Origin of the sequence: Arthrobacter sp. zg-Y20 (genome assembly GCF_030142075.1) — a bacterium.
Classification (GTDB): domain Bacteria; phylum Actinomycetota; class Actinomycetes; order Actinomycetales; family Micrococcaceae; genus Arthrobacter_B.
Genome location: NZ_CP126241.1, coordinates 2,795,365 through 2,906,420, shown reverse-complemented (window position 1 = coordinate 2,906,420; position 111,056 = coordinate 2,795,365). Strand labels below are relative to the sequence as shown.

At 66.7% G+C, this 111,056-nt stretch carries 111 protein-coding genes and 4 tRNA genes (1 of these 115 running past the window's edge); 71 read left to right on the top strand and 44 right to left on the bottom strand.

From position 1 onward, the window contains the following. The 5 genes from pdhA to QNO06_RS13890 form a co-directional block, all read left to right on the top strand. Positions 1-134 carry the final stretch of a pyruvate dehydrogenase (acetyl-transferring) E1 component subunit alpha gene (gene pdhA / locus QNO06_RS13910; RefSeq protein ID WP_227912683.1) on the top strand. Its footprint begins 1,015 nt before the window's first position, so the window shows 134 of its 1,149 coding nt (coding positions 1,016-1,149); the start codon falls outside the window, past its left edge; its stop codon occupies positions 132-134. A 16-nt stretch (positions 135-150) separates the two neighbouring features. Beyond that, the gene (locus QNO06_RS13905; protein ID WP_227912684.1) at positions 151-1,290 is read left to right on the top strand and encodes an alpha-ketoacid dehydrogenase subunit beta; all 1,140 of its coding nucleotides are present in this window, start codon (positions 151-153) and stop codon (positions 1,288-1,290) included. Then, positions 1,287-3,032: a dihydrolipoamide acetyltransferase family protein gene (locus QNO06_RS13900; protein ID WP_227912685.1), complete on the top strand. Its 1,746-nt coding sequence runs from the start codon at positions 1,287-1,289 to the stop codon at positions 3,030-3,032. The genes QNO06_RS13905 and QNO06_RS13900 overlap by 4 nt, the downstream gene beginning before the upstream one ends. Before the next feature lie 130 nt (positions 3,033-3,162). After that, positions 3,163-4,023: an MBL fold metallo-hydrolase gene (locus QNO06_RS13895; protein ID WP_227912686.1), complete on the top strand. Its 861-nt coding sequence runs from the start codon at positions 3,163-3,165 to the stop codon at positions 4,021-4,023. Positions 4,024-4,063: 40 nt separating this feature from the next. Next, complete coding sequence (locus QNO06_RS13890; protein WP_227912687.1) at positions 4,064-5,332, top strand: MFS transporter; 1,269 nt, start codon at positions 4,064-4,066, stop codon at positions 5,330-5,332. Here the strand turns inward: QNO06_RS13890 and QNO06_RS13885 are convergent. Further along, positions 5,298-6,206, bottom strand: coding sequence for a phosphatase PAP2 family protein (locus QNO06_RS13885; RefSeq protein ID WP_227912688.1), 909 nt, complete (start codon positions 6,204-6,206; stop codon positions 5,298-5,300). The genes QNO06_RS13890 and QNO06_RS13885 overlap by 35 nt on opposite strands. Positions 6,207-6,306: 100 nt before the next feature. On the opposite strand from QNO06_RS13885, the gene QNO06_RS13880 reads away from it, so the two are divergent. Continuing rightward, positions 6,307-7,296, top strand: coding sequence for an o-succinylbenzoate synthase (locus tag QNO06_RS13880; RefSeq protein WP_227912689.1), 990 nt, complete (start codon positions 6,307-6,309; stop codon positions 7,294-7,296). 109 nt (positions 7,297-7,405) lie between these two features. On the opposite strand, the gene QNO06_RS13875 is transcribed toward QNO06_RS13880, so the two are convergent. Next, entirely contained in the window at positions 7,406-8,254 is an 849-nt protein-coding gene (locus QNO06_RS13875; RefSeq protein ID WP_227912690.1) for a helix-turn-helix transcriptional regulator, read from the bottom strand. Positions 8,255-8,340: 86 nt separating this feature from the next. On the opposite strand from QNO06_RS13875, the gene QNO06_RS13870 reads away from it, so the two are divergent. After that, the gene (locus QNO06_RS13870; RefSeq protein ID WP_227912691.1) at positions 8,341-9,129 is read left to right on the top strand and encodes an SDR family NAD(P)-dependent oxidoreductase; all 789 of its coding nucleotides are present in this window, start codon (positions 8,341-8,343) and stop codon (positions 9,127-9,129) included. Here the strand turns inward: QNO06_RS13870 and QNO06_RS13865 are convergent. The 3 genes from QNO06_RS13865 to QNO06_RS13855 form a co-directional block, all read right to left on the bottom strand. After that, on the bottom strand, positions 9,126-9,536 hold the full coding sequence (locus QNO06_RS13865; protein WP_227912692.1) for an ACT domain-containing protein: 411 nt from the start codon (positions 9,534-9,536) through the stop codon (positions 9,126-9,128). The genes QNO06_RS13870 and QNO06_RS13865 overlap by 4 nt on opposite strands. A gap of 85 nt (positions 9,537-9,621) precedes the next feature. Next, positions 9,622-10,878 carry a formamidase gene (gene fmdA / locus QNO06_RS13860; RefSeq protein ID WP_227912693.1) on the bottom strand — a complete coding sequence of 419 codons (1,257 nt, stop codon included), beginning with the start codon at positions 10,876-10,878 and terminating at the stop codon, positions 9,622-9,624. A 28-nt stretch (positions 10,879-10,906) separates the two neighbouring features. Beyond that, positions 10,907-11,197, bottom strand: coding sequence for an FmdB family zinc ribbon protein (locus QNO06_RS13855; RefSeq protein WP_227912694.1), 291 nt, complete (start codon positions 11,195-11,197; stop codon positions 10,907-10,909). Between the two features lie 153 nt (positions 11,198-11,350). Here QNO06_RS13855 and menD point away from each other — a divergent pair, with 153 nt between their 5' ends. Continuing rightward, a complete protein-coding gene (gene menD, locus QNO06_RS13850; RefSeq protein WP_284162465.1) occupies positions 11,351-13,081 on the top strand; it encodes a 2-succinyl-5-enolpyruvyl-6-hydroxy-3-cyclohexene-1-carboxylic-acid synthase in 1,731 nt (576 codons plus the stop codon). Positions 13,082-13,237: 156 nt separating this feature from the next. Here menD and QNO06_RS13845 read toward each other — a convergent pair whose 3' ends face one another. From QNO06_RS13845 to QNO06_RS13825, 5 genes are all read right to left on the bottom strand, one after another. Beyond that, positions 13,238-14,005, bottom strand: a complete 768-nt coding sequence (locus QNO06_RS13845; RefSeq protein WP_227912695.1) for an amino acid ABC transporter ATP-binding protein — start codon at positions 14,003-14,005, stop codon at positions 13,238-13,240. Between the two features lie 5 nt (positions 14,006-14,010). After that, positions 14,011-14,796 (bottom strand): amino acid ABC transporter permease, encoded by a 786-nt coding sequence (locus QNO06_RS13840; RefSeq protein WP_227912696.1) that lies wholly within the window; start codon positions 14,794-14,796, stop codon positions 14,011-14,013. 81 nt (positions 14,797-14,877) lie between these two features. Further along, positions 14,878-15,675 carry a basic amino acid ABC transporter substrate-binding protein gene (locus QNO06_RS13835; RefSeq protein WP_227912697.1) on the bottom strand — a complete coding sequence of 266 codons (798 nt, stop codon included), beginning with the start codon at positions 15,673-15,675 and terminating at the stop codon, positions 14,878-14,880. Between the two features lie 154 nt (positions 15,676-15,829). Then, positions 15,830-16,609 carry a basic amino acid ABC transporter substrate-binding protein gene (locus QNO06_RS13830; protein WP_227912698.1) on the bottom strand — a complete coding sequence of 260 codons (780 nt, stop codon included), beginning with the start codon at positions 16,607-16,609 and terminating at the stop codon, positions 15,830-15,832. Between the two features lie 193 nt (positions 16,610-16,802). Further along, positions 16,803-18,152 carry an isochorismate synthase gene (locus tag QNO06_RS13825; protein WP_227912699.1) on the bottom strand — a complete coding sequence of 450 codons (1,350 nt, stop codon included), beginning with the start codon at positions 18,150-18,152 and terminating at the stop codon, positions 16,803-16,805. A 121-nt stretch (positions 18,153-18,273) separates the two neighbouring features. Here QNO06_RS13825 and QNO06_RS13820 point away from each other — a divergent pair, with 121 nt between their 5' ends. The 3 genes from QNO06_RS13820 (at position 18,274) to QNO06_RS13810 (ending at position 21,420) form a co-directional block, all read left to right on the top strand. Next, positions 18,274-18,996, top strand: a complete 723-nt coding sequence (locus QNO06_RS13820) for a demethylmenaquinone methyltransferase (RefSeq protein WP_227912700.1) — start codon at positions 18,274-18,276, stop codon at positions 18,994-18,996. After that, positions 18,993-20,315 carry a geranylgeranyl reductase family protein gene (locus tag QNO06_RS13815; protein WP_227912701.1) on the top strand — a complete coding sequence of 441 codons (1,323 nt, stop codon included), beginning with the start codon at positions 18,993-18,995 and terminating at the stop codon, positions 20,313-20,315. The genes QNO06_RS13820 and QNO06_RS13815 overlap by 4 nt, the downstream gene beginning before the upstream one ends. Before the next feature lie 151 nt (positions 20,316-20,466). Continuing rightward, positions 20,467-21,420, top strand: coding sequence for a polyprenyl synthetase family protein (locus QNO06_RS13810; RefSeq protein WP_227912948.1), 954 nt, complete (start codon positions 20,467-20,469; stop codon positions 21,418-21,420). A gap of 296 nt (positions 21,421-21,716) precedes the next feature. Here QNO06_RS13810 and QNO06_RS13805 read toward each other — a convergent pair whose 3' ends face one another. After that, positions 21,717-22,112: an ArsR/SmtB family transcription factor gene (locus QNO06_RS13805; protein WP_227912702.1), complete on the bottom strand. Its 396-nt coding sequence runs from the start codon at positions 22,110-22,112 to the stop codon at positions 21,717-21,719. Positions 22,113-22,276: 164 nt separating this feature from the next. Here QNO06_RS13805 and arsB point away from each other — a divergent pair, with 164 nt between their 5' ends. The 5 genes from arsB to QNO06_RS13780 all read left to right on the top strand — a co-directional run bounded on the left by arsB (position 22,277) and on the right by QNO06_RS13780 (position 26,959). After that, positions 22,277-23,335: an ACR3 family arsenite efflux transporter gene (gene arsB / locus QNO06_RS13800; protein ID WP_227912949.1), complete on the top strand. Its 1,059-nt coding sequence runs from the start codon at positions 22,277-22,279 to the stop codon at positions 23,333-23,335. Beyond that, the gene (locus QNO06_RS13795; protein ID WP_227912703.1) at positions 23,332-23,757 is read left to right on the top strand and encodes an arsenate reductase ArsC; all 426 of its coding nucleotides are present in this window, start codon (positions 23,332-23,334) and stop codon (positions 23,755-23,757) included. The genes arsB and QNO06_RS13795 overlap by 4 nt, the downstream gene beginning before the upstream one ends. 62 nt (positions 23,758-23,819) lie before the next feature. Further along, positions 23,820-25,388, top strand: a complete 1,569-nt coding sequence (locus tag QNO06_RS13790) for an FAD-dependent oxidoreductase (RefSeq protein WP_227912950.1) — start codon at positions 23,820-23,822, stop codon at positions 25,386-25,388. Further along, on the top strand, positions 25,389-25,811 hold the full coding sequence (locus tag QNO06_RS13785; protein WP_227912704.1) for an arsenate-mycothiol transferase ArsC: 423 nt from the start codon (positions 25,389-25,391) through the stop codon (positions 25,809-25,811). Positions 25,812-25,894: 83 nt separating this feature from the next. Next, positions 25,895-26,959 carry an ArsO family NAD(P)H-dependent flavin-containing monooxygenase gene (locus tag QNO06_RS13780; protein ID WP_227912951.1) on the top strand — a complete coding sequence of 355 codons (1,065 nt, stop codon included), beginning with the start codon at positions 25,895-25,897 and terminating at the stop codon, positions 26,957-26,959. A 42-nt stretch (positions 26,960-27,001) separates the two neighbouring features. On the opposite strand, the gene QNO06_RS13775 is transcribed toward QNO06_RS13780, so the two are convergent. From QNO06_RS13775 to QNO06_RS13760, 4 genes are all read right to left on the bottom strand, one after another. Continuing rightward, the gene (locus QNO06_RS13775) at positions 27,002-27,490 is read right to left on the bottom strand and encodes an HIT family protein (protein WP_227912705.1); all 489 of its coding nucleotides are present in this window, start codon (positions 27,488-27,490) and stop codon (positions 27,002-27,004) included. Positions 27,491-27,497: 7 nt separating this feature from the next. Further along, positions 27,498-27,926, bottom strand: coding sequence for a hypothetical protein (locus tag QNO06_RS13770; protein ID WP_227912706.1), 429 nt, complete (start codon positions 27,924-27,926; stop codon positions 27,498-27,500). A gap of 75 nt (positions 27,927-28,001) precedes the next feature. Beyond that, the gene (locus QNO06_RS13765) at positions 28,002-28,631 is read right to left on the bottom strand and encodes a putative glycolipid-binding domain-containing protein (RefSeq protein WP_227912707.1); all 630 of its coding nucleotides are present in this window, start codon (positions 28,629-28,631) and stop codon (positions 28,002-28,004) included. Between the two features lie 78 nt (positions 28,632-28,709). Further along, positions 28,710-30,119: a PucR family transcriptional regulator gene (locus QNO06_RS13760; RefSeq protein ID WP_227912708.1), complete on the bottom strand. Its 1,410-nt coding sequence runs from the start codon at positions 30,117-30,119 to the stop codon at positions 28,710-28,712. A gap of 148 nt (positions 30,120-30,267) precedes the next feature. On the opposite strand from QNO06_RS13760, the gene QNO06_RS13755 reads away from it, so the two are divergent. Both QNO06_RS13755 and gabT read left to right on the top strand, forming a co-directional pair. Then, positions 30,268-31,698 (top strand): gamma-aminobutyraldehyde dehydrogenase, encoded by a 1,431-nt coding sequence (locus tag QNO06_RS13755; protein ID WP_227912709.1) that lies wholly within the window; start codon positions 30,268-30,270, stop codon positions 31,696-31,698. Between the two features lie 46 nt (positions 31,699-31,744). Next, entirely contained in the window at positions 31,745-33,100 is a 1,356-nt protein-coding gene (gene gabT, locus QNO06_RS13750) for a 4-aminobutyrate--2-oxoglutarate transaminase (RefSeq protein ID WP_227912710.1), read from the top strand. 4 nt (positions 33,101-33,104) lie between these two features. Here gabT and QNO06_RS13745 read toward each other — a convergent pair whose 3' ends face one another. Beyond that, positions 33,105-33,782 carry a TetR/AcrR family transcriptional regulator gene (locus tag QNO06_RS13745; RefSeq protein WP_227912711.1) on the bottom strand — a complete coding sequence of 226 codons (678 nt, stop codon included), beginning with the start codon at positions 33,780-33,782 and terminating at the stop codon, positions 33,105-33,107. Between the two features lie 377 nt (positions 33,783-34,159). Between QNO06_RS13745 and QNO06_RS13740 the strand changes: the two genes are divergently transcribed. From QNO06_RS13740 to QNO06_RS13730, 3 genes are read left to right on the top strand one after another with little or no spacing between them, the layout of a single operon-like run. Then, positions 34,160-35,620, top strand: coding sequence for a flavin monoamine oxidase family protein (locus QNO06_RS13740; RefSeq protein WP_227912712.1), 1,461 nt, complete (start codon positions 34,160-34,162; stop codon positions 35,618-35,620). Between the two features lie 13 nt (positions 35,621-35,633). Then, positions 35,634-36,530: a universal stress protein gene (locus tag QNO06_RS13735; RefSeq protein ID WP_227912713.1), complete on the top strand. Its 897-nt coding sequence runs from the start codon at positions 35,634-35,636 to the stop codon at positions 36,528-36,530. Next, positions 36,527-38,080 carry an APC family permease gene (locus QNO06_RS13730; protein ID WP_227912714.1) on the top strand — a complete coding sequence of 518 codons (1,554 nt, stop codon included), beginning with the start codon at positions 36,527-36,529 and terminating at the stop codon, positions 38,078-38,080. Before QNO06_RS13735 ends, QNO06_RS13730 begins: the two co-directional genes overlap by 4 nt. 127 nt (positions 38,081-38,207) lie before the next feature. On the opposite strand, the gene QNO06_RS13725 is transcribed toward QNO06_RS13730, so the two are convergent. Then, positions 38,208-39,749, bottom strand: a complete 1,542-nt coding sequence (locus QNO06_RS13725; protein WP_227912715.1) for an HNH endonuclease signature motif containing protein — start codon at positions 39,747-39,749, stop codon at positions 38,208-38,210. A 169-nt stretch (positions 39,750-39,918) separates the two neighbouring features. Next, positions 39,919-40,944: an EamA family transporter RarD gene (gene rarD / locus QNO06_RS13720; protein ID WP_442860160.1), complete on the bottom strand. Its 1,026-nt coding sequence runs from the start codon at positions 40,942-40,944 to the stop codon at positions 39,919-39,921. A gap of 144 nt (positions 40,945-41,088) precedes the next feature. Between rarD and QNO06_RS13715 the strand changes: the two genes are divergently transcribed. The 8 genes from QNO06_RS13715 (at position 41,089) to QNO06_RS13680 (ending at position 49,586) form a co-directional block, all read left to right on the top strand. After that, entirely contained in the window at positions 41,089-42,510 is a 1,422-nt protein-coding gene (locus tag QNO06_RS13715; protein WP_227912716.1) for an FAD-dependent oxidoreductase, read from the top strand. A 364-nt stretch (positions 42,511-42,874) separates the two neighbouring features. Further along, positions 42,875-44,302: a sigma-54-dependent transcriptional regulator family protein gene (locus QNO06_RS13710; RefSeq protein WP_227912717.1), complete on the top strand. Its 1,428-nt coding sequence runs from the start codon at positions 42,875-42,877 to the stop codon at positions 44,300-44,302. A gap of 138 nt (positions 44,303-44,440) precedes the next feature. Next, positions 44,441-45,964: an acetaldehyde dehydrogenase ExaC gene (gene exaC, locus QNO06_RS13705; RefSeq protein ID WP_227912718.1), complete on the top strand. Its 1,524-nt coding sequence runs from the start codon at positions 44,441-44,443 to the stop codon at positions 45,962-45,964. A 136-nt stretch (positions 45,965-46,100) separates the two neighbouring features. After that, positions 46,101-46,496: a DUF779 domain-containing protein gene (locus tag QNO06_RS13700; protein ID WP_227912719.1), complete on the top strand. Its 396-nt coding sequence runs from the start codon at positions 46,101-46,103 to the stop codon at positions 46,494-46,496. A 103-nt stretch (positions 46,497-46,599) separates the two neighbouring features. Beyond that, positions 46,600-46,971 carry a YtxH domain-containing protein gene (locus QNO06_RS13695; protein WP_227912720.1) on the top strand — a complete coding sequence of 124 codons (372 nt, stop codon included), beginning with the start codon at positions 46,600-46,602 and terminating at the stop codon, positions 46,969-46,971. A 269-nt stretch (positions 46,972-47,240) separates the two neighbouring features. Further along, entirely contained in the window at positions 47,241-47,543 is a 303-nt protein-coding gene (locus QNO06_RS13690; RefSeq protein ID WP_227912721.1) for a DUF4193 domain-containing protein, read from the top strand. A gap of 82 nt (positions 47,544-47,625) precedes the next feature. Then, positions 47,626-48,252: a nucleotidyltransferase family protein gene (locus QNO06_RS13685; protein ID WP_227912722.1), complete on the top strand. Its 627-nt coding sequence runs from the start codon at positions 47,626-47,628 to the stop codon at positions 48,250-48,252. A gap of 143 nt (positions 48,253-48,395) precedes the next feature. Further along, positions 48,396-49,586: a TerC family protein gene (locus QNO06_RS13680; RefSeq protein WP_227912723.1), complete on the top strand. Its 1,191-nt coding sequence runs from the start codon at positions 48,396-48,398 to the stop codon at positions 49,584-49,586. A gap of 213 nt (positions 49,587-49,799) precedes the next feature. Here the strand turns inward: QNO06_RS13680 and QNO06_RS13675 are convergent, their stop codons facing one another. Continuing rightward, positions 49,800-50,441: a DUF2238 domain-containing protein gene (locus tag QNO06_RS13675; RefSeq protein WP_227912724.1), complete on the bottom strand. Its 642-nt coding sequence runs from the start codon at positions 50,439-50,441 to the stop codon at positions 49,800-49,802. 92 nt (positions 50,442-50,533) lie between these two features. Between QNO06_RS13675 and QNO06_RS13670 the strand changes: the two genes are divergently transcribed. After that, entirely contained in the window at positions 50,534-51,340 is an 807-nt protein-coding gene (locus QNO06_RS13670; RefSeq protein WP_227912725.1) for a glycosyltransferase family A protein, read from the top strand. Positions 51,341-51,429: 89 nt separating this feature from the next. On the opposite strand, the gene idi is transcribed toward QNO06_RS13670, so the two are convergent. Then, positions 51,430-51,951 carry an isopentenyl-diphosphate Delta-isomerase gene (gene idi / locus QNO06_RS13665; RefSeq protein WP_227912953.1) on the bottom strand — a complete coding sequence of 174 codons (522 nt, stop codon included), beginning with the start codon at positions 51,949-51,951 and terminating at the stop codon, positions 51,430-51,432. Between the two features lie 35 nt (positions 51,952-51,986). Here idi and QNO06_RS13660 point away from each other — a divergent pair, with 35 nt between their 5' ends. From QNO06_RS13660 to QNO06_RS13635, 6 genes are read left to right on the top strand one after another with little or no spacing between them, the layout of a single operon-like run. Continuing rightward, on the top strand, positions 51,987-53,054 hold the full coding sequence (locus tag QNO06_RS13660) for a polyprenyl synthetase family protein (protein WP_227912726.1): 1,068 nt from the start codon (positions 51,987-51,989) through the stop codon (positions 53,052-53,054). 3 nt (positions 53,055-53,057) lie between these two features. Next, positions 53,058-53,972 (top strand): phytoene/squalene synthase family protein, encoded by a 915-nt coding sequence (locus QNO06_RS13655; protein WP_227912727.1) that lies wholly within the window; start codon positions 53,058-53,060, stop codon positions 53,970-53,972. Continuing rightward, positions 53,969-55,639: a phytoene desaturase family protein gene (gene crtI, locus QNO06_RS13650; RefSeq protein WP_227912728.1), complete on the top strand. Its 1,671-nt coding sequence runs from the start codon at positions 53,969-53,971 to the stop codon at positions 55,637-55,639. The genes QNO06_RS13655 and crtI overlap by 4 nt, the downstream gene beginning before the upstream one ends. Beyond that, a complete protein-coding gene (locus QNO06_RS13645) occupies positions 55,639-56,082 on the top strand; it encodes a lycopene cyclase domain-containing protein (RefSeq protein WP_227912729.1) in 444 nt (147 codons plus the stop codon). The genes crtI and QNO06_RS13645 overlap by 1 nt, the downstream gene beginning before the upstream one ends. Next, entirely contained in the window at positions 56,079-56,495 is a 417-nt protein-coding gene (locus QNO06_RS13640) for a lycopene cyclase domain-containing protein (RefSeq protein WP_227912730.1), read from the top strand. Before QNO06_RS13645 ends, QNO06_RS13640 begins: the two co-directional genes overlap by 4 nt. A 38-nt stretch (positions 56,496-56,533) precedes the next feature. Beyond that, positions 56,534-57,382 (top strand): prenyltransferase, encoded by an 849-nt coding sequence (locus tag QNO06_RS13635; RefSeq protein ID WP_231708729.1) that lies wholly within the window; start codon positions 56,534-56,536, stop codon positions 57,380-57,382. A gap of 156 nt (positions 57,383-57,538) precedes the next feature. Here the strand turns inward: QNO06_RS13635 and QNO06_RS13630 are convergent, their stop codons facing one another. Then, the gene (locus tag QNO06_RS13630; protein ID WP_227912732.1) at positions 57,539-59,029 is read right to left on the bottom strand and encodes a catalase; all 1,491 of its coding nucleotides are present in this window, start codon (positions 59,027-59,029) and stop codon (positions 57,539-57,541) included. 51 nt (positions 59,030-59,080) lie between these two features. Then, positions 59,081-59,530 carry a Fur family transcriptional regulator gene (locus QNO06_RS13625; protein ID WP_227912954.1) on the bottom strand — a complete coding sequence of 150 codons (450 nt, stop codon included), beginning with the start codon at positions 59,528-59,530 and terminating at the stop codon, positions 59,081-59,083. 158 nt (positions 59,531-59,688) lie between these two features. Between QNO06_RS13625 and QNO06_RS13620 the strand changes: the two genes are divergently transcribed. Further along, a complete protein-coding gene (locus QNO06_RS13620) occupies positions 59,689-60,480 on the top strand; it encodes an alpha/beta fold hydrolase (protein ID WP_227912733.1) in 792 nt (263 codons plus the stop codon). Further along, complete coding sequence (locus QNO06_RS13615; protein WP_227912734.1) at positions 60,477-61,259, top strand: esterase/lipase family protein; 783 nt, start codon at positions 60,477-60,479, stop codon at positions 61,257-61,259. The genes QNO06_RS13620 and QNO06_RS13615 overlap by 4 nt, the downstream gene beginning before the upstream one ends. A 170-nt stretch (positions 61,260-61,429) precedes the next feature. On the opposite strand, the gene QNO06_RS13610 is transcribed toward QNO06_RS13615, so the two are convergent. Beyond that, complete coding sequence (locus tag QNO06_RS13610; RefSeq protein WP_227912735.1) at positions 61,430-62,173, bottom strand: MBL fold metallo-hydrolase; 744 nt, start codon at positions 62,171-62,173, stop codon at positions 61,430-61,432. 114 nt (positions 62,174-62,287) lie between these two features. On the opposite strand from QNO06_RS13610, the gene QNO06_RS13605 reads away from it, so the two are divergent. The 3 genes from QNO06_RS13605 to QNO06_RS13595 all read left to right on the top strand — a co-directional run bounded on the left by QNO06_RS13605 (position 62,288) and on the right by QNO06_RS13595 (position 65,331). Next, on the top strand, positions 62,288-63,559 hold the full coding sequence (locus QNO06_RS13605) for an MFS transporter (RefSeq protein WP_227912736.1): 1,272 nt from the start codon (positions 62,288-62,290) through the stop codon (positions 63,557-63,559). Between the two features lie 144 nt (positions 63,560-63,703). Continuing rightward, the gene (gene htpX, locus QNO06_RS13600) at positions 63,704-64,576 is read left to right on the top strand and encodes a zinc metalloprotease HtpX (RefSeq protein WP_227912737.1); all 873 of its coding nucleotides are present in this window, start codon (positions 63,704-63,706) and stop codon (positions 64,574-64,576) included. Positions 64,577-64,653: 77 nt separating this feature from the next. Continuing rightward, entirely contained in the window at positions 64,654-65,331 is a 678-nt protein-coding gene (locus tag QNO06_RS13595) for a histidine phosphatase family protein (protein ID WP_227912738.1), read from the top strand. A gap of 112 nt (positions 65,332-65,443) precedes the next feature. On the opposite strand, the gene QNO06_RS13590 is transcribed toward QNO06_RS13595, so the two are convergent. After that, a complete protein-coding gene (locus tag QNO06_RS13590; protein WP_146360925.1) occupies positions 65,444-65,935 on the bottom strand; it encodes a YajQ family cyclic di-GMP-binding protein in 492 nt (163 codons plus the stop codon). A 133-nt stretch (positions 65,936-66,068) separates the two neighbouring features. Between QNO06_RS13590 and QNO06_RS13585 the strand changes: the two genes are divergently transcribed. The 6 genes from QNO06_RS13585 (at position 66,069) to amt (ending at position 70,950) form a co-directional block, all read left to right on the top strand. Beyond that, positions 66,069-66,401, top strand: coding sequence for a hypothetical protein (locus tag QNO06_RS13585; RefSeq protein WP_227912739.1), 333 nt, complete (start codon positions 66,069-66,071; stop codon positions 66,399-66,401). Positions 66,402-66,539: 138 nt separating this feature from the next. Continuing rightward, positions 66,540-66,621: transfer RNA gene (locus tag QNO06_RS13580), tRNA-Tyr, on the top strand. 120 nt (positions 66,622-66,741) lie between these two features. Continuing rightward, on the top strand, positions 66,742-67,179 hold the full coding sequence (locus QNO06_RS13575) for a MarR family winged helix-turn-helix transcriptional regulator (protein WP_227912740.1): 438 nt from the start codon (positions 66,742-66,744) through the stop codon (positions 67,177-67,179). A 79-nt stretch (positions 67,180-67,258) separates the two neighbouring features. Beyond that, a complete protein-coding gene (gene trxA / locus QNO06_RS13570) occupies positions 67,259-67,660 on the top strand; it encodes a thioredoxin (RefSeq protein ID WP_227912741.1) in 402 nt (133 codons plus the stop codon). Positions 67,661-67,867: 207 nt separating this feature from the next. Then, on the top strand, positions 67,868-69,091 hold the full coding sequence (gene fdhA / locus QNO06_RS13565; RefSeq protein ID WP_227912742.1) for a formaldehyde dehydrogenase, glutathione-independent: 1,224 nt from the start codon (positions 67,868-67,870) through the stop codon (positions 69,089-69,091). Between the two features lie 266 nt (positions 69,092-69,357). Beyond that, positions 69,358-70,950: an ammonium transporter gene (gene amt / locus QNO06_RS13560; protein WP_227912743.1), complete on the top strand. Its 1,593-nt coding sequence runs from the start codon at positions 69,358-69,360 to the stop codon at positions 70,948-70,950. On the opposite strand, the gene QNO06_RS13555 is transcribed toward amt, so the two are convergent. Continuing rightward, positions 70,947-71,234: a putative quinol monooxygenase gene (locus tag QNO06_RS13555; protein ID WP_227912744.1), complete on the bottom strand. Its 288-nt coding sequence runs from the start codon at positions 71,232-71,234 to the stop codon at positions 70,947-70,949. The two genes, amt and QNO06_RS13555, sit on opposite strands and share 4 nt — an antisense overlap. A 73-nt stretch (positions 71,235-71,307) precedes the next feature. Next, positions 71,308-72,288, bottom strand: coding sequence for a DNA-3-methyladenine glycosylase family protein (locus QNO06_RS13550; protein WP_227912745.1), 981 nt, complete (start codon positions 72,286-72,288; stop codon positions 71,308-71,310). A gap of 176 nt (positions 72,289-72,464) precedes the next feature. Between QNO06_RS13550 and QNO06_RS13545 the strand changes: the two genes are divergently transcribed. Continuing rightward, positions 72,465-73,844: a cystathionine beta-synthase gene (locus tag QNO06_RS13545; protein ID WP_227912746.1), complete on the top strand. Its 1,380-nt coding sequence runs from the start codon at positions 72,465-72,467 to the stop codon at positions 73,842-73,844. 78 nt (positions 73,845-73,922) lie between these two features. Then, positions 73,923-75,068 (top strand): cystathionine gamma-synthase, encoded by a 1,146-nt coding sequence (locus tag QNO06_RS13540; protein ID WP_227912747.1) that lies wholly within the window; start codon positions 73,923-73,925, stop codon positions 75,066-75,068. A gap of 29 nt (positions 75,069-75,097) precedes the next feature. Here the strand turns inward: QNO06_RS13540 and QNO06_RS13535 are convergent, their stop codons facing one another. After that, a complete protein-coding gene (locus QNO06_RS13535; protein WP_227912748.1) occupies positions 75,098-75,550 on the bottom strand; it encodes a hypothetical protein in 453 nt (150 codons plus the stop codon). Beyond that, entirely contained in the window at positions 75,550-76,728 is a 1,179-nt protein-coding gene (locus QNO06_RS13530) for an amidohydrolase (RefSeq protein WP_227912749.1), read from the bottom strand. Before QNO06_RS13530 ends, QNO06_RS13535 begins: the two co-directional genes overlap by 1 nt. A 155-nt stretch (positions 76,729-76,883) precedes the next feature. On the opposite strand from QNO06_RS13530, the gene QNO06_RS13525 reads away from it, so the two are divergent. The 3 genes from QNO06_RS13525 (at position 76,884) to QNO06_RS13515 (ending at position 81,130) form a co-directional block, all read left to right on the top strand. Further along, positions 76,884-78,173, top strand: coding sequence for a glycosyltransferase 87 family protein (locus QNO06_RS13525; protein ID WP_227912750.1), 1,290 nt, complete (start codon positions 76,884-76,886; stop codon positions 78,171-78,173). Between the two features lie 9 nt (positions 78,174-78,182). Beyond that, the gene (locus QNO06_RS13520; protein WP_227912751.1) at positions 78,183-78,869 is read left to right on the top strand and encodes an MOSC domain-containing protein; all 687 of its coding nucleotides are present in this window, start codon (positions 78,183-78,185) and stop codon (positions 78,867-78,869) included. 365 nt (positions 78,870-79,234) lie between these two features. Further along, positions 79,235-81,130: a DEAD/DEAH box helicase gene (locus QNO06_RS13515; protein ID WP_269437383.1), complete on the top strand. Its 1,896-nt coding sequence runs from the start codon at positions 79,235-79,237 to the stop codon at positions 81,128-81,130. 131 nt (positions 81,131-81,261) lie between these two features. Here QNO06_RS13515 and QNO06_RS13510 read toward each other — a convergent pair whose 3' ends face one another. Beyond that, the gene (locus QNO06_RS13510) at positions 81,262-82,641 is read right to left on the bottom strand and encodes a GAF domain-containing serine/threonine-protein kinase (protein WP_227912956.1); all 1,380 of its coding nucleotides are present in this window, start codon (positions 82,639-82,641) and stop codon (positions 81,262-81,264) included. Positions 82,642-82,813: 172 nt separating this feature from the next. Here QNO06_RS13510 and QNO06_RS13505 point away from each other — a divergent pair. The 9 genes from QNO06_RS13505 to QNO06_RS13465 all read left to right on the top strand — a co-directional run bounded on the left by QNO06_RS13505 (position 82,814) and on the right by QNO06_RS13465 (position 88,709). Then, positions 82,814-82,885, top strand: a tRNA-Thr gene (locus tag QNO06_RS13505). Positions 82,886-82,962: 77 nt separating this feature from the next. After that, positions 82,963-83,036: transfer RNA gene (locus QNO06_RS13500), tRNA-Met, on the top strand. Between the two features lie 181 nt (positions 83,037-83,217). Then, a complete protein-coding gene (locus tag QNO06_RS13495) occupies positions 83,218-84,651 on the top strand; it encodes a MinD/ParA family ATP-binding protein (RefSeq protein ID WP_227912752.1) in 1,434 nt (477 codons plus the stop codon). 184 nt (positions 84,652-84,835) lie between these two features. Beyond that, the gene (locus QNO06_RS13490; protein WP_227912753.1) at positions 84,836-85,402 is read left to right on the top strand and encodes a type 1 glutamine amidotransferase domain-containing protein; all 567 of its coding nucleotides are present in this window, start codon (positions 84,836-84,838) and stop codon (positions 85,400-85,402) included. A gap of 82 nt (positions 85,403-85,484) precedes the next feature. Then, entirely contained in the window at positions 85,485-86,450 is a 966-nt protein-coding gene (locus QNO06_RS13485) for a DUF2797 domain-containing protein (protein ID WP_227912754.1), read from the top strand. Positions 86,451-86,518: 68 nt separating this feature from the next. Continuing rightward, the gene (locus QNO06_RS13480) at positions 86,519-86,758 is read left to right on the top strand and encodes a hypothetical protein (RefSeq protein ID WP_227912755.1); all 240 of its coding nucleotides are present in this window, start codon (positions 86,519-86,521) and stop codon (positions 86,756-86,758) included. Next, complete coding sequence (locus QNO06_RS13475; protein ID WP_227912756.1) at positions 86,755-87,204, top strand: FAS1-like dehydratase domain-containing protein; 450 nt, start codon at positions 86,755-86,757, stop codon at positions 87,202-87,204. The genes QNO06_RS13480 and QNO06_RS13475 overlap by 4 nt, the downstream gene beginning before the upstream one ends. Before the next feature lie 3 nt (positions 87,205-87,207). Beyond that, complete coding sequence (locus tag QNO06_RS13470; protein WP_227912757.1) at positions 87,208-87,639, top strand: MaoC family dehydratase; 432 nt, start codon at positions 87,208-87,210, stop codon at positions 87,637-87,639. A gap of 5 nt (positions 87,640-87,644) precedes the next feature. Beyond that, entirely contained in the window at positions 87,645-88,709 is a 1,065-nt protein-coding gene (locus QNO06_RS13465; protein ID WP_227912957.1) for a UDP-N-acetylmuramate dehydrogenase, read from the top strand. Here the strand turns inward: QNO06_RS13465 and QNO06_RS13460 are convergent. The 9 genes from QNO06_RS13460 to QNO06_RS13420 form a co-directional block, all read right to left on the bottom strand. Further along, positions 88,706-89,218, bottom strand: coding sequence for a hypothetical protein (locus QNO06_RS13460; RefSeq protein ID WP_227912758.1), 513 nt, complete (start codon positions 89,216-89,218; stop codon positions 88,706-88,708). The two genes, QNO06_RS13465 and QNO06_RS13460, sit on opposite strands and share 4 nt — an antisense overlap. 89 nt (positions 89,219-89,307) lie before the next feature. Then, positions 89,308-90,441, bottom strand: a complete 1,134-nt coding sequence (gene asd / locus QNO06_RS13455) for an aspartate-semialdehyde dehydrogenase (protein WP_227912759.1) — start codon at positions 90,439-90,441, stop codon at positions 89,308-89,310. Between the two features lie 47 nt (positions 90,442-90,488). After that, positions 90,489-91,145 (bottom strand): dihydrofolate reductase, encoded by a 657-nt coding sequence (locus tag QNO06_RS13450; RefSeq protein WP_331460624.1) that lies wholly within the window; start codon positions 91,143-91,145, stop codon positions 90,489-90,491. A gap of 25 nt (positions 91,146-91,170) precedes the next feature. Beyond that, a complete protein-coding gene (locus QNO06_RS13445) occupies positions 91,171-91,974 on the bottom strand; it encodes a thymidylate synthase (protein WP_227912760.1) in 804 nt (267 codons plus the stop codon). A 19-nt stretch (positions 91,975-91,993) separates the two neighbouring features. Beyond that, positions 91,994-92,830, bottom strand: a complete 837-nt coding sequence (locus QNO06_RS13440) for a DUF1648 domain-containing protein (RefSeq protein WP_227912761.1) — start codon at positions 92,828-92,830, stop codon at positions 91,994-91,996. A gap of 29 nt (positions 92,831-92,859) precedes the next feature. Beyond that, on the bottom strand, positions 92,860-93,831 hold the full coding sequence (locus tag QNO06_RS13435) for an NUDIX hydrolase (RefSeq protein ID WP_227912762.1): 972 nt from the start codon (positions 93,829-93,831) through the stop codon (positions 92,860-92,862). Next, positions 93,831-96,056 (bottom strand): RNA degradosome polyphosphate kinase, encoded by a 2,226-nt coding sequence (locus tag QNO06_RS13430; protein ID WP_227912763.1) that lies wholly within the window; start codon positions 96,054-96,056, stop codon positions 93,831-93,833. Before QNO06_RS13430 ends, QNO06_RS13435 begins: the two co-directional genes overlap by 1 nt. An 89-nt stretch (positions 96,057-96,145) precedes the next feature. Further along, positions 96,146-97,117, bottom strand: a complete 972-nt coding sequence (gene mshD / locus QNO06_RS13425; RefSeq protein ID WP_227912764.1) for a mycothiol synthase — start codon at positions 97,115-97,117, stop codon at positions 96,146-96,148. Positions 97,118-97,175: 58 nt separating this feature from the next. After that, positions 97,176-97,880 (bottom strand): winged helix-turn-helix transcriptional regulator, encoded by a 705-nt coding sequence (locus QNO06_RS13420; protein ID WP_227912765.1) that lies wholly within the window; start codon positions 97,878-97,880, stop codon positions 97,176-97,178. Positions 97,881-98,024: 144 nt separating this feature from the next. Here QNO06_RS13420 and QNO06_RS13415 point away from each other — a divergent pair, with 144 nt between their 5' ends. From QNO06_RS13415 to QNO06_RS13400, 4 genes are all read left to right on the top strand, one after another. Further along, positions 98,025-98,768: a hypothetical protein gene (locus tag QNO06_RS13415; RefSeq protein ID WP_227912766.1), complete on the top strand. Its 744-nt coding sequence runs from the start codon at positions 98,025-98,027 to the stop codon at positions 98,766-98,768. Positions 98,769-99,071: 303 nt separating this feature from the next. Then, positions 99,072-99,671 carry a nitrobindin family protein gene (locus tag QNO06_RS13410; protein WP_227912767.1) on the top strand — a complete coding sequence of 200 codons (600 nt, stop codon included), beginning with the start codon at positions 99,072-99,074 and terminating at the stop codon, positions 99,669-99,671. Between the two features lie 41 nt (positions 99,672-99,712). After that, positions 99,713-100,804, top strand: a complete 1,092-nt coding sequence (gene ygfZ, locus QNO06_RS13405) for a CAF17-like 4Fe-4S cluster assembly/insertion protein YgfZ (protein WP_227912768.1) — start codon at positions 99,713-99,715, stop codon at positions 100,802-100,804. 46 nt (positions 100,805-100,850) lie between these two features. Then, complete coding sequence (locus QNO06_RS13400; protein ID WP_227912769.1) at positions 100,851-101,252, top strand: ankyrin repeat domain-containing protein; 402 nt, start codon at positions 100,851-100,853, stop codon at positions 101,250-101,252. A 25-nt stretch (positions 101,253-101,277) separates the two neighbouring features. On the opposite strand, the gene QNO06_RS13395 is transcribed toward QNO06_RS13400, so the two are convergent. The 5 genes from QNO06_RS13395 to QNO06_RS13375 form a co-directional block, all read right to left on the bottom strand. Further along, positions 101,278-101,994 (bottom strand): GNAT family N-acetyltransferase, encoded by a 717-nt coding sequence (locus QNO06_RS13395; protein ID WP_227912770.1) that lies wholly within the window; start codon positions 101,992-101,994, stop codon positions 101,278-101,280. Between the two features lie 120 nt (positions 101,995-102,114). Then, entirely contained in the window at positions 102,115-103,146 is a 1,032-nt protein-coding gene (locus tag QNO06_RS13390; protein WP_227912771.1) for a 6-phosphofructokinase, read from the bottom strand. 76 nt (positions 103,147-103,222) lie between these two features. Beyond that, on the bottom strand, positions 103,223-103,459 hold the full coding sequence (locus QNO06_RS13385; RefSeq protein ID WP_227912772.1) for a PspC domain-containing protein: 237 nt from the start codon (positions 103,457-103,459) through the stop codon (positions 103,223-103,225). 74 nt (positions 103,460-103,533) lie between these two features. Continuing rightward, entirely contained in the window at positions 103,534-103,941 is a 408-nt protein-coding gene (locus QNO06_RS13380; protein WP_227912773.1) for a hypothetical protein, read from the bottom strand. Between the two features lie 2 nt (positions 103,942-103,943). Continuing rightward, on the bottom strand, positions 103,944-105,323 hold the full coding sequence (locus tag QNO06_RS13375; RefSeq protein ID WP_269437384.1) for a PspC domain-containing protein: 1,380 nt from the start codon (positions 105,321-105,323) through the stop codon (positions 103,944-103,946). Positions 105,324-105,458: 135 nt separating this feature from the next. On the opposite strand from QNO06_RS13375, the gene QNO06_RS13370 reads away from it, so the two are divergent. Both QNO06_RS13370 and QNO06_RS13365 read left to right on the top strand, forming a co-directional pair. Further along, on the top strand, positions 105,459-106,937 hold the full coding sequence (locus QNO06_RS13370; protein ID WP_227912774.1) for an ATP-binding protein: 1,479 nt from the start codon (positions 105,459-105,461) through the stop codon (positions 106,935-106,937). Beyond that, positions 106,934-107,596, top strand: a complete 663-nt coding sequence (locus QNO06_RS13365; protein WP_227912775.1) for a LuxR C-terminal-related transcriptional regulator — start codon at positions 106,934-106,936, stop codon at positions 107,594-107,596. Before QNO06_RS13370 ends, QNO06_RS13365 begins: the two co-directional genes overlap by 4 nt. Positions 107,597-107,605: 9 nt before the next feature. Here QNO06_RS13365 and QNO06_RS13360 read toward each other — a convergent pair whose 3' ends face one another. Beyond that, complete coding sequence (locus QNO06_RS13360) at positions 107,606-108,829, bottom strand: pyridoxal phosphate-dependent aminotransferase (protein ID WP_227912776.1); 1,224 nt, start codon at positions 108,827-108,829, stop codon at positions 107,606-107,608. A 307-nt stretch (positions 108,830-109,136) separates the two neighbouring features. Here QNO06_RS13360 and QNO06_RS13355 point away from each other — a divergent pair. The 4 genes from QNO06_RS13355 to rplK all read left to right on the top strand — a co-directional run bounded on the left by QNO06_RS13355 (position 109,137) and on the right by rplK (position 111,020). Further along, a tRNA-Trp gene (locus QNO06_RS13355) sits at positions 109,137-109,209 on the top strand. Positions 109,210-109,292: 83 nt separating this feature from the next. Next, on the top strand, positions 109,293-109,574 hold the full coding sequence (secE, locus tag QNO06_RS13350) for a preprotein translocase subunit SecE (protein WP_227912777.1): 282 nt from the start codon (positions 109,293-109,295) through the stop codon (positions 109,572-109,574). Between the two features lie 93 nt (positions 109,575-109,667). Then, the gene (nusG, locus tag QNO06_RS13345) at positions 109,668-110,459 is read left to right on the top strand and encodes a transcription termination/antitermination protein NusG (protein WP_227912778.1); all 792 of its coding nucleotides are present in this window, start codon (positions 109,668-109,670) and stop codon (positions 110,457-110,459) included. Positions 110,460-110,588: 129 nt separating this feature from the next. After that, positions 110,589-111,020: a 50S ribosomal protein L11 gene (gene rplK / locus QNO06_RS13340; RefSeq protein WP_146361026.1), complete on the top strand. Its 432-nt coding sequence runs from the start codon at positions 110,589-110,591 to the stop codon at positions 111,018-111,020. The last annotated feature ends 36 nt before the right edge of the window (positions 111,021-111,056 follow it).

The window sequence follows — 111,056 nt, the reverse complement described above, 5'->3', positions numbered from 1 at the left end:
CCGCCATGCGCGACGGCCTGAACGCCGACGTCGTTCCCGACCCGCAGGAGCTGTTCGAACACGTGTATACCCGGCGCACCCCGCAACTGGCCGAGCAGGCCCGGCTGCTGCGCAGCGAACTTGACCGCGGCTGACCGAAAGGCGCACACCATGGCAGCAACCAGCACGCAGGCCCGGCCCGCAGGGGTGCCTGCACCGGAGACCGACGGCGGCCCCCTGACCTTTGCGAAGGCGCTCAACGCGGCGCTCGCGGACGAGATGGCCGCCGATCCCGCGGTGGTGGTCTTCGGGGAGGACGTGGGTCCGTTGGGCGGGGTCTTCCGGATCACCGACGGCCTGACGGCCCGCTTCGGCACCGACCGCTGCTTCGACACCCCGTTGGCCGAATCCGGCATTATGGGCATGGCCGTGGGCATGGCGATGAACGGATTGCGGCCGGTGGTGGAAATGCAGTTTGACGCCTTTGCCTACCCGGCGTTTGAGCAGGTGGTCAGCCATGCGGCCAAAATGTCCAACCGCACCCGCGGCAAGGTAAAGCTGCCGCTGGTGATCCGGATTCCCTACGCCGGCGGAATCGGCGGAGTGGAACACCACTGCGATTCCTCCGAGTCCTACTATGCGCACACCCCGGGCCTCACCGTGGTGGCCCCGGCCACCGTCGCGGACGCGTATTCGCTGCTGCGCGCCGCGGTGCGGCTCAACGACCCGGTGGTCTTCCTGGAACCCAAAAAGCTCTACTGGGCGAAGGAAACCGTTGATCTGCCGGCACTGCGCCGCGCCGCCGATGATGCCGTGCGGACCGGGACCGAGGCAGCCGGCGGCATCGGCACGGCCGCCGTTGCACGTTCCGGAACGGACGCCACCCTGATTGCCTACGGGCCGTCGGTCTCCACAGCCCTGGCCGCCGCAGCTGCCGCTGAAGCGGAAGGGCGGTCCTTGGAAGTGATCGACCTGCGCTCCATCGTCCCGTATGACGACGCCAGCGTGGATGCCTCGGTGCGCAGGACGGGGCGGGCCGTGGTGATTGCCGAAGCACCGGGGTTCGCGTCTGTCGCCTCCGAAATTGCGGCGCGCGTGCAGGAACGCTGCTTCCACTCCCTTGCCGCCCCGGTGCTGCGGGTGACCGGTTTCGACGTGCCCTACCCTGCGCCGAAGCTGGAGCACTGGTTCCTGCCCGGCGTGGACCGGATCCTGGAGGCCGTGGACGAGCTGCAGTGGGACGAGGGGGACGCCGGTGACGAGGGGGCCGTCGAGACGGAAACCCGCGCAGAGGCGGGAGGGCCGCGATGAGTGTGCGTACTTTCCTGCTGCCGGACCTGGGCGAGGGCCTTACCGAAGCTGAGCTGGTCAACTGGCTCGTTGCGGTTGGCGACACCGTGGCGGTGGACCAGCCAGTGGCGGAGGTGGAGACAGCCAAGTCCCTGGTGGAGGTTCCGTCCCCGTTCGCCGGGCGGGTGGCGCAGCTGCACGGCAGCGCGGGAGAGAGCGTCGACGTCGGCCGTCCCCTGATTTCGGTGGATACCGCTCCTGCGGGGCGGTTGGCCGCAGAGCCGTCGCAGGGGGACACCGCGAATGCCGCTTCAGCCGGGCTGGGAACAGCGCCTGCTGCCGGACTGGAAACAGCGCCTGCTGCCGGACTGGAAACCGCTGCGGCGGTGGGAACTGCGGAAGCGGCGGCTTCCGCAGCGGGGGAGGCCTACCGGCAGGAGGAAAAGGCCGGTTCCGGAAACGTGCTGATCGGCTACGGCACCCCGGCAGCAGACCGGGCGCCGCGGCGTACCCGCGCACCCAAGCGTCGAGCCGGTGGGCCGAACCCCGCGGAGCGCGGCGCCGCCGGCGGATCGGCGCAGCAGCATCCCGGCGCTGAAGCTCCGCGCTGCATCTCGCCGCTGGTGCGCCGAATGGCCCGGGACGCAGGTCTGCGGTTGACGGGTCTCACCGGGACGGGACCGGACGGCCTGATCCTGCGACGCGACGTCCAATCGGCCCTGGCAGCCAAGTCTGTTCCGGGCGGGATGCCGGCCAACGGTCCTGTCGCGGGCATCATCGCCTCAGTGCCCGTGGCCCCTGCCCCGGCGGCGGTTGCTGCCCCGACGGCGGTTGCTCTGGCCCCTGCCCCGGCGCTGGCCCCTGCCCCGGCCCCGGCGCTGGCCCCTGCCCCGGCCCCGGCGCTGGCCCCTGCGGCTGGCACGGCGGCCACAATACCGGCCGGACCCCGGGATCCCCGGACCGGACTGGCCATCACCAGCCGCACCCCTCTACGGGGTCTGCGCCGCACGGCAGCCGCGACCCTCAGCCGGAGCCGCACCGAGATCCCCGAGGCCACGGTCTGGGTGGACGTGGACGCGACCGCCCTGGTGGAACTGCGTGCCGACCTGGCGCGGGACGGCCAGGGCGTTCCGTCGCTGCTGTCCTTCCTGGCCCGGTTCACCCTGGCCGGGCTGGCCCGCTACCCGGAGCTGAATACCCGCTACGTTCCGGCCGGGGAAGCGGCTGCGGAATCTGCAGGCGCCGGCGCCCGTCCCGGTGGACAGTCCGGCACCCGCCCGGGCGCAGCCTCAGGGACAGCGTTCCGCGGGGGAGCCGAAGCGGCGGTCGAGGCCTTCGACGGAGTGAATCTGGGCATAGCGGTGCAGGCTCCGCGGGGGCTCATGGTGCCCGCGGTACGGCGCGCCGATTCGCTGTCAACGCGCGAGCTGGACACCGAAATCCGCCGGCTGACCGCTGCGGCACAGGAGGGACGCGCCACCGCTGCCGAATTGACCTCGGGCACCTTCACCTTGAACAACTACGGGGTGTTCGGCGTGGACGGCAGCGCCGCCATCATCAATTACCCCGAATCGGCCATCCTCGGCGTAGGCCGCATTATCGACAAACCGTGGGTGGTTGACGGCCGGCTGGCTGTACGCAAAATGACGGAGCTGACCCTGGTCTTTGACCACCGGGTCTGCGACGGCGGCACTGCCGGCGGATTCCTGCGGTACGTGGCCGACGCCGTCGAAAACCCGGCCCGGGTGCTGGCCGACCTGTAGCTGCCAATCCGAAACGACTGACCTGTAACGACTGACCTGTAACGACTGGCCTGTAACCACTGCCCCGTAATACGTGCCGCGCACAACCCGTCCGCGATAGGTTGGTAGGGCCGGCGAAGGGATCCCTGACATGACCGAAACACCGCAGCAGCATCTAACCGGCCAGCTGGGCTGGCAGGAGGTTGCGCCCCGCATCTGGGTGCGCAGCAACACCGCTTACAGCGTCAACACCGGACTGGTGGTGGGCGACGAGCGGGCCCTGCTCATTGACACCGGAGCCGGCCCCGGCATGGCACAGGAAATTTACGACGCCGCCCGGCAGTTGACGGACCTGCCGCTGACGGCGGTGAACACGCATGCGCACTTCGACCACTATTTCGGCAACGCCCTGATGCTGGCCAACGGTGTGGAGGACATTTGGGCCACCGCCGGCTGCGCCGCGAGCATTCGCGAAAACGGCAACACCCACCGGTCCCAGGCGGCCGACGCCGAGCCCGAGATGGCTGCCGGGATGGGTGAACACACGGAAATTGCCGAGCCCACAAAGCTGGTGGATGAGGCCCCAGTGGACCTGGATCTGGGCGGCATCTCCGTCACCCTGTTCCACCTGGGCCGTGGACACACGGACCACGACCTGCTGGTCGGAGCCGGCGACGTCTTGTTCACCGGAGACCTGGTGGAGCAGGGAGCGGACCCGCAGTTCGAGGATTCCTTCCCCAAGGACTGGATCCGCACGCTGGGCAAGATCACCGCCCTGGAAGACCTGTATACGGTGTTCATTCCCGGTCACGGCTCACCGGTCACGGTGGATTTCGTGACCACCCAGATGAACAAGATGCGCACCGCGGTCGCCGTGACCCGCAGCGCCATGGACCAGGCATCGGTGGACATGACCAAGGCCATCCCCATCCTTCCGTACGGGCCCGAACAGTCGCGGGCGCTGCTGACGCGGCTTCGCACCCTTGCCCGGTGGAAGTGGCTGAAGAAGTAACAGCACTGTCCGGCAGCCGGTGCGGGGATAGTCTGGGGCCGTGCCAGCGGAAGATTTCAGCCTTCGAACCATAGCCGTTCCTGCCTACGGCCCCACCCTGCTTTACGGGCTGGCAACCGGCGCCATCCTGCCGGTGGTGGCGATCACCGCCCGCGGCCTCGGCGCCACCGTTGCCCTGGCTGCCCTGCTCATCACCCTTACCGGGGTCGGCTCGCTGCTGACCAATGTGCCTGCCACCGTGGTCACCACGCGGTTCGGTGAGAAATGGGCGCTTGTGGCTGCCTCGGCCTGGTGCGCCCTGGCCATGGTCCTGGCAGCAGCCGTACCGGTGCTGTGGGTCTTTGCCGTGGCCGTGTTTATGGTCGGGATGGCCGGCTCGGTGTTTGGCCTGGCCCGGCAGAGCTATCTCACCGAGGCGGTGCCCCTGCATTTCCGTGCCCGGGCGCTGTCCACCCTGGGCGGCGTCAACCGGATCGGCGTTTTTATCGGTCCGTTTGCCGCTGCCGGGGCCATCCACTTCCTGGGCACCCAGGGCGCCTATTGGGTGGGTGCCGTGGCCGCCGTCGGGGCAGGCATCCTCAGTTTCCAGGTCCCGGATCTGGCCCTCCGTTCAAGCGGTTCCGGCGGTTCCAGCCGGTCCGGAGGGCCGGGCGGGCCGGCTGGCCGCGGACCGGAAGATGCCCCTGCACCCACGGTCCTTGGCATCCTGCGCAGCCACGCCCGGGTGTTCCGGACCATCGGCATCGGGGTGCTGCTGATCGCCGCGGTCCGGGCCACCAGACAGGCAGTGATTCCGTTGTGGGCCCAGCACATTGGACTGGATCCCACCGCCACGGCACTGATCTACGGGCTATCGGGCGCCATCGACATGCTGATCTTTTATCCCGCGGGCAAGGCCATGGATACCTGGGGCAGGCGCTCGGTGGCTGTGCCGTGCATGCTGATCATGGGAGCGGGGCTGGGCCTGCTGCCGCTGGCCGGCGGACCCACCGGGCTGCTGCTGGCGGCTCTGCTGATCGGATTTGGCAACGGTATAGGCTCCGGCATTGTGATGACCCTTGGCGCCGACTTTTCTCCCTCGCCGGGTCGCCCGCAGTTCCTGGGCATCTGGCGGCTGCTCGCGGACCTTGGAACCATGGGCGGGCCGGGACTGCTCGCGGCCGTAACCGCCCTTGTCTCGCTGTCGGCGGGAATCGGGGCTACCGCCGTACTTGGGCTGCTGGGAGCGGCGGTGCTGTGGCGCTGGGTGCCCGGGCGCAAGGCCCGGGCAGCCGCTAGCGTCGGGCAGGGTCCCCCGCCTGCTGGCTGAACAGCCAGCAGGCCAGGGCACTGATCAGGAAACCGACTCCGACAATCAGCGCCAGACCTGCCCAGAAATACAGCGGCGCGGCAGTGGCCACGGGGGCCGAATCCCACCGGGCGTAGAAGTACAGGCCCAGGCTCACCGCGGTGGCCAGGATGCCGGGCACGGCGCACAGCACGGCAATGACCTTCGCCTGCCCCTGGGCCGGGCCGGTGGCCGGCCAGCAGTTCCATTCCGGGTTGGTGCGCATCATGACCAGGCCGCCCACCAGCGTCCAGGCCGCCACCACCAGCAGGGAGGCGACGACGTCGGACGGGCGGTGCCAGAGGTTCAGGAACGTGGCTGCCCCCGCCAAGATGGCGTAGCTGCCGCCGAAGAGCGCCGCGAGCGGGCGCCAGCGCGGGGAGGCCAGCAGGAAGACCGCCGCCGCGGCGGAGGCGGCAAGGGTGGTGTGGCCGGAAGGAAGCGAGTTGAAATCAAGGGTCACCACGCCCCGGTCGGGACGGTCCAGCACGGTGCGTTTGAGTAGCTGGCTGCTGATGTTGGCTGCAGCGAACGTACCCAGGGCAATCACGGCAGGGGAAATCCGATGCCGCAGGATGGTCACGAAAACCACCACTATCACCGCGATGAAAACCGAGATGAGCGGCAGGTTGTCCAGGAACGAGATGACCGGCAGATGGTTGCCCAGGGCGATCAGTTCGGCTTCCTTGAACGCGGATTCGTCGGCCAGTTGGCCGGTGGTGGTGCGGACGAAGAACCAGTAGGTGGCGGCAACGCCGGCGGCACATACAAGGGCGGCAAAAAGGAAGAGCGCCGGATTATGCGCAGCCGGACGTTGGGCACGGGAGCGCTGTGCCAGCAAGTTGCGAGTATCCATTGCTTCCAGATTGCCACATCATCGTGAACGTTGCCTGAGCCTGCCTTCACCGCGGCGGCCTAAAACTCCACAAGCGTAGGCTGGCATGGTGCCGAACTGGATGAGTACCGATTTCCCTGCCCTGCGCGCCGGTGCGCGTGTGGTATCCATTCCCATGCGGGTAAAGTTCCGCGGCATCCTGCACCGTGAGGCCCTGCTGCTGCAGGGGCCCGCAGGCTGGGGCGAATTCTCCCCCTTCCCGGAGTACGCGGATGCCGAAGCCGTGCCGTGGCTGGCCTCGGCCCTGGAAGCCGCCGAGCTGGGTTACCCGGAACCCGTGCGGAATGCGGTGCCGGTAAACGGAACCGTTCCCGCAGTGCCTGTGGACCAGGTGGAGGCCGTGCTGGCCCGCTTCGGCACGGTATCCGCCGTGAAGGTGAAAGTGGCGGAGGCCGGCCAGTCCCCGGAAGAGGACCTGGCCCGCGTGGCCGAGGTGCGGCGGCTGCTGCCCGACGCCGGAATCCGCGTGGACGCCAACGCCGGCTGGGACATTCCCACCGCCGTCGCAACCTTGACCCGGCTGGCCGAGGCAGGGCTGGAATATGCCGAACAGCCCGTAGCCGGGATTGACGGGCTGCGTGCGGTGCGGACCGAGCTGCGCCGCCGTGAGGTGCCGGTGCTTATTGCCGCTGATGAAAGTGTCCGCAAGGAAACCGACCCGCTGAAGGTTGCCCGCGAAGACGCCGCGGACCTGATCGTCATCAAGGCCGCGCCGCTGGGCGGGGTGCGCCGGGCTGTGGACATAGTCCGGCAGGCCGGGCTGCCCGCCGTGGTGAGTTCCGCCATCGACACCTCAGTGGGCATCCGCACCGGCGTCGCCCTGGCCGCCGCGCTGCCCGAGCTGCCCTACGCCTGCGGGCTGGGCACCCTTTCGCTGATGGCCGGCGACGTCACCGGGGAATCCCTGCTGCCCGACGGCGGCGCCCTGGCCGTGCGGGACGTGACGGTGTCCGAGGAACTGCTGGAACGCTATGCAGCCCCTGCGGAACGCACCCGGTGGTGGCTGGACCGGTTGGAGCGGGTGCACGGGCTGCTGGCCCGACGCGCCTAGGTGGCGATTCTTCTGCCCGGCCGCCTCTGACAGCCGGGGCGTGCACCGACAGGATCACCGGACCGACAGTGCACGCACGCAGGTCCGGCTCGTGCCGTTACCCTTCCCGTTACATCCCGGGGGCCGGGAGCTGGGGGTCTTCGATCAAGCCCAAAAGGGCAAGATTGTCCGCATCCCGGGACCCCGCCGGGGCGCTGTAGAGCACCAGCTGTTGGTCACGGTCCGCCATATCCAAGCTGTCGCAGTCGACGGTGATATCCCCGATGGCGGTGCGGAAGGTTTTCCGCAGGGTGGGCACATACTGGACGTCGTGCCGGTCCCACAACCGGGCAAACTCGGGGCTGCCTTCCTGCAGGTCCCGGACCAGGTCCCTGACTGACGGATCAGACGGATACCGGGTCAGAGCCGAACGGAGCCGCCGAACCGCGGTCTGCCGGAATTCCGCACCGTCGCTGATGCCGTATAGGTCCTCCTCGGTCCGGGGACGAAGGAACGCCTTCCTCGCAAGGTTGCGGTCCGCGGGATCGAGTTTGGCGTAGTCCTCCATCAGGGCGGCTGCGAGGTCGTTCCAGGCGAGGACCTCAAACGCCGCGGAGACCACGAACCCGGCCGTCTGGGGAAGCCGGTCGAGGAGCGCCAGGATGCTGGGGCGGACGTCCCGGCGGTGCATCCCGCGATGCAGGGGTGCCGTGCCGGCGAGGGCGTGCAGGTGCATGGATTCTGCATCCGTCAGTCCAAGTGCCCCGGCTATCCCGGCCAGGACCTCGGCCGATGGCCGGGGTGCCCGCCCCTGTTCCAAGCGCGCGTAATACTCGGTGGAGATGTGTGCAAGCACCGCGACCTCCTCCCGGCGCAGCCCGGGGGCGCGCCGGCGGGGACCTGGGGGAAGGCCGCGGTCTTCCGGGCGGAGCCGCTCCCGGCGGCTGCGGAGGAATGCTCCAAGTTCCTGCTTATCCATGCCCCTAAGTGTGCCCGTCCGACGCCGGTGGAGAGTAGTACAGTCTGTGCCTGTTTCCGGCTCCGGGCCTGCGGAAAGCTGTGGACATGACACAAACAAAAACCATTGAAGCCCCATCCCTCGGACTGCTTGCCGGCAAGGTCGTCTTCGTTTCTGGTGCCAGCCGGGGCATCGGGGCCGCGGCCGCACGCCTCTTCGCCCGGGAAGGCGCCGCCGTCGTGCTCGCTGCCCGCAGCACCGGAGCCCTGGACCGCATTGTGGCCGGTATCCGGCGCGACGGCGGCGTGGCGGACGCCGTTCGGATGGATCTGGCGGACCCGGCAAGCATCCGTGCCGCGCTGGACCACGTCGGGGAACTGCATGGGCGGCTGGACGGCGCCTTCAACAACGGTGCCGCCATCCAGCCGCCCGGCAGCGTGGAAACCATCACCGATGAGGACCTTGAGGAGCAGTACACGGTAAATTTCCGGGCACATTGGATTGCCCTGAACGCCGAAGCCGCGCTCATGCGGAAAAGCGGCGGCGGAGCAGTCGTGAACACATCGAGCATCGGCAGCCGGCGGGCGAACCCCACCCTCCCCGCCTACGGCGCCATGAAGCGGGCGCTGAACAGCCTGACGGAGACTGCCGCCGTGAACCTGGCCCCCGAGGGGATCCGGGTCAACGGGATCACCCCGGGGGGTACGGCCACGGAAATGATCGATACGTGGGAGGAGGCTGCTCCCGGGGTCGTCAAGTCGATAGTGGCATCGGTTCCGCTCGGCCGGCTGGCCGAACCGGAGGAGATTGCCGAGGTCGCCGCCTGGCTGCTCAGCGACCGGGCGTCCTACGTTACCGGGGCAATAATCCCGGTCGACGGCGGGGCCGGGGCCTAGGGAAGCGTATGACCTGCTGCCCGCAGCAGGTCGCGGGCCTGATCGAATTGCGGTGAGGGAACCATGAGGATGTCGCCGTCGAAGGTCGAGACCACAAACACCGGGCAGCCGGCGGCCGAAAGCGGCGCAACCAGGGAGGCCACCACTCCGGTCAAGCCGAAGGGAATGGGGCCTGAGGCATAAAGAGCGGCCCAGGTTCCATCAATTTCGGCATCTGCCGGAGCCAGCGCCGCGGGGCAGACAATCGAAAGCTCCTGCGGCGTCCGGGTGATCGAAACGAATCCGTCCGGGGGCGCCGCAGCCAGGAGACCGGCGGGCGCCTCCGCGGCGGGGGAAAGCCTGGCAATCACGTAGTTGCCGGCGAGCACGTGCAGCTCCACTGAAGGAGCGGGGGCAGGAAGGGTCATGGAAGCATCCTGATTCACTTCGTGCGGAAGGCCCCCGTAGGGCCGCGCTAATCGCACCCCATCATCCTGCCAGACAGGCCGCGCGTCACGGGTTGGCCGCATGCGGCGCGCCGATGCCCGGGTCGATCCGGACCGGGCCGGCAGCGGAGGGCCGCACGTCGAAGTCGAAGATCGCGGTGGGTAGGTAGACCGTGGCGCAGGAGTTGGGGATGTCCACGACGCCGGAGAGCCGGCCCTCGATCGGGGCGGCGCCCAGCAGTAGGTACGCCTGCTCGGGGGAGTATCCGAACTTGGTCAGGTAGTCGATCGCGTGCAGGCAGGCGCGCTGGTAGGACAGGTGAGAATCGAGGTAGCGCTGCTCTCCGTCGAGCGTTACCGAAGTGCCGGAGAACGCGAGCCATTCGGAGAACTGGGGCTCCACGGTGCCGGGCATAAAGATGGCATTCTCGCCCACTCCGTAGGTGTCCATCCCGCCCCGGATCAGGTCCACCCGCAGGTCTATGAAGCCGCCCATCTCGATGGCCCCGCAGAAGGTGATTTCGCCGTCGCCCTGCGAAAAATGCAGGTCCCCGACGGACAGATTGGCGCCGTCCACAAATACGGGATAGAAGATCCTGCTGCCCTTGGAGAGGTTCTTGATGTCCTGGTTCCCGCCGTTCTCCCGCGGCGGCGCAGTCCGGGCAGCCTCCGCCCCCACCCTGTCCCATTCGCTTTGGGGCAGTCCGCCAAGCACTGCGTGCCCGGCCTCCGGCGGCAGCGCCAGCGGCGGCACCCGGTACGGGTCGGTCTGGATCAGTGCGCCCTCGCGCTGGTTCCACCGTTGCAGCAGCGCCGCCGAGGGAGCGGTGCCCATCAGGCCGGGGTGGATCAGCCCGGTAAAGGACACTCCGGGCACGTGCCGGGAGGTGGCGCGCTGGCCGGTGAAGTCCCAGATGGCCTTGTATGCGTCGGGAAACTGGTCGGTAAGAAACCCGCCGCCGTTTTCCCGGGCGAAAATCCCGGTATAGCCCCAGCCCTGTCCGGCCAGCGGGCCGTTGTCCTCCTGCGGGATGGGCCCGACGTCGAGGATGTCCACCACCAGCAGGTCGCCGGGCCTGGCGCCCTCGACGGCAAACGGGCCGCTGAGCTTATGGACGGCGAGCAGCGGAGCGTTGAGGATGTCCTCGGCTGAGTCGTCGTTGTGAATGGCGCCGTCGAACCATTCCCGGCAATCCACACGGAAGGAATCGCCGGGCCGCACCACCGCGACCGGGGGAATTTCGGGATGCCAGCGGTTGTGGCCGAGTCTCTCCTGGTCTTCGAACGTCCTGGTGGAATCGAGGGAAAAGACGGTCTTTGGCATGGTCTCTCCTTGGGGTGGGCGGGTGCAGCTAATCGGGCCGGGGAAGTTTGCGGTGCAGCGGGTTCGCGGACGTTGTGGCGCGTGGGGCGGCAGCTTCGGTCCCGGGTACGGCGACGACGCCGGGCTCCGAGGCCGAGCGCTCCGTTTTTTCGAGCAGGCGGTAGGCGCTGCCGGAGGCATGCGACAGATGCGGGCCCGTGAACCGGCGCTGAGCCGCGTGTCCGCAGATGGGGCAGGGGATGAAGCCGGTGGCTTCGCCCATCGCGAGGAAGACATCAAATTCCCTACAGTCCGGGCAGCGGTAGGAGTAGAGCGGCATGGGTCCCCTTCTCGGGCAGCTGCGGAAAACGCCCGAGGCAGCTTAAGTTCGGTGCCGCTCCGGCTTGCCCGACAGCCTAAGAACGGCCGGGATGCGCGTCAACGGTGGACGGCCCGCACCGCATCCGGTGACGCCGAACCCTAGGATGGAAGGGTGACCGGATCTTCGCACCGCCCTGAGCCCGCAGCCAGCAGCCCCGAACCGATTGACGGAAGTGGGTTGAGTTCCCTGCAGGCCGCCCGCTCCGCCGTCGCCGCCCTCGCGGCGGCCGGGGTGCACGACGTCGTAATTGCCCCGGGATCACGCAGCGCACCGCTGGCTTACGCCTTGGCCGAAGCGCAGTTGCAGGGCCGGATGCACGTGCACGTGCGGATTGACGAGCGGGTTGCCGGTTTCACGGCCCTTGGCCTGGCGCGCGGCGGACGCCGCCCCGCAGCCGTAGTGACCACCTCGGGCACCGCTGTGGGTGAACTGGTTCCGGCCGTGATGGAGGCCCACCACGCAGGTGTCCCGCTGGTGGTGCTCTCCGCGGACCGGCCTGCCGAACTGCACGGCACCGGCGCCAACCAGACCACGGTACAGCCGGGCATCTTTGCCGGCTTCCCCGTGGCAGCTCAGGATGTGGAAGCCGGCACAGACCCGGCCGGAGCCATTTCGGCCGCCCTGGCCCGGCTGGGGACCGGCATCCCGGTGGGACCGGTGCACATCAACCTGCAGTTCCGCGACCCGCTGACCCCCCGCGACACCGACCCGCTGTTCCTCAACGCCCCGGATGTCCGGGAAACGCTGCCCGTCGTAGCTCCCGTCCCGGCGGAGGACCGTGTTCCCGCCACCGATCCGCCCGTTCCGGGGACGCACCGCACCGTAGTGGTGGCCGGCGACGGCGCGGGGGAACTCGCCGCCGTCTTTGCCCTGCGTGCCGGGCTGCCGCTGCTCGCCGAACCGTCTTCCAACGCGCGCTTTGGGCCCAACGCCGTTTCCGCGTACCGGCTGTTGCTCGCCGAGCTTGGGCCGGAGATCGAACGCGTGGTGGTCTTCGGCCGCCCCACCCTGTCCCGGCCGGTGGCTGCCCTGCTGGCCCGCACCGACGTGGAGAAGGCGCTGTACCTGCCCCGCCCGGTGAACTGGTTCACGCCGGGACGGCGGCCTGAAACGATCATCAACGACATTCCCGGGCTCTTCGAATTTGCCGGCGCCGGAGCACCCGGCTGGCTCGAGGCCTGGCAGACAGCATCGGAAGCGGCGCGTAACACCATCACCAACATGCTGGAGGGGCAGGCTGAACTGACCGGTCTGCAGGTGGCCGATTTGGTCTGGGACGCCGCGGACGCGAACCTGGTCCTCGGCTCCTCCAACGTCATCCGGGACATGGACCTGGTTGCTGCCCCGGACTGGCATCCGCTGGACGTGTACGCGAACCGGGGGCTGGCCGGCATCGACGGGACCATTTCCACGGCCACCGGCATTGCGCTGGCGGGCGGCATCCCGACCCGCCTGCTGGTGGGGGACCTGACCTTCCTGCATGACGCCGGTGCGCTGCTCCTGGGGACGGGAGAGGATGAGCCGGACCTGCAAATAGTGGTGCTCAACGACGGCGGCGGCGGCATCTTCTCGGTGCTCGAACACGGCGCGCTGGGCGAGGACCCGAAATACACCGCCCTGGTGGAGCGTTTCTTCGGCACCCCGCACCGGGCCGACCTGGCCGCACTGTGCGCCGGCTACGGGGTGCGGCACCAGCTGCTCCAATCAGCCGCTGAGCTCGAAGCGGCGCTGGCGGCGCCGGTGGCCGGCCGGTCCGTGCTGGAAGTGCGCGTGGCCCGGGACATGCTCCGGAACCTGCACGCCCGGGTCCAAGACGCGGTCACGGCGTCCCTGCGCCGCTGACCTGCTCCTGGAACAAACTGACCTGCTCCTGACGACAAAAAAGAACGGCCCGCACCTCCAGGTGCGGGCCGTTCGATGCTGCTGAGTGGAAGCTCTGGAGAAGTCCCAGAGGCCCCCAAGTCCTAGAGGCCCCTAGGTCTTAGAGGCCCTTAAGTCCTAGAGGACCTTCGAGAGGAAGGCACGGGTGCGTTCGTGCTGCGGGTTGCCCAGGACATCCTCGGGGCGTCCCTGCTCCACCACGACGCCGCCGTCCATAAAGACCACGCGGTCGCCAACCTCGCGGGCGAAGCCCATTTCGTGCGTCACGACCATCATGGTCATGCCTTCTTCGGCGAGCTGACGCATAACGCCCAGCACGTCGCCTACCAGTTCGGGGTCCAGGGCGGACGTCGGCTCGTCAAAGAGCATCATGTCCGGATCCATGGACAGTGCGCGGGCAATGGCTACGCGCTGCTGCTGTCCGCCGGAAAGCTGGCCGGGGAAGGCGCCTTCACGGTCCGCCAGTCCCACCTTGGCCAAATTCCGCTTGGCCACCTGCTCGGCTTCGGACTTGCCGCGGCGCTTGGCCCGGCGCTGGGCCAGGGTGAGGTTGCGCAGCACGTTCAGGTGCGGGAAGAGGTTGAACTGCTGGAAGACCATGCCGATCCGGGTGCGGACCTTGTCCAGGTCCGTGTCGGGGTCGGTGATGTCTACCCCTTCCACCATGATGGTGCCGCTGGTGGGATCCTCCAGGCGGTTCACGCACCGCAGGAGGGTGGACTTGCCGGAACCGGACGGGCCAATCACGCAGACCACTTCGCCCTGGTCCACGTGGAAGTCGATGCCCTTGAGGACCTCGTTGCTGCCGAAGGACTTGTGAAGGTTGCGGACCTCGATGGCAGGGGCACTGTTTTTATCGACGGCGCTGTTCTTCTCGACGCTCATGGCTGCTACCTGCCTCTCTGGTTGTGTCGTTCAAGCTTTGCTACCAGCTGGGTGAGCGGCAGCGTAATGATCAGGTACATCAGGGCGGCCAGGACCAGCGGCGTCGCGTTGGCCGTCTGGGAAACGGAGTCGCGGGCGAAGGTGGTCAGCTCACGGTCCTGCAGGGCCATGCCGGCAATGAACAGCAGGGAAGTGTCCTTGATCAGGATGACCAGTTCATTGGTCAGCGGCGGCGTGATGATCCGGAAAGCCTGGGGCAGGGTCACGGACACCATGGTCCAGGCCGGGCTCATGCCCAGCGAGCGGGCCGCTTCAGCCTGCCCGGCGGGAACCGCCTGGATACCGGCGCGGATGGTTTCGGCGATGTACGCGCCCGAAACGATGATGAGGGCCAGCAGGCCGGCGCCGGCACTGCCGCCCGGGGGCCGCCAGTCAAAGGCAATGGGTACGGCGAAGGCGAAACCGAAAATCACCAGCAGCGCCGGAAGGCCACGGAAAAGCTCGATGTACACCGTGGCGGCCCAACGGTAGGGGGCTACGGGGGAGAGCTTCATCAGGGCCAAAACCAGGCCCAGCAGCAGGCCGCCGGCAAACGCGATCACCGTGTAGATGATGGTGTTCTTCACGGCGACCGTGATGATGGTCGGGAAGGCCTCGCGGGCCACCTCGGGGTCGAAGAAGTTCTCGCCGATGGCCTCCCAGTCGGCCAGCAGCACAACGGCTGCCAGCGCGAGGACAAAGACGGCGTACAGGACGCCTTGGACCAGGCGTCTGCGGGTGGAGGGTTTCAAGTGTGGAGCCTTCCGGAGAAGAGAAAACGGGCCGTCCCGGGCCTTGGCGCCCGGGACGGCACAGCATTGATGGTTCTGGGCTTATTCGGTGAAGTACTTGTCGTAGATCTCCTGGTATTTACCATTTTCGCGCAGTTCGGACAGCTGCTCGTTCACCGCGGAGATGAGTTCGGTGTTCTCCTTCTCCATCGCGAAACCGTAGGACTCGTCCGTCTGGAACTTCTCGGCAATGGTGAAGGCACCGTCGTCGGTGTGGCCGAGGTTCACCGGCAGGTCCTGCAGGACGGCGTCCACGTTGCCGGACTGGAGGGCGGGGAACAGTTCCGCGTCGCTGGGGAAGGAAACAATTTCGACGTCGTCGGGGATGTTGTCGCGGGCGTAGGCCTCGCCGGTGGTGCCCTGCTGGACACCCAGCTTCTTGCCGGACATGTCCTCCAGTGCCTTGGTGTCCGAATCGGCCGGAACCAGCAGGGACTGCAGCGAGTCGTAGTACGGCTCGGAGAAACCGAGCTTTTCTTCCCGTTCCGGGGTGATGGTCATGGCGCTGGCACCCAGGTCACACTGGCCGGCCGCCAGGACCGTGCCGCTCTGCAGGCCGTCGAAACCCACGTCCTGAACTTCCAGTTCCAGCCCCATACCGGTGGCGATCTCGCGGATCAGGTCCATGTCGAACCCGGTGTACTCCCCGTTTTCTTCGTACTCGAAGGGTGCATAGGGGATATCCGAGCAGACCGTCAGCGCGCCGTCGGACACGAGGTTGAACTCGTTGCCGGCGTCGGAGGACCCGGCATCGTCATTGGAACCGCCGCCGCAGGCGGTCAGCGAGAGGGCACCCACGGCCAGGAAGGCCAGGGCAGCAGTGCGGGTGTTACGCAACATGAGTTACAACCTTACGTCGGACGGTGTGAGCCGGGCCTGTGTGGCCCGGCTCACCCTTTGCTGGTATTGGGATGCAGTCTAGAGCGTACGTACCGCATATTTCGGTAACATGTCGGCTACTTTGCCGCCGGGCCCTTGCGGTGCGGAAGTGGAGCTACTGCGCGAAGTACTTGTCGTAGAGCTCCTGGTACTTACCGTTCTCCCGCAGGGTTGAGAGCTGCTTGTTGACCTCGGCGGTCAGCTCTTCGGTGCCCTTCTTCTTCATTGCGAAGCCGTAGACCTCACCGGTTTCGAAGGTGGCGCTGACGGTGAACTTGCCGTCCCCGGTGTGGTCCTGGTTGACCGGCAGGTCCTGCAGCACGGCGTCAACGCCGCCGGCCTGCAGGGACTGGAACAGTTCGGCGTCCGTCTGGAAGGACATGATCTCGGCGCCCTCGGGAGCGTTGTCCCGTGCGTAGGACTCACCGGTGGTGCCCTGCTGGACGCCCACCTTCTTGCCGTCGAGGTCAGCCACGGACGCGATGGAGGAGCCGGACTTCACCAGCAGCGACTGCAGGGAGTCGTAATACGGGTCGGAGAAGGCCAGTTTGTCCGCGCGCTCCTCGGTGACGGTCATGGCGGCGGCGATCATGTCGCACTGGCGGGCGGCCAGGACGGTGCCGCTCTGCAGTCCGTCGAAGCCGACGTTCTGCACCTGGTAGTCCAGGCCCATTCCGGTGGCGATTTCGCGGGTGAGGTCAATGTCGAATCCGGTGTACTCGCCGTCGACCACGTATTCAAACGGCTCGAACGGGACGTTGGAGCAGACCGTCAGGGAGCCTTCGTTGACCAGGCCGAGACCGGATTCTTCTTCGGTCCCCCCGCCGCAGGCGGTCAGGGACAGCGCGCCGGCGGCCAGGACGGCGACGACGGCGGTGCGGGCTTTGTGCAGCATGGCGATTGGAAACCTTTGGTCGTGGGTTGAAGCCGCAGGGGGAAACTAACCGTCTCCGGAAGCGGCAGCAGGTGGAAACAGGCACAACGGCAGCTTCCGAGTTTCTATTCTACCCAATGCAAATTTATGCAACGAACCAAACGGTTATGCAATGCCCCACCCGGGGATGGTTCAAAGGTGCTGCCGGGCCGGTTCAGGATGCTGCGGGAGCAGCTGCCAGGTCGCCGCTTCGCTGCGCAACAGCTCGCGGGCGGTCCAAGCTGAGGGCCTCGAGCATGGGCCGGAATTTACTCCAGGTTTCCTCCAGTTCCGCGGCAGGATTGGATCCTGCAACGATTCCGCAGCCTGCATAAAGCCGGACCCGGGTGGGGTTTTCAATAACGGCTCCGCGCAGGGCAATCCCGAATTCACCGTTTCCGGCCCCGTCCATCCAGCCGACCGGGCCCGCGTACGGACCGCGGTCCATGTGTTCAAGCTCACTGATTAACTCTCCGGCCACACTGGTGGGGAATCCGCAGACTGCTGCCGTGGGGTGCACTGCCTCCACCAGTGTCAGCGGAGTGGGGACCATGCCGGAACCGTCGGCCGCCAGTTCGGCGCTGACATCGGAGGCGAGGTGCCATACGTTGGGCAGTTCCAGTACGAACGGCTCGGTGTGGGAGGTCATGGAGGACGTGAACGGCTCCAGTGCCCGGGTCAGGGAGTCAATGGCGATCTGGTGCTCGTGCTGCTGCTTGTCGGATCCGGCCAGTACCCGCGTCGCGTAATCCGGGTCTCCGGCAGGGGCGGTGGCCCGGTCCAGGGTTCCGGCCAGGACGCGTGCCTGCGCTGTGCCGTCCTGCACCCGGATCAGCATCTCCGGCGTGGAGCCGATCAGCCCGTCCACAGAGTAGGTCCAGCAGTCGCGGTACCGGACGGCGAGTTCGCGCAGCACCTGGGACGCCACCAGGGGGCTGCCCAGTTCCACGGCAATGTCCCGGGCCAGGACAATCTTGCTCAGGTCTCCGGCGGCAATGTGGGCCACGGAACGGGCCACGGCGTTTTTCCACTCGGACTCGCTGAGCATTCCGGGCACAATCCGGTCCGCCGGATCATGCTCGCGGTACAGCGGCAGGTCTTCGAGGTAGCGGGCCAGGGCGGCCTTCGCCGTCTCCTCGGACAGCTCGGCGTCGGGGTCCGCGGTTGTATAGGTCACCCATGACTCGTTGTCCCGCAGCCCCACAACCACCTCGGGAACGATCAGCCGGGACTGGAAGGGGGAGCGCTTGGAGAAGGCGAAGGAGCCGAAGGCCACGAGTCCGGTGCCCGCAAACGACAGCGGATTCTCGACGTCTGCGGAGGCCAGGACGGAGCGCCACCACTGCTCGGCCAGGCTGAAGCGTTCCGGGCCGGTGGAGGTGAAACGGGCAGCTTCGCCGAAGCCGACCAGTCCTTCCTGCTGCCGGATCCAGCACAGCTGCTCGTCAAGAACCAGATACTCAAGGAGGCCGATGGTGGCGGAAAGCTCACCGACAGGCACGGTCACAGAACGCAGGGTGGTCATAGTGATTCCACATTACTCCGCCGCCGGGTCGCGCCCGTTACCGGCGGCCCGCAGGGGAGAGCAAGGAGACACTGCCGCGGGGCGGTTCGGCGGCATCCCTATTCTTTGAGACAATGACAGGGTGAACCGCGCATCGTTGGAAAAACGCCCGGATGAAGTTGCTGCCATGTTTGATGACGTGGCACCTAAATACGACGTCGTCAATGACGTGCTGTCCCTTGGGCAGACCCGCCGTTGGCGCAAAATCGTGGTGGACGCCGTCGGCGCCGTGCCCGGACAGCGGGTCCTTGACCTGGCCGCCGGCACCGGCACCTCCAGCGAGCCCTACGCCGACGCCGGGATCGACGTCGTGGCCTGCGACTTCTCGATCGGCATGCTCACGGTCGGCAAGCGCCGCCGCCCCGATATCGAGTTCGTGGCCGGCGACGCCACCGACCTCCCGTTCGAGGACAACTCCTTCGACGCCGCCACCATCTCCTTCGGGCTGCGGAACGTGAATGAGCCGAAGAAGGCCCTGAGCGAAATGCTCCGCGTGACCAAGCCAGGCGGCCGCCTGGTGATTGCGGAGTTCTCCTCCCCGGTCATCCCGGTATGGCGGACCATGTACACCGAATACCTCATGCGGGCACTGCCTTCGATCGCCCGCAAGGTGGCCTCCAACCCGGACGCGTACGTCTATCTGGCTGAATCCATCCGGGCCTGGCCGAACCAGGACGGACTGGCGGCCTGGATAGCCGAGACCGGCTGGGAGGATGTGGCCTACCGCAACCTCACCGGCGGCATTGTGGCTGTGCACCGCGCCGTGAAGCCCGCTGCCAAGTCCGGGGGATCTCCGGCGAAGTGAAGGTCCTGATTGTCGGAGCCGGCCCCGCCGGCTCCACGGCCGCCTACTACCTCGCCTCGGCCGGGGTGGATGTCACCGTGCTTGAGAAGACTGCCTTTCCGCGCGAAAAGGTCTGCGGCGACGGGCTGACGCCCAGGGCCGTGCGTGAAATCCAACTGCTCGGCCTGCCGCATGAGGAAGCCGAGGGCTGGCGCCGGAACAAGGGCCTGCGGCTGATTGCCGGGGGCCGGACGATTGAGCTGCCCTGGCCGGCGCTTTCGGATTTCCCCGACTACGGGCTGATCCGCACCCGCCTCGGCTTCGACGAAGCCCTGGCCCGGCACGCGCAGGCAGCCGGCGCAAAAATCCTTGAACACCACTCCGTCACGTCAGCCGTCCGCGGCGAGGACGGACGTGTGGAAGGTGTTGTCGCCAACGTCCTGGACGAGAACGGCCGGCGTACCGGTGAGGAGCGTACGTTCCTGGCCGACGTCGTGCTGGCCGCTGATGGAAACTCCACCCGCACCGCGCTGAGCCTCGGGATCGAAAAGCGGGACGACCGGCCCATGGGCGTGGCCGTCCGCACCTACTTCGAGAGCCCACGCACCAACGATGACTGGATGGAAGGCTGGCTGGAGCTGCCCGACGCCGCCGGCAACCCGCTGCCCGGCTACGGCTGGGTCTTCGGCGTGGGGGACGGCACCTCCAATGTGGGCCTGGGCATCCTGAACTCCTCGAAGGAATTCGGGAAACTGGACTACCGCAAGGTCCTTCGCGACTGGACCGCGGGCATGCCCGCCGAGTGGGGATTCACCCCGGAGAACCAGGTGGGAGAAATCCGCGGCGCTGCCCTGCCGATGGGCTTCAACCGAACTCCGCACTATTCACCCGGACTGCTGCTGCTGGGTGACGCCGGCGGGATGGTCAGCCCGTTCAATGGTGAGGGCATTTCCTACGCCATGGAATCCGCCCGCTTCGCGGCCGAACACATCATCGAAGGCCAGGGGGCATCCCTGGATCCCGGGCTGCTCTCCTCACGGGCCGCGTTCGACGTCGAACTCCAGGCCTACGCAAGGCACATCCGGGACGAGTGGGGCAGCCACTTCACCCTGGGCCGCATTTTTGCCTCGATGATCGGCAAACCTGCGGTCATGAAGCTGGCTTTGCGCACCGGAATGCCCATCCCCGTGCTGATGCGCTTTGTGGTGCGGATGCTGGCCAACCTCACGGACCGCAACTCCAAGGGCATTGAGGATAGAGTGATTGCCTTACTGGAAATGCTCGTTCCGGCGGCAGGCAACCAGGGAGAACCTTCCCGTTTGTCACCCCGGCGCCCCTGACGTTTCGCCTCTTTGCCCACCCGTTCCGACGAATAGTTAGTCTTGAACAGTGACTGAATCCACCAACACCAGCCCGGAGTCCGGGTCGAGCACTTCCACACTGCCCCCGGGGTTCGCGCTGCTGGCGGAGGATCCCAGGCTTGGGCCTTCCATGGTCGCCTCCCTGGAACAGGTGGAGGTGCGGCTGCGCGAGGCCGTTGCGAACTCTGATCCGTTCGCCGACACCACCTCCCGGCACTTGGTGGAAGCCGGCGGCAAGCGGATCCGGCCCCTGCTGACCTTGCTGGCCTCCCACCTCGGCCGGGAGGAAGCCGGGGACAAGGTCATCCAGTCCGCCGTCGTCGTGGAACTGACGCATCTGGCCACGCTCTACCACGATGACGTGATGGACGAGGCTCCCTACCGCCGCGGCGCCCCCACAGCACATGAGATCTGGGGCAACTCCGTGGCGGTGCTGACCGGCGACCTGATCTTTGCCCGTGCTTCCAGCCTGGTTTCCGCGCTTGGCGGACCGGCCCTGGCTATCCAGGCTCACACATTCGAACGGCTGTGCATGGGGCAGCTGCATGAAACCATGGGCCCGGCCGAGGGCCAGGACCCGTTGGAGCACTACCTGTCCGTGATCGCGGACAAGACCGGTTCGCTGATCGCCGCTTCCGGGCAGTTCGGTGCGCTGTTCTCAGGAGCCGGCCAGGACGTCATTGACATCATGGTCGAATACGGCGAAAAGGTGGGCATTGCCTTCCAGTTGGCCGATGACGTGATTGACGTGACCGGTATGCAGGAAAAGTCCGGGAAGACCCCGGGTACCGATCTGCGCGAGGGCGTGCCCACGCTTCCCGTCCTGCTGCTGCGCCGTGCAGCGGCTGCCGGCGATGCCGATGCCGCAGCAGCGCTGGCCCTGGTGGAGCGGGACCTGTCCTCGGACGAGGCCCTGGCCGAAGCCGTGGCCGCCCTGCGCAACAGCCCGGTGACGGAAGAGTCCTGGGCCGTGGCCCGCAGCTGGTCCGAAGACGCCGTGGCGGCCCTCGCTCCGCTGCCCGACTCCGTGGTGAAGGAAGCCCTGGTCTCGTTTGCCCGTGCAGTGGTGAACCGCGAGGTGTAAGTGAACCACGGGGCTTAGCCGGCGTCTGCGCCGGCACTGCTGCTGCGCCGTTCCAGGAGCAGGGTGCGGCTGCCGCCCACCCCACGATCTCTTCTCCGGCACACGCGAGAATCCTGTGTGTTCGGTCAGATGGGTGGAATTGAAGCTTTTCCAGTCCGGCGGCCGGCGTTCGAAGGTGGCCCGGCCGGCGGCAATTGCTTCCGCATAGATCCCGCGCACCGCTGGCCAGTCCTGCACCGTGAGGGCCCGGAGGGTAACGGCACCGGGAACGGCGCCGGGTCCGGACGGCATCATGCCTACCGGGGAGCGAGAACGGCAGCCGCCCGTTCGAGCGCGCCGGGAATGATGGAGTAGTAAGCCCATACGCCGCGCTTTTCCCGGCGCAGGATTCCGGCATCCACCAGGATCTTCAGGTGGTGGGAAATGGTGGGCTGCCCCAAGCCGATCGGCTCAGTCAGGTCGCAGACACACGCTTCCTTGTTCTCCTGCGCCGCAATCAGTGAGACCAGACGCAGCCGCGTCGGTTCGGCAACAGCCTTGAGCAGCTGGGCAAATCGCTGGGCGTCCTCGGCGCTGAGCGCCTCTTTGGTCAGCGGCGTGCAGCAGGCTTCAGACACATCGGACACAGCGGACACATCGGACACATCGGACACATCGGACGCAGGGGTGAAAGCGGTCTGAACAGTGGTCACCCGTCCATTATGCACTCGGATTGACATTCGTCGATGCCTGCGGGAATACTCGAAATCGATACCCATCGATATTTCTCGATGCGTGTCGCCCCAAATCTCTGAGGAGTTTCGTGAGCACCCCCGCCGCACCACCCCAAACCGGCCCGGTCACCGCCCGGCTGTCGATGCTGGACCGTTTCCTGCCCGTGTGGATCCTCGCCGCGATGGCAGCCGGACTGCTCTTGGGCCGGCTGGTTCCAGGCATCGGCCCGGCACTGAACTCGGTGAAGGTTTCCAACGTGTCCCTGCCGATCGCCGTCGGCCTGCTGGTGATGATGTATCCGGTGCTGGCCAAGGTCCGATACAACGAAACCTCCAAGGTGGTGGCGGACCGGAAGCTGATGGTCACCTCGCTGATCCTTAACTGGGTGGCCGCACCGGCGTTTATGTTTGCGCTGGCCTGGATCTTCCTGCCGGACCTGCCCGAGTACCGGACCGGCCTCATCATTGTGGGCCTGGCGCGCTGCATCGCCATGGTGATGATCTGGAATGACCTGGCCTGCGGGGACCGCGAAGCCGCCGCCGTGCTGGTGGCCATCAATTCCGTGTTCCAGGTCCTCGCGTTCGGCGCCCTGGGCTGGTTCTACCTTCAGGTGCTGCCCGGCTGGCTCGGCCTGGAAACCACCAGCGTCGGGTTCTCCTTCTGGGCCATCACACTCAGTGTCCTGATCTTCCTCGGCATCCCGCTGCTGGCCGGTTTCCTCACCCGCACCCTGGGCGAAAGGGCCCGGGGCCGGGACTGGTACGAAGGCACCTTCCTGCCGAAGCTCGGACCGTGGGCCCTGTACGGCCTGTTGTTCACCATCGTGCTGCTGTTCGCCCTGCAGGGCGATGGAATCACCTCCCATCCGCTGGACGTGGCCAGGATTGCCCTGCCGCTGCTGGTTTATTTTGTGGTGGTTTTCAGTGTGGGCATGCTGCTGGGCAAGGTCCTGAAGCTGGGCTACCCGCGCACCACTACGCTGGCGTTCACAGCCGCCGGAAACAACTTCGAACTGGCCATCGCCGTGGCAGTCGGCACCTACGGGGTGACCTCCGGGCAGGCGCTGGCCGGCGTCGTCGGGCCCCTGATCGAAGTTCCCGTCCTGGTTGCCCTGGTCTACGCCGCGCTCCGGGCGCAGAAGAAATACTGGCCTGCCGCTGGCTCTCCAGTCACCGCATCTCAAGAAATGACGAACCGATGAGCACCCCCAAAGCCACCGAAACCAAGCCCTCTGTCCTGTTCGTATGCGTGCACAACGCCGGCCGCTCGCAGATGGCCGCCGCTTACCTCCGCACATTGGGGAAGGGCCGGATCGAGGTCCGCTCTGCCGGCTCAGCACCCGCCGATTCGGTCAACCCCGCAGCCGTGGAGGCCATGGCCGAAGACGGGATCGACGTGTCCGCCGAGCTGCCCAAGGTCCTGACCACCGAGGCCGTGCAGGCCTCCGACGTCGTGATCACCATGGGATGCGGCGATGCCTGCCCGATCTTCCCGGGCAAACGCTACGAGGACTGGAAACTCGAGGACCCTGCCGGACGGGGCGTTGAGGCGGTCCGGCCCATCCGGGACGAAATCAAGGCCCGGATCTCCGCCCTGATCGAAGACTTGCTCCACGCGAAGTAACCACCCGCACCGAAGAGGAAACACCCGTGCCTGACACCACTGAGAACACTGACAACACTGAGATGTCCGAACTTCCCGTCGCCGTGATCGGTGCAGGCCCCGTGGGCCTTGCAGCTGCCGCGCACCTGATTGAGCGCGGACTGACGCCGGTCATCTTCGAGGCCGGTGCAACGCCTGCGGCTGCGGTTGCGTCCTGGGCGCACATCCGGCTGTTCTCGCCGTGGCGGTACGACGTCGACGCCGCCGCCCGCCGTCTGCTCGCCGGTACCGGGTGGCAGGAGCCGGATGCCGAGGCCTTGCCCACGGGTGCCGAACTGGAGGAGCAGTACCTGCGGCCGCTTGCCGCTGTCCCCGGGATTGCCGCTTCGCTGCACACCTCCACCCGGGTTGTGGCTGTGAGCCGAGAAGGCTTGGACAAAACGCGCACGGGAGCCCGGGAGGACAGCCCGTTCCTTCTCCGGGTGGAAGATGCCGAGGGAACCGTTACCGACTACCGGGCCCGCGCCGTCATTGATGCCTCCGGCACCTGGCAAACGCCGAACCCGCTGGGGCAGGCCGGACTGCCGGCTGTCGGGGAAGCGGACGCCGTCGCGGCAGGGCTGATCACCCGCCCGCTGCCCGACGTAGTTGGCCGCGACCGGTCCCGGTTCGCCGGAAAGCATGTCCTGGTGGTGGGCGCCGGCCACTCGGCTGCGAATACCCTGCTGGCACTGGGGGAACTGGCCGAGCAGGAACCGGGAACCCGGATCAGCTGGGCCATCCGCAGCGCCTCCGCTGCCAATGTCTACGGCGGCGGCGACCTGGACGGCCTGCCCGCCCGCGGGGCGCTCGGCAGCCGGCTGCGTACCCTCGTGGCGGACGGACGAATCGAGCTGCACACGGCCTTCACCATCACCGGCTTCAAAACCTCAGACACCTTGTCGGTAGTTGGCACTACGCCGTACGGCGGGAAGCAGCTTGACGTGGACCTGCTGGTTCCGGCCACCGGTTTCCGCCCGGATCTGGAGATGCTGCGCGAAATCCGGCTGGACCTGGACCCGTCGGTTGAGGCCCCGCGGGGGCTCGGGCCGCTGATCGATCCCGAGTTCCACAGCTGCGGCACCGTGGCACCGCACGGCGCCCAGCTGCTGTCCCACCCGGAGAAGGATTTCTACGTTGCGGGCATGAAGTCCTACGGCCGGGCACCCACATTCCTGATGGCCACCGGCTACGAGCAGGTCCGCTCCATTGCGGCGGCGTTGGCAGGAGACCAGCAGGCTGCCGACGACGTGCAGCTGGTCCTGCCCGAAACCGGAGTCTGCTCCACCGATCTCGACGGCAGCTGCGACACAGCGTCAAGCTGTGATGCACCGGCCGTTGCGGGTTCAGTCGTGTCCGTTTCCTGCTGCGGAGCCGCGCCGGAGCCTGTGCCGGCCACGGAAGCGGAGTCGTCCTGCTGCGGGGCACCGGAACCTGTCTCCGCGGCCCCCGCGGCGTCTTCCTCGGCGTCGTGCTGCGGGACGGATGCCGGCATTGCGGCAGCAGAGGAAACCGCACCGGCGGCATCCTCCTGCTGCAGCACACCCGAACCGGCGTTCCTGGGTATTCCCACCGGACTGAAGCATGGCCGCTCCGCGGAACAGGGGGACTGAATGCCGGGTACACCGAGCGTCTTGTTCATCTGCGTGAAAAACGCAGGCAAGTCGCAGATGGCGGCAGGGCTGATGAAGGACCTTTCCGGTGAAACCGTGGACGTGCGCTCGGCCGGGACCAAACCCGGTACGGCACTGAATGCCCAGTCAGCGGAATCGCTGGCCGAACTCGGTATCGACATCAGCGCCGAGACCCCGAAGGCCGTGACGGACGAGGCGCTGCGGGCGGCCGACATCGTCGTGACCCTTGGCCGCGAAGCAGCCGTGACCGTGCCGGCCGGCACCCGATACGAGAACTGGGACACCGACGAACCCTCCGAACGCGGCATCGAAGGAATGGACAGGATGCGCCTGGTCCGCGACGACATCCAGCGCAGGGTCCGTGAGCTGCACCGCGACCTCACCGGTGCCGAGGGCGCCTGAGCCCTATGACTGAAAACCAGTCCCGGGATGTCGATGTCCTGGTGATCGGGGGAGGCCAGGCCGGTCTCGCTGCAGGCTAATACCTGAACCGCCTGCGGCGGGACGAGGCCACCGGCCGGTCCGGGCCAGCGCCCACCTTCGCCATCCTCGACGCCAACCGACAGCCCGGCGGTGCCTGGCAGCACTACTGGAAGAGCCTGGAACTGTTCTCCCCGGCTGCCTACAGCTCCCTGCCCGGCTACCAGATGCCCGCCTTGACGGGTGAGGGCAACCCCTCGGCGGAGCATGTTGCGCAGTATCTGCGCACTTACGAGGCCCGCTATGACCTGCCGGTGTACCGGCCCGTCCGGGTCGACGCTGTGCGGAGGATCGACGGCGGCGGCTACCTCACTGACGGCGGCTACCTCACTGGCGGCGGCTACCTCACTGACACCGACCACGGGCAGTGGGCCAGCCGGGCGATCATCAACGCCACCGGCAGCTGGGCTACCCCGTACATCCCTGCGGTGCCCGGCAGCGAGCAGTTCACCGGCCGGCAGCTGCACACCGCCGGCTACCGGGGACCGGAGCCTTTCGCCGAACAAAACGTAGTGGTGGTGGGCGGCGGCAACTCGGGGGCGCAGATCGCCGCGGATCTCGCCCCAACGTCGTCGGTGACTTGGGTGACGCGGCATCCGCCGCGCTACCTGCCCGACGACGTCGACGGCCGGGCATTGTTCTCTATCGCCACACGCCGCAGCAAAGCCCTCGCGGCGGGAGAGCCTGCACCAGCCGGTATCGCCGACATAGGTGACATTGTTGCCGTTCCCGCGGTGCGGAAAGCCCGCGACGCCGGCCTGCTGAAGGCCCGGCCGATGTTCTTCCGCTTTGTCCCGGAGGGGGTGCAATGGGAGGACGGGGAGAAGCTCCGCGCTGATGCGGTTATTTGGTGCACCGGCTTCCGGCCGGACCTGCAGCACCTGAGGCCCCTCGGCCTGGCTATCCGCAACGGTGTTCCGGCTACGGATGCCCAGCTGCGCACCCGCTCAGTCGACGGCCCCGATCTGTTCTTCCTGGGATACGGGGATTGGACCGGACCTGCCTCAGCCACGCTCATCGGCGTCGGCGCGACGGCACGGGACACTGTGGCGAAGATTTCGGGCAGGTAGGACGGCCCCCAAAAGCCGGCGCCCCTACTAGGACAGCCTTCCCTACAGGACGGCGCGCAGCTCCGCCGCTTTCCGGGCACGGACGGCCGGCGGCACGATGGGCCGCTTGGGGGTGAAATACAGCCCGTCATTGGTCCAACGCGGCAGCACATGCTGGTGGTAGTGCCACACGTGCTGGCTGCCGGCGGGCTCGTTGTGCTGCCGGGTGGTGACGCCGTCCGGGTGCCAGGCCTTCTTGATGGCGACCGCCATGTCGCGGGTCACCAACATGATCCGGGCCGCGACGTCGTCGGGCAGTTCATACAGCAGCTCGTAATGGGCGCGGGGAGTGACCAGGACATGGCCGGGCTCCGGGTCGAAACCGTGGGAGGCGATGAAGGCCAGCACCAGATCATCCGAGTAGACGAGGTCCCCGGGCTCGCAGAGGTTGCCGGGAAACCGGAACTCCCCGGAGGCCATGTCACAGAACGGGCATTCATAGCCCTCCGGTGCGTGGCTGGTCCAGGCGGTTTCGCTCGACAGTTCCTTCATTAAAGCCTCAGTCCTCGTCTTCGTCCTCTTCGAAAATCCACTCGAACATGTCCAGGACATATTCGCTCAAGGTGCCTTCTTCGCTCTGCCAGTCCCCGCGGGCGTTGTTGCGGCGCCACACAATGGGATCGGGAACGTCCAGCTGGTCCTCGCGGATGCCCCAGACGAACTTCTCATCCTCGTCTTCGAGGAACAGCAGGTACCCGTCTTCGATTTCCAGCTCATCCGGATCCCAGAAGAAGTGGAACGCCTCCATGAGGTCCTCGCACCCGCCCACGGCGAGGTAGAACTCGCGCAGCACCAGCGGGATGTTGAAATCATGGGCGGCGAGCATGGCATCGAGTTCGTGCTCGGGGATGCCGTCCTCTTCACGCCAGTTGTCCTCCAGGTACTTGGGGACCAGGGCGCGGAATCGATCAAGGAAAATTTCACTCATGTGGTCTCCAAGCGTGCGGTGAGTGGATGTATTCCAATCCTAGCGGGGACGCGGCGGCGGCCGTGCACCACCGCGCTAGGACAGGCGGGCCGCCAGGCCCGGGTAGTCGAGCACTGCGCCGTCCGCGTCCACCTCGAGTTCGGCGGTGAACCCGCCGGTATCGGAACTGTAGAGCACGACGGCGCGCCCGGACTCCGGTGAATAGGGCCTCACCTGTGAATAGACCTGCCGGCTGGGCAGCACCCGCAGACTGGGGGTCTCCACCCACGCCATGGTCAGCTGCGTTTCATCCGGGGGAGCGGACCCGTTCAGCAGGTCCAGGCGGAGGATGGGCATGGTGTTGGTCAGCGGGCACAGTCCCAGATCGGCGTCCTGGGCCTCGTCCAAGCTGCGCGGATCCTCCAGCCCCGGAGCGGGCAGGCCGGTGTTGCCGGAGGCCGTGGTTTCCGCTGTCCACCGGCCCTCGGTGCTGCGTTCGAGCAGCAGCGTCCGGGCCCAGCCGTTGCCCTTCACACTGACCGACAGATGCCGGGTCACCCAGCCCGGGATGGTGGAGAGCGTCCAGGTAACCGTGTACCCGGGGGTCACCGAGGTCCCGGCGGCAGCAAGTTCCCGCTCCCGGAAGGACACCACAGCTGTGTCCGTGCGCTCCGGATCATCCAGTCCCTGCCAGCGGATAGTCCTGGCCTGCGCGGTTAAGGTCATCCCTACAGGTTAACCGTGCGGGCCTACCTGCCCGGAATCAGGCTGCCGACCCAGCTGCCAGGGCTCAGCGGGCCAGCTTCAGCCGCCCAGCCGCCGGACGCTCAGGGCCAGGAAGAGGTGGACGCGGTCGGCAGTGACGGCCGGGTCGTAGCCGGTGAGTTCCGCGATCTGTGCCAGCCGGTAGCGCACAGTGTTGCGGTGCAGGTTCAGATCCGCGGCTACAGCGGCCACGGATCCGTTGAGGGCCAGATAGGTGTCCAGGGTAGGGAGCAGTTGGGCTCCGTGCCGGTTGTCGAAGGCTTCCAGCGGGCCCAGTGCTTCCGCGGCCAGATCGGCCAGCGGAACATCCCGGCCTGCCATCAGCAGGGACGTGAGGCTGAGGCGCTCCGGTTCGTTGACGGCCGCGCCGCGCTGCAGCGCCTCGCGGGCCTCGTAGTAGCTCCAGCGCAGTCCTCCCGGTTCCGTGTACGCGCCTCCCACTCCCACCTTGGCCGTGAGTCCGGCGCCAAAAAGGAAGGAGCTGAGCGCCTCGGCCAGGCTGGGCCCGTCAGAAGCCGGAACCACCACTGCCAGGCGCTTGCCGTATACGCCGGTGGGGGCGCCGTCGAACGCTGCCGGCAGCGGCAGGGCCGGCAGGCCGCGGACCTGTCCCGAGGCGGCCTCCAGCAGCAGGATCAACAGTCTCTGCGACGTGTCGATGCCGGCGGACCGGAGCCGGACGGCGGCGTCCGCCCCGGCCAGCCTCCCGTCCACTACGTCGCCCAGGAGCTGCCCGGTGACCTTTCGGCTGCTGGCCCGGCGTGCTGCTTGGTTGCTAAGTTCCACACCAATCAGGCTGGAGGCGTAGGCCACGACGTCGGGCTGCACAAAGGGTTCCGCGATGGCCAGGGTGCAGCGGTCGCGCATCCCGGTGGAAACGGGTATCCGGCGCCAGGACGAGTCCGGCTGCGCGGTGGCAAAGACCGGTGCTCCGTATTGGAACAGGGCCACCTCGGCCCCCACCAGGCGGGACAGCTCGGTGAGCAGCCGGGGAAGCCCTTTGCCGCTGAGCAGCGCTTCGGCCAGCACCTGGTGTGCGGAAAGCAGTTGGTGCAGGTGGGTCACATGCTCGGCCGAAAGCGAATCGGCCACCAGCTTCCCCAACGCCATAAAGGGGGTGTCGTAAGGCACTTCGAAAACGGGCAGGTCTCTGCGGTCCGCTTCCGCCAGCAACGGACCGGGCACCGTGCCGTGGCTCAGCCCCGTACCGAAGCCGATGCCCAGGGCGCCGGCCTTATCCACGCTCTGAACAAAACGCCGCTGGGCAGCCGCGCTGCTGTGCCGCAGTCCGGTGGTTAGCACTACTTCGCCTCCGCCAAGGAACGGGGAGGGGTCCTCGAGTTCGGTCACCGCCACCCATTGGATGGGCCGGTCCGACAACGGTGCGGAACCGTGGCGGGTGAGGTTCAGTCCGCCGGCGGCCAGCAGATCCGGAAGAGTGATCGACATGGCTCCACTATAGGAGCGAAGCCGTTGGGCAACTGCACCGTTACGCCGGAGTCTGTCTGTGCGGATGGCTCTGGATGTGATCCGGACCGCACAGTACGTTTGGGGTATCCCGGGTGCACGCCCGGCCCGTTTCCGAAAGGACCCCGGCATGGCGCAGATACTGCAGAACTTCATCAACGGCGAATTCGTCTCCTCCCGCGGAACGGAGGTGCTGGACATCGTGAACCCCACCAACGGCGAGGTGGTGGCTGTGTCACCGGTGTCGGTGGAGGCCGACGTCGATGCCGCCATGAATGCCGCCGCAACTGCGTTCCGGACCTGGAAGCGCACCACGCCCAGCGAGCGCCAGCTCCTGTTGCTGCGCCTGGCCGACGCCCTGGAAGCCAATTCCGAGGAGCTGGTGGAAGCCCAGCACCGCAACACCGGGCAGGTCCGCTCGCTGATTGCCGCGGAGGAAGTGGCCGTGGGGGCGGACCAGCTCCGGTTCTTCGCCGGTGCCGCCCGGCTGCTGGAGGGCAAGTCCGCCGGGGAATACCTCGAGGGGCACACCTCCTTTGTCCGGCGTGAACCCATCGGCGTCGTCGCACAGGTGGCCCCGTGGAACTATCCGCTGCTGATGGCCGTCTGGAAGATCGGCCCCGCTCTGGCCGCCGGAAACACCGTGGTGCTCAAGCCCTCCGACACCACGCCGGAATCCACGCTGGTCCTGGCCCGGCTGGTGCAGGACATCTTCCCTGCCGGGGTGCTGAATGTGGTCCTGGGCACCGGGGAAACGGGCGCCCTGATGGTCGAGCACCCCGTACCCGGCCTGGTTTCCATCACCGGCTCGGTGCGGGCCGGCATTGCCGTGGCCTCCGGTGCGGCAAAGGGCCTGAAACGCGCGCACCTTGAACTGGGCGGCAAGGCACCGGCCGTGGTCTTCGCCGACGCCGACCTGGACCGCACCGCGCAGGCAGTGGCCGAGTTCGCCTTCTTCAACGCCGGGCAGGACTGCACAGCCATCACTCGCGTGCTCGTGGAAGATTCCGCCCATGACGCCCTGGTGGAGAAGCTGGTGGCAGCGGCCCGCGGGTTGAAAACCGGCAGCGACAACGACGAAGACAACTATTTCGGGCCGCTGAACAACATCAACCACTTCAACGCCGTGAACGCGGTCATTGATGCGCTTCCGGCGCACTGCAAGGTGGAAACCGGCGGACGCCGGGCCGGGGCGAAGGGGTTCTTCTTCGAGCCCACTGTTATCAGCGGTGCCCGCCAGGACGATGACATTGTGCAGAAGGAAACCTTCGGCCCGGTCATCACCGTGCAGCGGTTCGGCAGCGAAGACGAGGCCGTGGAAATGGCCAACGGTGTCGAATATGCGCTTGCCTCCAGCGTCTGGACCACCAACCACGGCCGGGCCATGCGCCTGTCCCGGGACCTTGACTTCGGTGCGGTCTGGATCAACACCCACATCCTGCTCACCGCCGAAATGCCGCACGGCGGCTTCAAGAGCTCCGGCTACGGCAAGGACCTGTCCATGTACGGGGTGGAGGATTACACCCGGATCAAGCACGTGATGACCGCCTTGGACGCCTGAGTCCCGCGTCTCCAACCCCTACGGCACATTTTTGAAAGGCAGCATCATGAGCACTTCCGTCATCGCCCCCAGCTACCGGCTGGAACAGAAACGCCGGATCAGCGGTTCCTTCCCGGGCCCGAAGTCCGCTGCCCTGGAGGCACGCCGTGCCGCAGTGGTGGCCAAGGGGGTCGCCTCCAGCGTCCCCGTGTACGCAACCGACGCCGACGGCGGGATCATCCTGGACGTGGACGGCAACGCCTTCACCGACCTCGGTTCCGGCATTGCCGTGACCAGCGTCGGTGCGTCCGATCCCGCCGTCGTCGCTGCCGTGCAGGCGCAGGCCGCGCACTTCACGCACACCTGCTTTATGGTCACCCCGTACGAGGGCTACGTAGCCGTAGCCGAACGGCTGGCCGAAGTGACGCCTGGGGACTTCGAAAAGCGCACCGTGCTGTTCAACTCGGGTGCCGAAGCGGTGGAGAACGCGGTGAAGATTGCCCGGTCCGCCACCGGACGCAACGCCGTAGTGGCCTTCGACCATGCCTACCACGGGCGCACCAACCTCACCATGGGGCTGACCGCGAAGGCCATGCCGTACAAAACCGGTTTCGGTCCGTTCGCCCCGGAAATTTACCGGATGCCGATGAGCTACCCGTACCGGGAGGAAAACCCTGCCATCACCGGCGTCGAAGCCGCGGACCGGGCGATCCTCGCCATCGAGAAGCAAATCGGCGCCGACCAGCTCGCCGCCCTGCTGATTGAACCGATCCAGGGCGAGGGCGGGTTCATCGTCCCGGCGGAAGGCTTCCTGCCCCGGCTGGCAGAGTGGGCGCGTGCCAACGGCGTGGTCTTTATTGCCGACGAGGTGCAGTCCGGTTTCTGCCGGACGGGTGAGTGGTTCGCCGTCCAGCACGAGGGCGTGGTTCCGGATCTGATCACCATGGCCAAGGGCATTGCCGGCGGCATGCCGCTATCCGCCGTGACCGGCCGCGCGGAGCTGCTCGACGCCGTGCATCCCGGCGGCCTCGGCGGGACGTACGGTGGCAATCCGGTGGCCTGCGCCGCCGCGCTGGCCGCCATGGACACCATGGTGGCCCAGGACCTTGCCGGCCGGGCGAAGCACATCGAGGAGCTGGTGCTGCCCCGGCTGCGGGCGCTGGCCGCGGAGTCCGGCGCGGTCGGAGACGTGCGCGGCCGCGGGGCCATGCTTGCCGTGGAGCTCGTCATCCCGGGGACCATGGAGCCCGACGCCGCTGCCGCCAAAGCGGTGGCTGCGGCCTGCCTGCGCGAGGGCGTCATTGTGCTGACCTGCGGTACCTACGGCAACGTCATCCGGTTGCTGCCGCCGCTGACCATCGGCGACGAACTGCTGCTTGACGGCCTCGATGTACTGGAGGCAGCGGTCCGCGCGCAAGGTTGACCCTTTAGCGGTCTTGCCGGCAGGCCACACCGGCCTGCCGGCTGAGCCCTGTCACCAGGGCATCCAGCCCGGCGTCGAACGCCGTATCGGCGGCACGGCCTTCTTTCCGGCCCAACTGCTCCTGCACCGCGGACGTGAACAGCGGACTGTCCGGAGCGAGGGCACCGGTGTCGAAGATGTCCTGCGGCGCCACGGCGTCGTACGCCGAGCCGTAGATAAAGGACTCAAGTGCCACAATGGCGGGCACGATGTGTTCCTGCGGCCAGCCCGCACGGAGGAAACCCTCGGTGACGACTTCGTACATTGACAGGGTCCGGGGCGCGCCGCGGACCTGCAGGACGGCGATCACCGGAATCAGCGGTGTGTGCCGGGCGAACACATCGCGGTAGGAACGTGCCCAGGTCCGGACCGCCTCCTCCCAGGGAAGCTCGCTGAAGCAGGATGTGTCCACCCCCGACATTACGTAGTCCTGGATCCACTGCAGGACTTCAGCCTTGGATTCCACATGGTTGTACAGGGCCGAGGGAGCCACACTCAGGCGCCGGGCCAGGGCAGACATTGTCAGCCCGTCATAGCCCTTGGCGCGGATGACGGCCAAGGCCGCGGCTGTAATTTTCCCGGGCGTCAGCACGCGGTTGGCGGGACGTCCCGCTCCGCGCCGTGCGGGTACCTGCCCTGTCATCCGCTCCCGTTCCGTCCTTCCCCAAGAAATGCAGTGCCGTGCAATGTTCTTGCCGTGCACTGCCATGCCGCATGCAACTGTGCCTGCCTGCTTGCCTGCCTGCCTGCCTGCCTGCTTGCCAGACTGGCTGCGCTGCCTGCCTGCCGGACTAGCTGCGCTGCCTGCCTGCCGGACTAGCTGCGCTGCCTGCCAGACGACCGGCTGAGCCGCAAACCCCTGACCCTTAATATTCACACAACCTCTTCCCCTTCCGTGTGACGGACGCTACAGTTCCACTCAATAAATGAACACCATTCATTTACCGCACCCGTGCAGCTCCGCATCCGTTGCTGCACGCGACGGTACGCGGCCGCTCCCGGCCGCAGGGAAAGGAATCTGTGCAAACGCTGGAACGCGACGTTGTGATCATTGGGGCCGGACCGTCCGGACTGTCCGCTGCCCGGGCCCTGAAGGCCGGCGGGCTCAGTGTGGCAGTCCTTGAGGCGCGTGACCGTGTGGGCGGCCGGACTTGGACGGACACCATCGACGGGGCGATGCTCGAAATCGGCGGCCAGTGGATTTCCCCGGACCAAACCGCCCTGTCCGCGCTGGTGGAAGAGCTGGGCCTGGGAACCTTTGAACGCCACCGCGAGGGCGAATCGGTCTACATTTCGGCGGACGGAACCCGGCGCACCTACACCGGGGATATGTTTCCGGTGGGAGAGCAGACCGAAAAGGAAATGCTTCGCCTGATCGAGATCCTGGATGCGCTGGCCGCGGAAACCGACCCCGCCGCACCGTGGAATCATCCCAGAGCACGGGAACTCGACACCGTTTCCTTCCACCACTGGCTGCGGGCGCAGTCCGCGGATGAAGAGGCCTGCAACAACATCGGGTTGTTCGTAGCGGGGGGAATGCTGACGAAACCGGCCCACGCTTTCTCCGCTCTGCAGGCAGTACTCATGGCAGCGTCCGCCGGTTCCTTCTCGAACCTGGTGGATGAGGACTTCATCCTGGACCGCCGCGTCGCCGGAGGTATGCAGCAGGTATCCGAACGGATGGCAGAGGACCTGGCCGGGGACGTGTTCCTGTCCAACCCGGTGCGTTTCCTGCGCTGGCCCGGTGAAAGCAGCGGCACGGCCGGGGGTGCGCACGAGGGCGGAACTGGCACAATGCAGGACGGCGAAACGGGCACGACGGCGATTACGGACCCGATTCGCACGACGGCTGTGACAGCAGTTGCCGAATCTGTCACCGTCCACGCCCGGTATGCCGTGATGGCCGTGCCTCCGAACCTCTATTCCCGGGTCTCCTTTGAACCGCCGTTGCCGCGCCGGCAGCACCAGATGCACCAGCACCAGTCCCTGGGCCTGGTCATCAAGGTCCACGCCGTATACCGCACTCCGTTCTGGCGGGACAAAGGGCTCTCCGGCACCTGCTTCGGAGCGGGCGAACTGGTGCAGGAGGTCTACGACAACACCAACCACCAGGACCCGCGCGGCACCCTCGTCGGTTTTGTTTCCGATGAAAAGGCGGACCGAATGTTTGAACTGTCAGCCCAGGACCGCCGCCGGGCGATTCTTTCCTCCATCGCCGCGTTCCTGGGCGAGGAGGCACTGGAGCCGGAGGTCTACTACGAGTCCGACTGGGGCTCGGAGGAATGGACACGGGGCGCCTACGCGGCCAGCTACGACTTGGGCGGTCTTCACCGCTACGGGAAGGACCAGCTCACCCCGGTGGGCCCCATCTACTGGTCCTGCTCCGACCTCGCAGCCGAGGGCTACCAGCACGTAGACGGCGCGGTGCGAATGGGCCAGGGAACGGCACACAAAATCCTGGCCGTAGACGGTCAAGGCTGAAAGGGGCACCACTGTGCGCTACGTCGTCGGATACACGGCCAATGAACAGGGCCGGGATGCGCTGAACCTCGCGGGTGTGCTGGCCCGAACCCAGCACGCCGGACTGGACCTGGTTCTGGTTGCTCCTGAACCCTCGCCCTACACCGCCGTCTATCCCCCGGAACGCGGCTACACCGACCTGCTCGACGAGCAGCTGGAGGCCTGGCGCACCGAGGCCCTGGGTTTGGTGCCTGCGGATGTCCACGCCGATGCAGAGATCCGGCGGGCTGACTCTGACGCTCAGGGCCTCATGGACGCTGCGGAGGATCTCGATGCCGGACTCATAGTGGTGGGTGCCGCCGGCAACAGCATCTTCCAGCGCTTCACTGTCGGCAGCGTCGCGAATGCCCTCCTCCATGCTTCCTCCGTACCGGTCGCGTTGGCCCCGAAGGGGTACAGCCGCACTGCGCCGCTGACCCGGATCACCTGCGGCATCGGCAGCCGTCCCGGCGCGCAGGACGTGCTCGACGCCGCGGTGGAGGCAGCCGCACGCAGTTCGCTGCCGCTGCGGCTGGTGTCACTGGTGGCGCTGGACGCGCCGGCCGGGAAAGACGAAGCCATGGCGGAAGCGTCCCGCCATGCCAAGGCCGCCCAGGCCAAAGCGGAAGCGCTCGCGGGCGGCCGCTGTCCCGTCAGCGCAGTGGTAGCCCACGGGAGGACCATCGAAAACGCTATTGACGAACTGGATTTCGACAAGGGCGAAATCATGCTTATCGGCTCCAGCCGGCTGGCCCAGAACCACCGGCTGTTCCTGGGCACTACGGCCAGCAAGGTACTTCGCAGCCTTCCCGTACCCATGGTGGTTATCCCCCGCGACGACGGGGCTCATCCTGCCGGCGGTCCACAACACACAACAGAGGAGATCCAATGAGCTCCAGCAGTGCAGTAGTGCCCGCCCGCGGAGACGAAGGCGGAAATGGACTGAGCCGCAAGGGCTTGAAATCCGGCTCCGTGGGCCTGCTGGGCGCCGTCGTCATCGGCATCTCTTGCATAGCCCCCGCCTACACGCTCACCGCCGGCCTGGGCCCCACGGTGTCCGAGGTGGGTGTCCAGCTCCCTGCGGTCTTCCTGGTCGGGTTCATCCCCATGATCCTGGTGGCCTTGGGCTACCGCGAATTAAACAACGCGATGCCGGACTCAGGCACGTCCTTCACCTGGGCCACCCGGGCGTTCGGGCCATGGGTGGGCTGGATGGGCGGCTGGGGTCTGATCGCAGCAACGATCATTGTGCTGTCTAACCTGGCGGCCGTGGCGGTGGACTTCTTCTATTTGCTGGTCGCACAGGTCACGGGGAACGACTCCCTGGCGGACCTGACCACCAACCTGCCGCTGAACATCCTCACCACCTGCCTGTTTATTGCCGGTGCCTGCTGGATCTCCTACCGGGGGATCGAAACCACCAAGGCCTTCCAATACGTGCTGGTGGGTTTCCAGTTGCTGGTTCTGGGATGGTTCTCCGTGGCGGCGTTCATCCACGTGGCTAACGGAACGGCCTTTGATGCCACCGCCATCACCGCCGACTGGTTCAACCCCTTCGCCGTGGAGTCCTTTTCCGCATTCGCTGCCGGAGTATCGCTGTCCATCTTTGTGTACTGGGGCTGGGACGTGACGCTGACCATGAACGAGGAGACCCGCAACCCGGACAAAACCCCGGGGCGGGCAGCCACCGTGACTGTGTTCGTGATTGTCCTGATCTACATGATGGTTGCCCTGGCAACCCTTGCCTTCGCCGGGGTGGGGGAGGGGGAACTCGGGGCCGGCAATCCGGACAACCAAGAGAGCATCTTTGCCGTCCTGGCCGGTCCGGTCATGGGGCCGTTTGCCATATTGATGTCCCTGTCCATTCTCAGCAGCTCCGCTGCGTCGCTGCAGTCCACCTTCGTCTCACCGGCCCGGACGCTGCTCGCGATGGGGCACTACCGGGCGCTTCCCGGCAAGTTCGCCAGGATCAGCCCGGCGCACAAGTCTCCGGGGTATGCCACCGTGGTGGCCGCGCTGGCAGCAGCAGGGTTCTATGCCTTCACGCGGGTGGTCTCCGAGAACGCACTATGGGACACCATCACCGCCCTGGGCCTGATGATTTGCTTCTACTACGGCATCACGGCGCTCGCCTGCGTCTGGTTCTTCCGCGCCGAGGCCTTCAGCTCGGTGCGCAGCTTCCTGCTGAAATTCCTGTCCCCGCTGCTGGGAGGAGTGATCCTGTTCGTCATGTTTTTCAAGACCGCGAGTGACTCCATGGACCCCTCCTACGGCTCCGGGTCCTCCGTGGCCGGGGTTGGGCTGGTATTCGTCCTGGGCATGGGCGTAATCCTTCTCGGAGCGGTGCTGATGTTCATCATGTACAAGGCCAATCCGGGGTTCTTCCGCGGTGAAACACTGCGAAAGGGAGTCGCTGAACCGGTTCCGGCGGAACTTGCGTAAAAGTTCCTCTGGAACTCCCACAGTCCGCAGGAACGTCGCAACTCCCCCCCGGTTGCGGCGTTCCTGTGTTTATTCACCGAAGTTTATGCACCGAACCCGGGGTTTCTGCACCGAACCCGGGGTCTATTCACCGAACCCGGAGTTTATTTACCGAACCGGGTTGGGAACCTGCCTCCGGGTGGAAGTAGGTGTTCCTCAGCTGCTCCCGGTCCGGATCCACATAGGCCGGAGGCCGAAACCAGGGAATGCCGGATTGCATCGACACCTGCCAGTTCCCCTGATGAATCAGGTGGTGGTGGAACGAGCACAGCAATGCTCCGTTATGGATACTGGTACCCCCGCCGCGCTCCCAGAAGGTGACGTGGTGTGCCTCCGTCCAAGGCCCGGGGACAGTACACCCCGGGAACGTACAGCCGCGGTCGCGCGCATGCAGGGCTTTGCGCAGGTGCGGAGGGAACAACCGTGTCGCTCTGCCTAAGTCCAGCACCTGGCCCGCCGACCCCAACACTGCGGGGATCAGATCGGCATCGCAAGCAAGCCTGCGTACCTCTTCTGCGCGGATTGGGCCGGAGAAGGCTGCTGCTCCAGGGATTGGGAAGGATTTGCAGGTGCCATCGGACGGAGGGATGCCTTCCTCGGAACGGGTAGCTAGTCCTGCCACCAGTGCGTCATGGCTGATAGTCACCATCACCTGCGGGCGCAGACCGCCTGAAGCGGGCACCCCGCCGGTAGCGAGGCCAGCTCGGATTGCCCCCAAAAGTCCTTCCAACAGTTGCTGAGGGCGGCTTGGTTCCGGCGGCCGCGAGGAAGTATCCGACGGCGTAATGCCGGCCGAAGGAACTTCGCGGGCAGCGACGCGGGGGTTCGCGCCGCCGTTCATCGCGGTTGTGAGGGCCTCATGCTGTTCGTCCGTGCAGTAGACGTGCAGATGGTTTAGTCCGCTCCTTCGACGGCCAGCGAAAATCCCTTGGAACCGTGCGAGTTCTTCCTCCCCGGGCGGGGTTTCCTGGTCGATGAGAGCGAGCCAATGCCGTGCAGTGCGGAGCAGAAAGTCATGATCCTGCTGGGCCCCGACCTCGACTAACTGCTTCTCCATGGAATCGAGCAGATCCGGCTGCAACCGTGGTTGCGCCTCTTCCAGGGACTGAACGATGAGTTCGACACCTGCTGCAGACAGGACACCATCGGCACATGACTCGGCGACTCTTGGAAAGGAAGGTGGCAGGGAACGGCCCGTGACAGTGTTCGCGGGCAGAATCGCAGCGGCGAGACCCAGCCGGCGCTTCGCTTCGGCCCGCGAGATCCGCAGCCGGGCCCGAAGGAAATCGGCGGTACTGCGGAATTCGCGGAAGCGGCGTCTAGTGTTGGTGCCTTTTCCGCTCCCGGCTTGCTCGTCCGAAGAGACACCATAGGTGTCGGCCGGACGGTGCCGGTCGACCGTGCCGGCCACGACGACCTGCAGGTATTGCGTGATGCGTGACAGGTCTTCAATGACGGAAGCAGCTTCGACGGCCTCCTCGAGGTTCACAAGCTGCCAGTCATTGGCCATTGACTCGCTCAGCCCGCGAGCAGCCTCGAGCAGCGCCTCGGCGTCAGAAACCAGCTCCGTCCCGTGCACCGTGGAGGAGTGCGCCACTCGCACCGCCTGCTCTACCGGTTCCGCCGTCATGGAACCAGCCTCTCCTAAAGCGGCACAGCACACACCACGGTCCTCTGGCTTTGGGAACGAAGTTCCCTGCCCCGGAACGGAACGCCCCCCTGTGGAGGATTAGTCGCCGTCCGGGCGGACCTGTGGTCCTGCACGCGGCCTGTCTTCGGAGCCCGCCCAGACAGCCTTCCTACGCGGCAGCGGCCGCAGCCCGCAGCTTGCGGTTGCGCCGGGGTCCGCCGATCATGTCGACGGTCAGCATCACGAGTGCCAGCCACACCAGCCCGAAGCCGGCCCACCGCTCCGGCGGCATGGCTTCCTTGAATACGGTTAGCGCGAGGATGAACTGCAGCGTGGGGGCCAGATACTGCAGCAGTCCTACGGTGGAAAGCGGCAGCCGGCGGGCAGCGGCGCCGAAGAAGATCAGGGGGACGGCGGTGATGACGCCGGAAGCGATCAGCAGCCACATATGAGCCGGCCCGTTGGTGGTCAGCGTGGCGGCGCCGGATACCCCGAGCCAGATCATGACGGCGGCGGCAATCGGGGTCAGCACGGCGGTTTCAATGGTGAGGCTGGAAACGGCGTCGACCCGGGAGCCGATGCCTTTCTTGACCAGTCCGTAGAACCCGAAGCTGAACGCCAGGGCCAGGGCGATCCAAGGCATGTTTCCGTAGGCCAAGGCAAGCACCAGGACGGCAATGAAGCCCACGCCCATGGCCGCCCACTGCAGAGGGCGGAGCTTTTCCTTGAGCACCAGGACACCCAGCAGTACCGAAACCAGCGGGTTGATGAAGTAGCCCAGTGCCGCTTCAACGGCGTGTTCATTCAGGACGGCCCAGGAATAGGTCAGCCAATTCACGGCAATCAGCAGGGCAGCGCCACCCAGGGTGCCCACGATGCGCGGGTTGCGGCCGGCGGCGAGCATGGGCTTCCATGCCCGCATCACGGTCAGCAGGATGGCGCAGAACACCAGTGACCACACCACGCGGTTGGCCACGATCTCCACCGCTCCGGCGGGCTTGAGCACCATGAAGTACAGGGGAAGCAGCCCCCAGAGGCCATAGGCGGCAACACCAAACAGGATGCCGGGAAGATTCTCGCGGCCAGTCCCGGCAGAACCTGAGGAACCGGCAGAAACGTTAGTGCGGGCGGGAGCGGCGTCGGGCTCGGCGTTACGCACGCCGCGGAGGGCGGGGACAGGCTTGGAGAAAGGCACGTGGGCATCAACACACCAACCCCGGATCCTATTCCCGCCTGCCTTTGGGCAACCGTTTAGACGGCGGGGAACCCGGCATTTAGAATAAATAACTGTGTGTTAATTGCGCACCTACGGATCTTTCGAAGAGAAGAAGGACTATCAGTGACTAACCCAGCCGCGGAGAGCCCCCAGCGTCCCTTGAGGGTCGCCATTATCGGTGCAGGCCCCGCCGGTGTTTACGCCGCCGACATCCTTACCAAGGCCGAGCGGGACTTTGAGGTCAGCATTGACCTTTTCGACCAGTACCCCGCCCCTTACGGCCTGATCCGCTACGGGGTGGCACCCGACCACCCGCGGATCAAGGGCATCGTCAACGCCCTGCACAAGGTGCTGGACCGCGGCGACATCCGCTTCCTCGGCAACGTCAACTACGGACGCGACCTGACGCTGACGGACTTCCGGCACTTCTATGACGCCATCATCTTCGCCACCGGCGCCATCAAGGACGCACCCCTGAACGTGCCCGGCGTCGAGCTGGAAGGCTCCTTCGGCGGAGCCGACTTCGTCTCCTGGTATGACGGGCACCCGGACGTTCCGCGTGAATGGCCGCTGGACGCGAAGGAAGTTGCCGTGATTGGCAACGGCAACGTAGCCCTCGACGTCGCGCGCATCCTTTCCAAGCACGCCGATGACCTGCTCACCACGGAGATCCCGGCGAACGTCTACGAGGGCCTGAAGAAGTCCCCGGTGACGGATGTGCACATCTTCGGACGCCGCGGCCCGGCGCAGGTGAAGTTCACGCCCCTGGAACTGCGCGAGCTTTCGCACTCACGCGACGTCGACATTGTGCTCTACCCCGAGGACTTTGAATTCGACGAGGGCTCTGATGAGCAGATCCGCACGAACAACCAGACCAAAACCATGGTCAACACCCTGACCAACTGGTTGGTGGAGGAGCAGGACACCGGCGCCTCCCGCCGCCTGCACCTGCACTTCCTGCACAGCCCCGTGGAGATTTACGACGACGCCGCGAACCCGGGCAAGGTTGCGGGCATGAAGTTCGAACGTACGGAACTGGACGGAACCGGCAACGTACGCGGCACCGGCGAGATTGTTGACTACCCCGTCCAGGCCGTATACCGGGCCATCGGCTACTTTGGCTCCGAGCTGCCCGAGGTGGGCTACGACGAGCGCCGCGGCGTGATCCCGAACGAGGGCGGCCGCGTCATCAACGAAGACGGCACCCCCGTCCCGGGCATCTACACCACGGGTTGGATCAAGCGCGGCCCGGTGGGCCTGATCGGGCATACCAAGGGTGATGCGCTGGAGACCATCGGCTTCCTGCTCGAGGACCGGCTGAACCTTCCCGCCGCCTCGCACCCGGATCCCTCCTCCATCATCGAGCTGCTGGAGGAACGGGGCGTCAAATACACCACTTGGGAGGGCTGGCTGAAGCTGGATGCCTACGAGCGCAGCCTCGGCGCCTCCTACATCCACCCGGATTCGACTGCTGCCGAACTCGTCCGCGAGCGCGTCAAGGTGGTTGACCGCGAGGAAATGACCCGCATCTCCCGCGGCGAATAAGCGAATCGCCGGCCCAGCCGGCCGCAAAGGAGGGCCGCAGTCCAGCTGGACTGCGGCCCTCCTTTGTCTATGCGCGTCCCTGTGCACTGCCAGACGACGACGACGGCGACGCCGGCCCCGCCCGCCAACCCGCCGGCCCCCGACGCTGCCGACGACGGCCCCGCATCCCCGCCCGACCCACGGCGACGACGCCGGCCCCGCCCGCCCACGGCGACGTCGGACCCACGGCGACCGGCCGGAGCACAGGAATAAGTTACGCGGTGGAAACCAGTGGAGCCCGCCGGGCCCAGAAGGTACTCTTGCCACCATCCGGCCCGCGGGTTTCCTGCGGCGGTTCTCCCAATCAGAGTGGATAGGCGGAGCGGTGGATACTTCGGCTGGCGTCACCGGGCAGGAGTCCGCCCTGCACGCCCACGAGCAGCTGAGCCCGGGCCGCCCGGTACCCAGCCTCCTGCGCGAGCCGGTCCGCGAGTCGTGGCAGCGTTCGCTCGGCTATTCCCGCAACCCCGATGTCGACACTCCTGTCCTGGCCTTTGAACCGGAAGAACTGCGGGAGTACCGGAAGGTCCACCCGCTGCACGTGGTGATGCCCGTAATCCAGCGGCTCTTGGTGCAGCCTGCTGCGGACAGCGGGCTCCTGGTGGCGGTGGGGGACCAGCACGGCCGCCTGCTGTGGGTGGAGGGGGACGAGGACCTGCGCCGCCGCGCGGAGGGCATGTACTTCATGCCGGGCACCGACTGGTCCGAGCCGTCCATTGGTACCAGCGCCCCGGGCGCGGCACTAGCCGGCGGAACGGGCATCCAGATTGCCGGGGCCGAGCACTTCAACCGCAGGGTCCATTCCTTTAACTGCACTGCCGTTCCGGTCCGGGACCCGGACTCGGGGACGGTAATCGGCGTCGTGGATATTACCGGGGGCGTGGCCGCCGTAGCACCGCACACCCTGTCCCTGATTGAGGCCGCTGTGGACGCGGCCCAGTCGCACCTGCGGATCGAGCGGCTGGAAGCCCGTGAGCGCAGCCGCAGCGGGCGGCGGCTGCGCCGGCTCGAAACGGTCCGCGCTGGGTTGTACCGTGACAGCCTGCAGATCCTGGGCCGCGACCATGCCCTCCTGAACGTGGGCGGAGCGTCACTGCAGCTCAGCGGCCGGCACGCAGAACTGCTGACCCTGCTCGCGCTGAACCCGCAGGGGCTCACCGCCGACGAGTTGGCCGCCATGGCGTATCCGGAGACCGCAGCGCCAGCCACGGTCCGGGCCGAGATGCTGCGCCTGCGCGCCATGCTGGCGCGGTTCGCGGACGGTCCGCAGGGGCTCGTGCCCCAGTCCCGGCCCTACCGCCTGCCCCGGGAGCTGGTGGTAGATGCCCGGCAGGTACTCAGCTACCTCGAACACGGTGCCCACCGCCTGGCGCTGAACATTTATGCCGGTCCGGTGCTGCCGCGCTCCGAAGCTCCGGCTGTGTCCGGCCTCCGGGCCGAAGTGTCGTCGGTCCTGCGGGAAACCATGCTTTCGGACGCATCTCCGGACCTCCTTGCCCAGTACCTCAAGCTGGAGGAAGCGGAGGACGACGTCGAGGGCTGGGCTGTTCTGCTGCGCCTGCTGCCGCCGGACTCTCCGCGGAGGGCCGCCGTCGTCGCCCGCTTGGAGCGCCTGGACCGTGAACTGGGGCTGAACCGTGAGCCGGGGCTGAACCGTGAACGGGGCGTTCCCCGGCCGGGCCCGCTTGGGGTCCGGTCATGGGGGAGAGCCGCAGGCTCGTCAGCAGCCCGGCAATACCAGGCCCGAACGTAACTGGAAGCGCGCCTATGCAACGTACATGCAACGTTGTGCTGCCTACCCTCAAAATATCCGCAGGCGGCCCGCTACGCCCCTGTGACCAGCACGCGGCCGCCGTCCAACGGTTGACCGCACGGAAGAGGGAGCTCAACGATGAGTGTTTATGCCCAGCCAGGCACCGAAGGCGCCAAAGTCACCTTCAAACCGCGCTACGAGAACTGGATCGGCGGGGAATGGGTGGCCCCGGTCAAAGGCCAGTACTTCGAAAATATTTCACCGGTCACCGGCAAGCCGTTCTGCGAAGTGGCTCGGGGAACCTCGGAGGACATCGATCTGGCCCTGGATGCGGCGCACAAGGCCGCTGGGGCATGGGGCAAGACGGCGGTGGCCGAGCGCGCGCTGGTCCTGAACCGGATTGCTGACCGGATCGAAGCCAACCTGGAAATGCTGGCCGTGGCCGAAACCTGGGACAACGGGAAGCCCGTCCGGGAAACCCTGGCGGCGGACCTGCCGCTGGCGGTGGACCACTTCCGCTACTTTGCCGGCGCCATCCGGGCCCAGGAAGGTTCGATCTCGCAGATCGACGACAACACCACCGCTTACCATTTCCATGAGCCCCTCGGTGTGGTGGGCCAGATCATCCCCTGGAATTTCCCCATCCTGATGGCCACCTGGAAGCTGGCTCCGGCGCTTGCCGCCGGCAACGCCGTCGTTCTCAAGCCCGCGGAACAGACCCCGGCGTCGATCATGGTGCTGATGGAACTTATTGCGGACCTGCTGCCGGCAGGCGTGTTGAACGTGGTCAACGGTTTCGGCGTGGAAGCGGGCAAGCCGCTGGCTTCCTCGAACCGGATCCGCAAAATCGCCTTCACGGGCGAGACCACCACCGGCCGGCTGATCATGCAGTACGCCAGCCAGAACCTCATTCCGGTCACCTTGGAACTGGGCGGCAAGAGCCCGAACATTTTCTTCTCCGACGTCGCGGCAGCCGATGATGCTTTCTACGACAAGGCGCTGGAGGGCTTCAACATGTTCGCCCTGAACCAGGGCGAGGTCTGCACCTGCCCCTCGCGGGCGCTGGTCCAGGACTCCATGTACGACTCCTTCATGGCCGACGCCCTGGCCCGCACTGCCCAGATGGTGCAGGGCAACCCGCTGGACACCAACACCATGGTCGGCGCGCAGGCCTCCAATGACCAGTTGGAGAAGATCCTCTCCTACCTGGACATCGGCCGGCAGGAGGGCGCGAAGGTCCTGGCTGGCGGCTCCCGGCGGATCCTCGACGGCGACCTGGCCGACGGTTTCTACGTTGAGCCCACGGTCTTCGAGGGCAGCAACAGCATGCGGATCTTCCAGGAGGAGATCTTCGGCCCGGTGGTGTCGGTGACCCGTTTCTCCGACTACGGGGAAGCGCTGGCCATCGCCAACGACACGCTGTACGGCCTGGGTGCCGGTGTGTGGTCCCGGGACGGGAATACTGCCTACCGGGCGGGCCGGGATATCCAGGCCGGCCGGGTCTGGGTAAACAACTACCACGCCTATCCCGCCCACGCGGCCTTCGGCGGCTACAAGTCCTCCGGCATTGGGCGTGAAAACCACGCCATGATGCTGGACCACTACCAGCAGACCAAAAACCTGCTGGTCAGCTACGCCGAAAACAAGCAGGGCTTCTTCTAGGAACCTGCCGGCCCGCCTAGGCTTGGTTACGCCCTACCTCCGATCGGATTGAGGATTGAATGGCCAGCATGCAAGCAGCAGTAGTGAACCAGCTGGGTGCAGGCAGTGTCGATGGCCGGGTGGTGATCGGGTACTGATGGATACCGCACCTGTCTCCACTCTGGACGCGGCGGCGGCGCTGCCCGGGGAAGATTTCTCCCGGGTGGCGCTCACCCCGTCAGCGCAGGAACTGCTGCGCGTCCTCCGGCAACAGCACGGTCCGCTGATGTTCCACCAGTCCGGCGGCTGCTGCGACGGCTCCTCGCCCATGTGTTACCCGAAAGGGGAGTTCCTTACCGGGGACGCTGACGTGCTGCTGGGAGTCTTCGATCTGGACGGGGACGAACTGGAGTTCTGGATGTCGCGGGAACAGTTCGAATACTGGAAACACACCCACCTGACCGTGGATGTGGTGTCCGGGCGCGGCAGCGGATTCTCCGTGGAGGCCCCCGAAGGTAAACGGTTCCTCATCCGGTCCCGTCTGTTCAGCTAGCCGGCAAATAGTAAGCTGGCTGTTGAACCTGCCGTTTTGCACGGTAGGGTGCAGATGGACGGTACTTATCGAGGCCCAGTGAGGGCGGGAGAAGAGGAAGACCATGGTTAAGAAGTTTGTATTCCTGGCCGGCTTGGGTGCAGGCTACCTGGCCGGCTCCAAGGGCGGCCGCGAGAAGCTGATGAAGCTCTGGAACGATCCCAAGGTTCAGGACACCGTGTCCCACGGTACCGACTGGGCCAAGGAGAAGGCCCCGGGCCTGCAGGACAAGGTCACGGGCGCCGCTAAGGACGCTGCTTCGAAGGTCAAGGGCTCCTCGAGCGGGTCCGGATCCACTGCCGGCAGCAGCTCCAGCAGTACCGGAACCAGCAGCACCGGCTCCGCAGCAGGGTCCTCTGCGGCCGGAGCCAACGGTTCCTTCACCAACGGCGGCGAGCACAAGATGTCGCCGGCCGAGCCGCAGCCGGAGGCCTAGGCTCAGCTCCAAACGCAGCACAACGCAACGGATGGGCGGACGAAAGTCTGCCTGTCCGTTGCGTTTTGTGTATTCCGGAACCCGCAGGGTGCCGGGCACGTTGGGTAGGCGTGGGACGCGTGCGGATCCTCGGAACCGTCAGCCGCCAGCGAAAATTGCGCTGCGGAACCGGAAATGGGAATAGCGCGCAACGGTACGTCCGTTATGTTCGGCTAGTATCGAGTGCCCGGAAAGAACACAACAACGGATTTGGAGTGTGAGCCGAGAAAATGGCTACAGATTACGACGCACCGCGCAAGACTGAGGAAGATGCCGGCACTACCTCCTCCATCGAGGAACTCCAGGCCCGGCGAACCGACAAGCAGTCTGCCGTAGTTGACGTCGATGAAGCCGAAGCGGCCGAAGGATTCGAACTGCCCGGCGCTGACCTCTCCGGCGAAGAACTGCTGGTGCGGGTAGTGCCGCCCCAGGAAGACGAGTTCACGTGCAACTCCTGTTTCCTTGTCCGTCACCGCTCCCAGCTGGCCGTGGAAAAGAACGGCCTGGCCTACTGCAAGGACTGCGAGGGCTAAGCGCCTTCTCCCTGCCGCCGCACCTCCTCCGGTCCGGCGGCTGCCTGCTTTAACCGCGTGTTGGAAAGGGGGTGGCCGGGTAATGACAGGAACGACGACGGCGGTGCTGCTTGCCGCGGGTGCCGGCACCCGTTTGGGGCTGGGGCCGAAGGCGATGCTGCCGTTCCGTGGCCGACCCCTGATTGAACACCAGGTGCGGGTGCTGCGGGACGGCGGGTGCGCCACGGTACTGGCCGTGCTCGGCGCCGGCAGGGGAGACATCCTGGCCGCGGCCAGACTGCAGGACGCCCGCCCGGTGCTCAACCCCGACTGGCAGCGCGGCATGGGTACCAGCTACCGCAGCGGCGTTGCGGCAGCCCTGGCACTGTGTCCGGGGGCGGTGCTGGTGGCCCTGGTGGATCAGCCGGGCCTGACCGCCGCCGTCGTCGCCCGGCTCCTGGCCGCCGGGAGGCCAGGCCGGATCACCGCCGCGGGTTACCGTGATCCGGGATCGGACCGGCTGCGGCGCGGCCATCCGGTGCTGTTCGATGCGGCGCTGGCGGCCCGAAGCCTTGAACCCGGTGAAGCCGCTGATGACGGCGATGCAGGCGATACCGGAGCTCGGCACTTCCTGGCCGCCCATCCGGACCTGGTGGACTTAATTGACTGCTCGGACCTGGCCGACGGGCGGGACGTAGACAGCGAAGCGGACCTTGTCCTGTTAGACTGAAAACTTCGTAGGGGAGTATCCCGAAACGCAGATATCCGTCAACACGTGGAGCACCGACGCTCCGCCGGATTCCGCGGCCGCCCGCCAGGGTCGGCGGGAGAGACCTATGCTCCTTTGGCATACCCTACGAAAGCAGACATCTCATGACTGTTTCCCCCATGGTCTGGGGAGTGACCATTGTGGTCATCCTGGCCCTTCTGGCCTTTGATTACTTCTTCCACATCCGCAAGGCGCACATTCCCACCCTCAAGGAAGCGGCCATCTGGTCCTCCATCTACGTGGGCGTGGCGATAGTCTTCGGCATCATCGTGTTTGTCCTTGGCGGCAGCCAGATGGGTACGGAGTACTTCGCCGGGTACATCACCGAAAAAGCCCTGTCGGTGGACAACCTGTTTGTCTTCCTGATCATCATGGCGAGTTTCCGGGTGCCGCGTGAGGACCAGCAGAAGGTCCTGCTCTTCGGCATTGTCTTCTCGCTGATTGCCCGCACCGCCTTCATCTTCCTCGGCGCAGCACTGATCAATTCCTTCTCCTGGATCTTCTACCTCTTCGGCCTGATCCTGCTGATCACCGCCGGAAACCTGCTCAAGCCCGAAAGCACCGAGGGCGACGACGAAGCCAACAACTTCATCATCCGGCTGGCCCGGAAGATCTTCCACACCTCGGACTCCTACGACGGCGACAAGCTGTTCACCATGGAGAACGGCAAGCGCGTCCTGACGCCCATGCTGCTGGTCATGGTGGCCATCGGCGGTACCGACATCCTCTTCGCGCTGGACTCCATTCCGGCCATCTTCGGCCTGACCCAGAACGTCTACATTGTCTTCACCGCCACCGCGTTCTCCCTGATGGGACTTCGCCAGCTGTACTTCCTGATCGACGGCCTGCTGGACCGCCTGATCTACCTGACCTACGGCCTGGCCGCCATCCTGGCCTTCATCGGCGTCAAGCTTGTCCTGCACGCCCTGCATGAAAACACCCTGCCGTTCATCAACGGCGGCGAGCATGTACCGGTCATTGAAATCACCACCACGCTGTCCCTTTCCGTCATCATCGGCGTGCTGGTGGTCACCGTCATCGGTTCCCTGGTCAGCCCGGCGGGCAAGGCCATGACGGCGGTCAACAACGCCCGCCGCCATGCCGACGCCTACCTGGACCTGTCCTACACTGCCGATCCGGCCGAGCGCGAGCGGGTGTACAAGGCACTGTGCGACGAAGAGCAGGACATCCTGAAGATGGACCTCAAGTACCGCGACAAGGTCAAGGACATCGGGGAGATCCGCGAAACCGTGGCCCGCGCTCACAGCGAGCACGAGCGCTACCTCTCCCGCTAGGAAACAGCACCAGTCCCGGCCCAACCCGCCTGGACGGCAACAACGCCCGGGCAGCGACACCGCTGCCCGGGCGTTGTTGTGCGGCTTCCCGGGGCTTCCGCAAGGCTCGGGGGTTTCCGCACGGCTCCGGGGCTTCTGCAAGGCTCCGGGGCTTCCCGGCGGCACTTCCGGTCCGGTTCAGCCTTCCCTGACGGTCCGTTCTGGCGGTCCGTTCTAGCGGTCCGTTTCCTGGCGGTGCAGCCGCGGGATGCTGCCTGCCGCCGCCATCCGTCCACCCGCCCGGCGGACCGCCATCCCCAGGCAGACTCCGGACACCAGTCCGCCAAGCCCGCCCGCGGCCAGGTCCCCCATGGTGTCCCCGTAGCCCACGTTGATACTCCCGTCGACAAAGGCGTTGCCCCACCATTCGCCCATCTCCCATAGGACACTCAGCGCCAGTCCCAGGGAGAGCACCAGGACGGGCACAACCAACGGCAGGGAGCGCGAGGGGCGGTGCGGACGGCGTACGGCCGGGACCGCGTTGAACTGGACCAGCAGGAAGTAAGACATGGCGGCAAGAACACCCGTGGCCGCGCAATGGATGGCCAGGTCCCACCAGGAGATGCGGGCATACAGGTCCGCCACGCTGCTCCATGCCGCCAGCAGCAGCACCAGGCCGTACGCCGTGTCGAATCCCGGAATCACGTCCAGGCTGCGGGCAACCAGCAGCCCCAGCAGCACCAGCAGGAACAGGGCGGTTTCCACCGGTCCCAGCAGCAGGAGTGCGCCGGCCACGCTGAGGATGCCCAGCGCACGCACCACGTCCGCAATGACTTCCCCGCGGGTCTCCGGCGGCCGGAGCAGTGCATCGATCATCCTCATACGGTAGCCCGGCCGCGGCTGCGGCAGGAGGGGGCGCGGGGATCCGCGAACCGGGGACCACAGCCGCCCCACGCTAAACTCGGCGCATGTCCACTGTGCTTCCGCCCGTTACCGTGGTGATCCCATGCCGCAATGATGCCGCGCTGCTGGAAGCCTGCCTGCAGTCACTGGCCGGACAGAGCCTCGCGCCGCGGGAAATCGTGGTGGTGGATAACAACAGCACCGATGCCAGCGCTGAAACGGCGCGCCGTTTCGGCGCCCGGGTGGTCTTTGAGCCGGTGCCCGGTATTCCGGCCGCGGCAAGCGCCGGGTACGACGCCGCGTCCGGCCCGCTCGGCGCGGACACAGTTGCGGCAGGTGCCGCAGCCGGCCCGGCGACGGTCCCGGAACCGGACCTGATTATTGCCCGATGTGACGCCGATTGCGTGCTTCCCCGGGATTGGGTTCAGCGAATAGCTGAATCGTTCGCCGCGGACCCGGATTTGGAAGTGCTCAGCGGGCCCGGGGTGTTCTACGGAATGTCCCCGCGCGCCGGACGGCTGGTTTCCCGCCTGTATCTGGGCTCCTACTACCTGGCCATGGGATCGGCCCTGGCGCACTGGCCGTTTTTCGGGTCCAACCTGGCTCTGCGGGCACGTACCTGGCAGGACGTCAGCGGGCAGGTGCACCGTGAGGATGCGCAGATGCACGACGACGTGTGCCTCAGCTTCCATTTGGGTCAGGGCCGCCGCTGCAGGCGGGACCGGAGCCTGGTTGTCGGGATGGCACCGCGGGCCGTGCAGACCAGGGCCAACCTGGCCCTGCGGTTCCGCCGGGCCTTCCACACTCTCGTCTCCCACTGGCCACAGGAATATCCGTGGGTGCGCTGGGGCAGGCGCTTTGCCCGGGGCTGAAAGGGCACCGAGGAAGACGGTTTGAGTGCCCTGCGAAGCGCGGAAGTCCGTTGCCGCCGTGCCTGGCCCGCAGGCCCGGGGAATCCCGTCTAGGGGTAGAGCAGGGGCAGCTGCAGCACGAGCCACGGGCTGAACGCCCAGGGGGTCAGCCGCACCGCATCAACCAGCGGCACGGGGTCAACCCACTGCCAGTCCATGACCTCGTCCTCCGCCGGCACCGGATCCGCGTCGGCAACCGCGGTGTAGACCGGGCAGATTTCATGCTCCACAATCCCGGAGGCGTCCACGGCGCGGTAGCGGAAATCGGGCAGGCGCAGGGTCAGATCGCGGACCTGAAGGCCCAGTTCGCGCTCCGCCCGCCGGCGGACCGCGTCCTCGTTTGGTTCGCCGGGGCCGGGGTGGCCGCAGAACGAATTGGTCCACACTCCCGGCCAGGTCAGCTTGGACAGAGCGCGCCGGGTCACCAGCAGCTGGCCGCGGGTGTTGAACACATGCGTGGAGAACGCCAGATGCAGTGGAGTGTCGGTGGTGTGCACCCCGGCCTTGTCCCGGGTGCCCAAGGCATGGCCGTCATTGTCAACCAGAACCACCAGTTCTGCGCGGCCTGTCATTTCTTCCACTCGTCCCATACGTGTTTACTTTACCTATGCAGACGCACCCCCCGCTCGAGCTGAACACCGGCCAGGAGCAGGTAGAGGCAGTCCTGAACCGGTTCTTCGAACAGGCCAAGGAACGGGCAGTCAAGCTCGGCTCCAGCTACCTGTCCCTGTGGCAGGCCTTGGAGGATTCCACGGCCGGGGGGAAGCGGGTGCGTCCGCGCAGCCTGCTGACCGCCTATCTGCACCTTGGCGGGACGGACATCCGCGCCGCTGCGCACGTAGGTGCCGCTTTCGAGCTGCTGCATACGGCGTTGATTGTGCACGATGACGTCATTGACCTGGATTTCTCCCGCCGGGGCCACTCCAATGTTTCCGGTGTGTACCGGGACCTGGCTGCATCAGCGGGCGCGGGGGAGGGCGCTGCACGGCACCGCGGCCTGTCCGCCGGGGTTATTGCCGGAGACCTGGCCCTGACCGGTGCGTTCCGGCTGCTGGACAGTGCCGGAGTGGACACGGACCTGCGGCTCCGATTGGCGGAAATCCTCGATGACGCCGTCTTTGCCTCCGCCGGAGGCGAGCTGATCGACGTCGACTTTTCCTTCCACCCCGGTGCCCCGCCCATTTCCGAAATCCTGCACATGGAACGCCTGAAGACCGCCGTGTACTCCTTCGAGGCGCCGCTGCAGGCCGGCGCCGTGCTTGCCGGGGCGTCCGACGACGTTGTGTCCACTCTGGGCCTGTACGGACAGGACATCGGTATCGCCTACCAAGTCGTGGATGACCTGCTGGGCGTGTTCGGCGCCGAAAGCGCCACCGGCAAATCCAGTTTCTCCGACCTGCGCGAGGGTAAGCGCACCGTGCTGGTCTCCTATGTGGCGGATAAGCCGGAATGGGCCGAACTGTCCGGGCTGATCGGCAACCCCGACCTCACCGTCCGCGATGCCGCCCGTGCCCGCGAACTGCTCGTATCCTCCGGCGCCCGGGACCACGCCCGCGAGTTGATGCAGGAATACGCAGACCGGGCACGGCAGCACCTGGACTGCCCGGCCGTGACGCCTGGACTGCGCGCCGCGTTGTCCGCCGTCGTTGACGACGCCGTGAACCGGGGACGCTAGGACGTGGCAGCAGAGCAGGGGCTGGCCCTCTACAACACTGTGTCCCGGCAGACCTCGGCCGTCCTGATCCGGAACTATTCAACATCCTTCGGGCTGGCTTCCCGGCTGCTGTCCGCGCGTACCCGGATGCAAATCGAAACCATCTACGCGCTGGTGCGGCTGGCCGATGAAATCGTCGACGGCGTGGCTGCGGCGGCCCACATTCCGCGCGCAGAGATCGGGGTGCTGCTCGATGAACTCGAAGCGGACACAGAACGTGCGCTCCGGACCGGCTACAGCACCAACCTGGTGGTCCACGCCTTCGCGCTGACCGCCCGCGGGACCGGCATCGGCACGGACCTCACGCGCCCCTTCTTTGCCTCCATGCGGGCGGACCTGGACCAGGCAGAGCACACCGCGGCCAGCTTCAATGACTACGTCTACGGCTCGGCCGAAGTCATAGGACTGATGTGCCTGCAGTGCTTCCTGTACGGGATCTCCCTGCCCGAGGACCAGGCCAAACGGCTGCGGGAAGGCGCCCAGCGGCTGGGCGCGGCATTCCAGAAGGTCAACTTCCTCCGGGACCTGGCGCAGGACTTCGAGGCCCTGGGCCGCAGCTATTTCCCCGGCGTTACCGTTGCGGCGTTCACCGAAGCGGACAAGAACCGGATCCTGGACGGGATCGACGCCGACCTGATCGTGTCCGGCGCGGCGGTGGCGCAGCTGCCGCCGGGCTGCCGTGCCGCCGTCGCTTTGGCCCAGGACCTGTTCAGCGAGCTCGCCCGCCGGCTCCGGGACACCCCGGCCGAGCAGCTGCGCAGCACCCGCATCCGGGTGCCCAATCCGGTCAAGGCCCGGATAGCGGCCCGGGCGCTGCTGACCCGCAAAGTGGCCGCCCGGCCGGTATCCCCAACCGCCCCGAACGGAAGGCAACCATGAGCACGAGTCCGCGCACCGCCGTCGTAATAGGCGGCGGCATCACGGGTCTGGCCACAGCCGCGCTGCTGGCACGCGAAGGCCTCTCGGTGACCGTGCTGGAAAAGCAGCCCGAAACCGGCGGCCGTGCCGGCAGCTGGGAAACCGGCGGCTTCCGCTTCGACACCGGTCCGTCCTGGTACCTGATGCCGGAAGTCTTTGACCACTTCTTCCGGATGCTCGGGACCTCCGCCGCAGCGCAGCTGGACCTGGTCCGGCTGGATCCCGGCTACCGGGTGCTGTTCGAGGATGAGCCCGAACCGGTGGATATTGCTGCCACCCGCGAGGCCAACATTGCGCTCTTTGAATCCCTTGAACCCGGCGCCGGACCGCGCCTGGCGGAGTACCTCGAGTCCGCCGAAGAGGTCTACGCGATGGCGAAAAAGCGGTTCCTCTACTCCACGTTCGCCTCGTTCGCCCCGCTGCTGCGCGCCGACGTGCTGCGCCGGGGACCCCGGCTGGCCCGGCTGCTGCTCGAACCGCTGAGCACCTTCGTGGCCAAACGCTTCACCGATCCGCGGATCCGGCAGATCCTGGGCTACCCGGCTGTGTTCCTGGGTTCCTCGCCGTTCACCACGCCCAGCATGTACCACCTGATGAGCCGGCTGGACCTTGCTGACGGGGTGCTGTACCCCATGGGCGGCTTCGCCCGGATGGTATCCGTGATCGGCGACCTGGCCCGCGCCGAGGGCGTTCGGATCCTCACCGGAGCAGAGGTCACCGGTATCCGCACCACCGCCGCCGGCCGGCGCAAACCACGCGTTGCCGGTGTCCGCTACCGGGACGCCGGGGGAGCCGAAGCGTCCCTGGACGCGGACCTGGTGGTCTCGGCCGCGGATCTGCACCACACCGAAACCGCCCTGCTGCCGGCCGAACTACAGACCTACCCGGAGAGGTACTGGCAGCGCCGCGTTCCCGGTCCCGGCGGGCTGCTGCTGCACCTGGGCGTGCAGGGCAAGCTCCCGCAGCTGGAACACCACACCCTGCTGTTCACCAAGGACTGGGAAGCGAACTTCGGGAAGATCTTCGGCAAGGAAACGTCCGTGCCGGATCCGGCCTCCCTGTATGTATGCCGGCCCAGCGCCACGGACCCGGATGCGGCCCCTGACGGCCACGAGAACCTGTTCGTCCTGGTACCCGTACCGTCCGACCCGTCACTTGGCGCCGGCGGCATTGACGGCGCGGGGGACCCCCGGATCGAAAAAATGGCCGACGCCGTAATTGCCCAGCTTTCGGCCTGGGCCGGCATTCCCGACCTGGCCGAGCGGATCATCATCCGCCGCACGGTGGGGCCGCAGGATTTCGTGACGGATCTAAACTCGTGGCGCGGCACGATGCTGGGTCCGGCGCACATCCTTAAGCAAAGTGCCTTTTTCCGCGGCACCAACGCCAGCCGGAAGGTGGACGGGCTGCTGTACGCCGGCGGGTCCACGCTGCCCGGCATCGGCCTGCCGATGTGCCTGATCAGCGCCGAACTGGTGCTCAAGCGGCTGCGCGGGGAGACGGGCACCGAGGCGCTGCCCGAGCCGGCACCGTGGTCTGCTGCTGCTGCGCCGGCTGCGGGCCCCGGACATGCTTCCCCCGGACTGGAAACATCAGGACTGGATCTATCTGGGGCGGAGGACGCCTGATGGGAGTGCTGTACCTGCTTTTCCTGCTGCTGTCCCTGGGGTGCATGGCCCTGCTGGACCACCGGTTCCGGCTGTTCTTTTTCGCCGATGCCCGCCGCGCCGGGATTGTTCTGGTCCTCGGGGTCTTGTTCTTTACCGCTTGGGACCTGGCCGGCATCGGCGCGGATATCTTCTACCGCGGAGAGACCCCGTTTATGCTCGGCCTCGCCCTGGCCCCGCACCTTCCCGTGGAGGAGATCTTCTTCCTGGCCTTCCTCTGCTATCTGACCATGGTGGTTTTCGGCCTGGTCCGGCTGGCCGCCGGACTCGCTGCGGAACGGGGCGCGAACCGGGCGGCCGTACGGATGCAGGGCCGCGCGCCCGGGCAACCGGGGCACCCCGGGCAACCAGGGCAACCAGGGCGCAAGCCGGTGCGTAAACCGACGGAGCGGCCGCAGCCATGACGTACTGGACCCTTAACGCGTTTTTCCTGCTGCCGGCCGCCGGAGTATGCGCCGCAGCACTGCTGGCCAGGCGCCGCCGGCCGCGCTTCTACGCCGCGGCAGCGGCCGTTACGGCCGCCGTCCTGCTGGCCCTGACGGCGGTCTTCGACAACATGATGATCCGCGTGGGCCTGTTTTGGTACAACAATGACCGCATTTCCGGCGCGTTCGCGGGTGCCGCTCCGCTCGAGGACTTCGCCTACCCGCTGGCGGCCGTCCTATTGCTGCCCGCCCTGTGGATCCTTTTGCCGGGCCGGGCCCCCGAACCGGGCGCACCAAGGCCGGGCACTGCATCAACGCCGGACACTGCATCAACGCCGGGCACTGTATCAACGCCGGACACCGCACATCCTGCCCCTAAGGAGAATCCGTGAGCACCGGCTCCACCCGAACGGCCGGCAGCACCCTGCGGATGCTGCTGGTGTCCTCCCGGCCGCTGTCCTGGGTCAACACCGCCTACCCGTTTGCTGCCGCGTACCTGTTGACCACGGGACGCATTGACGCTGCATGGGTGATTGGAACCCTGTATTTCCTGGTGCCCTACAACCTGGCGATGTACGGCATTAACGACGTTTTCGACTATGAGTCGGACCTGCACAATCCACGCAAGGGCGGTGTGGAGGGCGCGGTCCTGGACCGCAGTTTCCACCGCGTCACCCTCTGGGCGGCACTGGCCACCAACGTGCCCTTCCTCGCCGCCCTGGTGCTGCTGGGCAGCCCGCTGTCCTGGCTGGTGCTGGCCATCAGCGTGTTCGCCGTCATTGCCTACAGCGCTCCCGGCCTCCGGTTCAAGGAGCGCCCGTTCCTGGACTCCATGACCTCCAGCACCCACTTCGTCAGCCCGGCCCTGTACGGACTGGTGCTTGCCGGGGCTGTGTTCACCCCCGGCCTGTGCGCTGTGCTGGGCGCCTTCTTCCTCTGGGGAATGGCCAGCCAGGCCTTCGGAGCCGTGCAGGACGTGGTGCCGGACCGGGAGGGCGGCATCGGGTCCATCGCCACCGTGCTCGGCGCCCGGCCCGTGGTGCGGCTTGCCGCAGCCGCGTATTTGGCTGCGGGCCTGCTGATGCTGATGACCCCATGGCCGGCCCTGCTGGGCGGGCTCCTGGCCGTGCCCTACATCCTCAACCTGCTGCCGTTCATGGGGATTACCGATTCCGGCTCCGCCGCCGCCAACGCCGGGTGGAAGCGGTTCCTGAAACTGAACTTCCTCACCGGTTTCCTGGTGACGCTGCTGATCATCTGGTACTGGCCCAGCCGGTAAGAACCCAGCCGGTAAGAACCCGGCGGGCCAGAACCCTGCCGGGTTAGAAGCCCGGCAGGCAGCAGCACACGCAAAAGCGGCCGGCCCCCGAGGGGACCGGCCGCTGCTGTCTACGCGGGCCTGCCGTAAACCGGCGTCAGCTTCTGAAGGGAGCAGTTACTCCGCGACGCCCACAAACTCGGCCTTTTCGTTGGCCGTGGTTTCGCCCTGGGCCAGGGACAGGCGCAGCTTCCCGCCAAGCGTCGCGTCAACGTTGGTCCAGTACTGGATCGCTGCTTCGCGGATGTGCGGGCGCTGCACACCGGAGATGGCACCGGTGATGGTTTCCAGGAAGCGTTCCTTGGCGGCGTCGTCGTAGACCTCGCGGTACAGGGTACCGGCCTGGACAAAGTCGCTGTCCTCGGAGTGCAGGGTCTGCGCGGAACGCACCAGGGCGCCGTCGTTCTCCCAGCTGCCCGCGCCGGCCAGCGCTGCGTCGGCCACCGGGCCGCCGAGCGTGTTCGGTGCGTAGACCGGGGTTTCCGGGCTGTTGTAGGAGAAGCGCATGGCGCCGTCCTGCGAGTAGTTGTTCACCGGAGCCTTGGGTGCGTTGACCGGCAGCTGGTTGTAGTTGGCACCTACGCGGTAGCGCTGGGCATCCGGGTAGGAGAAGATGCGGGCCATCAGCATCTTGTCCGGGCTGGCGTCGATGCCGGGAACCAGGTTCGCGGGGGACAGGGCAACCTGCTCGATCTGCGCGAAGAAGTTCTCCGGGTTGCGGTTCAGGGTGTGGGTGCCCACCTTGATCAGCGGGTAGTCCGCGTGCGGCCAGACCTTGGTCAGGTCGAACGGGTTGAACCGGTAGGTCTTGGCGTCTTCGTACGGCATGACCTGAACGTGCAGGTCCCAGGACGGGAAGTTGCCCTCGGCAATGTTCTCGTACAGGTCGCGGCGGTAGTAGTCGGCGTCGGCGCCGGCAATGCGCTCGGCTTCGGCGCCGGTGATTTCGTGGTTGCCCTGGTTGGACGTGAAGTGGTACTTCACCCAGAAACGCTCGCCCGCAGCGTTGATCCACTGGTAGGTGTGCGAGCCGAAGCCGGGCATTTCACGCCAGGAGCGCGGGATGCCGCGGTCGCCCATGAGGTAGGTGACCTGGTGGGCAGACTCGGGGGAGTTGGTCCAGAAGTCCCACTGCATGTCCGCATCGCGCAGGCCGGAGCCCGGCAGGCGCTTCTGCGAGTGGATGAAGTCCGGGAACTTGATGCCGTCGCGGATGAAGAACACCGGGGTGTTATTGCCGACGATGTCGTAGTTGCCCTCGGTGGTGTAGAAACGCATGGCGAAGCCGCGGACGTCGCGCCAGGTGTCGGGGGAGCCCATTTCGCCGGCCACCGAGGAGAACCGCTGGACGGTTTCGGTGACGGCGCCGGGGGCGAAGACAGCCGCGCGGGTGTACTTGGAGACATCCTCGGTAACTACGAATTCACCGAATGCGCCGCCGCCCTTGGCGTGCACGATGCGCTCCGGGATCCGCTCCCGGTTGAACTGGGCCAGCTTCTCGACCAGGTAACGGTCGTGGAGGGCAATGGCGCCGTCGGCACCGGTGCTCAGCGAGTGTGCGTCGCTGGCAACCGGGGTGCCGGTCTGCGTGGTGGTGAAGTTGGACATGCTGGTTCTTTCTCTGGTGCTGGCAAAAAGGGAGGAAGTTGGGGGTGCGGGCTAGGACGCTGCGGCGGCGCAGTCCGTGCACAGCCCGCGGTAGAGCACATCGGCAATCTGGATGGTCATGCCGTGGGTGTTCCCGGGGGTGAGGCAGGGGGCGTGGCCAACGGCGCAGTCCACGTCCTCGATGCGTCCGCAGCCGGTGCATACCGCGTGGTGGTGGTTGTCGTTCACCCGGGTTTCGTACCGGGCGGGTGAGTTGGGCGGTTCGATTTTCCGGACCAGTCCCGTCTCGGCCAGGTCCGCGAGGACCACGTATACCGACTGCACCGTGATGTCCGGAAGTTCCGCGCGGACGGCTGCGGCGACGTCGTCCGCTGCCGTGTGCGGTGCGGAGTCAACAGCCCGGAGCACGGCCAGGCGCTGTTTGGTGACCCGGCGGCCGTGTGCGCGCAGCTCAGCGGACCACTTGGCGGTGGTCTCCTCTGCTGCTGCTGTCCCGGTCATGACACTCATCGTACACACTTATTCTGAGCTACTCATAATAAGTCCCGCCTTACTTGTGCCGGCCCCGGTACGCTGGGCCTAGGCAGAGGGAACACCACCTTGGGAACACCACCCTAGGGAACAGCACCTTCAGGAACATCACAGGGAAGCGGGGCAGCGTGCCTGCAGCAGATGCACGAACACAATTCCAGCGTGTGGCGGTGGGCGATGCGCGGGTGGACCTGCGCACGTACCGCCGGTACGACGACGCCGGGACGCCGGCGTGGCCCGGCTCCGGTTCAGAGGTGGTGCTGGTACACGGGATCGGTGCCTCCGAACGGTACTTCGGCCCGCTGATCTGGGAGCTGGCACGCACGGCCACGGTCCATACGCTGGAACTGCCCGGCTTTGGTACAGCGCCCAAGCCGGAGCGGCAGCTGCAGATGGAGGATTTCGGGCGGATTGCCGTTCAGGCGCTGGAGGCCGCCGGTATCCGCGGCGCGCAGTGGGTGGGCCACTCCATGGGCTGCCAGGTGGTAGTCGAAATGGCGCTCGCCGCTCCCGACGCCGTGTCATCGGTGGTGCTCCTGGGTCCGACCATCAACGACGCCGAACGTTCCGCGCCGCTGCAGGCGCTGCGGCTGCTGCAGGACTGCCTGGGCGAACCCCCTGCGGTCAATGCCATCCTGGTCACCGACTATCTGTTCCGGGCGGGGCCGCGCTGGTACCTCAAAACGCTGCCCGTGATGATCCGGCACCGGATGGAGGAACGGATCCGGGGCGTTCAGCCGCCGGTGCTGCTGGTGCGCGGAGGCAAGGATCCGGTGGTCCGCGCTGACTGGCTGGCCCGGCTGGCCGCAGCCCGGCCCGGCACCCGCACGGCGGAAGTGCCCGGCCAGCCGCACGTGATGATGTACAACCGTCCGGTTGAGACCGCCGCCCTGCTGCACTCGGCGGTTCCCTCCCGGTGACGCAGGAACCGCGGGAAAAAGGCAGCGCAGAGCCCACGCTGGAAGGGGCAGCTCCCGGCGCCGGGGTCCGCCCCCGGCGCCGGGGGCGGATCTTCCGCCGGGCCAGGGAAGCCGGAGGCTGGGCCTCGGACTACGCCTACGTGGCCTACTGGCAGGTCCGGAACTTTTTCCTGCGCCGCGACCCGTCCGCCTACCTGCACCCCGAGGGACCGCAGCAGGTGCCGGTGGTGCTGATTCCGGGCGTCTACGAAAACTGGCAGTTCCTGCGCCCCTTGGCCGACTATCTGTTCGAGCGCGGGCATCCGGTGCACACCGTGGCCCCGCTGGGCTACAACCGCGGTGTCATCAAAGACGCCGCCGTGCTGGTGGAGCGCTACCTGGTGGAACAGGACCTGCACGGCGTGCTGGTGGTGGCGCACAGCAAGGGCGGGCTGATCGGCAAGCACCTGATGACCTTGCCCGAAGGTGCCCGCAGGGTGGAACGGATGATCGCCGTGAACACCCCGTTCTCCGGATCCGTTTACGCCCGGCTGTTTCCGCTGGCGAGCATCCGCGCCTTTTCCCCGCGGGACCCGTTCCTGCAGGAGCTGCTGCGCAACCAGGAAGTGAACCGCAGGATCACCTCGGTCTACAGCGGCTTCGACCCGCACATTCCGGCCGGCAGCCACCTCGCCGGAGCACGCAACATCCAGCTGGAAACCATGGGGCATTTTCGGCCCATCGGGGACTCTCGGCTCCTTGAGGTACTCGAGCAGGAGCTGGACGACGCCGGAAGCTAGCCCGGCGCCGTCGTGCCCTGCTGTAGTGCCGGAACCGGGCTGAACCCGGAACCGGGCTGAACCCGGAACCGGGCTGAACCCGGAACCGGGCTGAACCCGGAACCGGGCTGAACCTGGAACCTGGCTGAACCCGGAACCGGGCTGAACCCGGGACCTGGAACCGGACGGAGTCAGGACGCCCCGCGGGCCAGTGCCTGCTCCACGGCTGCCGCCGATCCGTCCCGCCACGGTTCCCCGTGCCCGGTCAGCAGCAGGGGAGCGTCGGTGTCGGCCAGCATGGACAGGGAAGCCAGGGCCTGGGCGCTGTCCGCCGTCGCGGCGCCGGAGACGATCTGCGGGCCGCGCGCGCCGGTGTAGGGGTCCAGGGTCACCAGGGAATCGCCGCTGATGAGCGTTCCGCGGTCCGGATAGTGCAGGGCCACGTGCCCGGCGGTATGGCCCGGGGTGTAGATGATCCGGGGCGTGCCGGGCAGGGCGTCGCCGGAGTCCCGGGTGAGGCTGTGCACATCGGTAACGCCGCGCACGTTCAGTGCCCCGGCAAGCGTCATGGCGCCCAGCACCGGAACGGCCTTGGGATGGCGCACCGGGTACAGGAACCGGTTGTTCTCGTGCTCGTAGCGGTAGGGGTGGGCGGCAATGTAGCGGTCGGCGTCATGGACCAGGATGGGGGTGCGGTACTCCTGCCGGAGCCGGGCCGCCGTGCCCACATGGTCGAAGTGGGCATGCGTGAGCACCAGGGCGCGGATGTCTCCGGGGCCGTAGCCCAGCTCGTCCAGGGCTCCGGTGAGGTGGGGCCACATTCCGGGCAGTCCCGCGTCGATCACCGCCACCCCGTTGTCGTCCTCGACCAGGTACACGTTGACGTAGGCGTGTTCAATGCGGTGGATGCCGTCGGCGACGCTGCGGGTAAACACTGCGGTTCCTCCTTGGGGTGGAAACGGTGGACTGCTCTCCATCCTAAGCATGCTTGCTATTCATGTGGGCGGGTGATGGCCGGGATCTGTCCGGTGCGCCCCTAGACTGCTGGGGTGCCAAGACTCCTCGCCGACCTCACCCCCTTGCGTGAAAGCCCGGAATACCGCCGCCTCTGGACCGGAACGGCGCTGTCCGCCGTCGGCACCCAGCTCACCCTCGTGGCGGTGAGCCTGGAAGTCTACGCACTGACGGAATCCAGTTTCTACGTAGGCCTGCTCGGATTGGTGGGCCTGGTTCCGCTGGTCCTGGCCGGGCTGTACGGCGGGTCGGTGGTGGACGCGTACGACCGCCGGAAAGTCGCACTGGTTTCCTCACTGCTGCTCTGGGGCAGCACCATCGGCATTGCCGCGCAGGCCTGGGCCGGAGTGGGCAACGTCTGGCTGCTGTACTTCCTGGTGGCCGTCAATGCCGGCGCCGGCGGACTGAACCAGCCTGCCCGCAGCGCCATCATTCCCCGGCTGGTCCGCCCCGAACTGCTGCCGGCCGCCAATGCGCTGAGCATGATTACCTTCGGCCTGGCCATGACCGCCGGTCCGCTGCTGGCCGGTGTGCTGGTGGCCAGGGTCGGCTACGGCTGGACCTACACCATTGACGTGGTCACCTTCACTGCCGCCATGTGGGCGCTGTACCGGCTGCCGCCCATGCCGCCGGTAGGCAAGGTGCAAAAAGCCGGGCTGAAATCGGTGCTGGAGGGATTCAGGTTCCTGGGCACCCGCCCCAACATCCGGATGACGTTTGTGGTGGACCTGTGCGCCATGGTCTTCTCGCAGCCGCGGGCCCTGCTGCCGGCCATCGGGGCGTTGGCGCTCGGCGGCGGCGCGACGACGGTGGGCGTACTGCTGGCCGCGACGGCAGTGGGTGCCTTCCTGGCCGGTTTGTTCTCCGGTCCGCTGGGGCTGGTCCGCCGGCAGGGGCTGGCGGTGCTGTGGTCCGTGGCGGCGTGGGCACTGTCCGTATCGGCCTTCGGCGCCGTGGTGGTCCTGGCCGGACACAACGACGGCGCGGTCCCGTCCCGCTGGCTGATCCCGGCGGCCGCTGCCATGGCGTGCGCCGGGATAGCCGATTCGATCAGCAGCGTCTTCCGCTCCACCATCCTGCAGGCCGCCACCCCCGACGCGATGCGCGGACGGCTGCAGGGTGTGTTCGTGGTGGTGGTGGCCGGCGGTCCCCGCTTGGGGGACCTGGTGGCCGGCGTGGACGCTTCCTTCCTGGGGGAGGGCTGGGCCGCGGTGCTCGGCGGATTGATCTGCCTGGCGCTGGTGGGGGTGCTGGCCCGTACCCAGCCGCGGTTTGCCCGCTACGACGCCCTGCATCCCGAGCCCTGAGCCGGCTCCTCCCGCCCCGGTGTCCGGGGCGTGTTCTACGCAGAACGGCGCGGAACAGTCCGGGATGGTTCTGCGTTGAACTAAACGGACCTACCGTAGAAGCTGCAGGCCGGCAGCGGCCTGCGTTGAAAGGACTGTGTACCCGTGCATCACCATTTCAACGGCCTCAAGACTGCCGCACTGTTCGGTGTGCTGTTTGCCGTGCTGCTGGGAATCGGGGCGATTCTGTCCTCGGGTACGGGAAGCCCCGCGTACATCTGGATCTTCCTGGCCATCGGCCTGGCCACCACCGCCTACAGCTATTGGAACAGCGACAAGCTCGCCATCCGGGCCATGCGCGCCGTGCCGGTGACCGAGGCACAGGCGCCGGAAATGTACCGGATTGTCCGGGAGCTCTCCTCGAAGGCCGGCCAGCCCATGCCGCGGCTGTATGTTTCCCCGACCATGGCGCCCAACGCCTTTGCCACCGGGCGCAACCCGCAGCACGCCGCGGTGTGCTGCACCCAGGGCATCCTGGTCCTGCTGAACGAGCGTGAACTGCGCGGTGTGCTCGGCCACGAGTTGATGCACGTCTACAACCGCGACATCCTCACCTCCTCGGTCGCCGCCGCGATTGCCGGCGTCATCACCTCGCTGGGCCAGTTCCTGCTCTTCTTCGGCGGCGGCGACCGCCGCAACTCGAACCCGCTGGCAGCCATCGCCATGGCCATTCTGGCCCCGTTTGCCGCGTCCCTGATCCAGATGGCCATCGGCCGGACCAGGGAGTACGACGCCGACGAAGACGGTGCCAAGCTCACGGACGATCCGCTGGCGCTCGCCTCGGCCCTGCGCAAACTGGAGAGCGGAACCCAGCGCGCCCCGTTGCCGGCCAATGACCAGAAGCTGGCCAACACCGCCCACCTGATGATTGCCAACCCGTTCCGCGCCGGCGTCCGCGGCCTCCTGGCCACGCATCCGCCGATGGATCAGCGGATTGAGCGCCTGGAACGGATGGCCGGCCGCGCGCTGGGCTCCTGACCGGTCCCGGCCTGCCGGCTTCCTGAACCCGCCGGCTCCCGGCCCAGCCCAACCCAGTGACGAAGTAGGCTTCGAGCATGCGCCTGATACTGATCCGCCACGGCCAGACCCCGTCCAATGTGGAGCATTACCTGGACACTGCCGTCCCCGGTCCCGGACTCACCGAGCTGGGGCTCGAGCAGGCCGCCGCGCTCCCGGAAGCGCTCGGGCACGAGCCCATCGACGGGGTCTTCGCGTCCAACCTGGTGCGCACCCAGCTCACCGCTGCGCCGCTGGCTGCCGAGTTGGGGCTGCCGGTGGAGATCAGGGACGGGCTGCGGGAAATTTCCGCCGGCGACCTCGAGATGCGCAATGACCGGGATTCGATCATCGCCTACCTCAAAACCGTGTACCGCTGGGTCAACGGGGAGACGGAGGCCCGGATGCCCGGCGGCCCGGACGGCGCGGGCACCTTGGCGCGTTTTGACGGCGTCGTCGGCGAACTGGCCGCCGCCGGGCTGCGGGCGCCGGTAATCTTCAGCCACGGCGCGATGATCCGGACGTGGGTCACCGCCCGGGCGCAGAACGTGGGACCGGACTTCATTGTCCGCAACGCCCTGAGTAACACCGGCATCGCCGTGCTGGAAGCGCCGGAGCCCGCCGTCGGCGGCGTGGGCCCGTGGCAGCTGCTGACCTGGATGGGTGAGCCCGTGGGTGGGGAATCTGTGGAGGACTACGGCGACGACGGTCCTGCCGCCGAAGACGTAAGGCTCTAGAACACGGGCGTAAGGTTCTGGAACACAGGAGCCCTGGAACGCAGACGGCGCCGTCCCCGCAGAGGGGGAGGCGCCGTCGCTGTGCCGGCCGAAACCGGGACTGCCTGGAGCTTTAGCGGAAGTTGATGAACTGCAGGTCCACCTCGAGGTCCGCGCCCTTAAGCAGCGCCATGGTGGCCTGGAGATCATCGCGGGACTTGGAGCTGACGCGCAGCTCGTCGCCCTGGATCTGCGACTTGACGCCCTTGGGGCCTTCGTCGCGGATCAGCTTGTTGATCTTCTTCGCCTGGTCCTGGGCGATGCCTTCCTTCATGGAGGCCTCGATCCGGTACTCCTTGCCGGAGGCGAAGGGCTCTCCGGCGTCCAGGGACTTCAGCGAAATGCCGCGCTTGACCAGTTTGGACTGCAGCACGTCCAGGACAGCCTTCACGCGGTCCTCGGAGTTGGCCTTCATCAGGATCTTCTCGCCGCTGAAGTCCACCTCGGCGCCGACGCCCTTGAAGTCGTAGCGCTGGACAATTTCCTTCTGCGCCTGGTTCAGCGCGTTGGCCACTTCCTGCTTATCGATCTTGCTGACGACGTCGAACGTAGACTCGCTTGCCATGGGAACTCCTTGGGTCGGTGACTCTTTTCCTGTGTCTTAGCGTAGTAGGTCGCCGCGGTTCGGGCGCTCGGTTCCCAGCGATCATCCAGCCAATCCCCGGTGTTGTCCCATTGAAGTGCGGAACGGTGAGGGGGTGGAAAAGAAACCGACGGCCTATTCCGGCCAGTTCCTCCGCCGTCCCGCCTCCGTCCGGATCCGCACCGCCGCGGCCGGCTCTTTCCTCGCGGCCGCTTCTGCTGCCGGTCTCGGCACGGCGGGTGCCCCGCCCGCGCGGGCCGCGGAGAGCAGTCCCGTCGCCACCCCCGACGCCGGCAACCCCCGGACCGCACACGCGCAGGGAACGCAGGAGCGTTTGGCCGGCATCCGTGCGGACCTGCTCAACGCAGTGCAGTGGGGGTCGGTGACCCAGACGCAGGCGGACGGATTCTATGCACAGCTCGAGGCCAGGATCCTGCGCGGACTGTAGCCGTGAGCCGAGGGGCGGGAACCGCCGCAGGGCCCTGTTTCAGCGGCATTTTTGGCCCGATTCGTAACTTCGGAGAATCTTCGGTAAAGTTGTCTTGCCCGCAGATACTGCGGACAAAGTCTTCACTTGAAGACGTTCGGCAGATTACCCGAGCGGCCAAAGGGGGCTGACTGTAAATCAGCTGGCAACGCCTACGGGGGTTCGAATCCCTCATCTGCCACCGACTAACCCGTCCTCACCGTCACGGTGGGGGCGGGTTTTTCTGTGTGTGCGCGTTGTATGCTCAGTGCCACGGGGCGGGCCTTGCATCCGGCTCCCCAAAATATTAGGCTACCTAACTATGACGACCGATCCCGCCCTGGACGATCTTGCGGACGAATTCCGTGAGTCCCTCCGGCTGGCACTGTACATTGCCCGCAACATGGATGCGGAGACGAACCTCAGCGCCACGCAGGTCAGCATCCTGAAAATGGCGGCCGGTGACGGCCTGCGGGTGAGCGAAATTGCCCGGAACCTGGGCGTCAAGGTGCCCAGCGCCACAGAGCAGATCATCCGGCTTGAAGGTGCGGGCCTGGTGGTGCGCAGCCCGGACCCGCACGATTCGCGCGGCGTCCGGGTCATCCTTACCCCGGTCGGAGCGAAGGAGCTGCGGGAAGCCAACGGCAGCCGGACCGCGTTGATGGCAACACTCCTCGAGCAGCTCAGCGGGGAAGAACGCAACGCCCTGGCCCAAGCGCTGCCGGTGATCCGGCGGCTGAGCAAACTGCCCGGGGCCTAGCCGCGGCCTTCACCGAACGGCCTTCACCGTTCAGCGAACAGTAGAGACAATGTCCCAGCGCCCCGCTAGCGTTGAGCGTATGGCTACTATCGACATCACCGAAGCAACCTTCCCCGAAACCATCGAGGAAAACGACATCGTCTTCGTGGACTTCTGGGCGGACTGGTGCGGACCGTGCAAGCAGTTTGCACCCGTGTACGACTCGGTTTCGCAGAAGCACGAGGACATTACCTTTGCGAAGGTGGACACCGAGGCGGAGCAGGGCCTGGCCGCCGCCGCAGGCATTACCTCCATCCCCACGCTTATGGCGTTCCGCGAGAAGGTGCTGGTGTTCTCCCAGCCCGGCGCACTCAATGCGAGCCAGTTCAGCGAACTGGTGGATGCCGTGAAGGGCCTGGACATGAAGGCCGTGCACGAGCAGATCGCCGCACAGGAGCGCGAGGCAGCGGCCGGCTCCAACGGGCAGCCCACCCAGGGCTAGTCCCCACCGTTTTCAGCAGGCAGGTACCCGGTCAGGGTGCCTGCCTGCTAAGCGTTTAACGCCCGCCGCAGGCTGAGGCAAAGATCCACAACTGCTACTGTCTACCGCCGTCGTGCTGCCCGCTGTACCCTCGCTGCCAAGGGCGCAGGCCCCGGGGGAGGCACGTCCTGCAACCAGTCAGAGACGACGAAAGACAGCGAGGCCGCCATGAGTTCCAATCGGGGAGTTGCCTACATTGAACCCGGGGTAGTGGAAGTCCAGGACATTGACTATCCCACCTTCGAACTGAAAGACGGGCCGGGGGTGAATCCCGCCAACATCGGCCGGAAACTGCCGCACGCGGCCATCCTGAAAGTGGTCACCACCAACATCTGCGGCTCGGACCAGCACATGGTCCGCGGCCGGACCACGGCTCCGCCCAACCTTATTCTCGGCCACGAGATCACCGGCGAAGTGGTGGAAACCGGACCGGATGTCGAATTCATCAACGTTGGAGACCTGGTCTCGGTGCCGTTCAATATTTCCTGCGGCCGCTGCCGCAACTGCAAGGAACGCAAGACCGGGATCTGCCTGAACGTGAACCCGGAGCGCCCCGGCAGTGCCTATGGATACGTGGACATGGGCGGCTGGGTCGGCGGACAGGCCGAGTACGCCCTGGTTCCCTACGCGGACTGGAACCTGCTGCGGTTCCCGGACAAGGACCAGGCCATGGAGAAAATCATGGACCTGACCATGCTCTCGGACATTTTCCCCACCGGGTACCACGGTGCCGTCAGCGCAGGTGTGGGGGTTGGGTCCACCGTATACATTGCCGGTGCCGGGCCGGTGGGACTGGCAGCTGCCGCCTCCGCCCAGCTGCTGGGAGCCGCGGCCGTCATTGTGGGTGACCTGAACCAGGAGCGGCTGGCACAGGCCCGCAGCTTCGGCTGCGAGACGGTGGATATTTCGCAGGGCGATCCCAAGGACCAAATCGAGCAGATCCTCGGCGTGCCGGAGGTGGACTGCGGCGTGGATGCCGTGGGCTTCGAAGCCCGCGGACACGGCTCCGGATCGGACACCGAAGCCCCGGCCACCGTCCTGAATGCCCTGATGGACATCACCGCGGCCGGCGGTGCCCTGGGCATTCCAGGCCTCTACGTCACCGGTGACCCGGGCGGTATCGACGAAGCGGCGCAGAAGGGGTCCCTGAGCCTGGACCTGGGCACCGGCTGGGCCAAGTCCCTGTCCTTCACCACCGGGCAGTGTCCGGTGATGAAGTACAACCGGGAACTGATGATGGCGATCCTCCATGACAGGGTCCAGATCGCCAAGGCGGTCAACGCCACGCCCATCAGCCTGGACCAGGCACCGGAGTCCTACCGCGAGTTCGACTCCGGTGCAGCCCGCAAGTACGTCATCGACCCCAACGGCATGGTGGGCTCGCACAGCTAGTCGAGGAAGGCAAAGGCGGGCTTACAGCCCGGGGAAAGGAACCGGCAGCGCCAATTAGGCCTGCCGGCTCCTTTTTGCGTCTCCTGCCCTTCTGGTGCTTCCCTGCCCGGCGGTACGCTCGTTTGGTCCAAAGGCCCCGGGTTCGGCACCACGCCGAACCGGTCCCCACCACTCGCATTTGCCCACGGCTGTACACGAGTTGGAAGCGGAGATGTCATGTGCCGTTGCAGAGGAACCCTCAATAACACCTCCTCCCGGAGCCGGACGTGAACGGGGCTGATACCGCCTGGGTGCTGATCTGCGCCGGGCTGGTGCTGTTTATGACCCCCGGGCTGGCGCTGTTCTACGGCGGGATGGTGCCGGTGCGCAACGTCCTGACCATGATGATGCAGAACATCATCCCCCTCGGGGTCATTAGTCTCACGTGGGTGCTGGTGGGATACACCCTGGCGTTCAGTAACCAGGGCAATTCGCTCGTGGGGGAGTTTGATGCGTTCGCGCTGATCGACGTCGACACTCCGCAGTTCCACACGGTGGCCGCGGGGGTGACCATTCCCGCGCTGGCCTTCGTGGCCTACCAGATGATGTTTGCCATCATCACGCCGGCGCTGTTGACCGGTGCCACCGCCGGCAGGCTGCGCTTTGCAGGCTGGGTGGTGTTCCTGGCTGCATGGTCGATCCTGGTCTACCCCCAGGTGGCGCGGTGGCTATGGCACCCGAAGGGCTGGCTGGCCCAGCTCGGTGCCCAGGACTGGGCCGGCGGAATCGTGGTGCATTCTTCCGCCGGGGCTGCCGCCGTCGCGGTGCTGCTGGTGGTGGGCCGGAGGCGAGGGTGGCCGAACCTGAAAACGTCGCCCAACAACCTTCCCCTGATGCTGGTGGGCGCCGGGATCCTCTGGTTCGGTTGGTTCGGCTTCAACGCCGGGGACGGCTTGCAGGCAAATGATGTTGCCGCTCAGGCCCTGATGAACACACACATAGCCGGGTCCGCGGCCATGCTGACCTGGCTGGTGGTGGAACGGCTGCGGGACGGGCATTCCACCTTGGTGGGCGCCGTCTCCGGCGCGGTGGCCGGCCTGGCGACCATTACCCCCTGTGCCGGGTTTGTCGGCACCGGGGCGGCCCTGCTGATCGGGCTGATTGCCGGCTTGGTCTGCGCGCTCGCCGTTCAACTCAAGCGCCTGCTGCGTTACGACGACGCCTTGGACGTGATCGCCGTGCATTTTGTGGGCGGTGTGCTCGGCTCGGTCCTGCTGGGTTTCTTCGGGGACAACTCAGTAAACCCGGCAGGCGTGGACGGCGTGTTTTCCGGCGGAGGCGGGAACCTGCTGTGGCACCAGGTGGTGGCGATTGTATGCGTGGTGCTGTTCTCGTTTGTGCTCAGCTGGATCATCGCCGCGGTCATTTCGCGCACCATGGGGCTGCGCGAGCCCGGGCCGGAGCAGGAGGACCTGGACCGCGTCCAGCAGGGTGCCTCGGGGTACTCGCTCAGCGGCATCACGACCCGGCCCACAACCGCCGGACGGGCCGCAGCGAACGGCGGCAACGCCGTCGACGCCCGCAAGTCCGTACCCAACCACCTGGTGAGCGCGGTGGTGAGCACCGACCGGATCGACGGCCTGCGGGACGCGCTGCTGATGGCCGGTGCCCGCTCCCTCGAGCTCTCCGACGCCGCCGTCTACACCGGGAAGGTCCGTACCGAAGCCTTCCGCAGCGAGAAGCGGCGGATCGATTTCGCCGACCGGATGCGGGTGCAGGCGGCTGTGGACGAGGAGCACGAAGAAGCGGTGGTGGCAGTCCTGAAACGTTTCGGCGCTGAACCGGACTCGATCTACCGGCTGGCCATCACGCCGTACTAGACCTGCTCCACCTTCAGCGGCTCGGCCAGCAGTGCGCTGAGGGATTCCTGCAGATCCTGCAGCGCGGCGCCGCGGGCGTGGCGCTGCAGGTCTTCCTGGGTGGCCCACTGTTCGGCCAGCACAATGGCCGCTTCGGAGTCTTCGACAATCTCGTAGCGCAGGCAGCCCGGTTCGGTCCGGACCTGCTCAATGGCGATCTCCAGCGCCAGTTTCACCCGGTTGTATTCTCCGGGATTGGGGACCATGGTGGCGCGGAGGTTGATGGGGGCATTGGCTTCAGTCATGTCCCTACCCTAAGCCGACGCCGCGCCGTGCGCCCGGTGCGCAGGCGGTGCCTTCGCAGCGGGCAGAACTTTCCTAGCGCCGGCGGTGGTCCATGGGGGCAAGCTTCGGGCCGTAGGCAGGTTTGCGGTACCCGCTGAGCATGATCATCCGAACCACCCGCTGCCGGTGTCCGCGCCATGGTTCGAGCAGTTCCAGCATGCCGGCGTCGTCCGTGCGGCGGCCCGTCAGTGCGGCACCCACATAGGCGGCCAGATGGTAGTCGCCCACGGAGACCGAGTCCGGTGCTCCGTGGGTGCGCTGGGTAATCTCCGCCGCGCTCCACACTCCGACGCCCGGAACCGAGCAGAGCCTTGCGGTCAGGTCATCGCCCAGCGGGGCATCGGCCAGCCGCTCCAGTCCGGAGGCCAGTGAGCAGGCGCGCAGGATGGTGCTGGAGCGGGATAGATCCACCCGGGCCTTGTGCCAGTCCCAGCTGGGGATCCGCCGCCAGGTCTCGGGTGCGGGGGCGGCCTTCATTCCGGCCGGTGCCGGTCCGGGCGCGTCGGTGCCGTACCGGCTCACCAGGTAGCGCCAGGCGTAGTAAGCCTCGATCACGGTTACTTTTTGTTCCAGCACCACGGGGATCAGGGAGTCCATGATGCGGCCGGTGCTGGGCAGGCGCAGCGAGCGGTTGCGGCGCCGGGTCTCGGTGACCATGCGCGGCAGCGTGGCGCAGAAGGCGTCGTCGTCGAATTCCGTCCAGTCATCGTGCTCGCCCAGCAGGGCGGGCACCGAGTCCAGTGCCCATCCCGCGCCCGGGCCCCAGGCCTGGGCCCGTACGCGTGCACCCGGCGCGGGGGCGGGTTCTTCGCGCAGGTTCAGGGTGGCCGGCCCCTCCGGGGTGAGGAACGCAAGCCAAGCCGCACCGGGCGCGAGCCGGATGGTTGGATCGCCCTTGCCCCGGACCAGGATCCGCAGCGAGGTATGCAGGCAGTACGGGGCGGGGGAGTCCCAGTAACGCACCGGGCCGGCGGGAACCGACTGCAGCGGCGCGGCAGCGGCAGTGAAGGACATGCCCCTATGGTTGCACGCACCGCCCCCGTTCCGGCGCCGCTTCCGTGGCCCCGGTGGTGTGGTGTTAGCTACTAGGCCGCGTGCCCTGCGTCCGGCCGGGAACCGTTGTGCGGGTTTTGCGGCGCCGTGTTTCGCCTCCGGTGGACAGCGGGAGGTTTGGAAGTAACGTGGGTCACATGAAGTACGCCAATACAGTCCTGGACCTGATCGGCAATACGCCCCTGGTGAAGCTGAACAATGTCACCGAAGGGATCCGCGCCACCGTTCTGGTGAAACTGGAGTACCTGAACCCGGGCGGGTCCGTGAAGGACCGGATTGCGGTGAAGATGATCGACACCGCGGAGCAGGAGGGCAAGCTGCGCCCCGGCGGAACGGTGATCGAACCCACCAGTGGCAACACCGGCGTCGGGCTGGCGCTGGTGGCGCAGCAAAAGGGCTACCGGTGCATCTTCGTGACCCCGGACAAGGTGGGTGTGGAGAAGCGGGACGTGCTGCGGGCGTACGGCGCCGAAGTGGTGGTGACCCCGACGTCGGTGGCCCCGGACAGTCCAGACTCCTACTACGGCGTCTCGGACCGCCTGGTGCGCGAAATCGACGGGGCGTACAAACCGGACCAGTTCTCCAACCCGTCCGCCCCGGCCAGCCACTTCGAATCCACGGGGCCGGAAATATGGGCGGACACCGAGGGCCGGGTCACCCATTTCGTGGCCGGCGCAGGCACCGGCGGCACCATCACCGGCACCGGGCGCTACCTCAAGGAAATCTCCGCGGACCGGCCCTCCGGCCCGGTGCGCGTGATCGCCGCAGACCCGGAAGGGTCGGTCTACTCCGGCGGCAGCGGACGCCCCTACTTTGTGGAGGGGGTGGGGGAGGACATGTGGCCGGCGAACTACGACCGGTCCGTGCCCGATGAGGTGGTTGCCGTGCCGGACGCGGACTCCTTCGCCATGACCCGCCGCCTGGCCCGGGAGGAAGGGCTGCTGGTGGGCGGGTCCTCCGGCATGGCCGTGACCGCGGCACTGCAGGCTGCCCGCGGCCTGGGACCCGACGACGTCGTGGTGGTCCTGCTGCCGGACAGCGGCCGGGGCTACATGGGCAAGATCTTCAACGATGAGTGGATGCGTTCCTACGGGTTCCTCCAGGACGGCGGCGAGCAGGCCTCCGTGCGGGACGTGATGGAGATGAAGGACGGGTCGCTGCCCGCCCTGGTACACACGCATCCGAACGAGACCGTGCGTGACGTGATTGCCATCCTCAATGAGTACGCGGTCTCCTGCCTGCCGGTGCTTTCGCAGGAACCCCCGGTGGTGCTCGGCGAGGTCCTCGGCTCCGTGGACGAGCGCTCGCTGACGGAGAAACTCTTCCGCGGTGAAGCCAAGCCCACGGACCGGATCAGCGAACACATGGGTCCGCGCCCGGCCCTGGTCGGCGCCGGAGACTCAGTGGCTTCGGCCCGCGCCAAACTGCAGGACGACGACGCCGTGATGGTGACGTCCGACGGCGCGGCCATCGGCATGCTGACCCGGCACGACCTGCTTTCGTACCTGAGCCTCTGACCGGCCGCCGCCGGACGGCCGCCGCCGGACGGCCGTTTTCCGCACCAACCCGCCGGCATGCCGGCACAGGAGGAACCAATGACCAGCTTCAGCACCCGCGCCGTCCATGCGGGGCAGGCCCCGGATCCCACCACGGGGGCAGTCATTCCGCCGCTGTACCAGAGCACCACTTACGCCCAGGACGGCATCGGGGGGCTGCGGAACGGTTATGAGTACGGCCGCGGCACCAACCCCACCCGGGACTCGCTGCAGGAGCAGCTGGCGGCGCTGGAGGGCGGGAAGCACGCGTTTTCCTTCAGCTCCGGCCTAGCCGCCGAGGACGCCCTGATCCGGGGGCTGCTGGCCCCGGGGGACCACATTGTGCTGGGCAACGACGCCTACGGCGGCACCTACCGCCTGATCACCAAGGTGCTGGGGGCCTGGGGAATCACCAGTGCGGCGGTGGACATGTCCGACGCCGTTGCCGTGCAGGCCGCCGTCGCCGCAGGCAACACGAAAATCGTGTGGCTGGAAACGCCGTCGAACCCAATGATGAAGATTTCCGATATTGCCGCCACCGCCCAGGCGGCACACGACGCCGGGGCGCTGCTGGTTGTCGACAACACTTTTGCCTCCCCCTATCTGCAGCAGCCGCTCTCACTGGGCGCCGACGTCGTGGTGCACTCCACCACCAAGTACATCGGCGGGCATTCCGACGCCGTGGGCGGCGCGGTGGTCCTCAACGACGACGCGATGGCGGAGAAGGTCGGGTTCATCCAGTTTGCCGTTGGAGCGGTGTCCGCACCCATGGAGGCCTGGCTGACCACGCGCGGGCTGAAGACCCTGGCCGTGCGCATGGACCGGCACTCCGCCAACGCCATGGCCGTGGCGAAATGGCTCCGGGACCAGCCGGCGGTGGAAAACGTGCTGTATCCGGGCCTCGAAGAACATCCCGGCCATGACCTGGCCAAGGCACAGATGAAGGACTTCGGCGGCATGGTGTCGGTGTCTTTCAAGGGCGGCGAGGCTGCCGCCCGGACGGTCGCCGAATCCACGCGCCTGTTCCTGCTGGCCGAGTCGCTGGGCGGGGTGGAATCCCTGATGAATTACCCGTCGGAAATGACCCATGCCTCGGTGAAGGGGACCGAGCTGGCGGTGCCGGAGAACCTGCTGCGTTTGTCCGTGGGCATCGAGGACGCAGAGGACCTCATCGCGGACCTGGATTCGGCGTTCGGGCGGCTGTAGCCGCAGCCCGGGTTAGCCGCTGCCCGGCGTCAGGTGCGGGGCCGGCTGCCTTTGGGCCCGCGCTTCTTCGGGTCCCGGAGCCGGAAGAAACGGTTGCTGGCGGGCAGCCAGAGCAGCCCGGCGCAGGCCAGCAGGACCAGACCCACGGCCACCAGAGCCGGGCCGCGGAAGAGCAGCGGGAACCCGCCGATGGCAGCGATGCTGGTGAGGGTTTCACGGGCGCTCCGCTTGCCTGCCCGCAGCCGGAGAACGCTGTACGCGCTGAGCGCTGCCAGGGCCAGGACAAGGATCCCCAGCATGGTCAGTGCCGTGCTGTCCTGGTGCTGGGTGCGGGCGGATACAACAAAGGAAACCCCTGCCGCGGCCAGCAGGACCGCCGCCCCCAGCCAGGCTGCGGCGGCAATGCGGATGATCGACGGCGGGGGCGTCCGGGGTGATGCACCGGAGGGGCCGGGCGCTGCAGGGGTGTTGCCGGGACGCATCAGCGCGGCGCCACAATCTGTTCGCGGGTTGCGGCATCGTAGCGGTACACCTCGCGGCCGCCAATCCACACTCGCATGGCACGCTGCATCACATCCAGCGGATCACCGCTCCAGAGGACCAGATCGGCGTCCTTGCCGGGCTCCAGCGAGCCAAGCCGGTCCGCCAGGCCAAGCACCCGGGCGGGGTTGATGGTGACCGAACGCAGTGCTTCCTTCCGCTCCAGCCCCTCCTTGACCGCGAGCGCCGCCTGGTAGATCAGGAAGTTGACGGGCACCACCGGGTGGTCGGTGATGATGGAGATTTCCACTCCGGCGGCGGCCAGCTTGCCCGGGTTGGCCATACTGCGTCCGCGCAGCTCCACCTTGGACCTGGTGGTGAACAGGGGACCAATCAGCACCGGCACCCCGCGCTCGGCCAGGACATCGGCCAGCAGATGCGCTTCCGTTCCGTGGTCCAGCACCAGGTCGTAGCCGAATTCGTCCGCGAGCCGCAGGGCAGTGCCGATATCGTCGGCGCGGTGCGCGTGCTGCCGCCACGGGATTTCCCTCCGGAGCACCATGGCCAGGGCTTCCATGTGCGGATCGCGGGCATCCGGGTCCGCTTTGCCCATGTAGTTTTGCGCGTCCATAAACGCCTGCCGGATCACCATGGCGGTACCCAGCCGCGTAGAGGGGGTCTGCTTCTTCTCGCTGTAGATCCGCTTGGGGTTCTCGCCCAGGGCGGACTTCAACCCGCTGGGCGCGCGCAGGACCATTTCCTCCAGGTAACGCCCGTGCGTGTGCAGGGCCACGGCCTGCCCGCCGATCGGATTGCCCGAACCGGGGTTGATGTTGGCGGTGGTCACGCCGCCGGCCAGGGCGTCGTCGAACCCGGTGTCGAACGGGTTAACGGCATCGAGGGCGCGCACGCCGGCCATCACCGGGTCCGTCATTTCGTTGGAGTCATTGCCGGCCCAGCCTTCACCCTCCTCGTGGACCCCCAGATGCGTGTGGGCGTCCACCAGCCCCGGCAGCAGCCACTGCCCGCCGGCGTCGAGCACCTGCGCCGACTCCGGCACCCGGACGTCCGGGCCCAGCTCGCGGATCCGGCTGCCTTCAACGAGCACCGTGCCGTCAAAGGGATCCCCGGTGACCGGTACCACATGGGCATTTGTGAGGGCCAGCAACGCGTCAGACATGGGGGACCTTTCGCTCTTCAATCTTCTCCGGCCAGCCTAGCGCCTGCCCCGGGAGGGGCAGGCCGAAGGGGTTGCCCGGTAGACTGGGATAAGTCAATATCGCCATATCGCTATGCGGCGCCACGAGCGCGGACGGCAGTGCTTACAGGAGAACAATGGGCCAGATCCACCGATCCGCCTTCGTGCGGACCGTTGCGACCCTGGGGGCGCTGGCACTAGCCGGGCTGCTCGTATGGACAGCTTTTGATGTTTCGCCGCGCCACGGACTGGATTTCCGCGTTTACCTCACCGGCGGACAGAGTGTGCTGGACGCCGGCGGCGAGCTGTACACCAAGGCGCTGCAGTACGACGCCGACAGCAGTCTCCTCTTTACGTATCCGCCTTTTGCGGCGCTGGTTTTTGCGGTGCTGGCTCCGTTCGGGCAAGGCATCGGCCTGAACATCTTTACCGGCATCTCCATCGCCATAGCCGCGGCAACCGCGCTCTGGGGCGTCCGGTACGTCTTCGACCGGGCCGGCGCCATGGATGTCCTGCGCCATCCCTGGCTGCGTCCGCTTGCCACGCTCGCGGCGGGGTTCATCGTGCTGCTCGGTCCCTGGCGGGAAACCCAGGCCTTCGGGCAGATCAACATCCTTCTGTTCGGGCTGATCATGGCCGACTTCGTGGTCAAGCGGGAAGGCTGGCCCACTGGGCTGCTGACCGGCGTGGCCGCCGGATTGAAGCTCACCCCGCTGGTCTTCGGCCTGTACTTCCTGGCTCGTGGGGACTGGCGGGGCCTGCGCAACATGACCTACGGCTTCCTTGCAACGTTCGGCCTGGGCTTCCTCATTCTGCCCCGGGAATCCAAAACGTATTGGCTGGAGCTGCTGCCGGATACCTCCCGGATCGGCGGCGCCGGCTATGTGGACAACCTCTCCATCAAGGGCGCCATCCTGCACTTCGGCGGCCCGGACTTCCCCGTGGACCTGCCCTGGCTGATCCTCACCCTCCTGGCCGTCGCTGCCGCGGCAGTCATCATCCGCATGGCCGGCAACCGCGGGCAGACGTTCACGGCCCTGGCGGCCACGGCACTGCTGATGCTGCTGATGTCCCCGGTGTCCTGGTCCCACCACTGGGTATGGGTGGCACTTTTCATTCCGGTTTTGGGCCGGAACCTGCTGGACCTGGGGCCGGGGCACCGGAAGCTGCGGGTCACGGGCGTGATGCTGCTGGTGAGCTCGCTGGTGATCTTCGTGTACTCACCCAAAACCATCGGTGAGCTCTTTGATTCCCCCAACCTGGATTCCCAACTGCCGGAACCGTGGCTGATGGCTTCCAGTGCCGGCGTGTTCTGGGGTGCGGGGCTGATGATCTGGTGGTTCGCCGCTTACTGGGGGAGCCGGTCCCGGAACTGGTGGCGCAACGACCCGCCGCAGTTGCTGCGTGCCACGGAGCCGCAGCCCTAGACTGCAGGCATGACCACCGGTTCCCTGCTCGCCGTTTGCCTGGTGCACGGCCTCCTGCCCACTAAAGACGCCACCGGCGTCACCGCCATTGACAAGCGTGCCGTGGAGGGGCCGGTAAAGGTCCATCCCCTGGGCCTGACCGGGGACCTGCAGGCCAGCAGGAAACACCACGGCGGCGAGTCGAAGGCCCTCTACGCCTATTCGCAGGCCGACGCCGAGTACTGGGAACAGGAACTGGGCCGCAGCATTGAGCCGGGGCTGTTCGGGGAAAACCTGCGCATCGCCGGACTGGATGCCACGGGCGCGCTGATTGGCGAACGGTGGCGGATCGGTGCGGACGTGGAAGTGGAAGTAACCTGTCCCCGCACCCCGTGCCGGAATTTCCAGCAGCGCATGCAGGTGCCTAACTGGGTGCACCGCTTTGCCGAAGCAGGCCTGGTGGGAACATACCTGCAGGTCCGCCGCCGCGGCAGCATCGCCGCCGGAGACCCGATCGAAGTCCTGACCAGGCCGGCGCACGGCGTCACTGTCCGGGACGTCTTCCGGGGCCTGGACCAACAGCAGGCTGAAGCGCTGGAGGCCTCCCGCATCGCAGGTGAAATCAGACTGTCGCCCGAAATCCAGAAGGTCCTGCGGACCATGGCGGCGAAGTCCGCAGCTAAGGATCGGGTGCAGGCCGTGCCGGCTGCTATCTAGCCGCGCGGCTAAAGCTTCCGTCAGGAGCGTGTGCCCAAGCTCACCGCCCCCTGCGAAGCAGCGGCAGCCGTTATGCCGTACACTGGAAAACATCCCCCACTCCGGTATTCCCTTATTTTCCTGCGGATCATCGAGTTTTGAACCGAAACCGCAAGGTACGTTGTGTTGGGGCCCGCATTCAATTGCGGGCAGATTCATCTTTTGGGGAGCGCCGGCAAAGAAATCGTCACACCGGTCGTAGACACAATCCAGTGAAATCGGCCCACAGCTGTGACGGAAAGTCCTGCCTGGGATTGCAACAGCGCCGGACTTACGTCCTGCAGCCTCCTGGTTGCGTGGTTCCCCGATTGAATGAGGATTCCCTCTTGTCTGAAGCACCGCTGGATAACAGCACCGTTGAAAATGCCGTTCCCGAAGCCGAAGAGAACACAGTGATGTTCAGTGACTTCGGACTGGACGAGCGCGTCCTGTCAGCCCTGAAGGATGTCGGCTACGTCAAGCCGTCCCCCATCCAGGCAGCCACCATCCCCCTGCTGCTTGAAGGCCGCGACGTCGTGGGCCTGGCCCAGACCGGTACCGGCAAGACCGCCGCATTCGCCGTCCCCGCCCTGTCCCTGCTGGCCGGCCGCCCGGCCACGAAGGACACCCAGGTGCTGGTCCTGGCCCCCACCCGTGAACTGGCCCTGCAGTCCGCTGAAGCCTTCACCTCCTACGCAGTCCACATGGACGGCATCACCGTGCTGCCCGTCTACGGCGGATCCGCTTACGGACCCCAGCTGGCCGGCCTGCGCCGCGGCGCTCAGGTTGTCGTAGGTACCCCGGGACGCGTTATCGACCACATCGCCAAGGGTTCCCTGGACCTGTCCAACCTGGAGTACCTGGTGCTGGACGAGGCCGACGAAATGCTCCGCATGGGCTTCGCCGAAGATGTGGAGCAGATCCTTTCCTCCACTCCGGCCGAGAAGCAGGTTGCCCTCTTCTCCGCCACCATGCCGCCGGCCATCCGCAAGATTGCCAAGAAGTACCTGAACAACGCCGCCGAGGTCACGGTCAAGTCCAAGACCACCACCGGTGCCAACACCCGCCAGCGCTACGTGCAGGTCATGGGCCCGCACAAGCTGGACGCCATGACCCGCATCCTGGAAACCGAAGAGTTCGACGGCGTCATCGCGTTCGTCCGCACCAAGGCTGCCACGGAGGATCTGGCGGACAAGCTGAAGGACCGCGGCTACAGCGCCGCCGCCATCAACGGCGACATCCCGCAGCAGCAGCGCGAGCGTACGGTTGAGGCCCTGCGCGACGGCAAGATCGACATCCTGGTTGCCACGGATGTTGCCGCCCGCGGCCTCGACGTCGAGCGCATCAGCCACGTCGTCAACTACGACATCCCGCACGACACCGAGTCCTACGTGCACCGCATTGGCCGTACCGGCCGTGCAGGCCGCACCGGCGACGCGATCCTGTTCATGACCCCGCGCGAGAAGTACCTGCTGCGGGCCATTGAAAAGGCCACCCGCCAGCCGGTTGAGCACATGCAGCTGCCCAGCGTTGACGTAGTCAACGAAAAGCGCCTGGCCAAGTTCTCCGAAAAGATCACCGAAACCCTCGGTTCCGAGGACATCTCGGTGTTCCGCGGCTTGGTGACCAAGTACCTGGCCGAGCATGACGTTCCCGCCGAAGACGTTGCCGCAGCCCTGGCCGTCATGGCCCAGGGCGGCCGCGACCTGCTGCTGAAGGAAATCCCGGTGGCCCCGGCCCGCCAGCGCGAGCGCTCCGAAGGCCGCAATGACGGCTTCGGCTCCCGCGGCCCGACGCGCCCGCTGACCGAAGGCAATGCAACGTACCGCATCGCCGTCGGCCGCCGCCAGCGCGTGCTTCCCGGTTCCATCGTCGGCGCCATCGCCAACGAAGGCGGCCTGTCCTCCGCACAGATCGGCGGCATTGACATCCGCGCCGACCACACGCTGGTGGAACTGCCCGCAGACCTGTCCAAGGACCAGCTGCGCGCCCTGTCCCGCACCCGGATCGGCGGCGAGCTGATCCACCTGGAACTGGACAAGGGACGCAAGCCGGCCCGCGAGCGTGAAGGCGGCAGCTTCAACGACCGTGCCGACCGCGGCGGCTTCAAGAAGGATTTCAAGAAGCGCGACGGCGAGCGGTCCTTCGGTGACCGCGGCAGCGACCGCCCGTTCAAGAAGCGCGAAGGCGGCTTCCGGGACAGTGCCGCTACCGGCGCCCGCAAGCCCCGTTTCCGCGACTAGGAAACACCCGGCGCCGGAACTCCGGCGCCGGCCCGGGCACTAGGTCCGGGCAACACAAGGAAGGGCGCCTCCCGCTTCGGGAGGCGCCCTTCCTTGTGTTGCCGTATACGTCGTGTATCCGCTGCCGGTGGTTACCCGGCGGAGTGCGAGGCGGAGGCGCGGCGGCTTTCCAGCCGCATCTCCAGATCATTCATCACAATCGCGGCCATGTCCGAAAGGGTCTGGGCGTCCTCTGCGGAGAAGCTGCGCGGCTGCGTATCCAGGATGCAGAGCGTTCCCAGGTTGAATCCGTCACTGGTTTCCAGCGGAACGCCCGCATAGAACTGCAGGCCGAATTCGCCGGCCACCAGCGGGTTGGCCAGGGTCCGGGGGTCCTGCCTGGCGTTGCCCACCACATAGACGTCGTCCTGCAGGATGGCGGAAGCGCACAGGCCCGGGTCACGGCCGATTTCGGTGACGTCCGTGCCGTGGTGGGATTTGAACCAGATGCGGTCGGTGTCCACCACGCTGACAATCGCCACGGGGACGTTGAAGACCCGGGAGGCCAGGGCTGTGACCCGGTCAAAGGCGCCGTCCGGGGGAGTGTCCAGCAGTTCGTATCGGCGCACGGCGTCCATCCGCTGGGCCTCATTGTCCGGGAGCAGTTCCGGGTCTACGCGGTGCCGGCCACGGGCGCGGACAACCATGTCGTACAGCACCATTGAAACGTCGTGGGCGCTGGGGCGCTGTGCGGCCTCCTGAGCCGTCATCGCCTTGAGGAGGGAAGCCCAGTCCTCTCCCAGTGCCGCAGGGATCTCAGGATCGCGCAGAAGGCGTGCCAGGGCGCTTTCCAGTGCGGGCCCGGGGAATGCCGGGGAACCGGTGAGGCATTGGAGCAGGACGAGTCCCAGTGAATATACGTCACTGGCCGGAACGGACTCCTCGCCGCGGGCCTGTTCGGGGCTCATAAACGCCGCCGTGCCGGAGAAGGTCCCGTGCTGGGACTGCGGGTCATTGGCGACCATGGCAACCCCGAAGTCGGTGAGCTTGGCCCTGATCCGGGCATCGTCGCTGCCGTAGTCGAACAGCATGACGTTGGCCGGCTTGACGTCGCGGTGCACCACGCCGTTGCCGTGGATGTAATCCAGGCCCAATGCCAGGTCATAGCCGACCAGTGCCGCCTGGCGGCGCGTAAGGGTGCCCTGCTTCAGCCGGTCCCGCAGGTCCAGGCCCTGGACCAGTTCCATGACCAGATAGATCAAGGGGTAGTCGGGATTGGAGGTATCCGAACCGGCATCCAGCAGGGTGACCAAGCTGTGGTGGTTCAGGCGTGCCAGGATTTTGGCCTCGGCGTCACTGCGCCGCAGGTCCAGCTCACTGGTGGCGGACGGGCGGATGATCTTCACCGCGACGTCGCGGCCCAGGAATTCGTCCCGTGCCCGGTGTACGGTGCCCATGGCACCGGCTCCGATTTGGTTCAGCAGCCGATATCTTCCACCAAGGAAGAGGCCGTCTGAAAGGTTGTTTGGCACTATGTCCACGTGCCCTCGCTTTCTCGTAGCCTAAGCATACTGACAAAACGGGCTGGCACTTTACTCCCTGACGGCCCAAAACGCGGTGCAGGAGTGGAAAAAGTGGCACTTGTCACGTTTGCCGTTTTCGATTTCATGTTCCCGAAAAGTGCTGGTAGAGTCTTATGTCGTTGCCCCGATAGCTCAGTGGTAGAGCGCCATCTTGGTAAGATGGAGGTCCCGGGATCGATTCCCGGTCGGGGCTCTCAATGGGAGGGCCCGCGTTGCTAAGGCTGTTTGTTTTGCAGAGGCCATTTAGGGACGCGGGCTTCACTCATTTATGGCGGTGTAGCTCAGTTGGTTAGAGCGCACGACTCATAATCGTGAGGTCGGGAGATCGAGCCTCCCCACCGCTACACATCAGGGCAGGTCCGGAAGTTTTGAAGCTTCCGTACCTGCCCTTTTTCTTTGCCCGGATGCGCCGCCTGCGGCGTAAACACCGGCGCAGATACCCCAATTCAATATGTTGGATCACAGGGCCAGACCCGACCCGTCCAGATCAATCGCCACCCCCACGGAACGAAAGACGACGACTCCATGACTGAGCATTTTCCCCATCCGAACGAGCGCCCGGATGACCTGCCCTCCCGCCGCCGCCGGCGGGCAGGCACTGTCCCCGGAAGCGAAGCGGAATGGTGGAACTCCCCGCCGCAAGGCGCCGAAGCGGGCGCGGGAGTGACCGGGAATGCTCTAAATGGAAGCAGCAGCGCAACCGTCCCGGGTGAGGCCTGGGATGAGTATCCGCACGGCATGGGTGGCTCACTGACAGCTGACGACGACGGCGCGGCGGGCGGAGGCGGGGACTTCGCAGTGGCCGGGACGTGGGACGCCGGCAGCTGGGACAGCCCTGCAGCAGGGGCCATACCGGCGGTCGCACCACTGCCCCCGCTGCCGGTAAGCATGCCGGAACCCCCGGCGGAGCCCGCCGGCTGGGTGGAACGGCTCGGCGGAGGAGAACCGGACACCTGGGCGGAGCCGCTGGGCGGGGCAGCTTTGGAAGCGAACCAGCCCGGCAGCCGGGCCGAGGCCCGCGCTGAACACGGCCGGCACGGCGGCCGCCGCGCGTCGTTTTTGGACCAGCAGCCCGCGTCCATCCCCGCGTCGAAGGGTTTCCGCGGACTGCTCACCGGGCTGGGCATGCGCCTTGCGCCCTCCGCGCAGGAGCTGGAGGAACGCCGTGCCATGCGGGCCGTGAGCCAGCACTGGCCGGGCCCGCGGACCGTTTCCGTTGTCAACGGCAAGGGCGGCGCCAACAAGACCCCCACCACGGTGATGTTGGCCGCAGTTTTTGCGCGTAACGGCGGCGGGCCGGTGCTGGCCTGGGACAACAACGAAACCCGGGGCACCCTGGGTTGGCGCACCGAGCAGGGGCCGCACGAGTCCACGGTGATGGACCTGCTGCCGCAGACCGCGGACCTGCTCTCCCCGTCTGCGCAGTCCGCACTGCTGGCCCGGTTCGTGCACCACCAGGTGGAAGACAAATTCGACGTCCTGCGCTCCAAGCCGGATGTACTGGCCTCCGAGCAGAAGATCACCGCCGAAGACTTTGACGCGCTGCACGAGGTCGCCTCCAAGTACTTCCGGCTGAACATTGTGGATTCGGGGAACGACGAGAGCGCCGAGCGGTGGCTGCGCATGATCGATCACACGGACCAGCTGGTCATCGCCACCACCACGGTGGAAGAACACGCCGAGGCGGGGGCCCTGCTGCTGGAAGCACTGCAGGTGCGCGGCGGGCGCTACGCGGAACTGGCCCGGGACGCCGTCGTCATTGTGAGCCAGTCGGACCGCAACGGAACGGACAGCCAGGCCCGCAGGGTAGCTGAAGGTTTTGGCCAGCTGGCACGGGCCGCTGTCACCATTCCGTATGACCCGGCGCTGCGCAAGGGGCAGATCCGCTATGACTCGCTCAAACCCGCGGCCCAGCGGGCCTGGCTGGCTGCGGCGGCGGCAGTGGCCGAGGGCCTGTAAGAACCGGGATTTCCTGCCGGGGCCGATGGCGGACGTTCTCGCAGAGCTAAATAAGGTTGCTTATTATCCGTAAAGGTTCATAGGCTGGGTCCAGCGGAAGCCAAGGGTTTCCGGAAACAGCGGTAAGACCGTAGACGCAATGCCGCCGCCCGCAGGGGCAGCGGCGGGAATGAACGGAGACACCATGGCAGAGCACGACATTTCGGGCAAGAAGGTAGCTTTTCTCCTCACCGACGGGGTGGAGCAGATCGAGCTGACCAGCCCGTGGGAGGCCGTAAAGGAAGCCGGCGGACAGCCGGTCCTGGTTTCCCCCAAGAAGGGCACCATTCAGGGCTTCGACGGCATGGACAAGGGGGAGACCTTCACGGTTGACCTCGATGTTGCCGACGCCAACGCGGACGACTTCGACGCACTGGTGCTGCCCGGCGGCGTCGTAAACGCCGACTTCCTGCGTGTGAACGAGGACGCCCAGCACTTTGCCCGGGCGTTCTTCGAAGCCCACAAGCCGGTGGCGTCCATCTGCCATGGCCCCTGGCTGCTGATTGAGGCCGGTGTGGTCAAGGGACGGGACATGACCTCCTACCACACCCTCGCCACGGACCTGAAGAACGCCGGCGCCAACTGGACCGATGAGGAAGTGGTGGTGGACCAGGGCTTCGTCACCAGCCGCAACCCTGACGATCTGCCCGCCTTCAACGACAAGCTCGTGGAGGAAATCTCCGAAGGCGAACACGCGGGCCAGCACGCCTGACGCCTGCCGGATCACCGCCAAGGGGTGGAGTAACGTGAAAACGTTGCCCCACCCCTTGGCGTTTTAACGGAGGAATCATCCGGTGAATGCAGATGAGCGAGATGCCGATGAGCCGGTTCCAGACGAACACGCCGGCCGGTTCCTCTGCTCCGGCACGTCCTGGGATGCCTCCGGCCCCGCCCTTGCGCTGCACACGCCGAACGGCATGCCGCACCGGCTGCGCCTTGAGCCGGGAACGGAAGTGCGGTTCCGTGTCCTGGAAGGCCCCGGTGCCGCATCGCGCTTCTGCCTGGGATCGTGGCAGGTGAACGACGGCGGCGGCCAGTCCCACACGCCGTGTCTGGCGCAGGCAGCGGCGGAACGGGGCTACCAGTGCGGCCAGTGCTTCGCCCGTGACGAGGTGCGGGGCATGCACAACAGCCACCGCACCGTCAGTGTTCCCGAAACCCTGCGCCGCTACCTGGACCAGCCGCACTGGCTCTATGTCGCCACCTTCGCCGACGGCTCCACCAAAGTCGGCACGGCAGCCGACCCGCGCAAGCACTTGCGCCTGGTCGAGCAGGGAGCCGTCCGCGCCTCCTATGTTGCCCGCGCCGTGAACGGCCTGACCGTCCGCGTGCTCGAAGATACGGTGACCTCCCGGCTTGGCCTGCCCCAGGCTGTCCGCGCCGGAGCCAAAGCAGCAGCACTGGCCCGGCCGCTGGCCGCGGCGGAACTGGATTCCCTCAACACGGAGGCCGCGCAGGACGTGCGGGACCTGCTGGACAGTACAGGGATTGAGGGTTTCGCCACCGTCGAGGAACGCTGGGAACCGCCCGCACAGTTTGCCACTGTCCTGGAGGCGGCCTGTGAGCTGTATCCCTGCGACCCCGGAACCGGAGAGCACGGGATGGTTATCGTGGCCGTGCTGGGACCTACCGCCCTGGTCCGGGTGGACGGTGAACAGACCCTGTTCGCAGCGGACCTGTCGCGGCTGAAGGGCCGGCGGCTGCTCACCGGCGCCGGTTACCGTACACCGCTGCCTGCGTTGCAGTCAGCCTTGTTCTAGCAGCACGGTTCCGGCAGCAGGCACGGTACGGTTCCGGTCCGCCCGGCCCGCCCCTGTATTCTGAAGGCATGCTAAACACCCCTTGGGAAACCGGCTCGCCCCTGTACCGGAAACTGGTAGTAAGTGCCTTGGCGATCAGCGGCGCCGGGGTGCTGCTGGTGCTGCTGGGCGCGGTGACGGACAACCAGGTCCTGATGTACATCGCCCTTCCGCTGATAGTGGTGGGCTTGAGTATCCACCTGAGCGGCATGGTGGTGCGGGCCCGTGACACCCGCCGCCGAATCAAGGGAATGGAAGGCAAGAAATGAGCATCAATCCCGGCCTGCAGGGCCGCAGCTACCCCGCCGGTGAGGCCTACGCAGTGGGGCGGGAGAAGATCCGCGAGTTCGCCGCCGCCGTCAAGGCCACCAATCCGGCCCACTTCGATGTCGCCAGCGCGCAGGAGCTCGGGTACAGCGACCTGGTGGCGCCTCCCACGTTCGCCATTATCGTGGCCCAGCGCGCAGACGCCCTGCTGGTGGCCGATCCCGAAGCGGGCATCGACTTCTCCCGCGTGGTGCATGCCGACCAGCGCTTCACCCATCACCGCCCCATTGTGGCCGGCGATGAACTGGTGGCCGAACTGCACGTGGATTCCGTGCGTGCCATGGGCGAAGGCGCCCTGATCAGCACCCGTGCGGAAATTTCCACAGTGGAAGGCGAACAGGTAGCCACCACCGTCTCATCCATCCTCGTCCGCGGAGAGGGACAGTAACCAATGTCCATTGCACTGAGCGAACTTTCCACCGGGACGTCCATCGGCTCGTCCACCATCGAAATTTCCCGGGCCGATCTGGTCCGCTATGCCGGCGCATCCGGCGACTTCAACCCCATCCACTGGAATGAACGCTTCGCCCGCGAGGTGGAGCTGCCCGGCGTTATTGCGCACGGCATGTTCACCATGGGTGCTGCCGTGCAGCTGGTCAGCGACTGGACGGGGGATCCCGGGTCGGTCATCGACTACCAGACCCGCTTTACCCGCCCGGTCCTGGTGGAGGACCTCGACGAAGCTCCGGGAGCCGTGGTGGAGGTTGCCGGGGCCATCGGCGCCATTGACGTGGATAACTCCACGGCGCGCGTGGACCTCACGGTGACCTTCAACGGACAGAAGGTGCTGGTCAAGGCACAGGCCGTGGTGCGGATCTGGTGACCGCTTTGACCCGGATGCCGCTGGCATCGCTGACTACCGCACGCGTTGGCGGGCCCGCCCGCCGCTACCTTGAAGCCGAAACCGAAGACGAACTGATCCTCGCCGTCCGCGCCGCGGACGAGGCGGGGGAGCCGCTGCTGATCGTTGGCGGCGGATCCAATCTGCTGATCTCGGACCGGGGGTTCGACGGCGCGGTCATCCGCATCGCCACCCGCGGACTGCGGATGACACCGGCCGACGACGGCGGCGCCGTCCTGCGTGCCGAAGCCGGCCACCCCTGGGACGAACTGGTGGCGTACACCCTGGCCGAAGGCTATTCCGGACTGGAAGCCCTCTCGGGCATTCCCGGGCTCGCCGGGGCAACCCCGGTGCAGAACGTGGGTGCCTACGGCGCAGATGTGTCCCAGTCCATCCGGTCGGTGCGGGCCTGGGACCGCACCGAACGCTGCGTGGCGGAATTCAGCAACGCGGAGCTGGGCTTCGGCTACCGGGATTCGGTACTCAAGCGCAGCACAGTCAACGGCTCCCCGCGTTACGTTGTGCTCAGCGTCGAGTTCAACCTGGCCAAGGGCCATACCAGTGCCCCGGTGCGTTACGCCGAGCTGGCCCGTGCACTGGGCACGGACCTGGGCGAGCGGACCGATGCCGTGGATGTACGCCGCGAGGTACTGCGCCTGCGGGCGGGCAAGGGCATGGTCCTGGATGCAGCGGACCCGGATACCTACAGCACCGGCTCCTTCTTCACCAACCCCATTGTGGACGAGGCAACGGCTGCAAACCTGCCCGAGGACGCCCCGCGCTATCCGGTAACGGAGCCCGGACACGTAAAGCTCAGCGCCGCGTGGCTGATCAGCCACGCAGGTTTCCGCAAGGGATTCGGGTTGGACCCGGCGGACGGGACCGGAGGCCGTGCTTCCCTGTCCACCAAGCACACCCTGGCAGTGACCAACCGCGGAGAGGCAACCGCGGAAGACCTGCTGGTGGTGGCACGCGCCGTGGCGAAGGGAGTGGAGCAGGCCTTCGGAATCCGGCTGCATCCCGAGCCCGTCCTGGTGAACTGCAGCCTCTAGGAACCCTCCCAGCGCCGCTGGGAACCCTCCCTGCCGGCGGGGCCTTTCCGCGCCTCCGCCGCCGCCGCACGGGCGCCGCGGATAGCCGGGCGGTGCCGGTGCGGATCCAGCAGATGCGTGTTGCACAGCCACTGGATCAGGCGCGGGGTCATGCTGACCTGGGTGCACCTGTCCTGCAGGTCAGGCAGCAGCCACGCCGGGTCCAGGAAGCCGGTGAGGGCATAGGCGAGCTCTGCGGCGCCAAACAGCCGGGCAAAGGCTGACCCTTCACCGAAACCGCGTTCCAGCTCCAGGAGCGCCGTGTCCTCCGCCGAGAGGATGCGGACGCCTTCGGCCTCGAGATAGGCGCGCAGCTGTACGCCAACCCGCAGGTAGCGGGCATGCGTGGGTATCTGCTTGCCCGCGCAGCTGAAGGCAAAAAAACTGCTCAGGATGGCGTCTATGCTCTGTTGGGCAGGATGCCCTGCGTTGTGCCCTGCATTGTGCCCCGCGGCCGGTTGCTGCTCCATGCGCAACAACCTGCCACATGCCTCTGACAGTTTTGCGTACGGGCCTGCCTTGCCCGCGCCGGTGCTGCGCGGGAGCGGTGCAGGGCCCCTTACAGGTTGCCGGTGGCGATGCGCAGCATCCGGCGCAACGGCTCGGCCGCACCCCAGAGCAGCTGGTCGCCGATGGTGAAGGCGCTGATGTACTCCGGGCCCATTTCCAGCTTGCGGATACGTCCCACCGGAACCTGCAGCGTGCCGGTGACCGCCACGGGGGTCAGCTCGGCCATGGTGGCCTCCTTGGTGTTGGGCACCACCTTCGCCCACTCGTTGTCCGCGTCAATGATCTTCTCGATCTCTTCGACGGAGAGGTCCTCGGTGAGCTTCAGGGTCAGCGCCTGGGAGTGGGAGCGCATGGCACCGATGCGCACGCACAATCCGTCAAACGGGATGCGTCCGCCAGCACCGCGGCCGAGGATCTTATTGGTTTCCGCGCCGCCCTTCCACTCTTCCTTGGACATGCCGTTGCCCAGGTCCGCGTCAATCCACGGGATCACGGAACCGGCCAGCGGCACTCCGAACCGGGAAGAATCCAGCGCCGGGTCCTGCTGCGCAGCCAGCACGGCCCGGTCAATGGCGAGGATGGCCGACGCCGGGTCAGCCAGCTCCGGGGCCACCGCACCGTGCAGCGCACCGAACTGGTTCAGCAGTTCGCGCATGTGCCGGGCACCGCCGCCGGACGCTGCCTGGTAGGTCATGGAGGTGCCCCATTCCACCAGGCCATTGCGGAACAGGCCGCCCAGGCCCATCAGCATGCAGGAGACCGTGCAGTTGCCGCCGACAAAGTTCTTCACGCCCCGGGCCAGTCCGGCATCGATCACGTCGCGGTTCACCGGATCGAGCACAATGATTGCGTCGTCATCCATCCGCAGTGTGGAGGCGGCATCAATCCAGATCCCGTCCCAGCCGGCGGCACGCAGCTTCGGGAAGACCTCCGCGGTGTAGTCCCCGCCCTGCGCCGTCACGATGATCGGCAGCTTGGCCAGCGCCTCGACGTCGTAGGCGTCCTGCAGCGGGCCCGCGCCGGCCGCGAACGACGGCGCGTCTCCTCCCGCGTTGGAGGTGGAGAAGAAGACGGGGTTGACCAGGGCAAAATCGCCTTCGTCCTGCATGCGCTGCATCAGGACGGAGCCAACCATGCCGCGCCAGCCGATGAAACCTGCAGTGGGAACGGAGGAAGAAGTCATGGGTTCCACTTTAGGGCGTTGGGCCGCTGCCGTCTTGGTTGTTTACGTCACTGTCCACGCGCATCACGTGTCCAGAGGGCAATCCGGTACTGGCTGCCGTTGGCGGACGTGTACCAGCCGGAGGCCGGGCTGACCCCGGTAAAGGTCCACTCCGGGCCAAGGTGAGGGGCGTAGGTGTCGCCCTCGGTCTCGCTGTCGATCACGGTCACCACCGCGGCGTCGGCCACTTCCACGGCCGCCTCGTAGAGCTGCGCGCCGCCGATGATCCAGACTTCCTCGCTGCCGGGGCTGGCGGCAGCGGCGGCCAGTGCCTGCTCGAGGGAACCCGTGACGACGGCGCCGGAGGCTGACGCTTCGGCTGCCAGTTCCGGGCTGGAAGAAATGATGATGTTCGTCCGGTCCGGAAGGGGACGGTATTTCGCCGGGAAGGACTCCCAGGTGCGCCGGCCCATGATCACCGGGTGACCGGCGGTGGTGGCCTTGAAATGTGCCAGGTCTTCGGGCAGGTGCCACGGCATCCCGCCGTCGCGTCCTATGACGCCGCCGGCAGTCTGCGCCCAGACCATGCCGATGACCGGTTCCCCGGCGGGTACGGTGCCGAGTTCCTGCAGCACTTCGTGCAGGTCCGCTCCTTCGCCGGAACCGCCGCCCACCGGGTAGTAGCGGGTGCCGGGAGCGGACGTGTTGGGTACGGACTCAGTCATGGTGTCCTTTTCCGTTGGGGTCGGATCAAACGGCGATGGGAGCTTTGATGCCGGGATGGTGCTGGTAGTCCCGGACTTCGAAGTCCTCAAGCGTGTAGTCGAAAATGCTCTCCGGCATACGGCGGATATGCAGTTTCGGGTAGGGGAAAGGCTCGCGGCTCAGCTGTTCGCGGACCTGCTCCACGTGGTTGTCGTAAATGTGCACGTCGCCGCCGCTCCACACGAATTCGCCCGGCTCCAGACCGGTCTGCTGGGCAACCATCATGGTGAGCAGGGCGTACGAGGCAATGTTGAAGGGGACGCCCAGGAAGGTGTCCGCGGAGCGCTGGTAAAGCTGGCAGGAAAGCTTCCCGTCGGCAACGTAGAACTGGAACAGGGCGTGGCACGGCGGCAGGGCCATATTTTCCACTTCGGCCGGGTTCCAGGCGGTGACGATGTGCCGGCGCGAGTCAGGGTTCTTCCGGATCCCTTCGACCAGTTTCGCGATCTGGTCGATGTGCCCGCCGTCCGGGGTGGGCCACGAGCGCCACTGGACACCGTAGACCGGTCCCAGTTCGCCGTCGTCGTCAGCCCATTCGTCCCAGATGCTGACGCCGCGCTCCTGCAGCCAGCGCACATTCGAATCGCCGCGCAGGAACCACAGGAGTTCCAGGGCCACGGATTTGAAGTGCACCCGCTTGGTGGTGATCAGCGGAAAGGACTCGCTGAGGTCAAAGCGCATCTGGCGGCCGAACACGCTGCGCGTGCCGGTGCCGGTGCGGTCGGACTTCTGCGTGCCGTTGGCCATAACGTCTCGCAGCAGGTCTTCATACGGGGTTGGAATGCTCACCGGGCCAGTCTAGTTCAGGTCAGGGCGCCAGCAGGGGCAGTGCGATGCCCGCCACAAGGGCAGCCACACTGACCAGTCCGATCAGCAGGTAAAAGGCCAGCCCGGCGGGACGGCCGGCGTTCAGCGTCCAGCCAACGCCCAGCCGTTTGGGGACCAGCAGGCGGGGATCGGCGCGGTTCACGTAGATGCCGGCACGGTAGTTGCAGCGCTGCGCCACCGGATCACCGGCGCCGGCTGCGGGGGCGTCCGGTTCATCTCCCGGGCCCTCTGCCGTCTCCTCCTCTGCCGCCGCATCCGACGTCCCTGCAACTTCCCTGCGGTACCGGCGCACGGCTGCCACCCCGAAGCCGGCCATGGCCAGGAACAGGGCCACCGTGGGCAGCACGAATTCCAGGGCGCTGCCGTCCGGGGGCAGGAGCCAGCCCCGCAGGGCAAGCCAGGCGAACAGCATGCTCAGTGCGAAGGCGGTGCCGCCGAGGAAGAACTGCGTGGCGCGGATGTTGGCAGTATGGGCCGCAGGGCCGCCGGCGTGCAGCTGGCCGGACAAGGCCGCCAGCCGCGGGATGACCGCCGCAGTTCCCAGCAGGAAGAGCAGCATTCCAAGGGCTATCAGCGGCGCAGCAAAGACGGACCAGGTGCTCTTGGGCGCATAGCTGTCGGCTTGCCCCGCACCGTTCCAATGCACCGGCAGGGACTGCGGCAGGTCCGGGTAGAGAACTGCCCCGGCGCCTGCCGCAGCCAGGACGACGACGGCGGCGGCGACGTACCAGCCGTACGCCGGGCCGGGCACGGTGCTGGCCGATGCACCGCTGACTGTTACGCCGCCCGGTGAAGTATCGCGGTGGGTTTCGGTCATGGCGGGCGCCCCCTCGCGCCGGTGAAACGTCAGTCGTCGAACGCCCGGTACTTCTCCAGGGAAACAATACGGCCTTCATCGGCACTGCTGACCTGGCAGATCACGGACTCGCCGGGCGCCAGGTACGGGTCCTTGACGGGCAGTCCGGCAGCCATCTCCTCGGGCATGTGCGCGGCCAGCACGTCAAAGACCAGCGGCAGTACCGGGCGGTGCGTGCACACGGCCGCGGACTTGGCCTTGTCGAACAGGCCTTCCACGGCGCCGCGGGCCTTGCCCGGTTTCCGCTTGGCGTTGTGCTCGGTGAGGGCGTCCACCGTCTTGAACTTGGCGCCTTCCGCCTTCACATACGGCTTGACGGTCTGCACGCAGCGGACCCAAGGGCTGGAGACCACCCGTTTGGGCCGCCAGGCCACCAGCAGCCGCGAGACGGCCATGGCCTGGCGCAGGCCGGTAGCAACCAGCGGACGGTCCCCTTCGGCCCTGGTCCAGGAGGAACGGGGCTTGGCTTTGGCATGGCGCACCACAATGAGCGGCCAGGTCAGCAGGCGCTGCTCGTCATAGGCCAGGACCAGTTCCTGCAGCGGAAGCTTGTCGGTGGGATTGGTCAGCGACTCGGCAGCTTCCTCCGGGCTGCACCAGCGGATCCCGTCCACCTCCTTGCCGTCGGGACGGGCCTTGCCTGAGTCCACGTGAGAGGCCCAGTAGTGGACAATCTTCATGCCGGAGGCCACCGGGTAGACGGTGGGCGGCAGCGGGATGCCCAAGCTGATCCGCAGGCCCACTTCCTCGCGGACCTCGCGCACGGCGCATTCGGGCGTGGTCTCGCCGTCGTCCAGCTTCCCCTTGGGCCAGGACCAGTCGTCATAACGGGGACGGTGGATCATCAGGACCTGCAGCTTGCCTTCGCGCTCCCGCCAGCACAGGGCGCCGGCAGCAACCACCTTGACCGGCGCGTCCCCGAGGGCAGCGGCCGGCGTCGTCCGGGACTCCGTTGCTTCCATCAGCGGCGGGCCACCGAGCGCTGGCGCGAACGGGAGGCCAGCAGCCAGGACTGGACATCCTGCAGCGGGTTGCCCTCTGCATCCTTATGGTGGCGGTTCCAGATCCCTTCCGCATCCAGGTGCCAGCTGGCGGTGCCGGGGTCCATGTACCGGTCCATCAGCGCCACCAGCTCCGCAACGTCGTCCTTGGATGCCAGCTGGACCAGGGCCTCGACGCGGCGGTCCAGGTTGCGGTGCATCATGTCGGCTGAACCGATGAAGACCACCGGATCGCCTCCGTTGGCGAAGGCGAACACGCGGGAGTGCTCCAGGAAGCGCCCCAGCACGGAACGGACCGTAATGTTCTCGCTCAGCCCGGGCACGCCGGGGCGTACCGAGCAGATGCCGCGGACAATCACGTCCACCTGCACACCGGCTTGGGAAGCCCGGTAGAGGGAGTCGATGATTGCCTCGTCCACCATCGAGTTGACCTTGATGATGACGCGGGCGCTGAGGCCGGCCTTCTTATTGGCGATCTCCCGTTCAATCCGGTCGATCAGTCCTGACCGGACGGAGCGCGGTGCCACCAGCAGGCGCTTGAACGTGGACTTGGGCGCGTAGCCGGACAGCTGGTTGAACAGCTTCGTAAGGTCTTCACCTACCTGCTCATTGGCCGTCAGCAGGCCCAGGTCCTCGTAGTAGCGGGCGGTGCGCGGGTGGTAGTTGCCGGTGCCGATGTGGCAGTAGCGGCGCAGCCCGTCCACTTCCTGCCGGACCACCAGCGAAAGCTTGCAGTGGGTTTTCAACCCCACGATGCCGTACACCACGTGGACCCCGGCCTGCTCCAGCTTGCGGGCCCAGGAAATGTTGGCCTGCTCATCGAAACGTGCCTTGATTTCCACCAGCGCCAGGACCTGCTTGCCGGCCTCGGCGGCGTCGATCAGGGCATCGACAATGGGGGAGTCCCCGGAGGTGCGGTACAGGGTCTGCTTGATGGCCTGGACGCGGGGATCCGCAGCAGCCTGCTCCAGGAAGGCCTGGGTGGAGGTGGAGAAGGAATCGTACGGGTGGTGCAGGAGGATGTCCCGGCGCCGCATGGCGGCAAAGACGTTGGCCGGCTTGGAGGTTTCGGACTCCTTAAGGTGCCGGTTGGTATGCGGTACCTGCTTCGGATAGTGCAGATCCGTCCGGTCGATGCGGCTGATCCCGGACAGCCCGCGCAGGTCCAGCGGGGCGGGCAGGACATAGACCTCGTCCGACTCCACGCCCAGCTCGCGTTCAAGCAGTTCGCGGATGTTCGGGTTCATTTCCGGAGTTACTTCCAGGCGCACCGGCGGCCCGAAGCGGCGGCGGAGCAGCTCCTTTTCCAGGGCCTGCAGCAGGTTCTCGGCGTCGTCCTCTTCCACCTCGAGATCCTCGTTGCGGGTCACGCGGAAGGTGTAGTGCTCAATGACGTCCATGCCCGGGAAGAGCTGGTCCAGGTGCTGGGCAATCACGTCTTCGAGCGTAATGAAACGGGCCATCCGCCCGGCCACGTTGCCGGCGCGGGGTCCGTCCACGGAGATCAGCCGCGGCAGCTGGTCCGGGACCTTGACGCGGGCAAAGAACTCCTTGCCGCTGACCGGGTTGCGGACCACCACGGCAAGGTTCAGGGACAGCCCGGAAATATAGGGGAACGGGTGGGCCGGATCAACGGCCAGCGGCGTCAGGATCGGGAAGACCTTGGACGCGAACTGTTTGTGCAGGTTCGCCTTGGCGGCGTCGTCGAGCTCGTCCCAGCTGACCAGGTAGATCTGTTCCTCGGCGAGGGCGGGGCGGATCTGCTGAGCGAATACGTTTGCGTGGCGCTGCTGCAGGCGGTAGCCGGCGGCCACGATCTCCTCCAGCTGTTCGATGGGGCTCATCCCCGCGGCGGACGGGACGGCCAGCCCGGTGGCAATCCGGCGCTTAAGCCCGGCCACCCGGACCATGAAGAACTCGTCCAGGTTGGAGGCGAAGATGGACAGGAAGTTCACCCGCTCCAGCAGGAACAGCTCCGGGTCCTCCGCCAGCTCCAGCACGCGGGCATTGAAGTGCAGCCAGCTGATTTCCCGGTCCAGGAAGCGCGCCGGCGAGATATCCCCGCTGGGCAGCAGGGCAGGGCCGAAGTCCGGGATGTCGATGCGGTCCTGGGTGGCCCGGGGCGCCGACATGGCCTCGGCCGACCCGAAGGTCGCGCGGGGCTCGGCGGCGGTATCGAAATCCATAGTGTCTCCCTGAAGTGCTGGCGGCGGGACAGGGCAGCCGCGCCGGTGGCCGGGCGGCCCTGTCCAAATAACATTACAAGCTGTGGAATCTATGCGGGGGCGTACATGACGTCCTGGTCCCAGCGGACAAAGCCCAGCCGTTGATACAGCGCGACGGCGGCGGTATTGTCCGCGTCCACGTACAGCATCACCGCGTCCAGTCCGGCGGCATGCAGGTGCCGGATCCCGGCAATCGTGAGGGCCTTGCCCAGCCCCTTGCCCTGCGCGTCGGGGCTGACGCCCACCACGTACACCTCGCCGATGGGCGGATGGCCGCCGGCACCCGGATGCACCTTGGTCCAGTGGAAGCCCAGGATTTTTCCGTCCTGGTCCACGGCCAGGAGGAACCCGGACGGGTCGAACCAGTCCTCGGCCATCCGGGCCTGCAGATCGGCCAGGCTCATCGAACCCTGTTCAGGGTGGTGCGAGAACGCTGCGGCGTTGGCTTCAAGCCAGGGAAGTTCATCGCGGCCGGGTTCGAAGGAACGCAGTGTCACGCCCTCCGGGAACGGTGCCTCCGGCAGTGCGTCGGCCAGGGCGGAACGGCTCAGCCGCATCTTCCACAGGTCGCGGACCGGCCGGTAGCCAAACCGTGAAGCAAGCTCAACGGCGGCTTCATGGTTTCCGTGCGACCAGGCAGCGGGCCGGTTCGTGCCGGCACGCTCGGCAACCGCCCGGGCCAGCGCAGTGCCCACACCCTGGTTGCGGTAGTTCGGGTGCACCACCAGTTCCAGGACCCCGGGGGCGCCGGGGGCTTCGGCCACCAGCACGGCAACGCCGGCCAGCCAGCGGCCGCCGCCGGTAGCTGCACCCGCGTCGTCGGCGTAGGTCGTAAAGACGGCCAGCGTGTCCGGGTCCGCGTCCGCCGAGCGCAGGTCAACGAGCGTCTGCTCGGACAGGGGAGGGTTGCCGTCGGAATCCCGGGCGGCCGCTGCCAGTTCCAGGATGTCTGCCAAGGCAGCGGGTTCCGGGGTTCCGCGTGTCTCGACGACGGGCCATGCTGTCTGCGGTTCTTCACTCATGCCGAAAGCCTAGCGCGGCCGGGGCTGTGAGCGGGCCGCGCGGCGCGGGTTCGGGTGCTCAGGCATCCTGGCTGGCGGGTGCGGCGGTTTCCGTACGGGAGCGGGTGAACCGGTAGCCGACGTTGCGGACCGTGCCGATCAGCGTTTCGTGGTCCGGCCCGAGCTTGGCGCGCAGCCGGCGTACATGCACGTCCACGGTGCGGGTGCCGCCGTAGTAGTCGTAGCCCCACACCTCGTGCAGCAGCTGGTCGCGGGTGAAGACCCGCCCGGGGTGCTGTGCCAGGTACTTAAGCAGCTCGAATTCCTTGTAGGTCAGGTTCAGTGCCGTGCCGTTGACACGTGCGGTGTAGCTTGCCTCGTCAATCACGACGCCGGAGGCGGAGATCTCCGTGACGGTTTCCTCCGCGCCGCTGCCGCCCCGGGCCGACGCCAGCCGCAGCCGGGCTTCCAGCTCGGCAGGTCCTGCGGTATCCAGGATGACGTCGTCGGACAGCCAGTTGGGGGCGACGGCGGCCATGCCGCCCTCGGTCAGGATCAGGATCAGCGGGGTGCCAAGCCCCGTGGCCTTGAGCAGCTGGGTCAGGGAACGGGCTCCCACCAGGTCCTTGCGGGCATCAATGAGGATGACGTCGCTGGGCTCGGTGTCCAGGAGGGCAGTGGGCTCCGCCGGAACAATATGGACCTTGTGATTGAGCAGCTCCAGGGCAGGCAGGACATTCACCGAGGCACCTGAACTGTTGGTCAGGAGCAGAATGTGCGACATAGGTCCTCCGAATGTTGGGCGCACACCGTTGGGCACAGATTCTTCGCCGATCCGCTTGGCTGGAAGTGATCGAAAGTATACCCATCGGCCTTTGCGGGCCTGTCGCTTTTCATCTGGACGCCGTAATAAGGCAGGATAACTAGGGTGAAACTATGGAGCTTAGCGGTGCCGGCGGCGCTTGCCATTATCGGTATCGTAAGTGCCTCCTACCTCTCGGTGCCCGCCGTGGCGCTGGTGTCCGGTGCAGCCGCCGTGCTGACCGGCCTGTGCTGGCCGCACCTGATCGGGGTGCCGGCGCGTAAGACGCAGGGCGCCGTGCTGGCCCTGGTTGGAGCCGGCGCAACCGCTGCGGCCTGCTACGCGCCCCCCGCGGCCATGCTGACCTGGCTGCCCGCCGCCGTCGCCGTCGGAGTGGGGGCAGTGTTCCTGATCCAGCTGCTGCGCGGCACCGGCCAGGCCCACCGCCTGGAATCCATTGTCGGCATCATCTCCGGTGTCCTGGTAACGGCCATGGCTTCAGGCTGGGTGGCGGCCGACAGGCTCGCCGACGCCGGCGAGGACCCGGCACTGCTGGCCGTGGCCGGCGCCGCGGCCCTGGCCGCCGTAGCGGTGTCCCTGATCCCGCTGCCGGACCGGATGGCGGCACCCCTTGGACTGGTTGCCGGCGGGCTGTGCGGCGCACTTGCCGTCCTGCTGGCATCGGGAGTGTCCTGGCAGTGGGCTGCGTTCTCCGGCGTGGTGGTTGCCGCCGTCGTGATGGCCTTCCGCCGCCTGGTGTTATCCCGTGCGGACAAATCCAACACCGCCGGACAGCTGGCACTCGCATTGGCGCCGGTCCTGGTGCTGGGACCGGTGGTCTATTTCCTCGGACGCCTCATCGGTCTATGACCCGCAGGCCGGTGTGCACTCCCCGGGCGCAGTGCGGTTTTGTCCGGCCTGTCCCGCATGATCGAATGGCTGTACCGTCACTTCCCCGCGTTAGGATGTACCCATGACTGCACTCGAAATCTTCTTCATCGCACTGCTGGGTCTCACCGGCCTGGGTATGGCCGGATTCGCCGGCCTGGTGGTTTCCCGCCTGTACAAGGGCCAGAAGTAGCACCGAACCGGTAATCCCGGGCCTGTAACTCCGGACCCGTTGCCTGCCGGCGTTTGCGCCGGCCCGTTAGATATCGAAGGACAGGTTCCACCATGCCAATGGAGATCCCCACCGACCTGACGCCGGAACTGGTTCCCCTCTCCTGGCTGATCGGCACCTGGGAAGGGTCCGGGAGGCTTGGCGAAGGCGAAGCCGATTCGGAGCACTTCGCCCAAAAGGTAACGTTCACCCAGAACGGCCTGCCCTACCTGCAGTACACGGCGGAAAGCTGGCTCACCGACGAGCAGGGCACCCGGCTGCGTCCGCTGGCGGTGGAGACCGGCTTCTGGTCCCTTGACCGTCCGCTGAACGACGCCGACGGCGGCCCCGGGCTGGTGCCCGCAGACATTGTTCCGGCCCTGCGCAGCGCCGACGAGGTCGAAGAGCTGCGCAACGAAAACGGCGGCTTCGACATCACCGCCACCATTGTGCATCCCGGCGGCATTGCCGAGCTGTACTACGGGCAGATCAAGGGGCCGCAGATCCAGCTGGCCACCGACCTGGTCATGCGTGGCGTGAATTCCAAGGAATACACGGCCGCCACCCGCATCTTCGGCCTGGTCAATGGAGACCTGTACTGGCGCTGGGATGTCGCCTCGGAGGGTGAAAACCTCAAAGCCCATGCCTCCGCCATCCTCAACAAGAGCTCCTGAGCCGGGGAATAGCCCCGCAAGGCAAGGACGTTGCACTTCCCATGACGTATTCCAGCCCCCTGCTTTCCCGCCACGGTGCCGTAGCGGCCGGCGGCCTCGATGCCGGCACCGCCTCCCACTACGGTGATCCGCTGCGCGAACAGCGCGCCCTGGCACGCGGCACCGCCGTCGTCGACCTCTCCTACCGCGGCGTGGTCACCGTCAGCGGGCCGGACCGGCTGAGCTGGCTGAATACCCTGTCCTCCCAGCAGGTGGGCACCCTGCAGCCCGGCGTGAGCTCGGAACTGCTGCTGCTCAGCGTCCAGGGCCGGATCGACTACGACGCCCGGATCATCGACGACGGTGAAACCGCGTGGCTGCTCGTGGAAGCAGCCGAAGCGGCCGGGCTGACCGAATGGCTGGAGCGGATGAAGTTCATGCTCCGGGTAGAGGTCACCAACGCCACGGACCAGTGGGCGGTTGCCGGCACCACGGCCGAGGTTCCGGAATGGGAGCAGTACCTGCGCTGGAGCGATCCGTGGCCGCACATCGGCAGCGGCGGCTTCGCGTACACCGCCGTCCCGGAGGATGCCCACCCGGGGCTGGAACGGCCCTGGCATGAGTACCTGATTCCGAGGGACTCCTTCGCGGAGGCCATTGACGCCTCGGGCCGCACCCTGGCCGGTTCCATGGCGTCCGAAGCCCTGCGCATTGCCGCCTGGCGTCCCCGTTTGGGCGCAGAAACCGACGATAAAACCCTCCCGCACGAGCTGGACCTGATCCGCACTGCCGTGCACCTGGCCAAGGGCTGTTACAAGGGCCAGGAAACCGTCGCCCGGGTGCACAACCTGGGCCACCCGCCGCGGCGCCTGGTGTTCCTGCAGCTGGACGGCTCGCAGCACACCATGCCGGCAGCCGGCAGTCCGGTGATGCTCGGCGAGCGGAAAGTCGGAACACTGACCTCCGTGGGCGCCCACTATGAAATGGGCCCCGTCGCCCTGGCAGTGGTGAAGCGGTCGGTCGATCCCGCCGCCCAGCTGGTGGTGGACGACGACGGCGAACTTTACGCCGCCGCGCAGGAACCCATCGTGGCCCCCGACGCCGGAGCGGTTGTCGGACGCGCCACGGGCTTCCTGAAAGCACCGCGGGTCTAGCCCGGCGCGAGCCGGCGGACAACCAAACCATCACAAGAGGAGATCCATGACTACCCCGGAACCCCGCCCGGAAATTGACGACGACATCATTGAGCTGGCCGGTATGGTCTTTGATGCTGCCCGGGCCGGTGACGCCGAAGGGATCCGCCGTTACCTCGATGCCGGGGTGCCGGTGAACCTCACGAACAGTGCCGGTGACAACCTGGTCATGCTGGCCTCCTACCACGGCCACGCTGCAGTAACAGCGCTGCTGGTGGAACGCGGAGCAGACGTAAACGCCCGCAATGACCGGGGCCAGACCCCGCTCGCCGGGGCCGCGTTCAAGGGCTACGCAGAGGTATTCCGCCTCCTGCTGGACGCCGGAGCAGATCCCGACGGCGGTTCACCCACCGCCCGTGACACGGCGGCGTTCTTTAAGCGCCAGGAGATGCTGGAACTGCTGGGCTGAGCGTCGGGACCGGTGCGGCCGCAGCCTAGGCCGAGAGGGCTACGGATGTCTTGACGCCGGCCGGGATAAAGCCGGAGCCCACCGCTGTCCGCGCGGCACCCACGTTGTCCAGCGGTGCCCGCCACTGCGGGATCAGGCCGCCGGCCATGGCATCCTCCAGGGCAACCGAGCTGATGTAGCTGCCCAGCCCCTGCAGCCGGTACGGCGGCGCCGTCAGGACACTCATGTCCGCCAGGATTCCATCGGTAATGCTGTAGCCGGCGCCAGCCACCGGGCGCGGTTCGTCAAGGGAGTCGTCCACGAGGATAAAGAGGTCCTCTTTGCCCGCCAATCCTGCTTCGGCGACGTCGTCCGGCGGGCACAGGCGTTCCAGTGCCAGCGCGAGGTCGGGGTCATTGGCAACGGCCAGTTCCTCCAGCGGAGCCACGGTGGGGAAGGAATCGGCAAAAAAGAGCTGTTCGGCGCCCAGGGTCCGCCCGCCGTGCTCCATGGACATCTGCACCAGGCCCGAATTGCGGGTGAGTTCAAGGGCGCTCTTGCTGCGCGCACGATCAGCGGCCCACTCCGGTCCGCTGAAGACTTCGGTGCCGAACAGACGAAGGAAACACAGGGTTTGGGCGCGTTCGCTGACGCTGTAGATGCGTTCACCGCTGTCCGTCTCAGCCAGCGCGTTGTCCTCCAGCCCCAGGTGCCGGGACCAGGCAAGCTGGATAATCGCTATGGTTCCTGAATCCAGGTTCATGGGTTTCAACCTACACCGCTGCCCGGGCACCCCGGCCGGCGCCTTGCCGACCCACAGCAAATCCTCATGGAATACACAGGAACAGCTGCGGGCCGTCGAGGGTGGCGGTGCCGGTGTTTCCTAGCCGAAAAGGATGGCCGCTTCGTCGTAACGGTGCTCCGGGACGGTCTTGAGGTTCCCGAGGGCCTTCTCGAAACCGACGTGGACAATGTCCGTGCCGTGCAGCGACACCATGGTGCCCCACAGGCCCTGCACCACCGAGTCCACTGCAGCCATGCCCAGACGCGTGGCGAGGACCCTGTCGTACGCCGTCGGCACGCCGCCGCGCTGGATATGGCCCAGCACCGTCGCCCGGGTTTCGATCCCGGTCCGTGCCTCGATCTCCGGGGCGAGCAGTTCACCGATGCCGCCCAGCCGCGGCCGGCCAAAGCTGTCCAGCCCGCGTTCGGAGTGCGGGGACTCCATGTCCGTGGTGACGAAGCCTTCGGCAACTACCACCAGCGGGGCCCGGCCGCGCTCGTGGGCCTCGTTGACCCACTGGGAGATCTGGTCCAGGCTCACCGGGTGCTCAGGGATCAGGATGGCGTGGGCACCGGCGGCCATGCCGGAGTGCAGCGCAATCCAGCCGACGTGCCGGCCCATTACCTCGGCCACCATGCAGCGGTGGTGGGACTCGCCGGTGGTGCGCAGCCGGTCGCAGGCTTCCGTGGCGATCTGGACCGCGGTGTCGAAACCGAACGTGTAATCCGTGGCGTCGAGGTCGTTGTCCACGGTCTTCGGCACGCCCACAATCTGCAGCCCGGCGTCGGTCAGGCGCTGCGCGGCGGCGAGGGTTCCCTCGCCGCCGATCGCGATGATGGCGTCAATCCCCAGCCGGTCCATCGTGGCCTTGATCTTCACCGGGCCGCCGTTGGGTCCTTCGAAGGGGTTGGTGCGGGAAGTGCCGAGGATGGTTCCGCCCTGCTTGGAAATGCCGCGGACGCTGGCGCGCGGCAGATCCATGATGTCGCCGTCCACCACGCCGCGCCAGCCGTCACGGAATCCGACAAACTCGATGCCATCGTATTCCTTGATGCCCTTCAGCACGGCGCCGCGGATCACCGCGTTCAGCCCGGGGCAGTCGCCGCCGCTGGTGAGAATACCGATCTTCATGTTTTTTACCCCTGGTCTGATGGCGCCGGTGTGATGCTGCTCTAGATTCTAGCCAGCCTTCCGGCAGCATCTAAGCCTAGGCGCTCACCATGCGCTGCAGGAGGATGGTTCCGTCAGCCTTCGGCAGCAGCAGCCAGGCCACCAGATATGTGCCCAGGCCGATGAACGGGAGCAGGAAACTGAGGAGCACGCCGATCCGGACCAGGGATACATCCCAGCCGAAGGTTGCGGCGATTCCGGCGCAGACGCCGCCGGCCCATCCCTTGCGGCGTTTGATGGGGGAGGAGCGGAGGAGCTGAAAGAACTTATCCATGGATCAAGCCTGTCTGACGATGGGGAAAATGGGAAACTTTGGTGCTGGTGATGCAGACGGTGTTGCCTGTGCGGCTAGCGGGAATGGCTGCGCTGGAAGGCTGCCAGGAAGCCGCCTGCCAGCAGGGCCAGCCCCGCTCCGAGGGTAAGGCACAGCAGGAGCAGTACCGGGTCCACCCTGAGGTTCACGGTGTCCACCAGCAGCAGGAGCACAGCCAGGACGGTGAGGACCAGGCCCCACACCACCGTGCCCACCCGCATTCCCCGGCCCGGTGCCGAGCCGGATGCGGCGTCCGTTCCGCTGCCGTCGCCGTCGTTCTCCGCGTCCGTGGGGGCCGGGCCTGCGGGGGACGGTGAGCCGGGAAGCGCGCCCCCGGATTCAGGCATCTGCGGGGTCGGCCCGTACTGCCCGGGAGGCTCCGTTTCGTAGCTGCCGGCGGTGTAGGGCCGGCCGAGGTAGTCCCGCTCGTTATCCTGCTCCATGGCTAAAGATCGCTTTCTTCAGTTGTCACAAGTACATTGCCTGCCAGGCCCCGGACATCAATGGTGATGGGGTCCCCGCCGGCGTCTTGGTTGAACGTGCGTTCGGTGGTGGACTGCCACAAGCCGCTGTATTCGTGGTGGTCACCGCCGTCATTGACTTCGATGTTGCCCGCCGCCATGCCAAACCGGACGGTCACCGGCGAATCAATGGGAACCAGGAAGTTCAGGTTTCCGGCAGCCACGCTGACCGGAATATCGGTGTCCCCGGAAAGGTCGGTACCGCGCAGGTCCACAGTCCCGTTGGCGGCGACGGAGGTGTAGCCGCCGACGGCCTGGGCCGAGTCCTGCGGTGTCCAGTCGGCATTGCTGGCGACGACGAGGTTGGCGTTGGCCAGGTTTCCCTGGGCCAGCAGGGCCGCCGCAAGGGCCACCACCGCCGCCGTGCCGGCGCCGCCGGACTGCCGGCCCAACAATCCCAGCAGGACCACACCGAGTCCAAAAACCCCCGCCGCCGCAGCCAGGGCCACGGAAACCGGGGAGCCAAGGGGAAGGATGCCGGCATAGTCCAAGCCGAGGACTGCGCCGCCGGCAAGCAGCGCTGCCCCGAAGAGGGCCGCCAGGAAGGGTCCGCCGGCGCCGGGAACCTTGGCGGCCTTGGCGGTGCAGCCGGCAGGAGCGCCGTGGCTGTCTCCGAAGCCCGCCGTGCCTGCGGGGGCCGGGGTTTCGGGGCTGCCGGTTTTGGCCAGCGACACCGGGGCGGTACCGGAAGTGCCGGCGGCGGTAGTGCCGGCATCCGCCGCTTCCGGGCCGCCGGCAGGGGCGGATGTGCCGTGCGGCATATGGCCCTGGAAATATGCGCGGCCCTTGGGCCCGGAGAACCAGTAGATTGCTGCAATGCCGGAGCCGATCCAGAACAGCGTCCACACAACGGCACCGAACCACGAGTCGCCGCCGAGGACCGAAGCACCGGGGCCGCCCATCCCCACGATGGTAAACACGAGCGCGCCGGTCATTCCGGAGGTCCAGCTGCCGCGGAGGGCTTCTTCCACGTGGATCCTGCCGTCCGGTTCCGGAAGCAGCGCCCAGGCCAGGCCATAGGCCAGGAACCCGATCCCGAAGACACCCAGGACCACAAACAATCCGCGTATCAGCACCGGATCCAGTCCGGTCTTCGCCGCGAGGCCGGAAGCTACGCCGCCGAACCAGCGGTCCGGACCGCGCTGCACGCCAAGGGACCGGAGCCACTGAAAGAAGCCGCTGTGTATGCCGTCCGGCCGGTGGCCTGCAGCGGAGGTTCCAGCGGAGGCGGAACCGGCCCCGGAGGGCTGCTGTTCCGAAGCGGAGGCCGGCTCATCGGCGGCAGAGGATGGGAAAGGGTTCATGACCCCAGTCTTCCCGCCGGGGGCGTTGGGAAGCATCAGGGACTACCCTGAGCGGCCCCTGAACCGCCCCTGAAGAACTTCGGAACTTGGCTCCGGGCACGGTTCCCGGGGTCCGCGCCGTGCTTTGATAGGGCCATGAGAGAACCTCTGGTGCGACCCCGCGACCGGATGATTGCCGGCGTCTGCGCCGGACTGGCAGCACACCTGGGCTGGCCGGTGAAGCTGACCCGTGCCCTCATGGCGGTGTTCTGCCTGGCCGGCGGCGGCTTCCTCTTGTACGGCTGGCTGTGGATCATGGTTCCCACCCGGGAAGAACTGGACAAGAAGGAACAGGTCCAGGCCAACCCGCGCAGTATTGCGGACAACTATGCCCGGCTCCTGCGCGACGGCGGCGGCTGGGCGGGGCCGACTGGAACCCTGGGCAAAGCCGGGCAGCGCGAAGTTGCTGCCGGGCTTGCCCTGCTGCTCGTCGCCGCTGCCTTCATCGCCCAGCGGTTGGGCGCCGACCTCAACTGGGGACTGTTCGTGCCGCTCGGCGCCATTGCAGGCGGTGCGGTGCTGGCCTGGAGCCAGCTGGATGAAAGGCGCCGCGCCGGGCTCGTGAACAGTGCCGGCGCAGACCGGACTTCCGGGCTGATCCGGTTGGCCGCAGGGCTGCTGCTGGTGGTGGCGGGAGTGCTGGTGATGGTTTCCGGAGCGGTGAGCTGGGACGTGCTGGTTGCCGGACTGCTCGCTTCCGCAGCGGTCCTGGCAGGTGTGGCACTGGTATTCACCCCGTGGGCCGTCAAGCACTGGCGGGACCTGGAAGCCGAACGTGCGGGCCGGATCCGGCAGACGGAACGCGCCGAAATTGCCGCCCATCTGCATGACTCGGTCCTGCAGACCCTGGCCCTGATCCAGAAGCGTGCCGGCTCCGAGCAGGACGTGGTCCGGCTTGCCCGCGCCCAGGAGCGGGAACTGAGGCAATGGCTCTACACCGACCGGGCCCGTGCCGAGGACCATCTGGTCCAGAGCCTGCGCCGCATTGCCGCTGAAATCGAGGATGCCTACGGCCACCCCATAGAGTTGGTGGCCGTCTCCGATGCCCGGTTGGACGAGCGCACCGAAGCGCTGGCGCAGGCCGCCCGCGCGGCGCTGCTTAACGCGGCGCAGCATGCAGGCGGCACCGTTTCCGTCTACGTCGAATGCCGGCCGGAGCAGCTTGAAGTCTTTGTCCGGGACCGCGGTCCCGGGTTTGATCCGGCAGCGGTTCCACCGGACCGGATTGGCGTGCGCGGTTCCATCATCGGCAGGATGGAGCGGGCCGGCGGCAGCGCGGGGATCCGCAGCAGCGCCGGCGGGACCGAAGTCCGGCTGGTACTTCCGCTGGACGGGAACCCGGAGCACGGTTCGGCTCCTGCCGGCAGCACTCCGGTCGACGGGGTCGCGGCGGCGGCCGCCACGAACGCTCCCGCTGCCGGTCACAAACCCGCTCCCGCTGCCGGTCACAAACCCGCTCCCGCTGCTCACGGTGCCTCGGCCGCACCCGCTCGGCCGGTGAGCCGGTTCAGCCCGGCCAGCCCGCTCGATTCCTTCCCCAACCAACCGTCCCGCCAGGAAGCACAACGTAAATGACGCTCCAACCGCACCTGCCGATCGACGTCGTCGTTGTTGACGACCACGCCATTTTCCGTTCCGGCCTCCGGGCCGACCTCGATGCACGGATCAACGTGGTGGCCGAAGCCGACAGCGTGGAATCGGCCATCGAGGTGATCACTGCACGGCGGCCGGCGGTTGTCCTGCTGGATGTCCACCTGCCCGGCGGCAGCGGGGGAGGCGGAGCCGAGGTCCTGGCCGGTTGTGCCGGGCTGTTGGGGGCCACCCGGTTCCTGGCGCTGAGCGTGTCCGACGCCGCGGAGGACGTGGTCACGGTGATCAGGGCCGGTGCACGCGGATACGTCACCAAGACCATTTCCGGTCCGGAGATTTCCGACGCCGTCCTGCGGGTTGCCGGCGGCGACGCCGTGTTCTCGCCCCGCCTGGCCGGGTTTGTACTGGATGCCTTCGGCACCGCGAGCGTGGCCTCGGTGGACGACGAACTGGACCGCCTCTCGGCGCGGGAGCTGGAAGTCATGCGCCTGATCGCCCGCGGCTACAGCTACAAGGAGGTAGCCCGCGAACTGTTCATTTCCGTGAAGACCGTGGAAACCCATGTCTCCTCCGTGCTGCGCAAGCTCCAGCTGTCCTCCCGGCATGAACTCACCCGCTGGGCGGCGGACCGCCGGCTGCTCTAGGCTCCCGCGCTAGCCGGCTGCCCGGCCCAGGAACTCCTGCAGCCGTGCCATGCCGGTGGCCAGGTCCTCGTCGCCCAGGGCATAAGAGAGCCGCAGGTAGCCGGAAGGACCAAAGGCCTCGCCGGGAACTACGGCCACCTCCACGGTGTCCAGGATGAGGGCGGCCAGCTCGGCCGAGGTCTGGGGGCGCACGGCGCCGTCCTTGCCCGGGAATTCACGGCCCAGCAGTCCGCGGACGTCCGCGTAGGCGTAGAAGGCGCCTTCCGGCATGGGGCATTCCACCCCGTCGATCGAGTTCAGCGCGGAAACCATGGCGCGGCGGCGCCGGTCGAAGGCCTGCTTCATCTCATCCACCGCAGCCAGCGGGCCGGAAACGGCGGCCAGGGCGGCCATCTGCGACACGTTGGAGACGTTGGAGGACAGATGGGACTGCAAATTGGTCGCAGCCTTGATGACGTCCGGCGCGGCGATCATCCAGCCCACGCGCCAGCCCGTCATGGCGTAGGTCTTGGCCACGCCGTTGAGCACAACCACCTTGTCGCCCAGTTCCGGGGCGGCAGTGGCGATGGAGGTGAAGGGAACGCCGTCGTACGTCAGGTGTTCGTAGATTTCATCCGTGATGACCCACAGGCCGTTCGCAGCTGCCCAGCGGCCAATGGCGGCAACCTCCTCCGGCGGGTAGACCGCACCGGTGGGGTTGGACGGGGAAACGAACAGCAGCACCTTCGTGGCGTCGGTGCGGGCTGCTTCGAGCTGGTCGACGGTGACCAGGTAGCCCTGCTCAGGACCTGCGAAAACCTCTACCGGGATGCCGCCGGCCAGCCGGATGGCTTCGGGATAGGTGGTCCAGTAGGGCGTGGGCACCAGCACTTCGTCACCGGGGTTCAGCAGCGTGGCGAAGGACTCGTAAACGGCCTGCTTGCCGCCGTTGGTCACCAGGACCTGGGCCGGATCCACGGCATAGCCGGAGTCACGCAGGGTTTTCTCGGCAATGGCCTTCTTCAGCTCGGGGAGGCCGCCGGCGGGGGAGTAGCGGTGGAACCGGGGCTGGCGGGCTGCTTCCACGGCGGCGTCGACAATGTAGTCCGGGGTGGGGAAGTCCGGTTCGCCGGCACCGAAACCGATAACCGGGCGGCCGGCGGCCGCCAGTGCCTTGGCCTTGGCGTCCACTGCGAGTGTTGCGGACTCGGCAATGGAGGCGATGCGCTCTGAAATACGGCCGGTGGAAGACATGGGATTCCCGTCTGATGTGTGGCGGCAGCTTACGTTCGCGCCGCGTCCGGTGGTCCCGGGCGACGGCGGCGTTCCCCAGTTTATGCGGTCCGCCCGCCCGCTGCGGTGTGTGTCGCCGGCCTCCGGCGGGCGCCGGTTCGACGTGGGCGCAAACTTTGCGTAGACTGGTTCCTCGGTGGTTCTCCTCACCACGCTGTTTCGTGCCCAACGATCGGGATGCCGGTCGGGATTCCGATCAGGGATTATCCTGGAATAATCCGGTCGCCGGGTGCGGCTACAATAGTGGCGGTGGGGATATTTCCTCCATAGGGTAGTGGCGCAATTGGTAGCGCAGCGGTCTCCAAAACCGCAGGTTGCAGGTTCGAGTCCTGTCTGCCCTGCGCAGAACTGTCATCCGGCAGCTCAGCAGTCCTTCATGGAAGCGCACAGTCCAGGTTTGTGCGCCAGCCGTGTACCTACACAGATGAGTGAGGCGAAGGTGACCGAGACAGCTGCCAGCAGCTCCAAGGGACACCCCTCCAGCGGGCCCAAGAAGCGCGGCTTCTTCGCGGCGATCGCGCTCTTCCTGCGTCAGGTCATTGCGGAGCTGAAGAAGGTGGTCACCCCCACCCGCAAGGAACTGCTGAGGTACACCCTCGTGGTCCTGGCCTTCGTGGTCGTGATGATGGTTATTGTGACGGTTCTCGACTTTGTCTTTGGTGCCGGCGCACTGTGGATCTTCGGTGAGGGCGGCGGCGAAAGCTAGTCCCAGACCCTGCGTTCCACCTGCGGGATACGGAACCGGAGACCATGAGCTAGTGCCAAAACCGATAATGCTCTGAAGAAAGCAGGAATCCACGTGTCCGAGCAAGAACTCGAATCACAGGTCAATGACAATGCCGCTGATCTGGATACCGAGGATGAAATGACCGCAGCCGACGTCGACGAGGCGCCTGCTGCTGTTGATGCATCGGCAGACGAAGCAGACGTTACCGAAGAGGCAGCCGACGCTGAGGTTTCCGCCCCCGAGGCCGAAGAAGAGCCCGAGGAAGATCCGGTCGACGCCTTCAAGGCAAAGCTGCGCCGCCAGGAGGGTGACTGGTACGTCATCCACTCCTACGCCGGCTACGAAAACCGCGTGAAGTCCAACCTCGAGACCCGCATCCAGACCTTGGACATGGAAGAGGACATCTTCGAAATCCAGGTCCCGATGGAAGAAGTTGTCGAGATCAAGAACACCACCCGGAAGATCGTGAACCGGGTCCGCATTCCCGGCTACGTCCTGGTCCGGATGAACCTGACCGACGAATCGTGGGGCGTTGTGCGCCACACCCCCGGCGTCACCGGCTTCGTGGGCAACGCCCACAACCCGACGCCGCTGAGCCTGAACGAAGTGTTCTCGATGCTCGAGCACACCGTGGTTTCGCCCAAGACCGAAGCCGGCAAGCCCGCTGCCCAGCAGTCGGCTAACATTGCCGTGGACTTCGAGGTCGGCGAGCCGGTCACGGTCAACGAGGGCCCGTTCGAAACCCTCCAGGCCACGATCTCCGAGATCAAGCCCGAGTCCCAGCAGCTGGTGGTCCTCGTGACCATCTTCGAGCGCGAGACTCCTGTGACCCTTGGCTTCGGCCAGGTCACCAAGCTCCAGTAGCTTTCAGACTTCGCTGCCAGCAGGTCCGCTTTAACCTGCAGGCAGCGTCCGGCCACCAAGCCATGGCGGCCACCAACCCGGATGGACGCTCCTGTCCTTCGGGAACATAATTTAGAGAAGGACCCTTTCATGGCCCCCAAGAAAAAGGTCACCGGCCTCATCAAGCTGCAGATCAACGCAGGTGCCGCCAACCCGGCTCCTCCGATCGGTCCGGCACTTGGCCAGCACGGTGTCAACATCATGGAATTCTGCAAGGCGTACAACGCTGCAACGGAATCCCAGCGCGGCAACGTTATCCCGGTTGAAATCACCGTTTACGAAGACCGTTCCTTCACCTTCATCACGAAGACTCCTCCGGCTGCACAGCTGATCAAGAAGGCTGCCGGTGTGGCCAAGGGTTCCGCAACCCCGCACACCGCCAAGGTTGCCAACCTGACCCAGGCCCAGGTCGAAGAGATCGCCACCATGAAGATGGAAGACCTCAACGCCAACGATGTCCAGGCAGCAGCCAAGATCATCGCCGGCACCGCCCGTTCGATGGGCATCACCGTAGAGGGCTAAAGCCCCCTGCGTTTCAATTTCACATAAATGCCGGTG

Bases quoted from the DNA above. Each gene is read 5' to 3' on its own strand.
- exaC (WP_227912718.1), top strand. From the start codon at position 44,441: ATGAGTGTTTATGCCCAGCCAGGCACCGAAGGCGCCAAAGTCACCTTC.
- QNO06_RS13835 (WP_227912697.1), bottom strand. From the start codon at position 15,675: ATGTTGCGTAACACCCGCACTGCTGCCCTGGCCTTCCTGGCCGTGGGT.
- QNO06_RS13545 (WP_227912746.1), top strand. From the start codon at position 72,465: ATGAAGTACGCCAATACAGTCCTGGACCTGATCGGCAATACGCCCCTG.
- fmdA (WP_227912693.1), bottom strand. From the start codon at position 10,878: ATGCCAAAGACCGTCTTTTCCCTCGATTCCACCAGGACGTTCGAAGAC.
- QNO06_RS13530 (WP_227912749.1), bottom strand. From the start codon at position 76,728: ATGTCTGACGCGTTGCTGGCCCTCACAAATGCCCATGTGGTACCGGTC.
- QNO06_RS13495 (WP_227912752.1), top strand. From the start codon at position 83,218: ATGACTGAGCATTTTCCCCATCCGAACGAGCGCCCGGATGACCTGCCC.
- QNO06_RS13625 (WP_227912954.1), bottom strand. From the start codon at position 59,530: ATGACCGGGACAGCAGCAGCAGAGGAGACCACCGCCAAGTGGTCCGCT.
- QNO06_RS13725 (WP_227912715.1), bottom strand. From the start codon at position 39,749: ATGACGGCGGAACCGGTAGAGCAGGCGGTGCGAGTGGCGCACTCCTCC.
- QNO06_RS13400 (WP_227912769.1), top strand. From the start codon at position 100,851: ATGACTACCCCGGAACCCCGCCCGGAAATTGACGACGACATCATTGAG.
- mshD (WP_227912764.1), bottom strand. From the start codon at position 97,117: ATGAGTGAAGAACCGCAGACAGCATGGCCCGTCGTCGAGACACGCGGA.
- QNO06_RS13875 (WP_227912690.1), bottom strand. From the start codon at position 8,254: ATGGATAAGCAGGAACTTGGAGCATTCCTCCGCAGCCGCCGGGAGCGG.
- QNO06_RS13525 (WP_227912750.1), top strand. From the start codon at position 76,884: ATGGGCCAGATCCACCGATCCGCCTTCGTGCGGACCGTTGCGACCCTG.
- gabT (WP_227912710.1), top strand. From the start codon at position 31,745: ATGAGCACTTCCGTCATCGCCCCCAGCTACCGGCTGGAACAGAAACGC.
- QNO06_RS13855 (WP_227912694.1), bottom strand. From the start codon at position 11,197: ATGCCGCTCTACTCCTACCGCTGCCCGGACTGTAGGGAATTTGATGTC.
- idi (WP_227912953.1), bottom strand. From the start codon at position 51,951: ATGACAGGCCGCGCAGAACTGGTGGTTCTGGTTGACAATGACGGCCAT.
- QNO06_RS13540 (WP_227912747.1), top strand. From the start codon at position 73,923: ATGACCAGCTTCAGCACCCGCGCCGTCCATGCGGGGCAGGCCCCGGAT.
- QNO06_RS13900 (WP_227912685.1), top strand. From the start codon at position 1,287: ATGAGTGTGCGTACTTTCCTGCTGCCGGACCTGGGCGAGGGCCTTACC.
- QNO06_RS13795 (WP_227912703.1), top strand. From the start codon at position 23,332: ATGAGCACCCCCAAAGCCACCGAAACCAAGCCCTCTGTCCTGTTCGTA.
- QNO06_RS13480 (WP_227912755.1), top strand. From the start codon at position 86,519: ATGCTAAACACCCCTTGGGAAACCGGCTCGCCCCTGTACCGGAAACTG.
- QNO06_RS13590 (WP_146360925.1), bottom strand. From the start codon at position 65,935: ATGGCAAGCGAGTCTACGTTCGACGTCGTCAGCAAGATCGATAAGCAG.
- QNO06_RS13690 (WP_227912721.1), top strand. From the start codon at position 47,241: ATGGCTACAGATTACGACGCACCGCGCAAGACTGAGGAAGATGCCGGC.
- QNO06_RS13885 (WP_227912688.1), bottom strand. From the start codon at position 6,206: ATGGATACTCGCAACTTGCTGGCACAGCGCTCCCGTGCCCAACGTCCG.
- QNO06_RS13395 (WP_227912770.1), bottom strand. From the start codon at position 101,994: ATGAACCTGGATTCAGGAACCATAGCGATTATCCAGCTTGCCTGGTCC.
- rplK (WP_146361026.1), top strand. From the start codon at position 110,589: ATGGCCCCCAAGAAAAAGGTCACCGGCCTCATCAAGCTGCAGATCAAC.
- QNO06_RS13460 (WP_227912758.1), bottom strand. From the start codon at position 89,218: ATGGAGCAGCAACCGGCCGCGGGGCACAATGCAGGGCACAACGCAGGG.
- QNO06_RS13810 (WP_227912948.1), top strand. From the start codon at position 20,467: ATGGTCGCCTCCCTGGAACAGGTGGAGGTGCGGCTGCGCGAGGCCGTT.
- fdhA (WP_227912742.1), top strand. From the start codon at position 67,868: ATGAGTTCCAATCGGGGAGTTGCCTACATTGAACCCGGGGTAGTGGAA.
- QNO06_RS13765 (WP_227912707.1), bottom strand. From the start codon at position 28,631: ATGACCTTAACCGCGCAGGCCAGGACTATCCGCTGGCAGGGACTGGAT.
- QNO06_RS13630 (WP_227912732.1), bottom strand. From the start codon at position 59,029: ATGTCCAACTTCACCACCACGCAGACCGGCACCCCGGTTGCCAGCGAC.
- QNO06_RS13635 (WP_231708729.1), top strand. From the start codon at position 56,534: ATGCTGCTGGTGTCCTCCCGGCCGCTGTCCTGGGTCAACACCGCCTAC.
- QNO06_RS13595 (WP_227912738.1), top strand. From the start codon at position 64,654: ATGCGCCTGATACTGATCCGCCACGGCCAGACCCCGTCCAATGTGGAG.
- QNO06_RS13905 (WP_227912684.1), top strand. From the start codon at position 151: ATGGCAGCAACCAGCACGCAGGCCCGGCCCGCAGGGGTGCCTGCACCG.
- QNO06_RS13490 (WP_227912753.1), top strand. From the start codon at position 84,836: ATGGCAGAGCACGACATTTCGGGCAAGAAGGTAGCTTTTCTCCTCACC.
- QNO06_RS13520 (WP_227912751.1), top strand. From the start codon at position 78,183: ATGACCACCGGTTCCCTGCTCGCCGTTTGCCTGGTGCACGGCCTCCTG.
- arsB (WP_227912949.1), top strand. From the start codon at position 22,277: ATGCTGGACCGTTTCCTGCCCGTGTGGATCCTCGCCGCGATGGCAGCC.
- QNO06_RS13640 (WP_227912730.1), top strand. From the start codon at position 56,079: ATGACGTACTGGACCCTTAACGCGTTTTTCCTGCTGCCGGCCGCCGGA.
- QNO06_RS13775 (WP_227912705.1), bottom strand. From the start codon at position 27,490: ATGAAGGAACTGTCGAGCGAAACCGCCTGGACCAGCCACGCACCGGAG.
- QNO06_RS13535 (WP_227912748.1), bottom strand. From the start codon at position 75,550: ATGCGTCCCGGCAACACCCCTGCAGCGCCCGGCCCCTCCGGTGCATCA.
- QNO06_RS13360 (WP_227912776.1), bottom strand. From the start codon at position 108,829: ATGTCTTCCACCGGCCGTATTTCAGAGCGCATCGCCTCCATTGCCGAG.
- QNO06_RS13865 (WP_227912692.1), bottom strand. From the start codon at position 9,536: ATGACCCTTCCTGCCCCCGCTCCTTCAGTGGAGCTGCACGTGCTCGCC.
- trxA (WP_227912741.1), top strand. From the start codon at position 67,259: ATGGCTACTATCGACATCACCGAAGCAACCTTCCCCGAAACCATCGAG.
- QNO06_RS13470 (WP_227912757.1), top strand. From the start codon at position 87,208: ATGTCCATTGCACTGAGCGAACTTTCCACCGGGACGTCCATCGGCTCG.
- QNO06_RS13645 (WP_227912729.1), top strand. From the start codon at position 55,639: ATGGGAGTGCTGTACCTGCTTTTCCTGCTGCTGTCCCTGGGGTGCATG.
- QNO06_RS13390 (WP_227912771.1), bottom strand. From the start codon at position 103,146: ATGAAGATCGGTATTCTCACCAGCGGCGGCGACTGCCCCGGGCTGAAC.
- QNO06_RS13660 (WP_227912726.1), top strand. From the start codon at position 51,987: ATGCAGACGCACCCCCCGCTCGAGCTGAACACCGGCCAGGAGCAGGTA.
- QNO06_RS13575 (WP_227912740.1), top strand. From the start codon at position 66,742: ATGACGACCGATCCCGCCCTGGACGATCTTGCGGACGAATTCCGTGAG.
- QNO06_RS13670 (WP_227912725.1), top strand. From the start codon at position 50,534: ATGTCCACTGTGCTTCCGCCCGTTACCGTGGTGATCCCATGCCGCAAT.
- QNO06_RS13790 (WP_227912950.1), top strand. From the start codon at position 23,820: ATGTCCGAACTTCCCGTCGCCGTGATCGGTGCAGGCCCCGTGGGCCTT.
- QNO06_RS13695 (WP_227912720.1), top strand. From the start codon at position 46,600: ATGGTTAAGAAGTTTGTATTCCTGGCCGGCTTGGGTGCAGGCTACCTG.
- secE (WP_227912777.1), top strand. From the start codon at position 109,293: ATGAGTGAGGCGAAGGTGACCGAGACAGCTGCCAGCAGCTCCAAGGGA.
- QNO06_RS13435 (WP_227912762.1), bottom strand. From the start codon at position 93,831: ATGGAAGCAACGGAGTCCCGGACGACGCCGGCCGCTGCCCTCGGGGAC.
- QNO06_RS13420 (WP_227912765.1), bottom strand. From the start codon at position 97,880: ATGTCGCACATTCTGCTCCTGACCAACAGTTCAGGTGCCTCGGTGAAT.
- QNO06_RS13825 (WP_227912699.1), bottom strand. From the start codon at position 18,152: ATGACCACCCTGCGTTCTGTGACCGTGCCTGTCGGTGAGCTTTCCGCC.
- QNO06_RS13770 (WP_227912706.1), bottom strand. From the start codon at position 27,926: ATGAGTGAAATTTTCCTTGATCGATTCCGCGCCCTGGTCCCCAAGTAC.
- QNO06_RS13555 (WP_227912744.1), bottom strand. From the start codon at position 71,234: ATGACTGAAGCCAATGCCCCCATCAACCTCCGCGCCACCATGGTCCCC.
- QNO06_RS13430 (WP_227912763.1), bottom strand. From the start codon at position 96,056: ATGGATTTCGATACCGCCGCCGAGCCCCGCGCGACCTTCGGGTCGGCC.
- QNO06_RS13365 (WP_227912775.1), top strand. From the start codon at position 106,934: ATGACGCTCCAACCGCACCTGCCGATCGACGTCGTCGTTGTTGACGAC.
- QNO06_RS13685 (WP_227912722.1), top strand. From the start codon at position 47,626: ATGACAGGAACGACGACGGCGGTGCTGCTTGCCGCGGGTGCCGGCACC.
- ygfZ (WP_227912768.1), top strand. From the start codon at position 99,713: ATGACGTATTCCAGCCCCCTGCTTTCCCGCCACGGTGCCGTAGCGGCC.
- QNO06_RS13440 (WP_227912761.1), bottom strand. From the start codon at position 92,830: ATGACCGAAACCCACCGCGATACTTCACCGGGCGGCGTAACAGTCAGC.
- QNO06_RS13675 (WP_227912724.1), bottom strand. From the start codon at position 50,441: ATGATCGATGCACTGCTCCGGCCGCCGGAGACCCGCGGGGAAGTCATT.
- QNO06_RS13830 (WP_227912698.1), bottom strand. From the start codon at position 16,609: ATGCTGCACAAAGCCCGCACCGCCGTCGTCGCCGTCCTGGCCGCCGGC.
- QNO06_RS13375 (WP_269437384.1), bottom strand. From the start codon at position 105,323: ATGAACCCTTTCCCATCCTCTGCCGCCGATGAGCCGGCCTCCGCTTCG.
- QNO06_RS13755 (WP_227912709.1), top strand. From the start codon at position 30,268: ATGGCGCAGATACTGCAGAACTTCATCAACGGCGAATTCGTCTCCTCC.
- QNO06_RS13870 (WP_227912691.1), top strand. From the start codon at position 8,341: ATGACACAAACAAAAACCATTGAAGCCCCATCCCTCGGACTGCTTGCC.
- asd (WP_227912759.1), bottom strand. From the start codon at position 90,441: ATGACTTCTTCCTCCGTTCCCACTGCAGGTTTCATCGGCTGGCGCGGC.
- QNO06_RS13845 (WP_227912695.1), bottom strand. From the start codon at position 14,005: ATGAGCGTCGAGAAGAACAGCGCCGTCGATAAAAACAGTGCCCCTGCC.
- QNO06_RS13370 (WP_227912774.1), top strand. From the start codon at position 105,459: ATGAGAGAACCTCTGGTGCGACCCCGCGACCGGATGATTGCCGGCGTC.
- QNO06_RS13730 (WP_227912714.1), top strand. From the start codon at position 36,527: ATGAGCTCCAGCAGTGCAGTAGTGCCCGCCCGCGGAGACGAAGGCGGA.
- QNO06_RS13700 (WP_227912719.1), top strand. From the start codon at position 46,101: ATGGATACCGCACCTGTCTCCACTCTGGACGCGGCGGCGGCGCTGCCC.
- QNO06_RS13745 (WP_227912711.1), bottom strand. From the start codon at position 33,782: ATGACAGGGCAGGTACCCGCACGGCGCGGAGCGGGACGTCCCGCCAAC.
- QNO06_RS13475 (WP_227912756.1), top strand. From the start codon at position 86,755: ATGAGCATCAATCCCGGCCTGCAGGGCCGCAGCTACCCCGCCGGTGAG.
- QNO06_RS13550 (WP_227912745.1), bottom strand. From the start codon at position 72,288: ATGTCCTTCACTGCCGCTGCCGCGCCGCTGCAGTCGGTTCCCGCCGGC.
- QNO06_RS13760 (WP_227912708.1), bottom strand. From the start codon at position 30,119: ATGTCGATCACTCTTCCGGATCTGCTGGCCGCCGGCGGACTGAACCTC.
- crtI (WP_227912728.1), top strand. From the start codon at position 53,969: ATGAGCACGAGTCCGCGCACCGCCGTCGTAATAGGCGGCGGCATCACG.
- QNO06_RS13385 (WP_227912772.1), bottom strand. From the start codon at position 103,459: ATGGATAAGTTCTTTCAGCTCCTCCGCTCCTCCCCCATCAAACGCCGC.
- QNO06_RS13785 (WP_227912704.1), top strand. From the start codon at position 25,389: ATGCCGGGTACACCGAGCGTCTTGTTCATCTGCGTGAAAAACGCAGGC.
- QNO06_RS13450 (WP_331460624.1), bottom strand. From the start codon at position 91,145: ATGACTGAGTCCGTACCCAACACGTCCGCTCCCGGCACCCGCTACTAC.
- QNO06_RS13380 (WP_227912773.1), bottom strand. From the start codon at position 103,941: ATGGAGCAGGATAACGAGCGGGACTACCTCGGCCGGCCCTACACCGCC.
- QNO06_RS13895 (WP_227912686.1), top strand. From the start codon at position 3,163: ATGACCGAAACACCGCAGCAGCATCTAACCGGCCAGCTGGGCTGGCAG.
- QNO06_RS13880 (WP_227912689.1), top strand. From the start codon at position 6,307: ATGAGTACCGATTTCCCTGCCCTGCGCGCCGGTGCGCGTGTGGTATCC.
- QNO06_RS13680 (WP_227912723.1), top strand. From the start codon at position 48,396: ATGACTGTTTCCCCCATGGTCTGGGGAGTGACCATTGTGGTCATCCTG.
- QNO06_RS13410 (WP_227912767.1), top strand. From the start codon at position 99,072: ATGCCAATGGAGATCCCCACCGACCTGACGCCGGAACTGGTTCCCCTC.